Origin of the sequence: Pseudohaliea sp. (assembly GCF_040217025.1) — a bacterium.
Lineage (GTDB): Bacteria > Pseudomonadota > Gammaproteobacteria > Pseudomonadales > Halieaceae > Pseudohaliea.
Window position 1 is genome coordinate 1,370,169 of sequence record NZ_JAVJOA010000008.1, and the last position, 115,343, is coordinate 1,485,511.

Annotated in this window: 94 protein-coding genes and 1 tRNA gene (2 of these 95 cut by a window edge); 30 read left to right on the forward strand and 65 right to left on the reverse strand. The window is 65.2% G+C overall.

Going from position 1 to position 115,343, the window contains the following annotated elements; genetic code table 11:
• Positions 1 to 1,064: the 5' portion of an outer membrane protein assembly factor BamB family protein gene (locus tag RKE50_RS10325; protein WP_350036318.1), read on the reverse strand. 958 nt of this gene lie to the left of the window's left edge; 1,064 of the gene's 2,022 nt are visible here — the first part of the coding sequence; it begins with the start codon at positions 1,062 to 1,064; its stop codon lies beyond the left edge, outside the window.
• A gap of 271 nt (positions 1,065 to 1,335) precedes the next feature.
• Between RKE50_RS10325 and RKE50_RS10330 the strand changes: the two genes are divergently transcribed.
• The 4 genes from RKE50_RS10330 to RKE50_RS10345 are packed head-to-tail and all read left to right on the forward strand — an operon-like array spanning position 1,336 to position 5,792.
• The gene (locus tag RKE50_RS10330; protein WP_350036319.1) at positions 1,336 to 2,514 is read left to right on the forward strand and encodes a thiolase C-terminal domain-containing protein; all 1,179 of its coding nucleotides are present in this window, start codon (positions 1,336 to 1,338) and stop codon (positions 2,512 to 2,514) included.
• On the forward strand, positions 2,511 to 2,951 hold the full coding sequence (locus RKE50_RS10335; RefSeq protein ID WP_350036320.1) for a Zn-ribbon domain-containing OB-fold protein: 441 nt from the start codon (positions 2,511 to 2,513) through the stop codon (positions 2,949 to 2,951). The genes RKE50_RS10330 and RKE50_RS10335 overlap by 4 nt, the downstream gene beginning before the upstream one ends.
• A gap of 45 nt (positions 2,952 to 2,996) precedes the next feature.
• The gene (locus RKE50_RS10340; protein WP_350036321.1) at positions 2,997 to 4,373 is read left to right on the forward strand and encodes a CoA transferase; all 1,377 of its coding nucleotides are present in this window, start codon (positions 2,997 to 2,999) and stop codon (positions 4,371 to 4,373) included.
• Positions 4,374 to 5,792 carry an amidohydrolase family protein gene (locus RKE50_RS10345; RefSeq protein ID WP_350036322.1) on the forward strand — a complete coding sequence of 473 codons (1,419 nt, stop codon included), beginning with the start codon at positions 4,374 to 4,376 and terminating at the stop codon, positions 5,790 to 5,792.
• Here the strand turns inward: RKE50_RS10345 and RKE50_RS10350 are convergent.
• The 8 genes from RKE50_RS10350 to RKE50_RS10385 all read right to left on the reverse strand — a co-directional run bounded on the left by RKE50_RS10350 (position 5,789) and on the right by RKE50_RS10385 (position 14,277).
• The gene (locus RKE50_RS10350) at positions 5,789 to 6,787 is read right to left on the reverse strand and encodes an enoyl-CoA hydratase/isomerase family protein (protein WP_350036323.1); all 999 of its coding nucleotides are present in this window, start codon (positions 6,785 to 6,787) and stop codon (positions 5,789 to 5,791) included. The genes RKE50_RS10345 and RKE50_RS10350 overlap by 4 nt on opposite strands.
• Before the next feature lie 14 nt (positions 6,788 to 6,801).
• The gene (locus tag RKE50_RS10355; RefSeq protein ID WP_350036324.1) at positions 6,802 to 8,292 is read right to left on the reverse strand and encodes a class I adenylate-forming enzyme family protein; all 1,491 of its coding nucleotides are present in this window, start codon (positions 8,290 to 8,292) and stop codon (positions 6,802 to 6,804) included.
• A gap of 18 nt (positions 8,293 to 8,310) precedes the next feature.
• Positions 8,311 to 8,616 carry a hypothetical protein gene (locus RKE50_RS10360; RefSeq protein WP_350036325.1) on the reverse strand — a complete coding sequence of 102 codons (306 nt, stop codon included), beginning with the start codon at positions 8,614 to 8,616 and terminating at the stop codon, positions 8,311 to 8,313.
• 51 nt (positions 8,617 to 8,667) lie between these two features.
• The gene (locus RKE50_RS10365; protein ID WP_350036326.1) at positions 8,668 to 9,660 is read right to left on the reverse strand and encodes a phytanoyl-CoA dioxygenase family protein; all 993 of its coding nucleotides are present in this window, start codon (positions 9,658 to 9,660) and stop codon (positions 8,668 to 8,670) included.
• 177 nt (positions 9,661 to 9,837) lie between these two features.
• Positions 9,838 to 11,013, reverse strand: a complete 1,176-nt coding sequence (locus RKE50_RS10370; protein WP_350036327.1) for an amidohydrolase family protein — start codon at positions 11,011 to 11,013, stop codon at positions 9,838 to 9,840.
• 142 nt (positions 11,014 to 11,155) lie between these two features.
• Entirely contained in the window at positions 11,156 to 12,229 is a 1,074-nt protein-coding gene (locus tag RKE50_RS10375; protein WP_350036328.1) for an LLM class flavin-dependent oxidoreductase, read from the reverse strand.
• 6 nt (positions 12,230 to 12,235) lie between these two features.
• On the reverse strand, positions 12,236 to 12,610 hold the full coding sequence (locus RKE50_RS10380; RefSeq protein WP_350036329.1) for a hypothetical protein: 375 nt from the start codon (positions 12,608 to 12,610) through the stop codon (positions 12,236 to 12,238).
• Positions 12,607 to 14,277: a flavin-containing monooxygenase gene (locus RKE50_RS10385; protein ID WP_350036330.1), complete on the reverse strand. Its 1,671-nt coding sequence runs from the start codon at positions 14,275 to 14,277 to the stop codon at positions 12,607 to 12,609. The genes RKE50_RS10380 and RKE50_RS10385 overlap by 4 nt, the downstream gene beginning before the upstream one ends.
• Before the next feature lie 371 nt (positions 14,278 to 14,648).
• On the opposite strand from RKE50_RS10385, the gene RKE50_RS10390 reads away from it, so the two are divergent.
• From RKE50_RS10390 to RKE50_RS10400, 3 genes are all read left to right on the forward strand, one after another.
• Positions 14,649 to 15,143 (forward strand): nuclear transport factor 2 family protein, encoded by a 495-nt coding sequence (locus RKE50_RS10390; RefSeq protein WP_350036331.1) that lies wholly within the window; start codon positions 14,649 to 14,651, stop codon positions 15,141 to 15,143.
• 27 nt (positions 15,144 to 15,170) lie between these two features.
• On the forward strand, positions 15,171 to 17,552 hold the full coding sequence (locus RKE50_RS10395; protein ID WP_350036332.1) for a CaiB/BaiF CoA-transferase family protein: 2,382 nt from the start codon (positions 15,171 to 15,173) through the stop codon (positions 17,550 to 17,552).
• Between the two features lie 154 nt (positions 17,553 to 17,706).
• Complete coding sequence (locus tag RKE50_RS10400; protein WP_350036333.1) at positions 17,707 to 18,678, forward strand: AraC family transcriptional regulator; 972 nt, start codon at positions 17,707 to 17,709, stop codon at positions 18,676 to 18,678.
• 22 nt (positions 18,679 to 18,700) lie between these two features.
• Here RKE50_RS10400 and RKE50_RS10405 read toward each other — a convergent pair whose 3' ends face one another.
• A complete protein-coding gene (locus tag RKE50_RS10405) occupies positions 18,701 to 20,917 on the reverse strand; it encodes a TonB-dependent receptor (RefSeq protein ID WP_350036334.1) in 2,217 nt (738 codons plus the stop codon).
• 292 nt (positions 20,918 to 21,209) lie between these two features.
• On the opposite strand from RKE50_RS10405, the gene RKE50_RS10410 reads away from it, so the two are divergent.
• From RKE50_RS10410 to RKE50_RS10420, 3 genes are all read left to right on the forward strand, one after another.
• A complete protein-coding gene (locus RKE50_RS10410; protein WP_350036335.1) occupies positions 21,210 to 22,028 on the forward strand; it encodes an enoyl-CoA hydratase-related protein in 819 nt (272 codons plus the stop codon).
• Positions 22,029 to 22,089: 61 nt separating this feature from the next.
• The gene (locus tag RKE50_RS10415) at positions 22,090 to 22,905 is read left to right on the forward strand and encodes an SDR family NAD(P)-dependent oxidoreductase (RefSeq protein WP_350036336.1); all 816 of its coding nucleotides are present in this window, start codon (positions 22,090 to 22,092) and stop codon (positions 22,903 to 22,905) included.
• The gene (locus RKE50_RS10420) at positions 22,902 to 23,675 is read left to right on the forward strand and encodes an SDR family NAD(P)-dependent oxidoreductase (RefSeq protein WP_350036337.1); all 774 of its coding nucleotides are present in this window, start codon (positions 22,902 to 22,904) and stop codon (positions 23,673 to 23,675) included. The genes RKE50_RS10415 and RKE50_RS10420 overlap by 4 nt, the downstream gene beginning before the upstream one ends.
• 51 nt (positions 23,676 to 23,726) lie before the next feature.
• Here RKE50_RS10420 and RKE50_RS10425 read toward each other — a convergent pair whose 3' ends face one another.
• The 8 genes from RKE50_RS10425 to RKE50_RS10460 form a co-directional block, all read right to left on the reverse strand.
• Entirely contained in the window at positions 23,727 to 24,830 is a 1,104-nt protein-coding gene (locus RKE50_RS10425; RefSeq protein ID WP_350036338.1) for an acyl-CoA dehydrogenase family protein, read from the reverse strand.
• Between the two features lie 45 nt (positions 24,831 to 24,875).
• Complete coding sequence (locus RKE50_RS10430; protein WP_350036339.1) at positions 24,876 to 26,861, reverse strand: outer membrane protein assembly factor BamB family protein; 1,986 nt, start codon at positions 26,859 to 26,861, stop codon at positions 24,876 to 24,878.
• A 114-nt stretch (positions 26,862 to 26,975) separates the two neighbouring features.
• Positions 26,976 to 27,395, reverse strand: a complete 420-nt coding sequence (locus RKE50_RS10435) for a c-type cytochrome (protein WP_350036340.1) — start codon at positions 27,393 to 27,395, stop codon at positions 26,976 to 26,978.
• Between the two features lie 145 nt (positions 27,396 to 27,540).
• Positions 27,541 to 28,797: an acyl-CoA dehydrogenase family protein gene (locus tag RKE50_RS10440; RefSeq protein ID WP_350036341.1), complete on the reverse strand. Its 1,257-nt coding sequence runs from the start codon at positions 28,795 to 28,797 to the stop codon at positions 27,541 to 27,543.
• A gap of 111 nt (positions 28,798 to 28,908) precedes the next feature.
• Entirely contained in the window at positions 28,909 to 29,745 is an 837-nt protein-coding gene (locus tag RKE50_RS10445) for an enoyl-CoA hydratase-related protein (RefSeq protein ID WP_350036342.1), read from the reverse strand.
• Between the two features lie 75 nt (positions 29,746 to 29,820).
• Positions 29,821 to 30,639 (reverse strand): enoyl-CoA hydratase-related protein, encoded by an 819-nt coding sequence (locus RKE50_RS10450; RefSeq protein ID WP_350036343.1) that lies wholly within the window; start codon positions 30,637 to 30,639, stop codon positions 29,821 to 29,823.
• Between the two features lie 354 nt (positions 30,640 to 30,993).
• Positions 30,994 to 32,415, reverse strand: a complete 1,422-nt coding sequence (locus tag RKE50_RS10455; RefSeq protein WP_350036344.1) for an aldehyde dehydrogenase family protein — start codon at positions 32,413 to 32,415, stop codon at positions 30,994 to 30,996.
• 42 nt (positions 32,416 to 32,457) lie between these two features.
• Complete coding sequence (locus RKE50_RS10460) at positions 32,458 to 33,789, reverse strand: acetyl-CoA hydrolase/transferase family protein (protein WP_350036345.1); 1,332 nt, start codon at positions 33,787 to 33,789, stop codon at positions 32,458 to 32,460.
• A gap of 157 nt (positions 33,790 to 33,946) precedes the next feature.
• Between RKE50_RS10460 and RKE50_RS10465 the strand changes: the two genes are divergently transcribed.
• Positions 33,947 to 34,867, forward strand: coding sequence for an alpha/beta hydrolase (locus RKE50_RS10465; RefSeq protein ID WP_350036346.1), 921 nt, complete (start codon positions 33,947 to 33,949; stop codon positions 34,865 to 34,867).
• A 203-nt stretch (positions 34,868 to 35,070) separates the two neighbouring features.
• Here RKE50_RS10465 and RKE50_RS10470 read toward each other — a convergent pair whose 3' ends face one another.
• Positions 35,071 to 36,294, reverse strand: coding sequence for an FAS1-like dehydratase domain-containing protein (locus RKE50_RS10470; protein WP_350036347.1), 1,224 nt, complete (start codon positions 36,292 to 36,294; stop codon positions 35,071 to 35,073).
• Positions 36,295 to 36,570: 276 nt separating this feature from the next.
• Here RKE50_RS10470 and RKE50_RS10475 point away from each other — a divergent pair, with 276 nt between their 5' ends.
• Together RKE50_RS10475 and RKE50_RS10480 are read left to right on the forward strand one after the other, a co-directional pair.
• Positions 36,571 to 37,680, forward strand: a complete 1,110-nt coding sequence (locus tag RKE50_RS10475) for an acyl-CoA dehydrogenase family protein (RefSeq protein WP_350036348.1) — start codon at positions 36,571 to 36,573, stop codon at positions 37,678 to 37,680.
• A 37-nt stretch (positions 37,681 to 37,717) separates the two neighbouring features.
• Positions 37,718 to 38,878, forward strand: a complete 1,161-nt coding sequence (locus RKE50_RS10480) for an acyl-CoA dehydrogenase family protein (protein ID WP_350036349.1) — start codon at positions 37,718 to 37,720, stop codon at positions 38,876 to 38,878.
• A gap of 29 nt (positions 38,879 to 38,907) precedes the next feature.
• Here the strand turns inward: RKE50_RS10480 and RKE50_RS10485 are convergent, their stop codons facing one another.
• The 6 genes from RKE50_RS10485 to RKE50_RS10510 all read right to left on the reverse strand — a co-directional run bounded on the left by RKE50_RS10485 (position 38,908) and on the right by RKE50_RS10510 (position 44,843).
• Entirely contained in the window at positions 38,908 to 41,277 is a 2,370-nt protein-coding gene (locus tag RKE50_RS10485) for a CaiB/BaiF CoA-transferase family protein (RefSeq protein WP_350036350.1), read from the reverse strand.
• A 115-nt stretch (positions 41,278 to 41,392) separates the two neighbouring features.
• Entirely contained in the window at positions 41,393 to 42,001 is a 609-nt protein-coding gene (locus tag RKE50_RS10490; protein ID WP_350036351.1) for a thioredoxin domain-containing protein, read from the reverse strand.
• Positions 41,998 to 42,540: a MauE/DoxX family redox-associated membrane protein gene (locus tag RKE50_RS10495; protein WP_350036353.1), complete on the reverse strand. Its 543-nt coding sequence runs from the start codon at positions 42,538 to 42,540 to the stop codon at positions 41,998 to 42,000. The genes RKE50_RS10490 and RKE50_RS10495 overlap by 4 nt, the downstream gene beginning before the upstream one ends.
• Positions 42,537 to 43,043 carry a c-type cytochrome gene (locus tag RKE50_RS10500; protein WP_350036354.1) on the reverse strand — a complete coding sequence of 169 codons (507 nt, stop codon included), beginning with the start codon at positions 43,041 to 43,043 and terminating at the stop codon, positions 42,537 to 42,539. Before RKE50_RS10500 ends, RKE50_RS10495 begins: the two co-directional genes overlap by 4 nt.
• 10 nt (positions 43,044 to 43,053) lie before the next feature.
• A complete protein-coding gene (locus RKE50_RS10505; protein WP_350036355.1) occupies positions 43,054 to 43,578 on the reverse strand; it encodes a methylamine dehydrogenase light chain in 525 nt (174 codons plus the stop codon).
• Positions 43,575 to 44,843 carry an amine dehydrogenase large subunit gene (locus RKE50_RS10510; protein WP_350036356.1) on the reverse strand — a complete coding sequence of 423 codons (1,269 nt, stop codon included), beginning with the start codon at positions 44,841 to 44,843 and terminating at the stop codon, positions 43,575 to 43,577. Before RKE50_RS10510 ends, RKE50_RS10505 begins: the two co-directional genes overlap by 4 nt.
• Before the next feature lie 223 nt (positions 44,844 to 45,066).
• Between RKE50_RS10510 and RKE50_RS10515 the strand changes: the two genes are divergently transcribed.
• Positions 45,067 to 45,801, forward strand: coding sequence for a winged helix-turn-helix transcriptional regulator (locus RKE50_RS10515; RefSeq protein WP_350036357.1), 735 nt, complete (start codon positions 45,067 to 45,069; stop codon positions 45,799 to 45,801).
• A gap of 32 nt (positions 45,802 to 45,833) precedes the next feature.
• Here RKE50_RS10515 and RKE50_RS10520 read toward each other — a convergent pair whose 3' ends face one another.
• Genes RKE50_RS10520 through cofE form a run of 3 tightly spaced genes read right to left on the reverse strand, consistent with a single transcriptional unit; the run spans position 45,834 to position 48,068 of the window.
• Positions 45,834 to 46,259 carry a YybH family protein gene (locus RKE50_RS10520; protein WP_350036358.1) on the reverse strand — a complete coding sequence of 142 codons (426 nt, stop codon included), beginning with the start codon at positions 46,257 to 46,259 and terminating at the stop codon, positions 45,834 to 45,836.
• A gap of 41 nt (positions 46,260 to 46,300) precedes the next feature.
• Positions 46,301 to 47,260 carry a 2-phospho-L-lactate transferase gene (gene cofD / locus RKE50_RS10525; protein WP_350036359.1) on the reverse strand — a complete coding sequence of 320 codons (960 nt, stop codon included), beginning with the start codon at positions 47,258 to 47,260 and terminating at the stop codon, positions 46,301 to 46,303.
• Between the two features lie 43 nt (positions 47,261 to 47,303).
• Positions 47,304 to 48,068, reverse strand: coding sequence for a coenzyme F420-0:L-glutamate ligase (cofE, locus tag RKE50_RS10530; RefSeq protein WP_350036360.1), 765 nt, complete (start codon positions 48,066 to 48,068; stop codon positions 47,304 to 47,306).
• Positions 48,069 to 48,200: 132 nt separating this feature from the next.
• On the opposite strand from cofE, the gene RKE50_RS10535 reads away from it, so the two are divergent.
• Complete coding sequence (locus RKE50_RS10535; RefSeq protein WP_350036361.1) at positions 48,201 to 49,238, forward strand: LLM class F420-dependent oxidoreductase; 1,038 nt, start codon at positions 48,201 to 48,203, stop codon at positions 49,236 to 49,238.
• Positions 49,239 to 49,264: 26 nt separating this feature from the next.
• On the opposite strand, the gene RKE50_RS10540 is transcribed toward RKE50_RS10535, so the two are convergent.
• The gene (locus tag RKE50_RS10540; protein WP_350036362.1) at positions 49,265 to 51,175 is read right to left on the reverse strand and encodes an NAD(P)-binding protein; all 1,911 of its coding nucleotides are present in this window, start codon (positions 51,173 to 51,175) and stop codon (positions 49,265 to 49,267) included.
• 238 nt (positions 51,176 to 51,413) lie between these two features.
• Between RKE50_RS10540 and RKE50_RS10545 the strand changes: the two genes are divergently transcribed.
• Entirely contained in the window at positions 51,414 to 51,893 is a 480-nt protein-coding gene (locus RKE50_RS10545) for a DUF2165 family protein (RefSeq protein ID WP_350036363.1), read from the forward strand.
• A 372-nt stretch (positions 51,894 to 52,265) separates the two neighbouring features.
• Here RKE50_RS10545 and RKE50_RS10550 read toward each other — a convergent pair.
• The 7 genes from RKE50_RS10550 to RKE50_RS10580 form a co-directional block, all read right to left on the reverse strand.
• A tRNA-Ser gene (locus tag RKE50_RS10550) sits at positions 52,266 to 52,358 on the reverse strand.
• A gap of 73 nt (positions 52,359 to 52,431) precedes the next feature.
• Positions 52,432 to 52,620 (reverse strand): carbon storage regulator CsrA, encoded by a 189-nt coding sequence (gene csrA / locus RKE50_RS10555; RefSeq protein WP_350036364.1) that lies wholly within the window; start codon positions 52,618 to 52,620, stop codon positions 52,432 to 52,434.
• Positions 52,621 to 52,757: 137 nt separating this feature from the next.
• A complete protein-coding gene (locus RKE50_RS10560) occupies positions 52,758 to 53,999 on the reverse strand; it encodes an aspartate kinase (RefSeq protein WP_350036365.1) in 1,242 nt (413 codons plus the stop codon).
• Entirely contained in the window at positions 53,996 to 56,602 is a 2,607-nt protein-coding gene (alaS, locus tag RKE50_RS10565) for an alanine--tRNA ligase (protein WP_350036366.1), read from the reverse strand. Before alaS ends, RKE50_RS10560 begins: the two co-directional genes overlap by 4 nt.
• A gap of 29 nt (positions 56,603 to 56,631) precedes the next feature.
• The gene (locus RKE50_RS10570) at positions 56,632 to 56,979 is read right to left on the reverse strand and encodes a histidine triad nucleotide-binding protein (protein WP_350036367.1); all 348 of its coding nucleotides are present in this window, start codon (positions 56,977 to 56,979) and stop codon (positions 56,632 to 56,634) included.
• A gap of 3 nt (positions 56,980 to 56,982) precedes the next feature.
• Entirely contained in the window at positions 56,983 to 57,168 is a 186-nt protein-coding gene (locus RKE50_RS10575) for a Trm112 family protein (protein WP_350036503.1), read from the reverse strand.
• 116 nt (positions 57,169 to 57,284) lie between these two features.
• Complete coding sequence (locus tag RKE50_RS10580) at positions 57,285 to 58,112, reverse strand: M23 family metallopeptidase (RefSeq protein ID WP_350036368.1); 828 nt, start codon at positions 58,110 to 58,112, stop codon at positions 57,285 to 57,287.
• 102 nt (positions 58,113 to 58,214) lie between these two features.
• Here RKE50_RS10580 and greB point away from each other — a divergent pair, with 102 nt between their 5' ends.
• Positions 58,215 to 58,736, forward strand: a complete 522-nt coding sequence (gene greB, locus RKE50_RS10585) for a transcription elongation factor GreB (protein ID WP_350036369.1) — start codon at positions 58,215 to 58,217, stop codon at positions 58,734 to 58,736.
• A gap of 55 nt (positions 58,737 to 58,791) precedes the next feature.
• On the opposite strand, the gene RKE50_RS10590 is transcribed toward greB, so the two are convergent.
• Positions 58,792 to 60,918 carry a TonB-dependent receptor family protein gene (locus RKE50_RS10590; protein ID WP_350036370.1) on the reverse strand — a complete coding sequence of 709 codons (2,127 nt, stop codon included), beginning with the start codon at positions 60,916 to 60,918 and terminating at the stop codon, positions 58,792 to 58,794.
• Between the two features lie 221 nt (positions 60,919 to 61,139).
• On the opposite strand from RKE50_RS10590, the gene gcvP reads away from it, so the two are divergent.
• Positions 61,140 to 64,043 (forward strand): aminomethyl-transferring glycine dehydrogenase, encoded by a 2,904-nt coding sequence (gcvP, locus tag RKE50_RS10595; RefSeq protein ID WP_350036371.1) that lies wholly within the window; start codon positions 61,140 to 61,142, stop codon positions 64,041 to 64,043.
• A 36-nt stretch (positions 64,044 to 64,079) separates the two neighbouring features.
• On the opposite strand, the gene RKE50_RS10600 is transcribed toward gcvP, so the two are convergent.
• The 9 genes from RKE50_RS10600 to RKE50_RS10640 all read right to left on the reverse strand — a co-directional run bounded on the left by RKE50_RS10600 (position 64,080) and on the right by RKE50_RS10640 (position 76,560).
• On the reverse strand, positions 64,080 to 65,153 hold the full coding sequence (locus tag RKE50_RS10600) for an efflux RND transporter periplasmic adaptor subunit (protein ID WP_350036372.1): 1,074 nt from the start codon (positions 65,151 to 65,153) through the stop codon (positions 64,080 to 64,082).
• Positions 65,150 to 68,449: an efflux RND transporter permease subunit gene (locus tag RKE50_RS10605; RefSeq protein WP_350036373.1), complete on the reverse strand. Its 3,300-nt coding sequence runs from the start codon at positions 68,447 to 68,449 to the stop codon at positions 65,150 to 65,152. The genes RKE50_RS10600 and RKE50_RS10605 overlap by 4 nt, the downstream gene beginning before the upstream one ends.
• An 85-nt stretch (positions 68,450 to 68,534) precedes the next feature.
• The gene (locus RKE50_RS10610) at positions 68,535 to 69,710 is read right to left on the reverse strand and encodes an acyl-CoA dehydrogenase family protein (RefSeq protein ID WP_350036374.1); all 1,176 of its coding nucleotides are present in this window, start codon (positions 69,708 to 69,710) and stop codon (positions 68,535 to 68,537) included.
• A gap of 42 nt (positions 69,711 to 69,752) precedes the next feature.
• Entirely contained in the window at positions 69,753 to 70,262 is a 510-nt protein-coding gene (locus tag RKE50_RS10615; protein ID WP_350036375.1) for a MaoC family dehydratase, read from the reverse strand.
• A 1-nt stretch (position 70,263) separates the two neighbouring features.
• On the reverse strand, positions 70,264 to 71,106 hold the full coding sequence (locus RKE50_RS10620; RefSeq protein ID WP_350036376.1) for an HpcH/HpaI aldolase/citrate lyase family protein: 843 nt from the start codon (positions 71,104 to 71,106) through the stop codon (positions 70,264 to 70,266).
• The gene (locus RKE50_RS10625) at positions 71,096 to 71,902 is read right to left on the reverse strand and encodes an alpha/beta fold hydrolase (protein ID WP_350036377.1); all 807 of its coding nucleotides are present in this window, start codon (positions 71,900 to 71,902) and stop codon (positions 71,096 to 71,098) included. The genes RKE50_RS10620 and RKE50_RS10625 overlap by 11 nt, the downstream gene beginning before the upstream one ends.
• Complete coding sequence (locus RKE50_RS10630; RefSeq protein WP_350036378.1) at positions 71,880 to 72,554, reverse strand: isochorismatase family protein; 675 nt, start codon at positions 72,552 to 72,554, stop codon at positions 71,880 to 71,882. Before RKE50_RS10630 ends, RKE50_RS10625 begins: the two co-directional genes overlap by 23 nt.
• Before the next feature lie 4 nt (positions 72,555 to 72,558).
• Positions 72,559 to 74,487, reverse strand: coding sequence for a hydantoinase B/oxoprolinase family protein (locus RKE50_RS10635; protein ID WP_350036379.1), 1,929 nt, complete (start codon positions 74,485 to 74,487; stop codon positions 72,559 to 72,561).
• A gap of 18 nt (positions 74,488 to 74,505) precedes the next feature.
• Positions 74,506 to 76,560, reverse strand: a complete 2,055-nt coding sequence (locus RKE50_RS10640) for a hydantoinase/oxoprolinase family protein (RefSeq protein WP_350036380.1) — start codon at positions 76,558 to 76,560, stop codon at positions 74,506 to 74,508.
• 167 nt (positions 76,561 to 76,727) lie between these two features.
• Between RKE50_RS10640 and RKE50_RS10645 the strand changes: the two genes are divergently transcribed.
• From RKE50_RS10645 to RKE50_RS10675, 7 genes are all read left to right on the forward strand, one after another.
• Positions 76,728 to 77,468, forward strand: a complete 741-nt coding sequence (locus tag RKE50_RS10645; RefSeq protein ID WP_350036381.1) for a GntR family transcriptional regulator — start codon at positions 76,728 to 76,730, stop codon at positions 77,466 to 77,468.
• 30 nt (positions 77,469 to 77,498) lie between these two features.
• Positions 77,499 to 78,818: an amidase gene (locus RKE50_RS10650; RefSeq protein ID WP_350036382.1), complete on the forward strand. Its 1,320-nt coding sequence runs from the start codon at positions 77,499 to 77,501 to the stop codon at positions 78,816 to 78,818.
• 83 nt (positions 78,819 to 78,901) lie between these two features.
• Positions 78,902 to 80,071 (forward strand): CaiB/BaiF CoA transferase family protein, encoded by a 1,170-nt coding sequence (locus tag RKE50_RS10655; RefSeq protein WP_350036383.1) that lies wholly within the window; start codon positions 78,902 to 78,904, stop codon positions 80,069 to 80,071.
• On the forward strand, positions 80,068 to 81,201 hold the full coding sequence (locus RKE50_RS10660; RefSeq protein WP_350036384.1) for a CaiB/BaiF CoA transferase family protein: 1,134 nt from the start codon (positions 80,068 to 80,070) through the stop codon (positions 81,199 to 81,201). Before RKE50_RS10655 ends, RKE50_RS10660 begins: the two co-directional genes overlap by 4 nt.
• A 180-nt stretch (positions 81,202 to 81,381) precedes the next feature.
• Positions 81,382 to 82,131 carry an aspartate/glutamate racemase family protein gene (locus RKE50_RS10665; protein ID WP_350036385.1) on the forward strand — a complete coding sequence of 250 codons (750 nt, stop codon included), beginning with the start codon at positions 81,382 to 81,384 and terminating at the stop codon, positions 82,129 to 82,131.
• Between the two features lie 66 nt (positions 82,132 to 82,197).
• The gene (locus RKE50_RS10670) at positions 82,198 to 82,593 is read left to right on the forward strand and encodes a nuclear transport factor 2 family protein (protein WP_350036386.1); all 396 of its coding nucleotides are present in this window, start codon (positions 82,198 to 82,200) and stop codon (positions 82,591 to 82,593) included.
• A 28-nt stretch (positions 82,594 to 82,621) separates the two neighbouring features.
• Positions 82,622 to 83,020, forward strand: a complete 399-nt coding sequence (locus RKE50_RS10675; protein ID WP_350036387.1) for a nuclear transport factor 2 family protein — start codon at positions 82,622 to 82,624, stop codon at positions 83,018 to 83,020.
• A 151-nt stretch (positions 83,021 to 83,171) separates the two neighbouring features.
• Here RKE50_RS10675 and RKE50_RS10680 read toward each other — a convergent pair whose 3' ends face one another.
• From RKE50_RS10680 to RKE50_RS10695, 4 genes are all read right to left on the reverse strand, one after another.
• Positions 83,172 to 84,053 (reverse strand): aminotransferase class IV, encoded by an 882-nt coding sequence (locus RKE50_RS10680; RefSeq protein ID WP_350036388.1) that lies wholly within the window; start codon positions 84,051 to 84,053, stop codon positions 83,172 to 83,174.
• A gap of 26 nt (positions 84,054 to 84,079) precedes the next feature.
• A complete protein-coding gene (locus RKE50_RS10685) occupies positions 84,080 to 85,138 on the reverse strand; it encodes an LLM class flavin-dependent oxidoreductase (RefSeq protein ID WP_350036389.1) in 1,059 nt (352 codons plus the stop codon).
• Positions 85,139 to 85,249: 111 nt separating this feature from the next.
• Positions 85,250 to 85,921: a GntR family transcriptional regulator gene (locus tag RKE50_RS10690; protein ID WP_350036390.1), complete on the reverse strand. Its 672-nt coding sequence runs from the start codon at positions 85,919 to 85,921 to the stop codon at positions 85,250 to 85,252.
• A gap of 91 nt (positions 85,922 to 86,012) precedes the next feature.
• On the reverse strand, positions 86,013 to 87,620 hold the full coding sequence (locus tag RKE50_RS10695; protein WP_350036391.1) for an FAD-binding oxidoreductase: 1,608 nt from the start codon (positions 87,618 to 87,620) through the stop codon (positions 86,013 to 86,015).
• A 283-nt stretch (positions 87,621 to 87,903) separates the two neighbouring features.
• Here RKE50_RS10695 and RKE50_RS10700 point away from each other — a divergent pair, with 283 nt between their 5' ends.
• Complete coding sequence (locus tag RKE50_RS10700) at positions 87,904 to 88,701, forward strand: alpha/beta fold hydrolase (protein ID WP_350036392.1); 798 nt, start codon at positions 87,904 to 87,906, stop codon at positions 88,699 to 88,701.
• Between the two features lie 107 nt (positions 88,702 to 88,808).
• Here the strand turns inward: RKE50_RS10700 and RKE50_RS10705 are convergent, their stop codons facing one another.
• Both RKE50_RS10705 and RKE50_RS10710 read right to left on the reverse strand, forming a co-directional pair.
• Entirely contained in the window at positions 88,809 to 89,162 is a 354-nt protein-coding gene (locus tag RKE50_RS10705) for a hypothetical protein (RefSeq protein ID WP_350036393.1), read from the reverse strand.
• 75 nt (positions 89,163 to 89,237) lie between these two features.
• Positions 89,238 to 90,413, reverse strand: coding sequence for a class I SAM-dependent methyltransferase (locus tag RKE50_RS10710; protein WP_350036394.1), 1,176 nt, complete (start codon positions 90,411 to 90,413; stop codon positions 89,238 to 89,240).
• Between the two features lie 347 nt (positions 90,414 to 90,760).
• On the opposite strand from RKE50_RS10710, the gene RKE50_RS10715 reads away from it, so the two are divergent.
• Together RKE50_RS10715 and RKE50_RS10720 are read left to right on the forward strand one after the other, a co-directional pair.
• Positions 90,761 to 91,528, forward strand: coding sequence for an SDR family NAD(P)-dependent oxidoreductase (locus tag RKE50_RS10715; RefSeq protein ID WP_350036395.1), 768 nt, complete (start codon positions 90,761 to 90,763; stop codon positions 91,526 to 91,528).
• 72 nt (positions 91,529 to 91,600) lie between these two features.
• A complete protein-coding gene (locus tag RKE50_RS10720) occupies positions 91,601 to 92,356 on the forward strand; it encodes an SDR family NAD(P)-dependent oxidoreductase (RefSeq protein ID WP_350036396.1) in 756 nt (251 codons plus the stop codon).
• Between the two features lie 83 nt (positions 92,357 to 92,439).
• On the opposite strand, the gene RKE50_RS10725 is transcribed toward RKE50_RS10720, so the two are convergent.
• The 7 genes from RKE50_RS10725 to RKE50_RS10755 form a co-directional block, all read right to left on the reverse strand.
• Entirely contained in the window at positions 92,440 to 95,004 is a 2,565-nt protein-coding gene (locus tag RKE50_RS10725; protein ID WP_350036397.1) for a TonB-dependent receptor, read from the reverse strand.
• Positions 95,005 to 95,139: 135 nt separating this feature from the next.
• Complete coding sequence (locus tag RKE50_RS10730; protein WP_350036398.1) at positions 95,140 to 96,711, reverse strand: sigma 54-interacting transcriptional regulator; 1,572 nt, start codon at positions 96,709 to 96,711, stop codon at positions 95,140 to 95,142.
• Positions 96,708 to 97,316: an isochorismatase family protein gene (locus RKE50_RS10735; protein ID WP_350036399.1), complete on the reverse strand. Its 609-nt coding sequence runs from the start codon at positions 97,314 to 97,316 to the stop codon at positions 96,708 to 96,710. Before RKE50_RS10735 ends, RKE50_RS10730 begins: the two co-directional genes overlap by 4 nt.
• 10 nt (positions 97,317 to 97,326) lie before the next feature.
• Complete coding sequence (locus tag RKE50_RS10740; RefSeq protein WP_350036400.1) at positions 97,327 to 99,195, reverse strand: hydantoinase B/oxoprolinase family protein; 1,869 nt, start codon at positions 99,193 to 99,195, stop codon at positions 97,327 to 97,329.
• Positions 99,196 to 99,208: 13 nt separating this feature from the next.
• Positions 99,209 to 101,269, reverse strand: coding sequence for a hydantoinase/oxoprolinase family protein (locus tag RKE50_RS10745; RefSeq protein WP_350036401.1), 2,061 nt, complete (start codon positions 101,267 to 101,269; stop codon positions 99,209 to 99,211).
• A 34-nt stretch (positions 101,270 to 101,303) separates the two neighbouring features.
• The gene (locus tag RKE50_RS10750) at positions 101,304 to 102,230 is read right to left on the reverse strand and encodes a hydroxymethylglutaryl-CoA lyase (RefSeq protein WP_350036402.1); all 927 of its coding nucleotides are present in this window, start codon (positions 102,228 to 102,230) and stop codon (positions 101,304 to 101,306) included.
• The gene (locus RKE50_RS10755; RefSeq protein WP_350036403.1) at positions 102,227 to 103,426 is read right to left on the reverse strand and encodes a CaiB/BaiF CoA transferase family protein; all 1,200 of its coding nucleotides are present in this window, start codon (positions 103,424 to 103,426) and stop codon (positions 102,227 to 102,229) included. Before RKE50_RS10755 ends, RKE50_RS10750 begins: the two co-directional genes overlap by 4 nt.
• Positions 103,427 to 103,816: 390 nt before the next feature.
• Between RKE50_RS10755 and RKE50_RS10760 the strand changes: the two genes are divergently transcribed.
• Both RKE50_RS10760 and RKE50_RS10765 read left to right on the forward strand, forming a co-directional pair.
• A complete protein-coding gene (locus RKE50_RS10760) occupies positions 103,817 to 104,998 on the forward strand; it encodes an efflux RND transporter periplasmic adaptor subunit (RefSeq protein WP_350036404.1) in 1,182 nt (393 codons plus the stop codon).
• 1 nt (position 104,999) lies between these two features.
• Complete coding sequence (locus RKE50_RS10765) at positions 105,000 to 108,128, forward strand: efflux RND transporter permease subunit (RefSeq protein WP_350036405.1); 3,129 nt, start codon at positions 105,000 to 105,002, stop codon at positions 108,126 to 108,128.
• A gap of 34 nt (positions 108,129 to 108,162) precedes the next feature.
• Here RKE50_RS10765 and RKE50_RS10770 read toward each other — a convergent pair whose 3' ends face one another.
• From RKE50_RS10770 to RKE50_RS10795, 6 genes are all read right to left on the reverse strand, one after another.
• Positions 108,163 to 109,686 (reverse strand): arylsulfatase, encoded by a 1,524-nt coding sequence (locus tag RKE50_RS10770; RefSeq protein WP_350036406.1) that lies wholly within the window; start codon positions 109,684 to 109,686, stop codon positions 108,163 to 108,165.
• Between the two features lie 118 nt (positions 109,687 to 109,804).
• A complete protein-coding gene (locus tag RKE50_RS10775) occupies positions 109,805 to 110,125 on the reverse strand; it encodes a DUF1244 domain-containing protein (protein WP_350036407.1) in 321 nt (106 codons plus the stop codon).
• Between the two features lie 2 nt (positions 110,126 to 110,127).
• The gene (gene dnaE / locus RKE50_RS10780; protein ID WP_350036408.1) at positions 110,128 to 113,610 is read right to left on the reverse strand and encodes a DNA polymerase III subunit alpha; all 3,483 of its coding nucleotides are present in this window, start codon (positions 113,608 to 113,610) and stop codon (positions 110,128 to 110,130) included.
• Positions 113,607 to 114,260: a ribonuclease HII gene (gene rnhB, locus RKE50_RS10785; RefSeq protein ID WP_350036409.1), complete on the reverse strand. Its 654-nt coding sequence runs from the start codon at positions 114,258 to 114,260 to the stop codon at positions 113,607 to 113,609. The genes dnaE and rnhB overlap by 4 nt, the downstream gene beginning before the upstream one ends.
• 17 nt (positions 114,261 to 114,277) lie before the next feature.
• Complete coding sequence (fabZ, locus tag RKE50_RS10790; protein WP_350036504.1) at positions 114,278 to 114,715, reverse strand: 3-hydroxyacyl-ACP dehydratase FabZ; 438 nt, start codon at positions 114,713 to 114,715, stop codon at positions 114,278 to 114,280.
• 152 nt (positions 114,716 to 114,867) lie between these two features.
• On the reverse strand, positions 114,868 to 115,343 hold the 3' portion of the coding sequence (locus RKE50_RS10795; RefSeq protein ID WP_350036410.1) for an OmpH/Skp family outer membrane protein. 43 nt of this gene lie beyond the right edge of the window; 476 of the gene's 519 nt are visible here — the last part of the coding sequence; its start codon lies off the right edge, out of view; the stop codon is at positions 114,868 to 114,870.

The following is a 115,343-nucleotide window of genomic DNA, read 5'->3' on the forward strand; positions in this document are numbered from 1 at the left end:
ACGACGACCGCCTTGATCGGTGTGTCATCGACAACAATGTCTACCAGCACTGGTGCGGCGGCGATATCGTAGTCCCAGAGGTCGTGGCGCACGACCTGGTAGTGCCAGACGCGCTCACCGGTCTTGGCATCGATACAGATCACGCTGTTGGCAAACAGGTTGGAGCCGGGGCGGTGACCACCGAACCATGGGTTATTGGGCGAGCCGGTCGCCGCATAAACATAGCCCAGTTCCTCGTCGGCGCTGAGCGCTGCCCAGGCGCCCGCCCCCCCGCTGCTAGCTACCGTGCCATCATAGCCAAACTCGCCTTTTCTCGGTAACACGTGGAAGGTCCACACCAGTTCGCCCGTCTCCACGTCGAAGGCCCTGATGTCTTCTGAGGTGCCCTGTTCCAGCACGCCGAAGTCCCAGGCGTTACTGCCACCGACAATGACCAGGTCGCCCAGCACAATGGGGCCCGCCGACGGGCCGGCCCGGAGCACGCCCTTTTCGTCCGGCTTCCAGCGCAGGTTAACCTTCCCGCCGTCACCGAACTGCGTGTCGAGGCGACCGGACGCGGCGTCCATGGATACGAGGTAATCGCCCCTGGCAGCCAGGATTCTCCGCTTTTCCCCCCGACTCCAGTAGGCGACGGCTCGCGTGCTCATGCCCGCGAGGCCCCGGAACCCTTTCTCGAGCGGCTCCTGGACCCATAGTGTTTCCCCGGTTCCCGGATGCAGCGCCTCGACCAGGCCGACACCGTTGGTCGTGTAGAGCACGTCGTCAACCATGATGGGCGTCGCGCGGAAATTGGCGATCGGGTTGATGTCCGGCTCCTCTTCCACAAGGGCCGGTGAGACGGATTCACGATTCCAGAGGATCTCGACCTGGCTGACGGTGTCGTGATTGATCTGATCCAGCGGCGTGTACTTGGTGTGCCCCGGATCATTGCCAAAGCCGCGCCATTCGCCCGGGTTCCCGGCCGCCTGCTCAGCCTGCGCGACGACGCCGCCCACGAGCAGCCCCGACACCGAAACGACCAGGAGCGCGAAGGCTCCTGCGAACTGCAGCGGAATTCGAAACACTGAGTACCCCCTCGACGCCACGACGTCATCCATTATTCTGAATTGTGCCGCCCTGTTCCACGGCGGGCCAGGCGCGACCTCGAGGACCTTCGCGGGGCCCATGAGCGTACCCTTTTGATGGTCTTTATAGTATCTTTACTCATCTATAGCGTGTCCACAAGGCGCAAATGCAAGGAACAAGCTCTACCTACTTTGAAAAAGTCCGCTATAGATACTTTTAATATAGTTTTTTAGGTATATTTCGCACAACCTGCCGGCAAAGAGAAACCTCATGGATCGCAGCTTGCGGGGGCGGACCGCCATCGTCGGGGTCGGACAAACGCCCTTCTACCGCCATGGCCAGTCCCCCGATGCCGAAACCCAGCTCACGCTGAAGGCGATCCTTGCCGCGTGCAGGGATGCGGGTATCAGCCCCGCCGACATCGACGGGTTTTCCTCGTTCAGCGATGATCGGAGCAACGGCGCGCGCCTCGCATCGACGCTCGGCTGTCGGGAATTGCGCTACTCCAACATGGTCTGGGGCGGCGGCGGCGGCGGCGTCGCCGCGGCGCTCGCCAACGCCTCGGCAGCTGTGGCGACCGGCCTGGCAGAGTGCGTTGTGGTTTACCGCGGCCTCGCCCAGGGCCAATTCGGCCGCCTCGGCCGCGGGCCGGCAAAGCAGGAAGTGAGGGGCGAAAGTGCGCATACGGCGCCCTACGGACTCATGGCAGGCGCGCAGCTATTCGCCATGAAGATGACACGCTTCATGAAACTTCACGACATTCAGCATTCCGCGATGCGCGCGGTCGCGCTGGCCTCCTACCGGCACGCACAGAACAACCCGTCGGCCATGATGTACGGCAAACCGCTTACCGAGGAGAAGTACGACGCAGCGCGCTGGATCGTGGAACCCTTCCGGCTGTATGACTGCTGCCAGGAGAACGATGGCGCGGGAGCCCTGATCGTCACCGCCGCCGAAAGAGCAAAGGACTTCCCCCACCCGCCCTGCTTTCTCCTGGGAGCAGCGAGCGGCGCGCCGCATCGCGGCGCCGCCCGGGTTCACAATTCGCCCGATTATGGCGGCGCCAACTTCTCGACCGTGGCTCCACGCCTCTACGCCATGGCGGGGGTCAGTGCCGCCGACATCGATGTGCTGCAATGCTACGAGCACTTCACGGGCGGCGTCGTGGTCGCAATGATCGAGCACGGATTCTGCACGGCCGAAGAGGCCAACGACTTCTTTACGCTCGAAAACTTCACGGCTCCCGACGGCAGACTTCCCCTCAATACGAGTGGCGGTAACCTCGCCGAAGGCTACACCCACGGCATCAGCCAGTTAGTCGAGGCCGTGCAGCAGATCAGGGGCGCCTCTACCAACCAGGTGCCGGGGGCGGAAATCTCCATGATGGTGTCCGGTTCCTGGGCCACACCGGTGAGCAACTGTATTCTGGGCGCGGAGACGACACTGTGAGCGCGACTTATCTACCCCCGGGGCTCCCAGGCCCGGCACCGGCACGGGACGGGCTGGACGCTCCTTTCTGGGATGGATTGCGGGAGGAAAAACTGCTGCTGAAACGCTGCAGCGATTGCCATGCCTGGCAGTGGGGGGCAGATTGGCTTTGCCACGACTGTCACTCCTTTGAGCACACGTTCTGCGCCGTGGAGCCGCGGGGCCTCATCTACAGCTACGAGCGCGTGTGGCACCCTACGCACAGGGTGCTCGCCGAGGCCTGCCCCTACCTCGTGGTACTGGTCGAGATCCCGGAAGCCGGCGGCGTTCGCCTGGTCGGTAATCTGCTGGGCGACGCGGCGCAGGAAGTGTCCATCGGCCAGGCTGTCGAGGGCGTCTTCGAGCACCATAGCGAGGGACCCGCGCCGTTCACGCTGCTACAGTGGAGATCCGTCTGACAGCAAGGCCCACTCCCGCGGGCAACGAGAGGCTTAAGCGACGCAATGACCTCCTCAACTCCCCAGGCGAGTGAAGCCAGCGCGCTCCACCACCCCTCGCGGCGTCGGCAGCAGGCGCGTCCCGCGGGGCAGACTCCAAGCCACTATGCACGGGTGATCCTCGACTCGCTGGGCCATGAGACAACCGCCCTCCCCCTGGACGATGAACGCAGCGCCGCAAACCTCTGGGCGCAGTCGGGCCTCCAGTGGCTGACAGGTCACAGCAATGGCGATCCGCGCCCGTGCCCCTCGCCGGTGGCGAGCTTTGCCCAGGGCTGCTGGCTTGCACTCGCTGCACTCGCAGACGACCGGATCGATCCGGGCTTCGACGCGTTCCGCCTGTTGGCTGAGCGTGCAGCGGTTTCGCGCTTCACCCGCCGCGGTCGCACCTCCTGCGGGGGTGCCTGTCACCTGCTGCCTGCCAGCGACGGCTGGATTGCCTTGAATCTTCCGAGGGAGTCAGACTGGGAGCTGCTGCCCGCCTGGCTGGAGCGGCCGGTATATGACTTTACGCTACTGGCAGAAGGCATCGCCGAATGCCGTACCCGCGACCTGGTGCCGCGGGCAAGACTCCTCGGCCTGGCCGCCGCGCCCCTCGCCCGCCCGCGTGCCGCGGCCGGCTGGTTCATTGCGACACGCTACAGCAAACCCGCTCGCCCACGGCGCCCCCGGCCGCTGGTCCTCGATCTCGGGGCACTCTGGGCGGCCCCGCTGTGCGGCCAGCTCCTGCAGCAGCTGGGGGCCAGGGTCATCAAGGTAGAAAGCACCACCCGGCCCGATGGCGCCCGTGGGGGCCCGCCCGCCTTCTTCGATCTGCTGAATGGTGGCAAGGAAAGCGTGGCCCTCGATCTGCAAGGAGAGACTGATCGCGAGGTACTGACCAGGCTACTGCGGGCCGCGGACATCGTGATTGAATCCTCCCGTCCCCGTGCCCTGGAGCAGATGGGTATCCTCGCTGCCGATATTGTCGCCGCGGTTCCCGGCAGTACCTGGCTGGGCATTTCCGGCTACGGGCGAACAGAGCCGATGCGCAACTGGATCGCTTACGGTGACGACGCCGGCGTCGCCGCCGGCCTGTCCTGGCTGGTCAGCGATGACGGAAGCGACCCGGTCTTCTGCGGTGATGCCATTGCAGACCCGCTCACCGGACTCGCCGGCGCGCTGCTGGCGTGGTCTGCATGGCTGAAGGGCGGCGGGCTCCTGCTGGATCTGTCCCTCTATGGTGTCAGCGCTTTCCTGGGCTCAGAGAGCCTGGCAGGCCGGGAGGAAGAGGCCCCTTCCCCGCCTGAACCCCCCGCTGCACGTGTGGCAGCGAGTAGCGCGGCATCGCTCGGCGCGGACACCGGCGACGTTCTCAGAGATCTGGCATCGGGGAATCTGTGAGTGGCTTCCCCGGCGCTCCTCATACGAAAGGCCCAGCTGTTCAATAACGAGCTTGTCGATACCAGGATCCAGGGCGGGCTCATTGCCGAGATGGCCCCTTCCCTACCCCGGCTGGGCGGCGAGGCAGTCATCGAGGCCCGGGGGAATGCGCTGCTGCCGGGCCTTCACGACCACCACCTGCACCTGTTTGCCACCGCAGTGGCGAGGCAGTCAACGGTCTGTGGTCCCCCTGCCGTGCGGGATGAGGCAGCGCTGCAGGAAGCCCTCCTGACCAGCACCGATCATGGTAACGGCTGGATCCGCGGCGTGGCATTTCACGATTCGGCATGCGAAGGACTCGACCGCGACTGGCTTGACCGGGTTTGTCCCGAGCGGCCCATCCGCATCCAGCATCGCAGCGGAATGTTATGGATCTTAAACTCAGCGGCGATCGAGCGGCTCCACCTGTCACGGGAAGACCACCTTCCCGATGGCGCCGAGGTTGACAGCCGTGGACGGCTCAGCGGTCGGTTCTTCAACCTCGATGACTGGCTGGGCAAGCGCCTGGGACACAGCAGACCATCGCTGAAAGCACTCTCTGCAGAACTCGCAGGCTACGGTATCACAGGAGTCACGGACGCCGGCGTCAACAATGGCGACGCGGCCTGGGCACTGCTTGGCGAAGCCCGCCGCTCGGGCGAGCTGAGTCAGCGCCTCATGGTCATGGGGAACGATGAGCTCGACGGGCTTCGGGCCGGCGACGGACTGCGCACCGGCCCGAGAAAGATCTATCTGCGGGAGGCGGCGCTGCCGGAACTGACTGAACTCGAAAGAACCATTGCGGCGGCGCACCGCCACGGCCGACCCGTGGCCGCCCACTGCACTACAAGGGTGGAACTGGCCTATTTCATCGCCGCCCTGGAAAGTGCGGGCACGCTGCCGGGAGACCGGGTCGAGCACGCATCCGTGACGGACGCCTATGCACTGGAACGGATAGCCGCCCTCGGTCTGACGGTCGTGACACAGCCGCACTTTATCGCCGAGCGCGGCGAGCAGTATCTCGAACAGGTAGAGCTGGACGACATACCGCTTCTTTATCGCGCGGGCAGTTTCCTGCGGCACGCCGTTCCCCTCGCGGCCGGCAGCGACAGCCCTTACGGGATCAACGATCCCTGGTTTGCCATGCGTTCAGTGGTATCGCGGCGCACCGGCAACGGCGTGCGGATCGGGGCGGATGAAGCGCTGTCTCCCGCGGAAGCCCTGTCGCTCTATACCGGCGAGGCTGGTAGCCCGGGAACGCCCAGGCTTATTCCCCGCCCGGGAACGGCGGCTGACCTGTGCCTCCTGGATGCGCCCTGGTCCGTGGCACTGGCCGACCTTGACGCAGGGCACGTGGCAATGACCATCATCGACGGCGCGGTGGTCCATCAGCGTGACTAGGCAATCTCGTCGATCAGGCCCCAGCGCAGCGCCTCGGCAGCCTTGACCCGGCGTCCACTCACCACCATCCAGGCGGTGCGCTGCCGGCCGATGCGGCGCGAAACGCTGACACAGCCTCCAGCACCGGGAATCAGGCCCATGGAAAGTTCCGGCAATTGGAACCACGCGTTGCGCTCTGCGACCACTCTGCCCGCACAGGCCGGTATCTCAATGCCGGCACCGATGCAGGCTCTATGCACATAGACCGTAACGCGCCCCGCCTCCCGCAGGAGCAGGCGGGCAGGAGAGCGTGCACCGCGCAGCAGATGGGCTGTCGTGGTATCGGGTACGAGACCGAACTCAGACAGGTCTCCGCCGATGCTGAAACAGTCGCCCCGGGCTCGCAGCTCGCATTGCTCGATGTCCGGGTCCAGGGCAAGGCAGGTCAGCGCCTCGAAGAGGGCGTCCCGCAGCGCCGCTGAAAGGGCGTTGTGATTCCGTGGACGGTTCAGGGAGAGACAAAGCCGTTGCCCACTGCGCGTCACCAGGAGCGGGGCCCCGGTCTCGAGCGCCGGAGGCGCAGGAGCGGGCCGTGAGGCCAGCCAGGCCCGGTGCTCCTGCCCGCCCTGCAGCGTCGCGTAGGCCAGGGACTCCAGGTCGAGGCCCTGCTCGGGCGATAGCTGCTCCGAAGCACGCAGGGTTTGCACCAGTACGCGCGCGGCACCCGGCCAGCGCTGTATACGCTCTGCCAGCGCCAGCGCCTCTGCCTCCGACCCGGCGCACAGATCACAGTAACCGGCGAGCGGTAGTTCCGTGTCGCCGATGCCGATGACGGGGCACGGCGCCCGCCGCAACCAGCCCCGCAGCGCCCGGCGTTCAGCATCACTCAGGCCATCATTGCCTTCCAGCAGGAGCAGCACAACACCATCACCAAGGGGAGCGGCGAACTGCTCTTCAAGCCTGCCGGCCCGGCAGCAGGCCAGGAGCTCTTCTGCGCTCCAGGTTTTCAGTGCCATCCCGGAGCGCCGCTTCAGGCAAACAGCGCCCTGAGTTCCCGACGCAGGAGCTTGCCCATTTCGTTGTAGGGCAGCTCCGGGATGAACACGATGGACTCGGGTTCCCGGGAAGAGCGCAGCCTCGCCTTCACAAAGTGGCGCAGCTCAGCCGGCTGCTCCTCTTCGCCGGGGCGCAGCACCACAACCGTCCCCACCGTCTCCCCCCACTCGTCGGAAGGGATGCCCAGCGCCGCGACATCCGCTACCGCGGGGTGCTCGCGCAGCACGTCTTCGATTTCCGCGGGAGAAATATTTTCCCCGCCGCGCACGATCACGTCGTCTGCGCGCCCCGAAAGAAAGAGATAGCCGTCATCGTCGAGGTATCCTGCATCCCGCGTAGGGAACCAGCCATCGGCGCCGCAGGCATTGCGCTCGAGGTATTCTCCGGACACCTGGGGGCCGCGGACGTAGATTTCGCCGCTCTGACCCGGCCCAAGTACCTTGCCCGCTTCATTACGTATCTCGAGCTCGACGGACGGCAGTGGGCGGCCCACGGAACCAAGGCGCTCGCGCACAAGAGGGTCGTGGCTGGCGAAGGCCGCACGGTGATCCTCGGGGCCGAGCAGCGCGATCGTGGAACTCGTTTCCGTGAGCCCGTAGGCGTTAGTGAAGTCGACACCCTCGAAGATTTCCAGGGCCCGCTCAATCACCGGCACAGGCATGCGTCCACCGCCGTACGCTATTGCGCGCAGGCTGGGCAGCTCCGGTTTGCCATCGATAGAGCCGATGTGGTCCACGATCCGCGAAAGCATGGTCGGGACAACGAAGGCGTTGGTCACGTTCTCACGCTTGCAGAGGTTAAGCCAGATGGCAGCACCAAAGTCAGGGAGCTGCACAATGCGGCGACAGGAATAGATTCCGCTCAAGACGGCAGAGATGCCCGCGATATGGTAGGGCGGCACCGTCACCAGTGCGCTGTCGCCTTCCGCTGCCGACATGAATTCTACCGAGCCGAGGATGTACGAAGTAATATGCTCGTGACGCAGGATGGCCGCTTTCGGAGTACCGGTGGTGCCGCTGGTGAAGAGCTGCACTGCGACCAGGCCGGGATCCTCCGGCCATGAAACGTCAGCCGCCGTCACCTGCTCTACTTCCTGCAGGAAATCCGGCCGCCGCTTCACGATCGACCCGCCACTGACCTCAAGCGTCGGAAGCACGGGATCGGTGATAATCAGCGCGGGCTCGATCCGGCTCAACAACCCATCAAGCTGCTCGTGCGTCAGTCGATAATTGAGCGGGACATAGGGCACACCGGCCATGGCCGCACCCATCAGCGCAACGGGTGCTGCTGGACTGCTCACATCGAGCAGAGCTACATACCTGCAGCCACTATTGCGAATCAGCACTGCCGCCTTTGCGGCTGCTTCGAGCACCTCCTTGTAGGTGAAATGAAGGTGCCCACTGGTCAGTGCCTTGCGGTCCGGGCAGGCGTCTGCCGCCATCTGAAGTAGCATCGCAATATTCATCGTTCCCGGACTCCGCGTTCAATCGGACGATGGCAATGCGGTGGGGGCCTTGACCTCCAGTGGCTCACCATCCGCAGCAAGGCCACCCTTCCCGCCTTTGACACAGACGACTTCTATCGAGCCCTGCGGGCTGATATAGCGTTTGCCGAGCTGGCAGACTTCATCACCGGCGTAATCGCCCGCATCCGAAGGGGCGGCTTCCGTATTCGGCACCATCGGCACGTCGCCGCAGGTGAGCGAGGAGACGCCCTCACATTTTACAACCATCACTTCTACATCAGACACGGCGCTCTTCAAGCGCATTCCCGTCTTTATTTCACTCATCGGTTCTTCTCCTTATGTCAACAACGGCAAGCAAAGCATGAGCCTGTAGCTTCAGGAAGGGCCTCGCGGCGCTCTGTCCCTGCTGCGCCTGCCAAACTCTTCGAGGGGACCGCCATCTCCGGAGGCCAGCATATTGTCACTGTCCAGGCCCTGCACCCACCCCAGCCACATACTCGCCCGGTACCCCAGCAATTGCTGAGCCCGGTAAGGAAGCGCTCTCGCGATTTCCGGTGGTGCCACCAGGTACTGGTTTTCCTCCTGGGTCAGCCAGTCAACGGCGATGGTCATGAGAAACGCCTGCCGGTGCTGGTCGGTACGGTTCGGCGCAAAGGCATGCAGCGTCCTGCCAAGCCAGAACACGACCGAGCCCTTCGGCATCACGGCCTGTGCGACCTCATGGTCTTCAGCCTTGCGCTCTGCAGGCCACAGATGGCTTCCGGGCACGAGTCGCGTGCCACCATTATCCCTGGTGAAGTCAGTCACAGCCCAGTTACAGGTGAGGATACACTCCTGCTGCTCGGGTCCCTGCCGGATAAAGGGACTGTAGATATCCATTTCGCGATGCAGGGGCTGCATCGCCTCCCCCTTGTAGACCTGGGTCGCAACGCCGGCACTCACGCGGTAATGGCTGCAGTTGGGGCCCTTCAGGGGATCGCGAGCCCTGGTAAGCTCGTCCAGCGATTCCTCCACACTGCTGTTTACGTGCTGGTCACCGGCAGACTGTGCCTCGGCAAGGGCGCCAGGCCCCATCGGGGTTCTCGGCAACAGAATGGCATCACTGAGTTCGAGCAGCAGCGGGTGCAGGAGCAGTTCCTCGCTGAAGCACGGGTCACGGCCGAACAGGCCCGTCAGCGCTTTCTTGTTGCCCACCGGACTCTTCGGATCCAGCGGCACGGCCTCAAAATGCGGCTCTATTGCAGCCGCCAGCTCATCGACAGTCGCAGGCGACAGCGCGTCTCTAACGATCACCGCCCCCGCATCACGCAGCGCGCTCGCAATTTCGGCAACGGGATCAGTGTAGGAAAAGGCTGGAATTTCGGTCATGAGGCCTCCTGTAGCCGACACTGGCTGTCACGTAAGTCCCCGCCAGGGACCGTGCACCCGGGCTCCCGGTCGAAAGCTGTGCGCCATCCGTGGCGCGTAGATCGCAAGACGGGGCGACCCGGGAGATCGGGCCGCCCCCCGCGCTTGCGGTACCAGGCAGGCTTTCGGGCACATCGCCTATACGGGAATCCTGTAGAGCTCGGCCGCATTGTCCTGCAGGATGCGCTTTCGCGTAGCGTCATCGAAGTGCGCCGTCGTTTTCTTCAGGTGCTCCCGCGCATCCGGGTACAGGCAGGTCGGGTGCGGGTAATCCGTTTCAAAGAGAACGTTTTCCACACCAAGCTGCTCCAGCACCGACTGGGGCGGCAGCTGCTCGAACCAGAAGCAGGCGTAGAGCTGACGCTTGAAGTACTCCGAAGGCTTCAGCTTCAGTCGCTTGAGCTCGTTGGGCGCCGCTTCCGTCAGCTGGTAATCCAGCGCCTGGAGATAGAAAGGCACCCAGCCGACGCCGCTCTCGACACTGACGAACTTGCATTCCGGAAAACGGTCCAGCACCCCGCTGTAGATCAGGTTGCCGAGGATCCTGGCGTTATCGAGGTAAAGGAATGCCGATGCGAGCGCCAGCCGCGCCTCCTTGCCGAAGGAAGGCCACGCGCAATGACCGAAAGCGTCGAAGCCCTCGGAGTTGGCACCGATGTGGAAGTTCACGGGCATCTTCAGCTGGCTGCAGGCATCCCAGAGCGGGTCCCAGTCAGGCTGCGCCAGGTCGGGCATGCCGAGTTGATCGGGGTCGTTACAGGTCACGATGCCGCGCAGCCCCAGCTCATTTACCCGCTGCACTTCCTTGACCGCCGCATCGATGTCCCACCACGGAACCAGCGCCATGGGGAAAAGGCGGTCCCCTGACTCCTTCTGCATGTCCGCCATGGCGTCGTTGTATACGGTCACGCACAGCATGCGCAGCTCGGGATCGCGGATCTTCAGGAAGCGAACGTTGCCGAAGCCGGCGACGTTGGGATACATGACCTGGGCATGCAGCCCGAGACGATCGAGGGACTCAACACGCGCAGGGCCGTCGTAGGACGACTCGTGGACATCTTCGATGGTGAACTTATTGAATTCGACGCCCGGCACCTTGGCAGCGTCGGCACCCTTCACGATCACGCTGTCGGGGCCGGCTCCACGCAGCGATACGTCGTTATCGACGAACCAGCGTTGACGACCGTCGACGGTCTTCACGTGAGGTACCAGCTCCTTATAGCTCGCGGGAACACGGGACGTCCAGAGATCGTGCGGCTCTGTGAAATGCGCATCCGTGTCTATGATTTTGATGTCTTCAAGAGTATCGGTCACGGTGAACCTCCTTCATTTAATTGACGATATCAGTTACCTAAGCTGCAGTGACGACTGCTTTCCCGTTGCCTTCACGCTCGTGGCGGACGGCTCGCCGGCGACGGCGTAGCGGTACACCGCTGTTCCCGGCGACAGCCCGGGGTTAGTTCACTTTGGCCAGGATTTTCTTTCCGAACTCCTCGATAAGCTCTCGCCCATCGGTGCCCACAACCTGGATTGCAATATGACGCACGCCGGCCTCTTCCAGCCTGTGTATGCGCTCCAGCAGTTGTTCCGGCGACCCGACGAAGGTCCTCGCTATGCCGCGCTCGTCAACGAAGGCCTCCTCACCCGGTTTCATGTAGACCAGGTGACCTTCGTGAACATCGAGATAGCGGCGGTCCGCCGGTGATCCGATTCCTTCGGCGTAAGCGTCGACGTACTCTCCGTAGCGTTCCCCAAGTTCGTCATCGCGGAGCCCGAGGCCGGCTCCGCCCCGGAGTGTCTCCCAGGCGGCGTGCGCCCTCGCCAGTACGGCCGGCCCGAGGCGCTGGACAACCCGGGGCGATGTCAGGCTTTCACCGTCCCTGAGGACGCAGGCCCCGGACTGCAGCAGGGTGGAATAGGGAGGTTCTTCATCGCCCCTCGCTTCGGCGATCGTTTCAAGGCAGCCCTGGATCGCCTTAGGCTGCTGTACGACCGTTATCCAGCCATCACCGTGCTCCGCTGCTATGCGCAGGGCACGCGGCCCGTTTGCCGCCACGTGCACTTCAATGGGGTCATCGAGGTTGATATAGCCCCGCGCGCGATCGCGGTGCAGCAGGCGAATCCAGCGCTCCGCATCGCCCTCGCGGAACAGGACATCCTCTCCGGCGAGCAGTCCGCGGACCTGCTGCACGTAGGACGACAGGTCCTTCACCTTGACCTGGTGGAGGCCCATGGAATTGCGCGCGGTTCCGCCGGCACCGATGCCAAGGATGACGCGCCCCGGCGCCAGCGCGTTGATCGTTGCCACGGCGGACGCCGTGACGGGCGCGATGCGATTGGTCGGAACAGCAACGAGAGTGCCGAGCTTGATGGTGCGGGTATGCTCGGCGACCAGCGCCATGGTGGCGTAGACGTCCGAATAGAGCAGTTGGGAATCGTAGAACCAGGCGTGGCTGAAACCATTGGCCTCGGCGATCTGCGCATCGCGCCAGGCATTGATGTAGGAGGGAAACGCTATGCCGAAATCCATTGTCTTCTACCGCTGTTTTCCAGTGTCCGGCGCGTCCAGGAGCTCTTCCGCAAACCTGGCCTCGATACGGCGATAGTGTTCCCTGCCGGGGTGCTTCTCCGTAATGGCTCCCCACGCTTCGCTGGAAGGCGCGAACACCCTGGCCATCTCGCTATTGCGGGTCTCGATGTCGGGCCAGCGGATAATCCAGGTCACAGTGGCGGCGCCCAGCTCATCCAGCGGCGCGCCGGCAACCTCGGCATCCGGCCCACGGGTCACCCAGAAACCCACGAGATCCAGGTGCTCACGCATGTAGGGCAATGCCCAGGCTGTCAACCAGTTCTCGTAGTCCGGAAGCGCTTTCGGGTCCAGGTAGTAGTTACGGATCTCGTAGATCATCATCGCCCCCGCTGACTTCTTTGCTCAGCCAAGTCTCGTTCTCCACCGCTGAACTTCAGGCGCCGGAACTCATCGGCAGCCAGCTCCTCGATCTTCTCTCGATACTTGACCATGCCGCCGGCATAGAACAGGAAAACCTCCGGCTTCCCGGGGATGTTATTGCCGAAGAACCAGCTGCCGACGTCCGACCTGAGCACCTTCGAAGCCAGCTCCCCGGCGTGGTCTCCCCACGCCTTTTCCTGCTCCGCGTCGACTTCCAGGCGTGTGGCCCCGGTTTTCCGCGCGTGCGCGATACACCGGCTCACCAGGTCACCGGTAGCCTCCGCACAGCGTGGGAAGTTCGAGAACACGGCTCCCCCTCCCAGGAACAGGTTAGGGAAACCCGCAACCAGGACCCCCATGAAGCTCGCAGGCCCATCACGCCAGTGCTCCTTGAGGGTCTCGCCGTCGATTCCGCGGATATCAAGGCGCTCGAACTCACCGGTGACGGCATCGAACCCCGTGGCAAAGATCAGCACGTCCAGTTCGTGTTCCGCGTCCGTCGTCTTCACCCCGGATTCGGTAATGCATTCAATGGGCGACTCCTTGACGTCAACGAGCTCAACGTCGTCCCGGTTGAATGCCTCGTAGAAGTTTGTCTCCATGGGCGGTCGCTTCGCGCCGAAGTGGTAGGTGGGGCAAAGCTTTTCAGCCACGGCAGGGTCTTTTACGCGCTCCCGGATCTTCCTGCGGACAAACTCCGCGTAGAGCTCATTGGCCTCCCGGTTGACCATGATGTCCTTGAAGTTGCCGAACCACTTCTTGAACCCACGTTCCTGCCAGATTTCTTCAAAGAAGGCCTCGCGCTCTTCAGCGCTCACGTCGAAGGTGCCGCGCGGGTCCGGCTTGTGCGGAAACCCGGTCAGTGTCGTCTTGCAGATCTCGATGATCTCGGGATAGCTGTCCTTGATTTCCTGCATTCTCCGCTCATCGATCGGCGCATTACGCAGCGGCAGACAGTAGTTCGGCGTGCGCTGGAATACCTTCAGATGCCTGCACTTGCCCGCGATACTGGAAATGATCTGGACGCCGGTGGAACCGGTACCGATCACGCCCACGCGTTTGCCAGTGAAATCAATCGGCTCTCTCGGCCAGCGAGCGGTGTGGAAGGACTGCCCCTTGAAATCGCCAATTCCAGGAATGTCGGGCAGATAGGTAGCGGAGAGGAAACCCACTGCGGTAACCAGGTAGCGTGCCTGCACGCACTGTCCGTCGTCGGTGGTGACGGTCCACAGGTCCTGTTGATCGTCAAATGCCGCGGCCGTCACCCGTCTCCCCAGCCGGATATGCGGGCGCAGGTTCAGACGGTCAGCAACGAAGTTCAGATAGCGCTCGATTTCAGCCGCGGGAGCAAACTCCGATGACCAGTTCCACTCCTGCAGCAGCTCATCAGAAAAGAAGTACGCGTAGGCCCAGCTCTCGGAGTCCAGCACTGCGCCCGGATATTGGTTCCAATACCAGGTCCCGCCGACCCCCTCGGCCGCATCGAAAGCCTGCACGTCGAGGCCCAGCTCCAGCAGACGATGGAGCTGGTAGAGCCCGCTGACACCGGCGCCGACAATAAGCGCATCGAGCTGCCTTACGGGAGCAGAGTCGATTTCCGCATCAATTTGTTCTTGTCCCTGCGGCATTCCGCTGACCCCAAAATTCCCTGACAGACCAGTGCACGTCGCCTTGAAAATCATGCGACGGGCGACGCTCAGTGCCTCCGCTGGGCGGGGCCTGAAGCGGGCGCCACTGGCCGTTAGCTATCAACTGCTGATTACGGCCGATAGTGATCGAACCGAAACCACACAATGATACTGATAGTGATATACTAGATGCACTCGGTCAATAGCATTCGCCGCAGTAGCGGCCGATAATTGCTAAATCGAACCGTCTCAGAGGATTTAGGTTATTTAAATATACTTATATGGATATAACAATCGCCCTCTTGAGCCTGCCAGGGACGCGCAGACCAACGGGGCAACCGAATGCCAGCGACAAGAACGGGGGCAGGCAGATGAGCAAGCGAGAACTCGAGGAACGTATCACCTATCTCGAAGACGTTGAGGCGATCAAGCAGCTCATGGCGGAGTACTGCGACATTGCGGACGAGGACCACAACGCCGACCGGATTGTGGGCATCTTCACCGAGGACGGAGTCTGGGATGGCGGGGAGGATGGTGTCGCGCGGGGCCACGACGAACTGCGGGCCCTGTTCGACCGCTTCCGCGCAGAGATAAGCTTTTCCCAGCATAACGTGTTCAACCACCGCATCCGGGTGGACGGAAACACCGCTCACCACGACTGCAACTTCTTCGGCGCTTTCACTTTCCGGGAAAGCAACGCCCGCTGCTGGCTCCTCGCGCGATCCGTAGACCTGTGCGTCAAGGTCGACGGGCAGTGGAAGCTGAAACACCACAAGGGGTACGGCATGGCCTATCCCTTTGAAGAGGGCTGGCCGCTGGACGACCCGGCCGAGGGCTTCGCCAACCAGCAATGGCGAGGCCCCTGAGTTGGCTGTAAGCAGGGAGGCCGCACGGTGTTAGCACCCTACCGGGTCCTCGACCTCACCGACGGCCCCGCGCAGCTGGCGGGCTACATGCTTGCACAGATGGGCGCAGACGTGCTGCTGCTCGAGCCTCCGGAGGGCCATCGGAGCAGGGCCCTCCGGCCCTTCGCCAACGACTCTCCCGGGCCGGACGCTTCGCTGACCCACCTTGCCTACAACCGCGGCAAGCGCTCAATTGTTATCGAAGAGGAAGGCGCCTTGCGCGCCCTCGCCGGCAGGGCCGACATCCTTATCGAGAGCGGCGCAATGGCCGTTGATCTGCAGGCGCTAAGGACGCTCAACCCCACCCTGATCACGGTTTCGATTTCAGCGTTCGGCCAGACCGGACCCAAGGCGGGCTGGGCTGCCACCGACCTGACTGTGTGCGCAGCAGCGGGGACGCTGGGTATGACCGGCGATGCGGACCGAGCACCGGTGCGCGTCTGCGCACCGCAGGCCTTCGCATTCGCCGCCGCCGATGCCGCCTGCGCGGCACTCATTGCTCTCGCGGAGCGTTTCCGCTCGGGGCTGGGCCAGCACGCGGACATTTCAGCACAGCAATCCTACCTCTCTGCAACCCAATTCCAGACCCTCGCACCGCTGGTCGGCAAGCCCGCCGCTACCCGCCTCGGCGGGGGCATCCAGCTCGGCCGAGTCACGGTTCAGACCGTCCACAGGTGCGCGGACGGCCACGTGATCGGCTCCTTCCTGTTCGGCCCGATCTTCGGTCCTTACGCAAAAAGACTCTTCCAGTGGATTCACGAAGAAGGTCAGTGCAGCGCATGGTGGGCCGAAAACGACTGGATCACCTTCGGCCGGAAAGTCGACCAGGATGCGTCCGCGCTTGAAGCCATGAAAGAAGGTACGGTCATCCTGCAGCGTTTCCTCGCAGGCAAAAGCAAGGACGAGCTCTTCAGGGCCGCGATGGAACGACGCCTGCTTCTGGCCCCGGTGATGACAGCCCGGGACCTGCTCGAGTTTGAGCACCTGAGAAAGCGAAACTGGTGGCAGGACGTTGAAGGCAGCCGCGCCCCGGGCGCGTTCGCCCGCGCTCCGGCATCGCCCTTCAGGATCCTCGGGCGCGCACCCGCCACGGGTGAGCATACTTCAGAGCTTCGCGAACACCTGGAATCCACACCGGGGAAGCTGCCCACCAAGAAGCGGGAGAGCCAGCACGGCCCGGCCCTCGCCGGCCTGCGCGTTCTCGACTTCACCTGGGCGGTGGCAGGACCGGGCAGCACGCGGATCCTTGCCGACCACGGCGCCACGGTTATCAGAATCGAGTCACAGCACAAGCTCGACGTATTGCGAGGCGCGGGGCCTTACCTGGGAAAGGACGGCGAACCCGAGAACTCGGTTTCCTGGCACACCGCTAACGCCGGCAAGCTGGGACTCACGCTGAACCTCAGGCACCCGAAGGCGCGGGAAGTCGTGCTGGATCTCGCCCGCTGGGCCGACGTAGTCGTCGAATCGTTCTCCTCCGGCACCATGGCAAGGATGGGTATCGGCTACGAAGACCTTCGCGCGGTCAAGCCCGACCTCATCATGCTGTCGAGCTGCCTCCTCGGCTCCACGGGCCCGCTGCACGCATACTCAGGCTTCGGCGGCGCGGGGGCAGCCATCGCAGGCTTCTACCCGCTGACCGGCTGGCCGGACCGGCTTCCGGCAGGCCCTTATGGCGCCTACTCGGACTATACGTCCCCACGGTTCATGGCGGCGGCAATCCTGGGGGCCCTCGAGTGGCGCCGTCGCACCGGTGAAGGACAGCACATCGACTTCTCGCAGATGGAGGGCGCGGTCCAGATGATCGCGCCACAGCTGCTGGAGGAGGAGGTCAACGGCAAATCGATGGAGCGATGTGGAAACAAGGACCGCAACATGGTTCCGCATGGCGTCTACCCGGTTCCGGGACGTGACGCATGGATAGCCATCGCCTGCGAGGACAACCAGCAGTGGCAGGCGCTCGCCACCTTAATGGATCGTCGGGACCTGGCCGACCTCTGCCTGGATGAACGCAAGAGCAGAAGCGATGAACTCGACCAGGTCGTTGCCGCATGGACCGCCAATTGCGACGGTGCAGCCCTCGAGGCTCAGCTGCAGGCGGCAGGCATTCCGGCCCACCGGGTTTCCTACGCGGCCGATATCGTTACGGACCCGCAGCTGGCACATCGCAACCACCTGGTTCGCGTCCCCCATGCTGAACACGGAGAAACCTGGGTGGAAGGGACACCGATACACTTGTCGCGCACACCCGGCGGGCCCCGGTGGGCGGGCCCGACGATGGGCCAGCATCTCTTCGAGGTGTTGACGGACGTTCTCGGCTACGACGACGGGACAATCGCTGATCACATCGCCTCGGGGGTTTTCGAATGAGCCCCGGCCTGAAACGGACTTTCCGCTGACGGTGGCTACAGCCCAGCCGCAGACCGTTAAGACAACCGCCCGGGGAACGCGAGGAGTCCGGCAGGGCTTGTTGACCGCGCCCGGGGAGGGGCTTGACGCCGGGACAGTGCCCGCGAGAATTCCCATGGCGCTGCTGCAGGTTGCGCAAAGCCACGGTGTCTCGCGAGCCAGGCTGATGGCTGGCTCCAGGCTGCGGGCTGACTGGCTCATGCATGAAAATGCCTGCGTGCCCGTGACAAACCTCTACCGTCTGATCCGCTGCGCCCGCGACGAGGTCGACAATGACAACCTGGGGCTCCACGTTGGTCGCGTGCTGCATATCAATCATCGTGACGAGATCTGCTACGTGTCACGCATCAGCTGCACGCTCAGAGAGGTGTTCAGGAATTTCCCGCCGGTATCCAGAGTGATCGGAGAGCTCGGCAAACTCGGAATGGTAAGGCGAGGCGCCGAGTATCATATTGTTTGGGAGCCGGTGGAGAGCGACCCTGTCGTGAATCGCTTTCTTACCGATATGCTGTTCAGCTACTCCGCAATGAACCTGAATACGCTGTGCTACCGACCCTTGAAGATCCTGGGGTTGATGCTTTCCTACCCGCGCCCCGACGACATTTCGGAGCTCGTCTCCTCCTACGGGTCCAGCCGGCTGGCGTTCAGTCAACCGATCAGCGCGATCCGCTACAGCGTGGAGACCCTGGATTACCGCGTGGTGGATACGTCGGTGAATATCCATGACAGTCGGCTTGCCTGGCTGCAGGAGGTATTCCGCAGCGACCAGCAAACCGACGCGTTTACCGGCAGGCTGAAACAGACGATCACGCTGACCCTGCCCGTCGGGCAGCCTACCGTCGGCAAGATTGCGGCGCGGCACAACCTGTCTCGCCGGACCCTCCAGCGAAAGCTTCAGGAAAGGAACACCACCTTCCGGGAACTGCTGGAGGGCGTGCGCCGCGACCTGGCGCTTCATTACCTGCAGGATAAAGGCCTGAGCGTCAAGTGCACTGCCCTGGCCCTGGGCTACTCCTGTCCCGAAGCGTTCACCCACGCCTTCAAGGCCTGGTACGGAAAACCACCACAAGCCGTTTGTCGGCGCTGATACGGCAGTCTCCGTCGCCCGATCAGAACTCCAGCCCAAGCCGGAAGCCGACCCGACGCGGAGCACCGAGCGCGTGGTAGCTAACCGGAAAGCCTGCGGCCTGGAACATGGTCGTGGCGTAATCTTCATCCCCCGCATTCTCGACAAACAGCTGCGCGGTCAGGTCACCACCCGTCGATGTCCAGCCGACCCGGAGGTTGAACACGCCGTAGGCGTCCTGCTCCTCGTAAGCGCTGTTATCGGGGCCGAAGAACATCGACGACTGATAGCGGCCATCCGCCTGAAATACCAGCTCACCTACTTGCCCGGCCGGGAGTCGGTAGCGGATAGCACCATTGAAATTCGATGCCGGGGCGGTCGACAGCTCGTTCCCGTCGATGCTCACACCATTGACAGTGATAGTGTCGGCCGTTGAGATTTCCGAATCGAGCAAGCCGCCTCCCAGGGAGAACTCCCAGTTACCGGCGACCGCCATTAACTCCAGCTCGGCACCATAGATGTCCGCCTGTCCAAGATTCAGGAAGCGTATCACCGGAGTTCCCGAGTCCGGATCACGCTCTCCCGCGTTGGCCTGCAGGCCCTCGAAATCCATGTAGAAGATGCTGCCATTCAGGCGCAGTCGCCCGCCCAGCAGCGTCGCCTTGGTACCCAGCTCGAACGCGTCGACCACTTCCGGATCTACGGGCCCGATCAGAGCAGGATCGGTGATACTCGACGATGTATTGAAACCGCCACTTTTGAAACCGCGGCTGTACTGCAGGTAGTACATCGTCGCCTCCCGCGGCCGCCACTCGAGTGCCGCCCGCCCCGTCACCTCGGTGCTGGACACATCAATCTGAGGCTGGGAGAAATCGAAGCTGCCAAAGAAGTTGTTGGTCTTGAACTCTGTCAGCTCCCGGGTCTCGTCGGTCACCCGCACCCCGGCGGCCAGCGTCCATTCCTCCGAGAGCGCGTACTCACCGTGGCCGAAGAGCGCGAAAGACTCCGTTTCGACGGTCTTGTCCGCATTCTGCAGTGAGAAATCATTGAGGAACACCTCTGTGAACGCCCAGCGCTCATCCGTGTAGTAGTAGGCGCCAAGCAGCCAGTCGAGGCGATCCGTCGAGCCCTCCAGGCGGAACTCCTGGCTGAGCTGCTCGACTTCACTGAGATAGAGCGTGTCCCAGAACTGCGCGGCGACATGGGTTCCGGTGAAGTCCTGCTGGAGGAACATATCCACTTCTTCGTAGGCTGTTATCGAGGTGAAATCCCCCCAGGCCGTAGACCAGTCCACCTTGAGATAGCCGCCCAGGCCATCGGCCTCGTTGGCAAACTCATCGTGGCGGGAATAGACGTGTTCGGCAGACGGCGATGGGTCCACAAACCCCACTTCATTGCCGCAGCGCGAGTTCAGCACATCGGCCGCGGAGCAGGTTGCTCCGGTTTCGAGGTCCAGGTTGCCGAAGAAGGCGTATCCGGCGAAGGTGGAATCGGCATCCGATGCGTGGACATTGGCCTCGAAGCGCAGGTCCGGCGTCGCGTCGTACTGGATGATCGCGCGTACAGACTGAGCATCGGTTTTACCGAAGCGCGAACCGTCGACGCCCCAGTTGCTGCGAATGCCATCGTCCTCATTGTGCTTGAAGGCAACCCGTGCGCGCAGGCGATCCGACAACGCCCCACCCAGGGCACCCTCTACAATACGTTGATCAAAGGATCCGACCTGGGCCTCGAGGTAGCCCTCGGTTTCCTCCGTGGGCTTGCGGGACAGGTAATGCACCAGGCCGCCCGTGGTGTTGCGTCCGAACAGGGTGCCTTGCGGCCCCCTCAGGACCTCGACACGCTCGAGGTCGAAGAGCTGATTGCCCACCGTGCCCATGTGCGCCTGGAACACCTCGTCGATGTAGGTGCCCACGGACATCTCGTTGACGAACTCGAAATCGGCATAGCTGACCCCGCGGATACTCATATAGGGTGGCGACCCGGGGCCCCACTGCTGCTGCACGGCAAAGTTCGGGACCATGTCCGACACCTGCACCCCGTTCTCGAAGCCGAAGTCCCTGACCATGTCACCGCTCAGCGCCGTCACCGACAGGGAAACATCCTGAACGTCGCGCTCCCTGCGCGTGGCGGAGACAACCACCTCTTCGAGGACTCGCACCGTGCCGGCGGCATTGTCGGCCTCCTGTGACCGGGCGCCATGGGCGGCTCCGAGGAGGACAGGTCCCACAATGAGCGTTCTCACGATTCGGCTGTACATGTTTCTGCCTCCTTTATCGTTATCTTCACAGCTGCCTAAAATACCCTTTTAGGGGCGTATTAAGATTATTTATAAATACTTTTTGGTGCGATTTCGCATCTATTACCGCGATTAGAGCAAGCCTAGACCAATTTACATATACTTGTGATATTTTTTTGTCTAGCATTTGTCATGGCGAAGGGGGTGTACGGGTACCCGCTCTGCAAGGCGGGCTGGAGGGCGGGATGCCCGGGTAGCGGGCCAGCCTGGAATTTCTGAATCGAGACAAGCAGCCGCTGGAGGGCGATACACCATGCCGGGTAACGCGTTTTACGAGCACGAGATGAAGCAGGAGAACTACGATGCCATCAGGATAGAGAAGCATCCCAACGGCGTCGTGGTCGCCACGCTCAACAAGCCGGAAAAACTCAACGCCGTCGATCCCAACATGCACCTGGAGATCCTCGCCCTGGCGCGCGACCTCGATGAAGACCCGGACGCCAAGGTCATGGTCCTCACCGGCGCGGGGCGCGCGTTCTGCGCCGGCGGTGATTTCTCGCCGAGCCAGTCGCGCTTTTCCGGCGATAGAATCTGGCGCCAGGCGCGCCAGTTCCTCGACGACTACCTGGATTGCGAGAAACCGATTATCTCGGCGATCAACGGGCCGGCCATGGGGTTGGGGTTCATGATCGCCCTGCTGGCCGACGTGGTGTACGCAGCGCGCAGCGCCACCATGGGCGACACGCACACGCTGATCGGCATGGGCTGCGGCGATGGCTCGCAGGTCATCTGGCCGATGGTCATGGGGCCCTACAAGGCCAAGTACTACCTGATGACCGGCGAGACCTTCTCAGCGGAAACCGCCGAGGAACTGGGCCTGGTTAACTTTGTCGTCGAAGACGATGAGCTGATGGACAAGGCCATGGCGCTTGCCAATCGCCTGGCGGAGGGCCCAGGCATGGCCATCTCAGCCTCAAAGATGGCGCTCAACAAGCAGATCAAGGCCGTGGCCAACCAGGTGCTTCCCTACTCGCTGATGCTGCAGAAGTTCTGTCTGTACAACTCGGAAGATGCAGCGGAAGCGATGGACGCGTTCCGGAACAAGCGACCCCCAGAATGGAAAGGCCGTTGATCATCGGAAGCGGCTGGCTACACAACAGGAAGGAAAGTTCACAACGTATGGGGGGCGTGCGGTGCTGGAAGCATTGAGGCTTGATGGTCGTGCTGCGATCGTCACCGGGGCAGGGAGAGGCCTGGGCAAGGCGATGGCGATCGCGCTGGCGAAAGCGGGTGCAGCAGTGGTGTGCGCCGCCAGAACGCAGAGCCAGATCGACGAGACCGTTGATGAAATCCTGTCTCTTGATGGCACCGCTACGGCAGTGTCAACGGACGTCACCTGTTCCGAACAGGTGGACGCCCTGGTAGCGAGCTGCGCAGCTTCTTTCGGCCGTATCGATATCATGCTCGCGAACGCGGGAGCCGGTACTTCGCACACGCCCTTCTGGGAGTATACCGATGAGGAGTTTGAGCTCGCCCTGGCACTGAATCTAAAGAGCACTTTCTACTGCGGTCGCGCCGCCGCAAGGGCTATGATCGCCGGGAAGCACGGCGGCAGCATTATCAACGTGTCTTCACTGTCCGCCTATCGTGCAAACCCGATTTTTGCCTACCCGACGGCCAAAGGTGGTGTGCTGGCCCTCGGCAAGTCGCAGGCAAAAATTCTCAGCCCCTATGGAATACGGGTAAATACCATCGTTCCCGGCCTTGTGCCCCAGAGTGCCCCAAGGGATGACGTAGAGGCCGACCACCGCCGCCGCATCGGCGGAAGGATGGCGGTAGGCCGGGTGGGAGAATGCTGGGAGCTCGGTCCCCTGGCGGTCTATCTCGCCTCCGACGCCTCCAGCTACGTCACCGGGGCCAACTTTATTATCGATGGCGGCGACCTGGCCGGCGGGATCGCACCGTCCTATTTCGAGCCGTACAGTGACCTTGAAGGCGGTACAGCATGAGCGGCGTTGTGGAGCATTTCGACCTGACGGGAAAAAAGGCTGCCGTGGTGGCGGCGGACGCTCCCGGCGGTGCTGCCGTTGCCAGGGCCTTTGCGGAGGCGGGCGCGGAACTCGCGTTGATCATTGCGCACCATAGCGACGTGACAGAGGCCCTTCGCGCAGATCTCGAGTCGCAGGGGATACGCGTCCACATTGTGCTCGCCGACCTCGCCGATCCCGGCGGCGTCCGGGAGGCCGTGTGCGCGGGCGCAGAACAACTGGGCAGGCTGGACATCCTTGCCGGCTGCTCCGATCTCTTCTTTGCAAAGCCGCTGGCCAGCACCAGCGACCTGGAAACGACCCGCGTGATGGCTGCCAACTTCGGCGCCCAGTTCGCAGCGCTGAAAGCGGCCGCCGAGGCGATGGAAGCAGCGGGCGGCGGCAAGGTGCTGCTGCTCACGCATGTACTCGGCGAGCGCGGCGTCGCAAACACTGCCGCCTATGCTGCGTCGCAGGCGGCTACGCAGAGCCTGGTGCGATCGCTCAGCAGGGAACTGGGCGCAAAGAACATCACGATCAACGCCATTTCCCTGGGCTGGATGGACTGGATGGACGAGCGGCTGGCGACAGGCAGCGGCAGCGGCGCATCGCCGATCGGGTTTTCGCTGCTGAAACGCGCGGGGACGGCTGATGACCTCGGTCCGCTGGCAGTGTGGCTGACCGCCAGTGGCTCTGATTTCGTTACCGGCCAGATTTTTCGCCTCGACGGCGGTCTGGCACAGCATCGATGATTCTGAAGGACGAGCGGCGCTTATGCTGCCGGGCGCCCACGGCTCTGCCATTCAATAGAGGAGCCGGCTGGCCAATCGCTCTTTCCAACCGCCTGATCTTCCGAAAGACTGTTCCAGCGCTTTGGCTCTACGCAGGTAGAGGTGACAGTCGTACTCCCAGGTGCACCCAACCCCGCCGTGCACGTGCAGGTTTTCCTGTGCACAGAACTCAAAGGCGTCACTGGCACTGATCCTGGCAACACACGCAGCGATGGGCATCTCTTCCTTCGCGGAGGAAACCGCCCAGGCGCCGTAGTAGCAGTTTGAGCGGGCGATCTCCGTCTTGACGAACATGTCGGCCATGCGGTGCTTCATTGCCTGGTAAGAGCCGATCGGCCGACCGAATGCGAAGCGCTCGAGGGAATAGTCCCGCGCCATTTCGAGGCAAGCCTGCGCACCGCCCAACTGTTCAAAGGCGGTAAAAAGGACGCCGTGATCCAGCAGGTCGGCAACGAAATCCTCGCCGCCCGCAGCGGGCTTCATCAGATCAACGGACGCCCCGGAAAACTCGACGGTGGCAGCCGGTTTTGTCCGATCAAATACAGGCAACGCATGCCTGCTGACGGCTGGCTGATCAAAGTCAACGATCCCGACACACACCTCACCGGATTCATCGCGGGCGACGAAGGTGGCGAAGTCGGCGATGAGACCATCCGGCACGTTCACCTTGGTGCCGTACAGGCGGCCATCGCGCAGCGTCGCCTGCATCGTGGCCGGCGCCGTCACTCCACCGGCCTCAGCCAGGGCGAATGTGCCGATAAGTTCACCACTGGCCAGCTTCGGAAGGTAGCGCTCCTGCTGCTCCTCGGAACCACCACGGAGAATCGCCTCACAGGCGAGGTAGATCGAAGATGACACCGGCACGGGCGAGATAGCGCGGCCCAGCTCTTCAGCAACGACCGCAAGCTCGAGACTGCCGAAGCCGCATCCGCCATACGCCTCGGGTATGGTGACGCCAAGCCAGCCCATCTCGCCGGCGACAGTCCAGAGTTCTCGGTCGATCCCGGTTCCGGACTCCAGCACGGTCCTCGCCCGCTCCATCGGTGCATGGTCGGACAGATAGGCTCTGACCGTATCCCTGAGCTGCTTCTGCTCCTCTGAAAAATCCAGGTTCAAAGCAAATCTCCGTGCTAAAGAGTCAGCTCGCTCCGTCCTGCACGATCACGGCAGGGACAGCGCGACCCATTGGGGGAACTCCCCCTTCTCGCCCACCGCGACCAGGATGAACTGCTTGCCATCGTGCATGTAGGTCATGGGGGCACCCGTAGTACCGGCAGCGAGCTCCGTTTCCCAGACAACAGCGCCGGTCTCCTTGTCGTACGCCCGAAACTTGTTACCGCCCCCGCCACGCGGTGTCGAGAACTGGATAGAAGCGCCCTCACCAATGAACAGCAGGCTCTTTGTCAGCAGCGGTGCCGGGCGTCCGCCGTTGCCCAGGGGCGGCAGGTCGAGGTCCTTCAGCCGTGGGTGGTCGCGCGGGCCGTCGCCATTGGCCGCCATCCAGACGGTGTCACCAGTGTTCATATCGAAGGCCGTTATGCGGCCATAGGGCGGCTTGACCAGCGGAAGACCATCCGGTCCGTAGATCAGGTAGGCATCTCCCTCGTCTACCTGTCGATCCATGGTGTCCAGGAGATCTTCCACCCCGTCGATTTCCGTAAACTCCAGCGAACTTTCCAGCAGCTCTGACGGCCCGTGGGCGTACATGGTCAATGAATCTACCAACGGCGGGGGACGAACGAGGCTCTTGATCCAGGGATGGGTGTGAGCATAAACGTAGAAAAACTGCGTCTCCGGATCGAAGGCCCCACCGGTCCAGCTGGCACCACCCAGCGCCCCCGGCAGGACTAGCGTTCCCTTGCCGTGACCCGGGGCCTCGACGGAAGGCGGGGTGAAGAGCGGCCCCATCAGGTAGGGCTTGACGATTTCCAGCGCTTCGGCCCGGAGCTCGGGCGTGAAGTCGATCAGGTCGTCCTCCGTGAACCCCTGCCGGTCGAAGGGTGCGGGCTTGGTCGGGAACGGCTGCGTGGGCCAGGCGACCTCACCTGGGGTCGTAGAGGCCGGTACCGGACGCTCCTCGATGGGCCATACCGGCTCGCCGGTCACCCGATCAAAGGTGAACAGGAACCCGTGCTTGGTGGGCACCATCACGGCCTTGATGGCCTTGCCGTCGACCGTGAGGTCGCCGAGCACGGGCTGCGACGAGAGATCGTAGTCCCAGAGGTCGTGGTGAACCAGCTGGTAATGCCAGATACGCTCCCCCGTCTTCGCATCCAGGCAGAGGATGCTGTTGGCGAAGAGGTTCTGCCCGGGTCGCTGGCCGCCATAGAAGCTGGCAAAAGGCGATCCGGTGGCAACGTAGACGTAGCCCAGCTCTTCATCAGCTGTCAGCGGTGCCCATGCCCCCATACCGCCGCCGAGCTTTGCGGAGCCATCTTCCCAGGTGTCGTAGCCAAACTCGCCGGGACGCGGCAGCACGTGAAAGGTCCACAGTGGCTCACCGCTCCTTACGTCGAAGGCCCTGATATCCTCTGAGGCGACGCCCTTGCGCACCGCAATATCGTCAGCGCGGCCACCGCCGATAACGATCACGTCACCGGCAACGATGGGGCCGGAGGTCCCCGCGTCCGGCAACGGACCGCCCGGCCCCGGGCGCGCCAGACTGACCTTTCCACCATCGCCGAAATTCCGATCGAGACGACCGTCCTCAGCATCGACCGATAGCAGGAATTCACCGCGCGCCACGATAATGCGGCGCTTCTTGCCGTCGCTCCAGTAAGCAACGCCGCGGGTGGGGAAGCCGGCAAGCCCGCGGAACCCCTTGTAAACAGGCTCCTGCACCCAGAGGGTCTCGCCCGTACCCGGGTCCATCGCCTCTACCAGCCCCAGCGCATTCGAGCTGTAGAGCACACCGTCGATCATCAGCGGCGTCGAGTAGAAGTTGGAAACGGGGTTTATATCGGGCTCCTCTTCCAGCAGGTCCGGATCCACACCGGGACGCTGCCAGGCGATCTGCAGGCGATTTACGTTCCCCGCGTTAATCTGGTCCAGCGGCGAGTACTTGTTACCGTTCTGGTGCCCTGAATAGAAGCGCCACTCCCCTTCGACTTCCGCAGCGCCCACCATCATCGCACTGCAGAAAGTCATAGCCGCAGCGAGGGCAGCGCCCCGACATTCTTTTCGAACGCCGGACCCCCGCTTGTCAGCCCGACCGAACATGCCAGTATTCATCTGCTGCTACCCCCTCGCCTTTTCGATCATTCATTTCTCCAGCGATATCATCATCTGCTGCAGTTCTTTAGGCTTGCCCGTCAATTCGTTCTCGCCGGCGGGGAACCCATTCTCCTGGAAAAGGAATGCGGTGATTGCGAAAGTTTCCTTTCTGCTCAACGTGCCCGGTTCATCGGCTGGCATCGTGGAACGTATGCGGCTATAGATGTCTCTCACGCTCTTGCCATTCCAGCGGGTCACGAACCCGGCCCCCCGGAGCGGGGGCGCCGGAAACATTCCCACCAGGTTATCTGCGTGGCAGTTACTGCATTTGTCCATGTATTCCTGCCGGCCATATTCGGCCTGCTCAATGCTGTAAAGACCGGACCAGATGGATACCTTCGCGGCCTCTGCGGACTGGCCGTGCATCGACAATCCCGACAGCTGCAAGACAAGCAGTGCTGCAGCCACCGGGAAACATCGTAGAAGTCTCACTGTTCCTTACCTCTTTTCATCGATCGCCGCCGGTGCAAGGTCGCGCTGCGTAGACCCTGCGTCAGGCCGACTGAACAGAGCCTGCGGCGGACCGGGGACAGACCCTTCGCCGACGGAGCGATCATCTGATTGCGCTCTTCAACTCGGAAAACGCAAGATTCTTGTCCGTGCGCGGCTCGGGTGGCAGCCCGAGAATTCTCTCCGCGATGATGTTCTTCATGATTTCGTCGGTGCCTCCCGCGATACGAATGGCAGGAGCGACGAGGTAGCTGTGCTCCCAGCGCCGGAAGGCGGCCAGCTGTTTTTCGTCGGCGAGGTGACCGCCTTCCACGAGCAGGTCCAGGGCCAGGGCACCGGCCTGTTGCTGGAGACGGCCCTCGATCAGCTTGCCGATCACGCTTTCGCCGCCCGGCTCCTCTCCGTGATGGATAGCCGTCATCATCCGGTAGGCGGTGAACTCGAGACCCTTCCACGTGACGTAGAGATCGGCGATCTTCTGCTCGAGCGCTGCATCCCGCGGGGCACCGCGCGAAGTGGCGTCTGCCACGACGTTTTTCGCAAGCGAAAGCAGGTCGTCTGCACAGGGGAGCTTTTCGCCTGCGGGTCCCGGGGTGCTCGCGGAAACAGCCCCGCGCTCAAAATTCAGCGTCGTCATTGCGACGGACCAGCCGCTACCCACGGGCCCGATCCGGTGTTCGTCGGGTACAGGCACATCATTGAGGAATACCTCGCAGAAATCCGAGTCGTCCCAGATCTGCTTCACGGGGCGGACCTCGATACCGGGGGCCTTCATATCCACGACGAAGTACGTCAAACCCTGATGCTTGGGCACATTCGGGTCTGTTCTGGCCAGCAGGATCGCCCAGTCAGCGACCTGCGCCCCGGAGGTCCAGGTCTTCTGCCCATTGACCCGCCAGGTTCCGTCTGAATCCAGCCGCGCCCGGGTGCGCACCGCGGCGAGGTCAGACCCTGCATCAGGTTCACTGAACAACTGGCACCACACGTGCTCACCCCTGATCATGCCGGGAAGCCACTGCGCCTTTTGCTCTGCCGTCCCGTAGCGAATGATCGTCGGCCCCGCCTGGGCGTGGCCGATATGAAAGACATTGGGCGGGACATGGAACTTGTCCTGCTCCTGCGTCCAGATCAGGCTCTGCACAGGCGTTGCGCCCTGCCCTCCATACTCTTTCGGCCAACCGAGACAGGCCCACCCCGCGTCGGCTTTCAGCGCCTGCCAGGCCTTGCTTGCTTCCAGCGAGGACAGCTCATCCTCATCGAAGGCCTCCGGGGCGCCCTGTCTGACCCGCGCATTCGCCGCCAGCCATTCGTGGGCTTTCCTGCGGAACTCCGCTTCTTCAGGTGTATCCTCAAAGTCCATGCGCTGTTCGCTCTGCAATCATCGTAGACGGCTGCCGCAGGCGCTCAATGCCTGGCGACGTGGCGCCACCTGATCGACGGCCCGGCGTCACGTCACGGCGAGCCGTCTTGTTCACCGGCCCCTGAACCTTGGCGGCCGTTTTTCCTGGAATGCGCTCATCGCCTCCGAGGCATCCTCCGAATGGAAAGTCAGTTCCTCTAGCGCTATCCCGTAGGCATTGGTCTTGATGGCGATATCCTTGAGATACCGGTTTACCCCCAGCTTCGAAGCGATGATCGCCATGCTTGGACCCTCGGCGAGCCGATTGGCCACTTCGAGCGCCCTGTCATGCAGGTCGTCGTCCTCGACCACCATGCTGACCAGCCCGAGGCGGTCTGCCAGGTCGGCCGTGACCTTTTCCCCGGTCATCATGAAGTAGCGTGCCCAATAGGGGCCGATGGCAGGGGGCCAGAGCACCTGCCCTCCATCGCCGGCGGCAATGCCCATGCGGGTATGGGTATCGGCAAACACCGCGCTGCGCCCCGCAATCACAATATCGCCGAGCAATGCGATGGTGGCCCCCATACCCATTGCATACCCCTTCACTGCGGTGATGATCGGCTTCTCACAGTCCATGTAGTCATCAATGAGTCGACGACCCTCCCGGAACGGCGCACGCGGATCGCGCCCGCGGCTGGCCGGAATATCATCGGGACTGCCCTCGGAAAAATCTCCGCCGGAACAGAACGACTTTCCCGCCCCGGTCAGCAGGAGGACCTTGACCGTGGGATCTTCGTCGAACTCCCTGGCGAGACTGACAATCTCGTGATGCATGGGAGGATTGACCGCGTTCAGTCGCTCCGGTCGGTTCAGGGTGGCCACAAGAACACCGTTCGGCCTTTTGTCGAGCAGGATGTGATCGTAGTTCTGCTGATCAATCCGCTGCTCGTAGAATTTGTTACCCGGCATAAGAACCTCGCGGACGCTATTGCAGCCGCAAAAAACTCCCCGGAAGAAGGGATCCGGAGCTCAGGGTCGACAGACTCACTTGCCCTTCCACTGCGGCTGACGCTTGTTGCGGAAGGCATCCATCGCTTCAGCTGCATCCTCCGAGTTGTAGAGCGTGAACTTCTGCAGCAGCAGGGAATAGGGCAGCACCTGGTTTGCCACGGCCTTGATCTGCTTGTTCAGGGCCATCTTCGAGGCCGAGATCGCCATGCTGGGACCTTCCGCCAGGCGGTTGGCCAGTTCCATCGCCCTGTCCATCAGCTCATCGTCATCGACGACAAAGGTTACAAGGCCCAGCTCTTCGGCAGTTTCCGCAGAAAAGGTCTCGCCGGTCATCAGGTAGTACTTGGCCTTGTAGGGCCCCATGACCATGGGCCAGATGACCTGCGAGCCGTCGCCGCAACCCACGCCGATCTGCGTGTGCGTATCGCCCATCGTGGCGCTGCGTGCCGCATAGACCACGTCCGCCAGCAAGGCGATCATGAGACCGAGGCCCATCGCAGGCCCATTGATCGCCGAGATGATCGGCTTTTCGCAATCCAGGTAATCGTCGAAGAACTGGCGGGCCTGGCGCCAGATCCGGTCGCCGGAGAACCGCGCCTGGCCGGGTGAGAAATCACCGCCGGCGCAGAACGCGCGCCCTGCGCCGGTGAGCACCATGACCTTGGCCTCCGGGTCTTCGTCCAGGTCGCGCGCCAGGGCGAGAACCTCCAGATGCATGTTGGGATCCACGGCGTTCAGTTTTTCCGGCTTGTTGAGCGTGGCCACGACAACACCGTTGGGATGCTTCTCGATCTTGATGGCGTCGTAGTTCTCCTGCTTCATCTCGTGCTCGTAGAAAGCGTTACCTGGCATGCTGGATGTCCCCCTGCGATCGTTGCGTACTTGTTCTTTCTGGACCGGAAGTCTTGCACTGCACCTGGCCACCGCTAACTGAACCGCGCCATACCAGCGCTGGCGGCTGCAGCATCATGTAGAGGACTCCCGCACCCCGTTTAATTACCTTTTATATATGTATTTCGGATATTTATCAATTGTATCCGCTTTTATCGACATAAGGTATTTAAAGTATTTCTTTTGTGATTCTTTTACAATATCTTTTCCGTCGTGGCGCGGCGCGCGCGGAGAGCGCCCAGGCACTCTTCGTGTTTTTACTACCCCAAGGACCTCATGGCTGCAGCCACAGACCGGTGGGCAGACGCACGACAATCAGTAAAAGCCTTTGACCGTTTTCAGTTCGAGGTATTCTTCCAACCCGTAGGCCCCGAACTCCCTGCCGTTCCCGGACTGCTTGTACCCGCCGAAGGGAAGGTCGAAACCCGCCACCTCACCGTTGAGATACACGCTCCCTGCCCGCAGGCGCCGCGCAACTCGGCGGGCTTCATCCGCTTCTCCGTGCACGTAGGCGGCCAGCCCGTAGGCGGTGTCGTTGGCGATGGCAACGGCCTGCTCCACGTCGTCGTAGGGAATGATGGCCAGGACGGGGCCGAAGATCTCCTCCCGCGCTATGTCCATCGAGTTGTCGACATCGGAAAAGACCGTCGGCTTCAAAAAGTAGCCGACAGAACAGCCCGGCGGCTTACCGGGACCACCGGTTACCAGCCTGGCCCCCTCGTCGATCCCCCGCTGGATCAGCCTCTGAACCTTGTCGTACTGCGCGGCCGAGGCAGCAGGCCCCATGGTCACCCCTTCCGCGCGCGGATCACCCACGACAACGCTTTCTGCTACAGCCTTTGCCACCGCTTCCGCCGCCTGCAGTTTCGACCGCGGCACCAGCAGGCGCGACGGCGCGGCGCAGGATTGCCCCGTGTTGAACATGATTCCGCCGACGCACTGCGTCACCGCCGCATCGAGATCAGCGCCGTCCAGAACCAGGAAGGGCGATTTCCCGCCCAGCTCCAGGGCAACGCGTTTCACCGCTTCTGCGGCACTCCTGGCGATCAGGACACCTGCACGCGTCGATCCGGTGAAGGAAATCATGTCGATTCCTTCATGGGCGCTGAGCATGCTGCCAACGCCGCGCCCGTCGCCGTTGACGAGATTGAAGACGCCGGCGGGGACACCCGCTTCATGCATCGCCTGGGCGAAAACGCAAGCGGACAGGGGGGCCAGCTCGCTGGGCTTGAGCACCACCGTACAACCTGCGGCCAAAGCAGGCGCCACCTTGGCAGCCACCTGGTTCACGGGCCAGTTCCAGGGCGTGATCAGGCCGCAGACCCCGATTGGCTCCCTGAGCACCGCGTGGTTTCCGTGCGGGCTCTCGAACTCGAAGGCCTCGAGCACCTTGCGGGTCTCATCGAGGATAGCCTGCCCGCAGTAGGCCTGCAGGCCGACCGCCACCTCCTGCGGCGCCCCCATCTCCTCACGAATCGCGTCGGCGATATCCTGGTAGTGTCGCCCGTAGGCCTCGCTGCAGGAGGCCAGCAGCTCGAGTCGCTCCGCACGCGACGTCAGGCTGAAGCTTTCAAATGCCCAGCGTGCAGCGGCGACCGCCCGGTCGACATCAGCCTGGCCCCCGAGGCTGATCCTCCCGGCGACTTCTTCCGTCGCGGGATTCAGCACGTCGAGCGTGTCCGGGGCCTCGGGGCGGACCCACTGCCCGTCGATGTAGAAATCCAAGTGCTCTCGCATCAGCGCCCCCCTATCCCTTTCCTGCCGGTGCGTGAACAGCCCTTACGCATGGTAGAGCTCGGCCGCCTTGCGCTCCAACTCCGGGCGCATCTCCGGGTGCGCGATAGCCACCAGAGCCCGCGCGCGCTCCTGTATCGACTTCCCTCGCAGCTCGGCGATGCCGTACTCCGTGACCACATAATCGACGAACGTTCGCGGAACGGTCACGCTGCAGCCGGTCGGCAATACGGGCACGATCCGGGATACCCGCTGTCCCGTTGAAGACGGGACGGAGCTCGACGGCAGAACGCTCACCGACTTGCCACCGTTCGAATAGGACGCGGCGATCATGAATACCGACTGCCCGCCAACCCCGGAGTAGGTGCGGTGATCCAGAGATTCCGCGGTCACCTGCCCGGTGAGATCCACGAGCAGCGCGTTGTTGATCGCCACGAAGTTCTCCAGCTGGGACACGATGCGCAGATCATCCGTGTAACCGAAGTCATAGAGCTCGAAGACCGGGTTTTCATGAATTTCATTGAGCTCTTCCTGCGGCAGGGCGGCCACCCCGGTCGCCACCACCTTGTAGGGGTGCAGTTTCTTGTACCTGCCGGTGACGACGCCCTGCTTGACCAGGTCCACGATGCCCCCGGTCAGCACCTCGGTATGGATACCCAGATCACGCTTGCCGGCCAGGAACAGCCCCATGGCGGAGGACACCGTGCCAACGCCGATCTGGATCGTATCGCCGTCATTCACAAGCTCTGATGCCACCAGGGAGCAGATCACCTCGGTCGCTGCAACCTCCTCTTCGCTGTTCAAAGCCGCCGGAGCGGCCTGCCCTGCGGCAGGCGGGGTGGCCTCCACCATGACGTCGATCTGATCGAGGTGTATGTAGTTCTCGCCGTAGGTCCGGATGAAGTCCTCGCGGACCTCGCAGATGATCTTCTTCGCATTGCGGGACAGCGGGCCGGACATCCACACGCCGCTACCGAAACTGCAGTAGCCCTTGGCGTCGGGAGGCGACACCGGCACCATGAACACGTCGGGCTCCAGCTCGAAACCCGCGGGCACTTCATAACTCTTCCAGATGCCTACAGGGATGTAGCCCACCGCACCGCTATTGCACGCCTCACGGATCTGGGGCGTGAGATAGCAGGCGCGCAGGTCGAAAGCGCCGTTGGCCGCGGGATCGGCCCAGTTATACAACGGCGCCGGATGATCGACCCGAACGCCGGTGAGTTCACCCGCGCGACCTCGCTCGAACAGCGCATCACACAGCGTCAGGGGCGTGGAGGCGTAGGTCGCAACGCTCACGGTGTCACCCGACCGCACCAGCTTTACCGCCTCCTCGGCAGTGGTCAGCTTATGTTTACAGAGGTCTCGCCAATCCATAAATCTGCCTCCGGGGAGCTTTATGATATTTTTTATATACCTTTTGCTGGCGAAAGTGCGTCATCCAGCATTATCAGATACATGAATATACTATATAGACTATGGTAAGAATAGGTAACCGACAGACTTTCTGCGCCCAGACAGGGCTTGCGAGGCCATGAAGCACGAGTTCAAGAAAACCGGCCGCCAGGATGTTGACCGGCTCCGGAGAATCCTTCTCGATACCTGCCGGCGCTGGGGGGCCGATACACCGGTCGAGGCGATTCGCGAAGACTGGGAGGCGCTGTTCACCGAGAGGCATCAGAAGGCGGACTCGGAAGACATCGATGCCAATGGTGTGCCGGCAACCTGGATCTGGACGGAAAACGCCCGCCCCGACAGCGCCCTGCTCTACCTCCATGGCGGTGGCTACATGCTGGGCTCCGTAGCCTCCCACTGGGACCTGATCGCGGGCCTCGCCCGCGCAAGCCACTGCAGGGCGCTGGGTATCGATTACCGCCTGGCCCCGGAGCATCCCTATCCGGCGGCGCTGGAGGACGCTCAAGCCGCCTACCGCTGGCTCCTCAGCCAGGGCATCGCGCCTTCAAACATCGTCATGCTCGGAGACTCCGCCGGCGGCGGACTGGTGCTGACAACCCTGCTGTCCCTGGAGCGGGCGGGCCTTCCGATGCCGGCGGCCGCCGCACTGCTATCCCCCTGCATCGACCTTGAAGCCACCGGCGAGTCCTACGACACGCAGAAACAGTATGATCCGCTGGTCAGCCGCAGCGGCATTCGCGGCATGGCCGATGTCTACCTCGCGGGCAAAGTGAGCCCGCGCGACCCCGCCGTGGCGCCGCTTCATGCGGACCTCAGCGCACTCCCCCCCATCCTCATACAGGTCGGCGAATACGAAGTTCTGCTCGATGACGCACGCGCCTTCGCCGAAACCGCGAGGGGACAGGGGATCGAGGTAACCCTGGAACTGTGGGACGAGATGATTCACGTGTTCCAGCTGTACGCAAACGAACTCGAGGAAGGACAGCGCGCCATCGAGCGGATCGGCGAGTTCGTACGCCATCACCTCGATGGCGAGTGAGCGGCCACCGACCACCCCCGGACCGACGACTGCCCGATCAGTCAGGCAACCCGTGAGGGGGCCCGGCAAAAGAGACTGATAGCCGGACGAAAGGCCGGCCTGATGAGACCAAGGAGAATGGGTGCGAAACGGGCGGCGGCGGCCCGGGCCCATTACGGCGCCCGGGCCTGAGCCCGCGTGTGCTGAACCCGGAGCAGCCGTGGCTAGGCAATCGGTGCCGGCATCGCCTCGGTCGGGAGCCGGACTTCCGTCTTGAACGTCGCCAGGACTTTTTCATTCTGGTCGGTCATGGTCACCTGCACCAGGGCGAGCGGTCGGCCAAGCCCCCTCGGATGATCCTCCAGTATCGCGGACACCTCCCCATCCAGAAACGCCATGTCCCCGGTCAGGGTCGGAGCGCGCAAGGTGGACTTGCAGTAAACCAGCTCGCCCCACTCGCCGACCCAGTTGGCGACGTAGTCGATCATCCAGCCGGTCATCATCGCACCGAAACCATAGCCGCGCGGCATACCGACCTTCGCGGCAAGACCCTCTGACTGATGCCCCTTTGCCGGCCCGTACAAAACCGGATCGCCTCGGGCCGGATCCAGCTTTGCACCCTCCGCATCCCGGGCGAGCTCCGGCAGCCAGCCCGCCTCCTTGTCCCAGCTCTCGCCCTCCGTAGATTCCCAGCCGAGCCCCTCGGGCTCGAAAGCACCGTAGGGCATCGCCAGCGTCGCGAACCATTCGAGGATCATGCTCTCAACCGAGTGCGGACCTATGGGCCTGCGCGGCAGCTTCTCGCCCTTCTCGACGGACAGCCGACGCCCATGGCCAAGCTCCCGAAAGCCCATGATCCAGAGGTCCTTCTCCCGTTCGTACTGATGGAGAGTCTCCCGCGTCCACTCCGGCTCGTCCTCCTGCTCGTACTGGCCCCGTGCCAGGGCACTCTCGACGTTGTAGCGGATCGCTGAGGCCCGCTGCTTGGCAATGATCTCCCCGCGGTTATTGATGTAAGTGGTGTCGCCCCGGGTGAACATGCTGGGACCGGCAAAGCCCGTTTCCGTCACCTTATAGTCGTACAGCATGCGATCCTGCCTGATCTTGTCGCCGGGAAAAATCCTGGGCCCGTAGAACCAGTACTCGTCGCCCGCAAACAGGAGGTGCGTTCCGGGAATGCGCCCCTGGATTGCGGGCGCAACCCCACCGCCGCTATCGCTGCAGGCCGGAGTGAAAGACTGGGGCGCCACTATCCGGCCGAAGCGGCTGTCGGCAGCGTACTTTTCATCGTAGTACAGCGGGTTCGGATTCTGCATGGCCTTCGCCCAACGGCGAATGTCGTTGACGTGAACGGGATCCTTCATATTGCTGCCGCCCAGCGGTATGCCGACCCACCGGTCGATATCACCGGTGTCGAACTGCGGCGCATCCCCTTCTTTCGAACTCATACTTCAACCCCCCTTATTCATCTGGTGGACAACTGCATCAACAAACTATACATATTTATCCGGTTTTTGCTATTCTCCGGCTATCTTTTCTTTGTGTAGACACCTTATAGTACTTTTTTAATATTAAATAAGAGGTTTTTTGGTATTGTCTACTAGCATGTCAGGCCATTCCAGGTCCCTCGGGACACCGTCAGCCCCTTCCCTTCACCGGCCCGCGCCAAGCTGCGCCGGGATCGTCGACGCGGCCCGCGGACCTTGCGTGCAGGGCTTGAACCCATGATTTCATTCGCTTTGACGGACGAGCAGCGGCTGTTGCGCGAGACGGTGCGCAAATTCGCACAGACCGAACTTCGTGAGGTTGCCAGGGCCTGCGACGAGGCAAGCCGCCTGCCCGACGAATTGCTCGCCACCGTCGCGGACCTCGGGCTGGTGGCCGGCGTCATGCCCGAAAGCTTCGGGGGTGGGGGAAGCGACCGGTCACCGGTGACCAACACGCTGCTTGCCGAAGAACTCGGGGCCGGAGACAGCTCCCTTGGCCTCGCCGCCGTAGCGCCGGCCCTGTTCGCGATCCCTGTGCTCGAGTTCGGTACCGAGGCGCAGAAAGAGCAACTGCTGCCGATGTTCAGCGAGCCCGGCTTTCACGCCGCATCCATGGCACTTCACGAGGCGCATTTCGGCTTCGATGCCGCCGCGCTGAGAACGGTCGCGGCTCCGGCACCCGGCGGCTACCGGCTTACGGGAAGCAAGCGCTTCGTGCCCCTCGGCGACCGTGCGAGCCACATTCTGGTGATCGCGCGCCTGGAAGAAAGCGGCCTTGAAGGTCTCGAGGCCTTCGTTGTCCCCCGCGACAGCAAAGGCCTTGAGTGCGCGCCGGAACCGGAGAAAACCCTTGGCCTCCAGGCCCTGCCCACCGCGGCGCTCGAGCTCGACGGCGTGGAAGTAGCTTCCGAGGCCCGGCTTGGCGGGGAGAACGGTATCGACGGCGCTAGGCTGATCAACCTGTGCCGGGTGGCCGGCGCGGCTTTCGCAGTGGGCGCATCGCGCACCGTCCTCGAGTATGCCACTGCCTACGCCAAGGACCGCCTCGTCTCAGGCCGCCCTATCGCACAGAAGCAGGCCATCGCTTTCATGCTGGCGGACATGGAGGTCGAAGTGAACGCCATGCGCCATCTCGTGTGGAAAGCGGCGAGTGAGCTGGAACAGCGGCGAGATGCCAGCCGGATGGCGACGCTCGCCAGCGATTATGTTCGGCGCAAAAGCATGGAGATTGCGGACAAGGGTGTTCAGATACTCGGGGGTCACGGCTATATCCGCGACTACCCCATGGAAATGTGGTACCGGAACATGCGCGCCCTGACCATACTCGACGGCGTGGGTATCGTATGACCCGGGACGGCCTGTCCTCTCCACGGAGCCTCTGACGATGGTGGACTTTTCACTCAGCGAAAACGACGAACGCATCCTGGACGCGATGCGGGAACAGTCACGGGTCGTGCGCCGTTACGCCAGGTACTACGACGACAATGAAAATGAGCTGCCCCCCGATGCACTCCCGGAGGTCGTGAACTTTCGCAGCCCCTACAAGGACGTCGAGTTCGAGGAAGGCATCGATACGCCCCGCCATGTTCTGCACGTGCTGGTTTCGGCGATCCAGGCCTGGGGCGACTACGGCGTCCTGATGAAGCGCATTGGCGAAGGTCTGGGAAACGGCGTACTGACAGCCGCGGGCACCGACGAACAACGGGCGCGCTGGCAGCGCTGCACGCTGGCCATTGCCATGACAGAACCCGGATGCGGTTCGGACCCGAAGTCCATCCAGACGACGGCAGTCAGGGACGGCGACGAGTGGGTACTGAACGGCGAAAAAATCTTTGTGACCGCCGGCTGCAGGGCGGAGGGTGTCGTGGTAGCAGCGACCGTTGACAAGAACCTGGGCTACAAGGGCATCAAGCCCTTCGTGGTGATGAAAGGCATGCCCGGCTTCGAGGTTTCGCATCGCGAGAAAAAAATGGGTATCCGCGCAGACGATACTGCCACCCTGCTCCTGAACAACGTGCGCGTCCCCGGTGACCATTTGCTCGGTGCCTGCGATGATTCCGCCGCCGGCTTCAGGGCTATCATGACTGCGCTCAATCGTAATCGCCCGGTCGTGGGCGTTGCCGGAGTCGGCATCGCGTCCGCGGCTCTCGACTTTACCCGCGAAAAACTCAAGGAAGAGGGTATCGAGATCGTGTGGGGCGTAGGCAAGCAGGGTCGCAGCGCTGTGCAGCAGGAACTCATCGAGATAGAAGCTGATATCGAGGCAGCGACCCTCGGACTGCTCCACGCGGCATGGGTTTCCGGCGGAAATGAATGGAAAGCCCGTCCTACCTCCATCGCCAAGGCGAAGGCGGGTGAGGTCGCGAGAACCGCCACGCAGCGCTGCCTGGCTTTACTTGGCGGCCTGGGACTGTCGCGTGAATACCTGGTGGAAAAGTGGTTTCGCGACGCGCGGATTACCGATCTCTACGGGGGGACCGGGGAGATTCAGCGGCTTATTATCGCGCGGGACATCCTCGGGTACTCCTCCGCAGAGCTTCCCTGACGCAGACCCGGCGGCCTGGCCCTTGCCGCCTACTCCAGCGCGCCGGCAGCAACCAGCTCCGCCGTGCGCTCGTCGTCATAGCCCAGCAGCTCCAGCACCTGCTGCATATGCTCACCGAAGGTGGGACCGGCCCATTTCGGAGAACCCGGCGTGCGGGACAGGCGGATCGGAGAGCGCTCTGCCCAGGTCTTGCCGTGAAGCGGGTGAGGGACCTGGGTAAAGTGTTCGCGATGCTTCAACTGAGGGTCCGCGACCACATCCCCGGCGTACTGCACGCGATGCGCCGGCACTGAAAGCGCCTGCAGCTCGGACTCTACGGCCTCGCCCTCGCGCTCCCCGCTCCAGGACGCAATCACCTCGTCCAGTTCGGCCCGGCGCGCGAGTCGCGCGTCCACCCCGAGCCCGCTCAGATCATCGCGCCCCAGTGCTTTTGCCAGCATCGCCCAATGCGCGTCGGTCTCACAGGCAATCGCTACCCACTGGTCATCACCGACCACCGGATAAACACCGTGCGGTGCCATGGTGGGGTCCTGATTGCCGCGCAGCTCCGGCTCCACGTTATTCGCTGACGCATCGAGAAGCTCCGGGGCGATCAATTGGACCGCACCCTCCAGCTGGGCGAAGTCGAGATACTGGCCCTCTCCCGTCCGCCGCCGGCGCTCGAGGGCACCCATCAGCGCGGCGACCGCGAAGCGCGGCGAGGGATAATCCGTGTACGCCCCGTAGGGACCACTCGGCCCCTGGTCAGGCCACCCGGCCAGCGAGTAGAAGCCGGCGATCGCAGCTGCCGACATGCCAAAGCCCGCGAACTTGCTCATCGGCCCGTTCTGCCCCATCAGGGAACTGGACAGCATGATGATCCGGGGATTCACCGCGCGCAGTGTCGAATAGCCGATGCCGAGCCTGTCCATGGCGCCCGGCGAAAACGATTCCACGACCACGTCGGCCCACTTCACCAGGTCCAGAAAGACGTCCCTCGACAGGGGGTTGGCGAGGTTCAGTGTAAAGCCCAGCTTCCCCGCGTTCAGCGAATGCCAGCAGAGGGAATTCTCCGGATTGCCCGGCTCGCCGATGTGCGGGGTCGCACCGCGAATCGTATCGGGCCTGTGTTGCGACTCGATGTGCACCACCGTGGCCCCGAAATCCGCCAGTACCCTCGTCGTTGCCGGCCCGGCAAAAACCCAGGTCAGATCAATTACCTTCAAACCCGCCAACGGCAGGTCCTCCGTGGCAGTGACAGGCGGGAGCGAAGGCCTTTCTGCGCCAGCTGCGCGCAGCTCCTCCAGCGCAGTCTCACCGAGGCGCGGTGCATGGCCTCCGGCCTGCAGCGGTGAAGCCTCTGCCCGAACAAACGGCCCCGCACAGCGCAGGCCGTCCGTTTCCCGCCACCACTCGCGCACCGCCAGGTGTTCCAGCGCGAGCAGGTCCCGCGGCGTCATGATGGGCGCAAAGAGAAGACGCCGATCAATCGACCCCTGCAACAGCACCGCCTTGCTCCGGGTCGCGCAGAAACGTGCAATGGCCTCATCACCTTCACGCACCAGGCGGAGAACCTCCGGGTCGTCACTCAGCAGCCCCATGGCCGTCCACTTGGCTTCCGCCAGCTCCTTGCTGCAGCAACCCTCTTCATGAATCCAGGCAAACATGCGCTCCGCGTAGGCGCCGAAGAGCGGACCGGTGAGAAACCCAACGGAGACATGGCCGTCGCTACACGGATACACGACGCGAACCGTCAGCCCCCCGATACGCAGGCCACCGGCGATCCTCTGGCTGGGCTCCCGGCCGACCAGCGCAGCCATGCACTGGTATTGCGTCGCACAAACGTAGGACTGCTGCGCTGAAATATCTGCGTGTTGTCCCCGCCCTGACTGGTGGCGCTCCCACAGGGCGAGCAGCGCTGCACAGGCGGCGTCCGTGGCCGCGAAGCGCCAGGTCTGGGAAACGCCAACGCGTATCGGCGCGCGATCGGCATCCCCGGTAAGGGCGATTACACCGGCCGCAGCGCCGATGATGAGGTCTGTGGCTGCCCAGCCGGCCTTGGGACCGGTCTGACCAAAGGCCGAGATGGACACCGTGATCAACGCGGGGTTCAGTTCGCGCAGACGGGCAAGGTCCACGGGGAACGCCCCGCACTCGATCAGAACATCCGCATCTGCCGCCAGCATCTCCAGCTCCGCCTGGCCCTCGACCACCACGGAGCGCTTGCCCGCGTTGTAGGCCCGGTGGCCCACGGAGCTGTCGTCGCCTTCCCGATCCTTGAGAAAGGGCCCCAGCCGTCGGGAACGCTGACCCTCCAACGGCTCGACCGCAACGACATCGGCTCCCAGCTGCGCCAGCAGGTAACCAGCGAGATCACCGCGATCGTCGGTTAAGTCCAGTACGCGGTAGGCGGGTAACATTGCGTCTCTGCTCGGGCCCATGAACGTCGCGCTCCCCCTTAGATGATTGGCTCCAGCCTCTCGCGGGCTCCCCGGCGGGGCGCTGCGCCCGGACCGGCGAGCCGCTATGACGGTGTCAGGCGCTTTGCTGTGTCTTGCGCTCGAGGTATTCCTGCAAGGATGCCACTCCGCGCTGTTTCGCCTCGATCAGACTGTCCAGATGTTCGCGACTGTTGATGAGGCCCGCGGCAGCCACGGTACCGTCACTGCTGACGAGGACCGCGTGTGGCAGCTGACCCACCCGGAAACGCAGACCGAGTTCCCGCGAGACGACATAGGGAAGATCGCTCAACTTCTTGCGCTGGACGTAACCTTCGTGGTCCGCCTCATCGCCGTCACTGGCCAGGATGACATCCAGCCAGGCACGCTCATCGTGGGCCAGGCTTCGTACCGCCGGGGCCAGGACATCGCACATCGGGCAACTCGGAGACAGGAAGAAGACGAGACTGCTGCGCTGATCCTCGCGGACACCGCCCACGTGCACGACATCACCCTGCAGCGTGTAGAGATCCATCTCCGGCGCCGTCTCACCGGGATTCAGCGACTTTCCGGTCATCAAGGCACCGGCAGGCGCAACGCGCTCAAGCAGCACCCCGATCTGCCTGCCCAGCGCCACGACGGCGATGGCGAGGGCAATGACGGCAATGTACAGGACAACGATCGCCACAATCATCAGTTCATTCATGACTTCTCCAGGCTCGCTATCGCCGACTGATTGGCGCGCAACGCGCTAAGCAGCTGATAGCAGAAGAGTAAACAGAGCGTGACAAGGAAAGCACTCGCCAGCGTCGCCGGCTCCAGCGGGCTCCGGGTGGGAAATACCGCGGGGATTGCGAGCAGTACGAGTGCAGCATTGCGCACCAGCAAGAGCGGTGACAGACGCTCGCCAGCGCCTCCGAAGGAGCACCCGCAGTCGATATCACGACGACCCCGCTTCAGATTCAGCCCGATCGCACCCGCGTAGCTCGTGAGCAGCGCAAGGGCAAGCGCAACGGCCACAGTCCGCGAGCCATCAAACCACACCCCCAGGGCGACGAAGCCTTCCGCAGCGATCAGTAGCAGGGAAACGGGCCGCAGCAAGAACGCCGGCAGGATCCGATAGGCCCCGAGTACTGCAACAAAGCGGCCCACTGACCGGACCTTATGAGCGGCTGCGACCCCGAACACCACCGTGATCAATCCGCGGCTGGCCAGAACTGCAATGGCTGCCAGGGAGGCCGTCATGGGGCGCCGACACTCGCCAGATCAACGCGCGGCTCCTCCTTCGTCCACATCTGCACCCTCAGCCGGCTTTCTATCTCAGCGACCAGCTGCCGCCGGATGCTCGCCACGTCAGCCTGCGAACCACGGGAGCGTGCCACTTCCTCCTGCGTGTAGGGCGTGAAGCCATCCGGCAGCTTTCCGGCATTGAAGCGGCGCAGCGCATAGTTAATGACCTCCGCCAGTTCCCCGTCATTGATAGGAGCGTGGGCGGCACCGGGCACCTGGACCAGGTACTCGCGGCCGCCATCGACGTGAAGAAAATAACCCATCGCATCGGCCAGCGGAGGGATCAGCCTCGCCGCCAGGCCGACGCCATCGGCCCCGTGGCAACCCTGGCAGTACAGCATGTAGTTTGTACGGGCGCTGTAACGGGGTTTCTCAGCGTATTCCGGCTGAGCAAGAGCCGGTGACAGCGCCAGCAGAAGAAGCGGCAGACACCAGCCAGGAACACCCCCGCGGACCATCGGGCAGCTCCTAATCGGCCGGACCCAGGACAATAGCCAGGGTGCAGGCAACTTCTGAACTGTCGTTGGCCTGGCACCAGTGAACGTCATTGGCCTGCGACGCACGATACACCGGCTGCTCCCGCTCGAAGCGGTAGCAGGTGCAGCGCTGACAGACACTCTTGCCGCAGCAATCGTTGTAGGCGATGAGATAATGCTTGCCGTCCGCCGGGTTATGACAGGTTCCTATCCAGGCCATCTTGGACATCTCGGTACCCGGCGGGCACTGGTTGTAGGACCCACCGCAGCAGCTGCAGAGCGGGCCACCTTGGGCACAATAGCGCCAGTAGCTGCAGTCATTCGGATCCCCTTCTTCCGGAACCGGCGCGTCGTCCGTTCGCGCATTGACACGCGCAACCGGCAGCAGGACCGGGGCTACGGCCGCACCGGCGAGCCAAACGCCCAGCTTAGCCAGGAAGTCGCGGCGCGAGCCACGCCGGGCAAGACCCCGGGAGAACCGGTCCGTCAGCTGATCCAGCCTTTGCATGTCTTTCATTGCCTGCCTCCGTTACCGGGCGCTGCCTGAACGTAATAGGTGATACCCACCTGGTCCATCTTGCGAAGATAGGTGCCCTCTACGGCGTCGTACACCTGGAGCACGGATGCGGACGGGATGACGTCGCGCGCATGGGCATCGACTGCCTCGTCCTCCGTGCCCGCGTCGAGCAGCGCAGACCCACTGGTCACGAGGAGCGGCTCGGCATCGGTCGTGACGTACAGCGTGTTCATGTACCCTTCGAGCGGAATACGCCGGATCCTTTTCTTCGAGGCCAGATCGTAAACCCACGCCTCATTGCCGGGGAACGAATGGTCCCAGGGGCCGCTGACAGATGGCTGGTGCATCAGTGCGTACAGCTCCCCGCGATCGGGGTGGGCCGTCAGGTACTGAACGCCCCCGATGTTCCATGCACCGGCCTCCCCACCGGCCAGCGGCTCATCACGGCAGCAATCCACCATCGACCAGGGCTCATGGAATTCGGGCTCTTCGCCGGACAGGTCCACCTCGTAGACATCTCCGCCATAGCTGGAAAAGTAATAAGTGCCCCCGACAACCGCAGCGTTTTCCATGACGGGGTCAGCATCGGGGTCGAAAAAGGGTTCGCTGGTGCTACGCTTCACGACTTTTCCGTCTGCGTCGAGGTGGAGTGTCAGGAGGCTACCGTCGCCGCAAATCATCGAAACCCCACGCTCGCCCGTGGGATAGAGCAGGGAGCATCCGGGGGTATCAATCTCGTTGATGATGCGCCGCTCCCCGGTATCGATGACGGTGATGCCGTTGTTGGGGAACGTGAACATCAGGAACAGTTCGCCATCGCCGACTACCGCGGTGCGGAACTGCGGCGCCATCATCGCCCGGCGGTTCTCGGGCATTTCGATCGCCCCGCTGAAGCTGTAATCCTCGCTGTCGTAGAAGCTGACGTAGTCGGCACGCAGGCGCTCCGGTCCCTCGGACCAGGTGTCGGCGACAATCATTTCACCGCCGTCGGGCGATACTTCGAGGGAGGGAATGTAGCCGGTGGAGAGCCAGGCTTTGACCTCGGCCGTATCGGCGTCGAACAGGATGTACTTACTGTTGCTGGGCGATGGCTCGAAAATGAAATAGAGCACCCAGTGCGGGGATACTTTCCCGAGTTCCTTGTTCTGAGAGGATGGCGCCGCGACCGCTTCGTCGCTCAGAGGCAGCGACAATCCGTTCAGCCCCAGGAGAAGCAGCAGGGAAAAACAGCCGCCCGATAGCCACTTGGAGATAGGTTTACGCATGCTCGCTCCCCATTTACTGTCGCCGCGGCGGCTGGAAGTCCGACCGCCGGCTGTGGTACCGGGCGAAAGCCCCGGCGATCATCGACTTAACGCGGATATGGTAGAGTGTAGCCAACACCGCTTCGGACACACAAGCATATTTGATTTCTTTTAGGTACAGAATGGCAAGCGGAAAAAGTAAGCTATCCTTTTGATAGCAAAAGGCCATCAGGAATACGCAAAAATGGTACGGAAAAAGAGTTCGACCGCAGCGAACGCCGGTGACGAGGGAACTACTGCAGCCGCGCGCTCCGAAGAGTCGGAAGGCAACACCGAAGCAGAGGCAGCGCTCGAGGCGGGTTTTTGCCCCGTCGGCCAGGCGCTGGAGGTCATTGGGGCGCGCTGGACCCTGGTGCTCGTGCGTCACCTGCTCACCGGGACGCGCGGTTTCCAGGAACTGCGCGACCTCACCGGCATAACGCCACGGCTGCTCAGCGTCCGGCTCTCACAACTGCACGAGCGCGGCCTGGTAGAAAAGGTGCCCGTTGGAAATCGATACCACTATGCACTGACCGACCTCGGGAGAACACTGGAACCGATCGTGCGCGAGGTTGCGCTCTGGTGGATACACCACGCGATGCCCGAATACGGCCCCCGCAGCGAAGCGTCAGCGGAAGCCATGCTGGAGGCGCTGTCCTACCTGCTGCAGAAGGGCGGCTCAGCAGGCAACAAGGAAACTTCCTACGATCTAAGACTGACCGTCAAAGAGAACGGGAACTGGCGCGTGGAAGTCTCCGACTACCAGACTTCCGGATCGTCTCAGGGCCAGTCCCCCGGTGATGCAAAACAACGGGACGCTGACGGGCAGAGGCGAGCGCCGCAGGCAGCCGGCGCTGGCGGGAGCTCCAAGAGCGGCGCGTCCGAAGGAAAGAGCTCGCTGGCCTGGCACCCGAAGCCCTACCGCCGCGGCGGCGCCTGAGGCCACTGCCGGAGCGGCGGAGCGCGGCGCTGTTACGTACCCTGCTCGTCAGGCGCGGGGACCGAGCACATCTGCAGCTTCAGCTTCCAGCGCCTGTCACGCTGCCTCTCGAAGATCATCAGCGTAGTGGCGCCGCCGACAACCGTCGGCTCCTCCTCGCCCGCCAGCGTGAACTCGTCGCGGTTAGGCATCAGGACATAGGCGAGACCTTCTTCGCCGCTTATGTCCACGATCTCGAAGTCGACGTGCAGAGCCTGAAAAGAGCAGAGTGATTCATGCAGGAATTCGCGGACGGCGTCAGCACTCCCCGGCCGCTGGATTCCCGTCTCCGGGCGCACGAGTACAAAATCTTCCGTGCAATGTTCAGCCAGCTTCGCGGCATCAAGGCCGCTGTAGCAGGCCATGACCTCTTCTGCCGCTTCGCGAACCTGATTCAGACTATCAGGGGTCAACGCCATGCTTCCTCCTCTAGGTCACTGCCCCGCACAGAGCGCAGGCATCAATCGATCAGCGACCTCGCAAATTGCATCACCCGGCACGCCAGGTCCATCCGATCGTCCAGGCTGCGCATCAACGTCCTCTCGCAAGCGGTTGCAACACCCAGCGCCTCAATGCTTCCAACCTGCGCCCGGTCTGACTTGTCTATGACGAAGCCGTCGAGCAGGTCCCGGTACAGGCCGGCTACGGCCGCAGGTGTCACCTCGTAACCCAGTTCGGCCATCATCTTGGCGCTCGGCCCCTTCACTGCCCGGCCGGCGATGATCGGCGATACCGCAACAACCGGCGCGCCGCTGTCCCTCAGCGCGTCGCGCACCCCTGGCAGCGCGAGAATCGGCTCGATGCTGACGAAAGGGTTGGACGGGCAGATCACCACGGCGCTTATGCCGCCCTCCGAAAGCAACCGCATCATCTCCGGCTGGGGCCGCGCGCTCTCGGCGCCGCAGAAGAAGTACCCGGAAATGGCCGGCACGCATTGCTCGCGAACGAAGTAATCCTGGAAAGCGAGTTCGCCCTGCGAGGTCCGCAGCATCGTTGCTACCGGGTCATCGCTCATCGGTAGCAGCGGGGTCCTCACACCGAAATGTGAACACAGCGAGCGGGTGACCTGCGTCAGCGTCTCTCCGCGCCTGAGACGCCGGGTCCGCTCGAGGTGGGTGGCCAGATCCCGGTCACCAAGACGAAACCAGGTCTCGCCACCCAGTCGCGCCAGGGATTCCATGCAGTGCCAGGACTCCCCCGCCATGCCCCAGCCGCGCTCGCTGTCATTCAGCCCGGCCAGGGTGTACATCACCGTATCCAGATCGGGCGATATCGACAGTCCGTAATGCTCAAAATCATCCGCGGTATTCACTGCGACAAGCAATTGCTCCGGCGGCAGAACGCGGGAGAAGCCCAGCGCGAGCTTCGCTCCGCCAACACCGCCGCAGAGCAGCAACAGCTTGCCTTTGAACTGACTCAATTTGCCTCCTGCCAGTGCGGGAAACTGCAGCGCGGGACACCTGTCAGCGGAAGAGATCCAATGCGCTCTCCCGAATCAGGCCCTGCGACCCCGTCTCCACGGGGGATAACGCCACCCCTCGAATCAATACCACGGGTGATGCCTCAGCAGCCTGCCCCATGACCAACGATGCTGCCGCGGCCAGTTCGTCCGCCACCGCAACTTCGGATGTCTGCAGCCTTCGCTGGTAGAGGTCCGCCTTACCCACGAGATTCTCCACCGGCTCAAAGCCCGCTGAACCGATCGCCATCCCGACCGTACCGTTGCGCCAGGCACGCCCGGCGCTGTCGTTGATGATCACCGCCATTTCACAACCAAAGGACTCTCTCAGCGCCCGGCGCAGGGCCCGCGCACTCCTGTCCGGATCTGTCGGAAGGAGCAGCACCCGCGGATTCTCGGGATCGGAATCGATGTTCGATTGGTCGATGCCGGCATTGGCATGCACGTATCCCTTGCGGTGCCGCACGATGAGCACGCCCCTTCGCTTGCGCACCACTTCCACCGATTCTGACAGGATCAACTGAACCAGGTGCGGGTCCTTATCCACCTCTGCGGCCAGGGCTTCTGCCTCTGCGCTAACCGCCACTCCATTCAGGTAGGCGTAGCGGTCTTCTGCCTTGGAGACGATTTTCTGGGCCACCACGAGAACATCGCCGGGCTCGGGGCGCAGCCCGGCCCGCTCCATGGCGCTGACTATCATTGTGCCCAGGTCGTCGCCCGACTGGACCAGGGGAAACTGAGGCAAGGCTGTGAGAATCACCTGGCGCACGGCTGACGTTTTCTCCGGGACCTCTATGATATCTATTATATATCTTTAAAAATACTTAACAGTTATCTTTTATCATAAGTCGAACCATAAGATATACTATATCTACTTTAAAAGCTGCGAGAAAGGAAAACCATGAAAATCGGACTTCTGCTTGGCTATGCGGGCCAGGACGTGCACCTGCCCATGGACCTGATTCTGGAGGCCGAGAAAACAGGCTTTGAGTCCGTGTGGGTGTCCGAGGTCTATGGGAGCGACGTCGTAACACCGGCGACCTGGATACTGGCACAGACCACGACCATCAAGGTCGGCACCTCGATCATGCAGATACCGGCTCGCAGTCCCGCAAACGCGGCGCAGACCCTCATGACCCTGAGTCAGCTGTCCGGGGGGCGGTTTATGGCGGGCTTCGGGTCATCGGGCCCCCAGGTCGTAGAGGGCTGGCACGGCGTCCCCTTCGGCAAGGCGCTGACGCGATCCCGCGAGTACTTCCAGATCATTCGCAAGATCATGGCGCGGGAGAAGAGTGAATTCGATGGCGAGATCTACCAGCTGCCCTACCGGGGCGAAGGCTCCGTTGGGCTGGGCAAGCCGCTTCGTTCTATCCTGCGGGCCGACAACGACACGCCGATCTACTCCGCCTCCTTCACGCCTGGCGGTCTGCGCATGAGCGCAGAGCTGACCGATGGCGTGATTCCCATCTTCATGAGCCCGGAAAAGTTCGACGTTCTCCGTCCCTACCTCGAGCAGGGTTTCGCGAAAACCGAGAGCCAGGGGTTTCACAACTTCGAGGTGATGCCCTTTGTACCGGTCTCCCTGGGGGACGACCTTGAGGCCTGCCGCCTGCCCGTGAAGGAGTTCCTCGCTCTTTACGTGGGCGGCATGGGGGCCAAGGCGAAGAACTTCTACAACGATTACGCAAAGAAGCTGGGCTACCCGGAAGCCGCGGTAGAAATCCAGGATCTCTACCTTTCCGGGAAGAAAGCAGAAGCCGTTGCCGCCGTACCCGACGAACTGGTGGACGAAGTTGCGCTGGTCGGGGATGCAGAGCGTATCCGGCTGCACGCCGAGAAATGGAAAGCCCTCGAGAACGAGGGAATTGTGCGGCGAATGATCATCACCATGCCGACAGCGGAAGCACTTCCGGTACTGGCCGACATCTTTATTGATTGAACGCCGCTTCTACGGCGCCGGGCTAGCTAGCCCCGCAACCTAAGTTGCTCCTCAACGCACTGCCAGGAGCGCTCGATCCCACCCTGCACGACATTGAAGTCTGTCGCATCGGTATTCGAGATGGAAATTCGCTCCAGTTGCCGGCTTGCGATCGCCGCGAAATGGCGCTCCTCGCCCCAGACGGGGTCGTCTTCCAGGGGCCAGCGACCGTAGCTGGGGCCGTGCGGCCACCGGTTGACGGTGATTGCCGCGATCTGGTCTGCCCGAAACCCGTAGGGCCCCCAGCTGCGGCGGAGTAGCGACTTCACGCTTTCTTCGTAGTCACGGAAACTGGCACCGAGGATCCGATGGCGGCCGAGTCGAAAGCGGTCCCGGGTTGTGTTCGCGCTGGCTTCATAACCGGTGACCATGCCCCGCAGCACGATGGGCTCGTCCGGGCTGCCTGCCGCCTTGTAGCTACCGATATTGACAGGATCGAGGAGTCCAATGAGCCCGAGCAGTGCACCGGGATCCGCGTCCTGGACATTGCCGTAGCCGGAGTCGGCAATGGCGCGCCAGTTTCTCAGGGCAACATTGACCCAGCACATACCCACCTTTTCGCCATAGGCCTGGGCTCTCGCCTGCGTCGGGGGCATTTCCGGGCAGATGTAGGGGATCAGGTTGTGCCAGGAAGCGAAAATCGTGTGTTCCGCCCTTACGCGCTCTGCGATCCCACGCTTCAAATAAGTGACATCGACTCCGTCAAGGGCGGGGGTGTGCCTGGCCTCGACGACGGTGCTGTTCAGACGCAGCCTGACCGCCTTGCCGGCGACATCCAGCTCGCTGTAGTCGAAGGGCGCCAGGACGATATCCTCCATCGATTCGCCAGCTGCAACGCCGGGGATCAGGTCCCGGACAGCCAGCCTCGCGATGCTCGCGTTGCCATCGGGGAATCGGTGGTCGAAAAGGCCGTTACCCTGCACCTCCTCCCGGGAGATCGGCATGCCATGGGTATCGATCACATCGCTCAAACCCGGCAGCCCGCCGGCCATGATCGCCGGCGTTCGATCGCCGTACTGGAAGGCAACCAGGTGATTCCGCGCCAGGAAATCGACCAGCTCCGCGGAAACGCCAGCCACGTTTTCCAGGTACTGCGCATAGGTAATGGCGGCAACCCGTTCCTGCAGCTCAGACCCCCGCCAATTGTGCAGCGAGGAGGCCGGAGTTCGGAGCAGTCTCGACAACTCTTCGCTGGCGCTGCCGGACAAGCCAAGAGCTCTCGCGGTACCGACGGTTTCTTCGATGGAGCAGGAGGGACCGACTTGCGCGTAGAGCCCCGCTTTGTTGGCAAACGGATCCGGCACCAGCTTCCCGGGAGCGCTGGCATTACCCCCGATACAGATGGCGGACCGCAATCCATGGCGCCGGGCAAAATGATTGTCGGCGAAGGATGCCAGTTTGCCGGGGTTCACGCCGAGGCCCTCGAGAAAGTCGAGTGCAGCTGCGGGCCAGCCGGGAGCGGAATGCAGGTATTCCGCGCCGCCGGGGGCCAACAGCAGCTCTCCATCGACCACAAACTCGTTGCGTCGCGAATGGCCGCCGAAATCATCGTGGTTCTCTAGGATGAGTATTTTTGCGTCGGGAACTTCACGGCGGAAAAACCATGCAGCGGCAAGGCCGGAAATACCTCCCCCGACGACCACGAGATCATAGAGATCATCGGTCAGCCTGTCGGGGCGCCGCCAGTCAACGCCCCCTTCCCAGGAGATACCGTGGCCCACCAGTCTCTGGTCGTCCGTGGTGCCCCTCATCCCCGTCAACGAGGGCGGATAGGAATGTGCATGCGGCGCAGCTGGCGTTACTTGCGATGCAGCAACACTCGGAACACCGTTCGCCACGCCGGCGCCAATCGAGAGCGCCACGCCATTGAGGAAATCTCTTCGGGTAATGCCGGCCAACAGATCCTCACTACTCCACGACCTGTTCCTAATATGATTCAGTAAGCGAGGCCAGTCCACCCCTCCTGAACGGCGCAGCGCTAGCACTAGCGATCGTGGCCATGGTTACCGACCCATCTCAAGCGAGGTTGGTTGCAGAGACGTGGCGGTAATCCACGAGCGCGTGAGAGTCGACCCGGCCGGCCGCGTTCCGTTAGCCTGGCGGACCCGCCATCAGGCAAGACATGGAGACTAAGATATGCTACGAGGGACCCAGATCGCCCTCATCGCCGCGGTGTGCCTGTGGGGCCTGTTCAGTGCTCTCGGCAATATCCTGGACTGGCAGGGTACGCTGGGCGCAGTCACTACCGTCGCGACCATGAGTACCTGGGAGGGCGGCGGTAGAGACTGGCGCGCCATCGGAAGTCCCGTGTTCATAAGCACCGCCTCGTCGGGGATCGTGGCCTTCAAGCTGCTGTCGGCGCTGCTTTGCGGCCTGGGCGCCACGCGCATGGTTCGCGAGCGCGGTGCCCCTGTCGAGGGCTTCGCCGCCGCCAAGGCCACGGCGCTGAGCGGCTGCGGTGTCGCCATGCTCGGACTTTTCCTCGGCTGGATCGTGCTCGGCGAGCAGTGGTTCGAGCTGTGGCGATCACCGGAACTCGGGGCCGCGGGCGATGCGGCCTTCCGCTACGGGGGGTTTATCGGGATCATCGCGTTGTTTGTGGCGATGGGAGACTAGCAGCTGGTTTTGCAGGGGCAAAGGACAGCGCTATAGCAATAACGGCATCGCGGACTGCGCTGGCGCATGCGTGCCCCCTGCTAACGCTTGACGACGCATGACCGAGGTTGCAAAGCGCCTCGGCATCGAGGCTTGGGAGTGGTCGTCATGAAGGTATTTACCTACTCTGAAGCTCGCCAGAACCTGGCAAAGCTGCTGAAGCTGGCACAGCAAGAGGAAGTAGAAATTCGGAGGAAGGACGGGACGGTTTTTACACTCCGCGCGAAGCCTTCGTAGCCGGGTTCGCCCTTTGACATACCGGGGATCGAAACTGCGGCGACAACGGCCGATGTTCTTGATGCTGTTCGGGAGTCAAGAGAGCGCTGATGTGTATGGCGGAGAGAGAGGGATTCGAACCCTCGATGGAGCTATAAACCCCATACTCCCTTAGCAGGGGAGCGCCTTCAGCCACTCGGCCACCTCTCCGCGGACGCGGGGTTTTACCCTTTCGCGGGGTCGCGATGATAGCACCGGCCTGCGCGGTAACGCAAAGGACTGCTCAGCTTTCGCCCTCTTCGGCGGGCGGTTCTTCGCTGATGCGCTGGTAGATCTCCTCGCGGTGCACGGCAACGTCGCGGGGGGCGGTTACCCCGAGGCGAACCTGGTTGCCCTTGACCCCGAGCACGGTGATGGTGATGTCGTCGCCGACGATCAGCGACTCGTTGACCTTGCGTGTCAGTATGAGCATGGCTTCCGCCTCGTGTCGTCCCTGAACACCACGCGGCCGATGCCGCGCCGCTCGTCTTCCCGAACAGTTTTAGCGGGTTTGTGGGGAAAGGCCAAGGCCCCTCTTGCAGCGGCCGCTACTGGGCCTGCTCACGGCAGTCAGGCTGCCCCGTCCTCCTGCGGTTCCGCATCCAGGCCGAAGGAGGAGTGCAGGGCCCGCACGGCGAGCTCGAGGAACTTCTCTTCGATGATCACCGAGATCTTGATCTCGGAGGTGGTGATCATCTGGATGTTGATCCCCACCTGGGCCAGCGCCGCGAACATCTGGCTGGCAACGCCCGCGTGGGAGCGCATGCCGACGCCGACCACCGAAACCTTGGCGATGCGGCTGTCGCTGCGCACTTCCCGGGCGCCGAGGTCCTTCGCTGTCTCCTTGAGGATGGCCTCGGCACGCGCGAGGTCGCCCCGACCCACCGTGAACGTGAAATCGGTGGAGTTGTCGTCGGCCACGTTCTGGACGATCACATCCACCTCGATGTTGGCGTCGCCGACGGGGCCGAGAATGCGATGCGCCACCCCGGGCATGTCGGGCACGCCGAGGATGGTCAGCTTGGCCTCGTCGCGGTTGAAGGCGATGCCCGCAATGGTGGGCGTCTCCATCTGGTCGTCCTCCTCAAGGGTGATCAGCGTACCCGGGCCTTCCTGGAAGCTGTGCAGCACGCGCAGGGGAACCTGGTATTTGCCGGCAAACTCCACGGCGCGGATCTGCAGTACCTTCGAGCCCATGCTGGCCATTTCCAGCATTTCCTCGAAGGTAATGCGGTCCAGGCGCCGGGCGCCGTCCACGACGCGCGGGTCCGTGGTGTAGACGCCGTCGACGTCGGTGTAGATCTGGCACTCATCGGCCTTCAGGGCCGCGGCCAGGGCGACCGCGGTGGTATCGGAGCCGCCGCGGCCGAGGGTGGTGATGTTGCCGTGCTCGTCCACACCCTGGAAACCGGCGACGACCACCACGCGGCCGGCCGAGAGGTCGGCCCGGAGCCGGACGTCGTCGATCTCCCGGATGCGGGCCTTGGTGTGTGCATCGTCCGTGAGGATACGCACCTGGTGGCCGGTGTAGGAGCGCGCCGGCAGGCCGCGCTTGTGCAGGGCCATGGCCAGCAGCGCGGTCGTGACCTGTTCACCGGTGGCGAGCAGGGCATCGAGTTCCCGGGGCACCGGGTGCTCCTGGATCTCGTGGGCGAGGCCGAGCAGCCGGTTGGTCTCGCCGCTCATGGCGGACACCACGACGACCACGTCGTGGCCGTCGGCGCGGAAGCGAGCGACCTTGTCGGCCACCTGCTCGATGCGCCCGATGGTGCCGACGGAGGTCCCGCCGAACTTCTGCACGACCAGGCTCATGAGGCGGCGACGCGCTCCCCGACCCAGCCGGGCACGGCCTTCAGCGTACTGTCGAGGGCGTCGACGTCGCTGCCGCCGCCCTGGGCCATGTCGGGCCGGCCGCCGCCCTTGCCGCCGAGGCGGCCGGCAAACTCGCGCATGAGGTCGCCGGCTTTCACGCGGTCCGTAAGGTCCGCCGTCACGCCGGCGGCCAGGGCGATCTTGCCGTCGTTGACGGCGGACAGGAGGATCACGGCCGAGCCGAGCTTGTTCTTGCACTGGTCGAGCGTGTCGCGCAGGGACTTCGCATCGGCGCCCTCGACGTTGGCGGCGAGCACCTTCACGCCGTCCACTTCCACGGCATTGCTGGTGAGGTCGCCGCCGGCGGCACTGGCCAGCTTCTGCTTGAGGCGGGCCACGGTTTTCTCGAATTCCCGGGCCTCGCTGCGCAGGGCGGCGGCGCGCTCTGCGAGGTTCGCCGGCGTGGCCTTGAGCACCTCGCAGGCCTCGGCGACCGTGGCGTCCACCGCGGCGACGGCCGCCAGCGCGCCCTCGCCGGTCACCGCCTCGATGCGGCGCACACCGGCAGCCACGCCACCCTCGGCGACGATGCGGAACAGGCCGATGTCACCGGTGCGGTCCACGTGGGTACCGCCGCAGAGCTCCACGGAGAAGTCGTCGGCACCCATGCTGAGCACGCGCACCTCGTCCCCGTATTTCTCGCCAAAGAGGGCCATGGCGCCGGCCGCCATGGCCTCGTCCATGGCCATGTGACGGGTGACCACCGGCGTATTGGCACGGACCTGGGCGTTGACCAGGTCGCTGATCTCGGCCAGCTCGCCGGCGCTGACCGGCTGGCCGTGGGAGAAGTCGAAGCGCAGCCGCTCGGAGTCCACCAGCGAGCCCTTCTGGGTGACGTGATCACCGAGCACCCGCCGCAGCGCGGCGTGCATCAGGTGCGTCGCCGAGTGGTTGAGGCGCGTGCGTTGGCGCACCGCCCCATCGACAGTGGCCGCGAGCTCGCTGCCCGCGCGCACCTCGCCCTCGAGGACGCGCACGTGATGCAGGTGGTGCGTGCCCGCCTTGGTGGTATCGGTGACCTCGAGGCGCACGCCCTCCCCGGCCAGGTAGCCGGTGTCGCCTACCTGCCCGCCGGACTCGGCGTAGAAGGGGGTCGCATCGAGCACGAGGACGCCGCTCTCGTCGGTACCGAGGGCGCTCACCGGCTCACCGTCGCGCAGCAGCGCGAGCACCCGGCCCTCGCCGCTCAAGCTCTCGTAGCCGGTGAAGGTGGTTTCGCCGTCGAGCTTCAGCGTTGCGTTATAGTCGACCTTGAAGCTGCCGCCCTCCTTGGAACGCTCGCGCTGCGCCGCCATGGCGCGCTCGTAGCCGGCAAGGTCCAGGGTGACACCGCGCTCGCGGGCGATGTCGTTGGTAAGGTCCGTGGGGAAGCCGTAGGTATCGTAGAGCTTGAACACGACTTCGCCGGGGATCTCGGTGCCGTCGAGGCCATCCAAGGCCTCCTCGAGGATCGCCATGCCGTGGTCCAGGGTCTTGGCGAACTGCTCCTCTTCGGCCAGCAGCGCGCGCTCGATGCCGGACTGCTGCTTCGCGAGCTCGGGATAGGCCTCGCCCATCTGGGCTACCAGCGGCGCGACCAGGCGATGGAAGAACGGCCCGGTCGCGCCCAGCTTGTTGCCGTGGCGGATCGCGCGGCGCAGGATGCGGCGCAGTACGTAGCCACGGCCCTCGTTCCCGGGCAGCACGCCGTCGGCGACCAGGAAGGCGCAGGAGCGGATGTGGTCGGCGATGACGCGCAGCGAAGAAGCGCCACGGTCCTGCACACCGATGATCTCTGCCGCGGCGTCGATCAGTGCCTGGAACAGGTCGATCTCGTAGTTGCTGTGCACGCCCTGGAGCACCGCGGCAATGCGCTCGAGGCCCATGCCCGTATCCACGGAAGGCTTGGGCAGCGGCGTCATCTCGCCGGAGGCATCCCGGTTGTACTGCATGAACACGAGGTTCCAGATCTCGATGTAGCGGTCGAGGTCGTCATCCTCGCTCCCGGGGGGCCCGCCGGGGACCTCCGGGCCGTGGTCGTAGAAGACCTCGGAGCAGGGACCGCAGGGGCCCGTGTCGCCCATCTGCCAGAAATTGTCCTCATCCAGGCGCGACAGGCGCTCGGCCGGGAAGCCGATCTCGTCGGTCCAGATCTTCGCGGCCTCGTCATCCGAGATGTGCACGGTGACCCAGAGCCGCTCCGGCGGCAGGCGCAGGTGCTCGGTGAGGAAGGCCCAGGCGAACTGGATGGCCTCGCGCTTGAAATAGTCGCCGAAGCTGAAGTTGCCGAGCATCTCGAAGAAGGTGTGGTGCCGGGCGGTGTAGCCCACGTTCTCGAGATCGTTGTGCTTGCCGCCGGCGCGCACGCAGCGCTGGCTGGACGCGGCCCGGTTGTAGGGGCGCGGGTCCGTGCCGAGGAAGGTGTCCTTGAACTGGTTCATCCCGGCGTTGGTGAACAGCAGCGTCGGATCGTTGGCAGGCACCAGGGAACTGCTGGGCACACGGGTATGCCCGTGCTCCTCAAAGAAGGCCAGGAAGGCCTCGCGAATCTCTCCGGTTTTCATAGGTGCTCTCGGTGCAAGCGGCGGTGCGCTCAGCCGACCATGCGGCCCTCGGTGAAGCTGCGCCCCGCGATGATGTGCAGGTGGAGATGGAAGACGGTCTGTCCGGCGCCCTCCCCGTTGTTGACGATAAGTCGGAAGGCGTCGGCCACGCCGAGCTGGCGGGCGACCTTGCCGGCCGCGAGCATCAGCTGGCCGAGGAGTTCACCGTCCTCCTCGCCGGCGTCCGCGAGCTTCGCAATCGCCTTGCGGGGAATCACCAGCACGTGCACCGGGGCCTGCGGGTTGATGTCGTGGATGGCGACGCAGTGCTCGTCCTCGTAGATGAACTCCGCGGGGATCTCGCCGGCAACGATCTTGCCGAAGATGGTGTCACTCATGTGCTAGCCCAGTTTCTCGTCGGCGGTGAGCTGGCGGGCCTCGCTCTCGAGCATGACGGGGATACCGTCACGCACGGGATAGGCAAGCCCGCTGGCGCGGCACACCAGCTCCTCGTTTTCCTCGTCATAGTGAAGCGGCGCCTTGCTCACGGGGCAGACCAGGATGCTGAGTAGCTTCTTGTCGAGCACGGGTATCTGCGCCTCCGGCGACCGCTGCGATGAACGGCGCATTATACGGACTTTTTCCGGGCATGTTCAGGGCATGCCCGGGGCGCAGGCAGTGCCTTTCGGACGCTCCGCCGGGCTCAGGGCATGGGCGGAACGAGGCGCTGCGGGTCGATGCGCCGACCGCGGAAACTCATGCGCCAGTCCAGGTGCGGGCCCGTGGCGCGGCCGCTCGCACCGACGGCGCCGATCACCTCGCCCCGGCGGATCTCGTCGCCCACGGCGACCCCGACCTCGCTCAGGTGCAGGAAGGACGAGGAGAGGCCGTAGCCGTGATCCAGGATGATAGTGCCACCGGAATAGAAAAGGTCGGGCTCCGCCAGGGTGACGAGGCCGTCGGCCGGGGCAAGGACCGGGGTGCCGGCCGGGGCGGCCACGTCGACGCCGTAGTGCGGCGTGCCCGGCGTGCCGTTGTAGACGCGCTGGCTGCCGTAAACGCCGGAGATCGGCCCGCTGGCAGGCCAGGCAAAGGCACCGGCCACCTGCCGCAGCCAGTCCGGCTGCTCGATCCGCCGGGCCTTGGCGGCCACGACCAGCGCGCGCTCCCGCCGGATGCGCTCGAGCTGCTCCGGCGGCGGCGTTACGGTGCGCTGGGGCACGCCGTCGACACGCTGGATACGGTATTCCCGGGCGGCGACCGCCAGGGTCGCCGCGCAGGGCTCGGGGCCTTCGACCACCAGCTGCGCCGTCGCCGGGGCGTCGCGGCCGAAGCCGGCCAGGTACCAGCCATCGGGCAGCACCGGCAGCGCTTCGCCGTCGAGCATCACGCTGCTGCCGGGCGGAACCCGGCCCCAGAGCAGGCCACCCTGTACGGCCTCGCCCCCGAGCGTTTCACACCCCGCGCGCGCGAAAGCGGTGCTGTGAAGCAGCGGCAACGCGAGCAGCACGGCTGACAATCCCCGGGGCATGGCTCTCTCCTGCGGTCGTGGTGGCCTCTTTCTAGCAACCCCCCGGGGCCGCGTCCACCCCGTGCTCCCCGGCGCGCGGCGCAGCTGCTAGCATGCGCATCCATGGCCCGCTACCGCCCACCCCGCCGCCGCGGCACCCCGCTGATCACGCCAGCCGGCGAGGCCGCGCTGCGCGCGGAACTGACGCGGCTGTGGAAAGAGGAGCGCCCGCAGGTCACGCAGGCCGTCCACGAAGCCGCCAAGAACGGCGACCGCTCGGAGAACGGCGACTATATCTACGGCAAGCGCCGGTTGCGGGAGATCGACAGCCGGGTGCGTTTCCTGAACAAGCGCCTCGAGGAACTCACCGTGGTGGACCAGCCCCCGGCCGATCCCGCGAAGATCTACTTCGGCGCCCGGGTCACGCTCGAGGACGAGGCGGGTGAGGAGAGCACCTGGCGCATCGTCGGCCCGGACGAGTTCGACCTCGCCCGCCGCGCCATCTCCATCGACGCGCCCATGGCCCGCGCCCTGCTGGGCCGCCGGGTCGACGACGAGGTCGTCGTGCAGGCGCCGGGCGGGCGGCAGCGCTACTGGGTGACGGCCATCAGCTACGAAGACAACGGGGCACGGTCAGGACGCTGACTGCCGCCGCCCTGCCCGCCGGCCCGGCGGCAGCAAGCTGTCCGCCGACCCCCGGTCAGAAAGCCCACTGCACGCCGACAGACGCCGTGCGCGGCTTGTTCGGCCGGGCACCGTCCGGCTGACGGGACACGATGGCCTGCTCATCGAGGAGGTTCTCCACCTTCAGGAATACCACCGCATCGTCGCTGAGTGCGTAGCGGCTGATGACATCGACGACCCACAGGTCCTCGGTCGTGGCGAAGGGGCTGGCGGCGCGGTTGCAGCCGATATCCACGCACATCTCGTCGATGTACTTGATCACCGCGTAGTTGTCCCAGCCCAGGGCCGACTCGAGGCCGGCGCGGAGGCTGAAGACATTTTCCGGGATCGAGGCCAGCCGGTCTCCGTCCACCACCCCGCTGGCGGGGTTGTCGCCGTTGCTCTCGGCTTCCGTGTAGGTGTACATGACGTCTACGGGTACGGTCAGGCCGGCGAGGTCGAAGTTAGCCCCTAGCTGGAACTCGAGGCCGGAGATTTCCGCCTCGCCCGTCACGAACGAACCCGCGGTAGCACCGTTGCTGCAGGGGTCGGCGTTGGAGCAGTTCTCGCTCTTGTTTTCGAAGTCGCTGTAAAAGGCGACGGCCTCGATGAAGACACCGCCACCATAGCGAAAGCCGGCCTCATAGTTGATGCTCGTTTCCGGCTCCTCGCTGGCAACAGCGCCACCACCCAGCGGCGAAAAGCCGCGGTGCACGCCAGCCAGGAGCTGCCAGTTGGCCGAGAGGTCATAGGTGAAGGACACGCCCGGCAGCCACTCGTTGGACTCGTTGCTGCGCACGCTCGGCGCCTCGAGGCGATCCGGGTCCGAGAACTGCTCCCGGCGGGATTCCACGTCCTCGTAGCGCAAGGCGAGGTTGAGCGTCAGCGCGTCGTTCAGCTGCCAACGGTCGACCGCCCAGAAGGTCATCGCCTCTGCCTTCTCGTAGCGGTTATCGCCGCCCGTCGGCAGAACCGTGCTGCGATAGATCAGCTCGCCGTCGACCTGGTCATAGAGATCCACCGGCTGGTAGCGCTCCATGTCGTCCTCGTGGAGGCGGCCGCCGATGGCCAGCTGGTGCGCGCCGAAGCTGATATCGAAGTTGAGATCAACGCCCTCGGAGACATACTCCCGCGCATTGTTCTTGTAGCGGAGGTCCGTAGCGTCGACGCTGCCGTCGAGGATGCCCTGTGCGGTGGGGTCGCCGCTGTTGGCGGCGCTCACCAGGCTGCCGCCGCCGTCCAGCTTGAACCAATTGCGCTCGAACTCGTTGCGGTAGGCGATAGCCGTGAGGTCGACACCCTCGGCGAGGGACAGCCGGTAGGTGGCGCTCAGGCCCGTATGCTCGTTGTCCATTTCATCGATTGCCGAAACGCCGTAGCGGCGGTTCTCGTCCGCGGCGAAATCCGCATCAGTGAGACCGAGATAGGTCTCGTCGGACACTTCCTCGGAGTACTGCGCCTTGAGCAGCAGGCTCTGGCGCTCGCCTTCCCAGCCGAGCTTCGCCAGGTAGTCCTGGATCTCGTAGCCGGAGTCGCGGCCGCCGCCGTCGATGTCTTTGAAACCGTCGCTGCGCCGCTGCGCCGTCTCCAGGAGAAAGCCGAAGTCACCGCTTCGGCCGCCGATATTGGCCAGCAGGTCCGCCTCGCTGTTCTGGCCGTAGCGCAGGTTGACGTTGCCGCCGAGCTCCTCGGGAATCGGCGTCGTGACCATGTTGATGACACCACCGGTCGTCTGCGGGCCGTAGCGCAGGAGCGGGGCGCCCTTGATCACCTCGATGCTGTGCATGCGCAGTGCGGTGGGAAAATAGTAGGCCGCGGGGTTGGAGTACGGCGCCGGGGCGATCATCACGCCATCCTCCATGAGCGTGACCTTGGATGCCCGCTCGGAGGTCGCGCCCCGGATGCCGATATTCGGCCGCAGACCGTAGCCGTCTTCCTCGCGGATGTAGAGCCCGGGCACGGTCTTCAGGAGCTGATTGATGTCATTGGCGAACTCAATGCGCACCTGCTCGTTATCGACGAGATTCCCGGTGCCCGGCAACTCGCGCACCGCCTCGCGGGAGCCCACGATGGTGACTTCTTCCAGTTCGCCAGCCAGCACGTCCGCACCCTGCGGAAGCGCGAGCGCGACGGCGAGCGCCGCCGCCAGGGTAGATCGCTTCACTTTACCGTTCCCTCGAAATTGATTTCTGGTTCTTGTCCTGGCGAAAACCGCCAGCTGCCGCTGAACACTACTGATAATAATTCGCAATTACAACAGGAAAAATGGCTATCCAGGGCGCAGGCGGCGCAGCCGCCGCGTTGTCGCTCCCGGGGGCTGCTGCTACCATTCTGCCCCTTCTCGGTGCCCCCAACGCTCCGACCTTTTCCTGACCGGGAGCCTCCATGAACGACACCCCCCTGGCCCAGCTCGAAGACCGCGACGCCTTCCTCCGCCGGCACATCGGTCCCACGGAAGCAGAGCAGGCCGAGATGGCCCGGGCGATTGGCTACGACAGCCTGGACGCTCTCATCGATGCCACGGTGCCGGGCAGCATCCGCCGCCGGGGCGCCATGGCGCTGGATGAGCCGGATACGGAGGAAGCGGTACTCGCCCGCCTGCGCCGCCTCGCCGAGCGCAACCGGGTGCTGCGCTCCTACATCGGCATGGGCTACCACGACACCTTCACCCCCGCCGTTATCCAGCGCAACGTGCTCGAGAACCCGGGCTGGTACACGGCCTATACCCCGTACCAGCCTGAAATCTCCCAGGGTCGCCTCGAAGCCCTGCTCGCCTACCAGCAGCTGGTGATGGACCTGACCGGGATGGACCTCGCCAACGCCTCCCTCCTCGACGAGGCCACGGCCGCCGCCGAAGCCATGACCCTGCTGCAGCGGGTGAACAAGAAGAACCGCAGCAACCGCTTCCTGGTGGCCGCGGACTGCCATCCGCAGACGCTGGCGGTGCTACGCACGCGCGCCGAGCCCCTGGATATCGAGGTGGTCCTGGCCGACCCCGAAGACCCGCTCGCAAATGGCGATGCCTTCGGGCTGCTGCTGCAGTACCCGGGGAGCAACGGCGAGGTGCGCAACCTCGCGCCGGTGATCGAGGCGGCCCACGGCCAGCAGACCCTGGTCTGCGTCGCCGCCGACCTGCTCGCCCTGTTGCTCCTGCAGGCCCCGGGGGAGGCGGGCGCCGACGTGGTGGTGGGCTCGAGCCAGCGCTTCGGCATCCCCATGGGCTTCGGTGGACCGCACGCCGCCTTCTTCGCCACCCGCGACAGCTACAAGCGCTCGACCCCGGGGCGCATCATCGGCGTCTCCGTCGATCGCCACGGCCGGCAGGCGCTGCGCATGGCAATGCAGACGCGCGAGCAGCACATCCGCCGCGAGAAGGCCACCAGCAACATCTGCACCGCGCAGGCGCTGCTGGCGATCATGGCGGCCTTCTATGCCATGTATCACGGCCCGGACGGTCTGCGACGCATCGCCGAGCGGGTTCACCGGCTCACCAATCTTCTCGCCGCGCGGCTGAGCGCCGCGGGCTTCACCCTCGACAACGCGCACTGGTTCGACACCCTGACCGTGCAAGTCGGCGCCCGCCAGGCGTCGCTGCTGGCCGACGCCGAAGCTGCCGGCATGAACCTGCGCCCCGTCGGCGACGACCGCCTCGGCATCGCCCTCGACGAGACCACGACCCTGGCGGACGTGGCCGCGCTCCTCGCCGTCTTCGGCGACAGCGACGAAGTCGCCGACGATCCGGCGGTGGCCAGCGGCCTGCCGGCAGCGCTCGCGCGCCCGGTCAACTACCTGCAGCACCCGCTGTTCAACAGCTTCCAGTCCGAGACGGAGATGCTCCGCTACCTGCACCGGCTGGAGGGGCGGGACATCGCCCTCAACCGGGCCATGATCCCCCTCGGCAGCTGCACCATGAAGCTGAACGCGACCGCGGAGATGGTCCCGGTCAGCTGGCCGGAGTTCGCCCGCATCCACCCCTTCGCCCCCGCGTCGCAGACCGGGGGCTATCGCCAGCTCCTCGAAGAGCTTTCGCACATGCTGCGCGAGTGCACCGGCTACGACGCCATCTCCCTGCAGCCCAACGCCGGGTCCCAGGGCGAGTACGCCGGGCTCCTGGCCATCCGCCGCTACCACCAGGCCCGCGGCGAGGGGCAGCGGGACCTCTGTCTCATTCCCGCCTCGGCCCACGGCACCAATCCTGCGAGCGCGGCGCTCGCGGGCATGCGCATTGTCATCGTCGACTGCGACAGCGAGGGCAACGTGGCCATGGACGACCTGAAGGCGAAGGTGGAGGCGAACAGCGAGAAGCTCGCGGCCATCATGGTCACCTACCCGTCGACCCACGGCGTATTCGAGGAGTCCATCGTCGAGCTGTGCGAGCTGATCCACGCCCACGGCGGCCAGGTCTACGTGGACGGGGCAAACCTGAATGCCCTGGTCGGCATCGCCGCACCGGGCGAGTTCGGCGCCGACGTGTCGCACCTGAACCTGCACAAGACCTTCTGCATCCCGCACGGCGGCGGCGGCCCGGGCATGGGGCCGATCGGCGTCGGCGCGCACCTGGAGCCGTTCCTGCCCTCGCACCCGGTCGTGCCCGTACCCGGGCCCGCCACCGACAACGACGTGGTCTCGGCCACGCCCTGGGGCAGCGCCTCCATCCTGCCGATCTCCTGGACCTACATCGCGCTCATGGGCGCCCGCGGGCTGACCCGCGCCAGCGAGGTCGCGATCCTCTCGGCAAACTACATCGCCCACCGGCTGGCGCCGCACTTCCCCATCCTCTACACCGGGCGCAACGGGCGCGTCGCCCACGAGTGCATCGTCGACCTGCGGCCGCTGAAGGAAGCGAGCGGGATCGGCGAGGAGGACGTGGCCAAGCGGCTCATCGACTTCGGCTTCCACGCACCGACCATGTCTTTCCCGGTCGCCGGCACGCTGATGGTGGAACCGACCGAGTCCGAATCCCTCGCCGAGCTGGATCGCTTCTGCGACGCGATGATCACGATCCGCGAGGAGATCCGCGCCGTGGAGGAAGGCCGGCTGCCGGCAGACGACAACCCGCTGGTGAATGCGCCGCACACGCTGGCGGAGGTCACGGCGGAGCACTGGCCCCACCCGTACCCGCGGAGCCAGGCCGCCTACCCCGTGGACGGCCTGCGCACCGACAAGTACTGGGCACCGGTGGGCCGCGTGGACAACGTCTACGGCGACCGCAACCTGTTCTGCGCCTGCCCGGCTATCGACAGCTACCGCGACGCAGAGGACGCACCGGCTCCCTCCGAGCCGGCCTAGTCCGTGCCGGGCAGGGCGAGCCCTGCCCGGCGCCGCTCAACCCTCGCCGTTCCGGCCGGGCGGCGGCAAAACCGCTTCCCCGGTCGTCACGCCGGCGAGCACCTCGACCTGCCCGTCATCGCGCGCCGGGCCGAGGCGGACGAAGCGTCGCTCCACCCCGTTCTCCCCGACAACCCAGAGCACGTCGAGCTGGCCGACCCGGCGGACCCGGTCGGCGGGCACCAGCAGCCGCTCGCGCTCCCCGGCCGGCACCTGGAGCCGTGCGTACATGCCGGGAAGCAGCCCGTTCTGCGCCGTCAGGGTGGCCTTGACCTCGAAGGTTCGCGAGGCCGGGTCCGCGGCCGGGACGATTTCCTCGATACGCGCCGTAAACGCCTTGTTGACCGCGGGCACGGCCACGGCCAGCTCCTTCCCCGGCGCAAGGGCAAGGGCAAGACCCTCGCGCACCCGGGCCTCCACGCGCAGGGAGAACGGGTTGTAGAGGGAGAGGATCTTCTGCCCGGGCTGCACCGTGTCGCCGGGCTCGGCGAAGCGGTCGACGATGCGCCCGGCGAGGGGCGAGGTAATGCGCGAATAGCCGAGCGCCGTTTCCGCCTCCTCCGCCGCCTGCCGGGCGCCGGCCAGCTGTGCCTCCAGGCTGGCCGCGTTTGCGCGGGCGGCATCGAGGTCGGCGTCGGCGATCAGCCGGCGGCCGTGCAGTTCCTCGGCGCGCGCCAGGTTCTGCTGCGCCTCCTTGAGCCGCGCGGAAACGCTGCGCACCGTTTCCCGCGCCTGCCGCGCCCGTGCCTCGAGGTCCGCCTGCTCCAGCTGCACGAGCAGGTCGCCCGCCTCCACGTAATCGCCGGCACGCACCGGCAGCGCCGTGATCCGGGCCAGCAGCCGCGAGGCCACCACCGTCGTCTCGCGCGCCTCCACCGAGGCCGGCACCGCCTCGAAGGCCGGCTCCGTCACCGCGCGCACCGGCACGGCCCCTTGCGTGGAGGCAGGCGCTGCGCGTTCGAGGCCCGGCTCGACCCGGTCGCGGAAGCCGCCCGCCATCCAGTAGATCAGCAGCAGGAGCACCAGCAGGGCCCCGAGGGGCAGGAGCAGCTTGCGCAGCAGGCTTGTCATGGGGTTTCTCCTTCCGCTGCCGCCGGCTCGAACACGAGCCAGTAGACCACCGGGACCACCAGCAGCGTGAACAGGGTCGAGGCGATGATGCCGAAGATGATCGCGAGCGCCAGGCCGTTGAACACCGGGTCCAGAGTGATGACGAGGTTGCCCAGGAGCGTCGTGCCGGCAGTCAGCAGCACCGGGCGCATGCGCACCGCGCCGGCGCTGAGCACCGCCTCGCGCACGCTCGCCCCGCCCCGCCGCGCCTCGGTAACAAACTCGACCAGGATCAGCGAATTGCGCACCACGATGCCGGCGAGGGCGATCATGCCGATCATCGCCGTGGCCGTGAACAGCACCGGGTCCGGGGCACCCGCGACCACGCGCTCGCCGAAGCCGTTCATGGCCCAGAAGCCGGGCATGATGCCGATGATCGTGAGCGGTATGGCCGCCATGATGATCAGCGACAGCGCCGTCGAGGCGGTCTGCAGCCGCAGCACCACGAAGATCGCCAGCAGCGCGAACAGGTAGCCGAGCCCCATGTCGCGGAACACGTCGAGGGTGATGCTGAGCTCGCCCTCACCGGTCCAGCTCGCCGAGGCCCCGGGGGGCAGGCTCCAGCCGTCCCCCGCACCGCTGTTGAAGTAGGTGCGCGATGCCCAGCGCTCGTGGTGGGCACCCGCGGCGCCGTTCGCCTCCGCGGGGTCTTCCCGGTAATCGGCGGCCACGTCCGCGACCACCGCGGCCGGCGTGCGGCCGTTTAGCTCCGCCGTCACGTAGACCACCCGCCTCAGGTCCTTGCGGTGCAGCGTCGGGTCCGCGCTGCCTTCCTCGAAGGTTCCGAGCTCCCCGAGCGGCACCAGCGGCTGCGGCGCGAGCTCCAGCCCCTGCGGAGTCGTGGTCTTGGCCACGCCCGGGCGACCGCGCACCGTGAGGCGCTCGAAGGCGGCGAGCGACGCGCGCTCGGGCACCGGCAGGCGCAGCTCCACGGGCAGCGGGTGCAGTTCCTCGGGCTGCTGCAGGTAGCCGGCGACGAGCCCCCCGTTGGCCAAGGCGAGGGTGTTCGCCACATCGGCCGTGGCGACGCCAGAGAGTGCTGCCTTCTGCTTGTCGGTGACGAAGCGCAGGCGCGGCCAGGGGGCCTCCAGGCTCGAGTCCACCTCGACCACGTGCGGCTCGCGCTCGAGCCGGGCCATGAGCGTTTCCGCTGCCGCCTGCTGCGCACGGTAGGGCGTGAGCGGCTCGGCGTAGATCTCGGCGACCAGGGTGCTCATTACCGGCGGCCCCGGGGGTACCTCCACGACCCGCACCACCGCGCCATCGCGACTGTAGGGGGCAAGCAGTTCCCGCAGGCGCAGGACCACGGCGTGGGACTGGTGCTCCCGGTCCAGCTTGTCGACGAGCACGAGGCGGAGTTCGCCCAGGTGCGGCCCGTGGCGCTGGTAGTAGCGCCGCACCATGCCGTTGAAATCCATCGGCGAAGGCACGCCCACGAAGCCGGCTATGTCGGCCACCTCCGGCACCCGGGCGACGGCTTCCGCCACCGTGCGGGTGAGCGCCGCGGTACGCTCGAGGCTCGTCCCCTCGGGCATGTCGATCAGTACCTGCACCTCGTTCTTGTTGTCGAAGGGCAGGAGTTTGAGCGGGACAAGGCGCAGGGCCGGCAGCAGCGCCGCCGCCAGGAACAGCGCGACCACCACGAGCAGCACCGCCTTTGCACGCCCGCGGCTGGCGAGGAAAGGCTCCATGGCACGACGATAAAGGCCGCTGCCTTCAGCGCCCTCGGCGAGGGCGCCCTCACCGGGCTGCAGCAGCCGGCTCGCCACCCAGGGCGTCACCAGGAACGCCACCACGGTACTGCTGATCACGCTCACCGGCACGTTAAAGGCCATGGGCGCCATGTAGGGCCCCATCATGCCGGTGATGAACGCCAGCGGCAGGAAAGCGAGGATGATCGTGACCGTGGACATGATGAGCGGCGTGCGGATCTCCGCCATCGCGGCGATCACCCGATCGGCAGCGCGGCCGCCGCGAGCGAGGAAGCGGGCGATGTTGTCGACACCGGTGATCGGGTCGTCCACGAGCAGGCCTAGGGACAGGATAAGAGCAAAGAGGGTCACCCGGTTGATGGTGTAGCCGAGGGCGAGGTCCAGGGCCAGGGTGATGCCGTAGCACACGGGGACCGCAAGGCCCACCACGACCGCCGGGCGCCAGCCGAGAAACACGCCGATGAAGACAACCACCGTGAAGACAGCGAAGGCGAGGGAGGTCACCAGGTCGTTGACCTTCGCATCGGCCGTCTCGCCGTAGTTCCGCAGCACCGTCAGCCTGAGCTCCGGGGGCAGGATATCGGCGCGCACGCGCTCCAGGACGGCGAGGGATTCCTCGGCCACGGCGACGGCGTTGGCCCCGCGCTGCTTGGCGACCGACAGCACCACGAGCGGGTAGCCGTCGCCGTCGTCTCCCGCAGGCATGAGCCAGCTGTAGCTTTCCGCCTCGGCAGGACCATCATCGATCTCTGCGACTTCACCCAGGGTGACCGGCGCGCCGTCGATCACGTTCACCACAAGCTGGTCGAGTTCCGACGGCTCGCGCAGCACGTCGCCGCCCTCGAGGCGGATCGCCCGGTCGCCGACGGTCCAGGTCCCGGCGCGGGTCAGTACGCTGGAAACCGCGAGCGCATCGACCACATCGGCTGCGGTGGTCCGGCGTGCGGCCAGGGCCTCCGGATCGAGGAGCACCCGCGCCGTGCGCGGCCGCCCGCCGACCACCTTCACCTCGCTGGTGTCGGAGGTCGCCTGCAGCGCCGTGGTGAACTCCTCGGCGACGCGGCGCAGCTCGTAGTCGCTGTAGCGTCCCGGGTCCTCGCTCCAGAGGCCGACGACGAGGATGGGCACATCGTCGACTTCCACCGGCTTCACCTGCCAGCTGCTGACGACCGGCGGTACCTGGTCCTGGTTGGCATAGAGCTTGTTGTAGGTATTGAGGATCGCTTTCTCGCGGTCCTCACCCACGCGGAAGCGCAGGGTGACGACCGCCTCGCCCTCGCCGGAGCTGGCATAGAGGTGCGCCACGCCCGGCAGCTGGTTGAGCAGTTTCTCCAGGGGCAGGGTGACCTGGCGCTCGGTCTGCGCGGCGCTGAGGCCAGGCGCCGCCACGAGCACATCGATCATCGGGACGACGATCTGCGGCTCTTCCTCGCGGGGGGTGAGTTCGAGGGCCAGGAGCCCCGCGGCGGTAGCGGCGAGGAACAGCAGGCGGGGCATGGCGCCCGCCAGCACCCGCTCCATCAAGCCGGCAAACCAACTCGTCATGCGCTCCCCGCAGCCTCGGCAAACGGGGCAGAGTCTAGCAGCGGGCGGCGCTCTGCGTCAGTCGTCCGGGGGTGACGCGCGGCTTCTAGACCGGGTGCTGCTTCACCCACTGCTTGGCGATGATGATGCGCTGCATTTCATTGGTGCCCTCGCCGATACACATCAGCAGCGAGTCGCGGTAGAAGCGCTCGATCTCGTATTCCTTCGAGTAGGCGTAGCCACCGTGAACGCGCATCGCTTCCTCGGAGTTGCGCACGGCCGCCTCGGAGGCGAAGTACTTGGCCATGCCCGCCTCCATGTCGCAGCGCTGGCCGCGGTCGTAGGCGTCCGCCGCATCCAGGGTCAGCAGCCGCGCGGCGCGCGCCCGGGTCGCCATTTCACCCAGCTTGAGCTGGATGGCCTGGTGTTCGCAGATGGGCTTGCCCATGGTCTCGCGGGTCTGCGCATAGGCCGTGGCCAGCCGGAGTGAGCCCTCGGCGAGGCCGACGCCGCGGGCGGCGACATTGATGCGGCCCAGCTCCAGGCCGCCGGTGGCCTGGAAGAACCCCTTGCCCTCCTCACCGCCGATGAGGTTGGCCGCCGGCAGCCGGTAGTCCTCGAACACGAGCTCCGCGCTGTCGATGGCGTTGTAGCCGAGCTTCTTCAGTTTCTTGCCGACCGTGAACCCCTCGCCCTTGGGCGCGATGAACAGGCTCATGCCCCGGTAGCGGGGCTCGGCCGCCGGGTCCGTCTTCACTAGCAGGGCGACGCAGCTGCCCTGGATACCGTTGGTGATCCAGGTCTTGGTGCCGTTGATGACGTAATCGTCGCCATCGCGGCGCGCCGTCGAGCGAATCGCCTGCAGGTCGGTCCCGGCGTTGGGCTCGGTGAGCGCCAGGCCACCGCGCACCTCGCCACTGGCAAAGCGCGGCAGCCAGGCGCTCTTCTGCTCCTCGGTGCCGAAGCGCTCCACGGCCGCGGCCATCATCAGGTGCGAGTTGAAGATGCCCGTGATCGCCATCCAGTAGGAGGAGATCCGGGTCACGATCTCCGCGTAGGTCCGCGCGGGCAGTCCCAGGCCACCGTACTCGGGGGCAATGGTCGCCCCGAACAGCCCCATCTCCCTCATCTGCTCCACGAGTTCCGCCGGCCACTCATCGTCGTGGTCGTACTTCATGGCGACCGGCGCCACCTCGCGCTCCACCCAGCGCTCGATCCCGTCGATCAGCGCGCGCTCTTCGTCCGGGTCGATCTGTCGCGGGGCCCGCTGTGCTTCTGTCATGGCTCTCTCCCTGCTCCGGCGCCACCGGGGCGCCGCGATGCTTCAATCGTCGGCATTGCCGAAGCCGCGCTTCCAGACGAGCACACTGCGCTCGAAGGTGCAGACCACGACGCCGTCCTGGTTCTTGCCGGTGGTGCGAATGGTGACGATCCCCTGCTGCGGCCGCTTCTTTGACTCGCGCGTCTCCAGCACCTCCGATTCCGCGTAGAGCGTATCGCCCGGGAACAGCGGGTGCGGCAGCTTGATGTCGCCCCAGCCCAGGTTCGCTACCGCTTTCTGGCTGATGTCGGACACGCTCATGCCGACCAGCAGGGCCACGGTGAAGGGGGAGCACACCAGCGGCTTGCCGAATTCCGTCTTCTTTGCGTACTCGTAGTCGAAGTGCGCCGGGTGCGTATTCATGGTCAGGAGGGTGAACCAGACGTTGTCCGTGTCCGTGATGGTCCGCCCCGGGCGATGCTCGTAGACGTCGCCGACGGTGAAGTCCTCCAGGTAGCGGCCGAAGGTCTCCCGGTAACGGCCGGGCGCTACCTCGATGGTTCCATTGCGCATGCTATGCCTCGTTGTGCTGTTGCAGTAGTGATTCAAAGCGGCGGACGATGGGCTCGTCGAGCATCATTCCGTCGTGCATGACGGCTCTGCCGCCGGCCTCGCGGTAGGCATCGACAGCGGCCCGGGCCCGCGCGAGCTCGTCGGCCGTCGGCCGGAACGCCCCGGCCACGGGTTCCAGCTGCGCGGGGTGGATGACGGCCTTGGCCGAAAAGCCCAGCGTCTTTGCCTGCATGGCCTCGGCCGCCAGGCCCGCCTGGTCCTTCACGTTCACGAAGGGTACGTCGATCGCGCGGACGCGGGCAGCGACGCAGCCGAGCACGAACCGGCTGCGCGCATGCAGCAGCGGCTCCCAGGCCAGGTCCACGCCGAGCTGGCTGGACAGGTCGCCGCCGCCGAACATGACGTTGTCGACCCGCGGGGACACACCGATTTCACGCACCGCCGCCAGGCCCTCGACCGTCTCGACGAGCGGGATGACGGAAACCGCCCGGTCGCCGAGAACCGCGTCGACAATGGCAAGCTCCGCGGCGCTCTCCACCATGGGCACCAGGAGGATCGGCGGCGGCTGGTCCGCCTCTGCCAGCGCCAGCAGGTCACGCAGGCCCGCAGCCGTGCGCAGCCCGTTGATGCGCACGGCGGTGCGCGGCGTCGCACCGTCCGCCAGGAAGGCGAGCACGGCCGCACGGGCCTCCGCCTTGTCCGCGGCCGGTACCGCGTCCTCGAGGTCGACGCAGACCACGTCGGCGGCCGTCGCATGCGCCTTGGCGACACGATCCATGCGATCGCCGGGTACGAACAGCAGCGTGCGGAACGCAAGACCGACCGCCGCAGCGTCAGTGGGCATCGAGGAACTCCAGGAGCGCATCGGAGAACCGCTGGCGCAGGGACTTCCCGGCGAGCACGTGGGCCGCGTCGGGGAAGGTGAGGCCCCGGGCCGCGGGCAGGGCATCCTCGATGGGCTGCGTCAAACGGGGGCCGGTCACCACGTCCAGCCCGGCGTGAAGGACCAGGGCCGGTACGTCGACGGACCGCAAGGCGTCGAGGGCGTCGTGCGCCAGGCTGGCCTCGATGAAGCGACGGTGGGTATCGACCTTGCCTCGCAATTCCTTCCAGGGCCCGTCTTCACCGAGCAGGCGGTGGATATTGGCGTCGTAGAACGCCGGTTCGAAGGACATGGCGCAGGCAAAGCGCTGGAAATCTGCCCAGCCCATTCTTTCGTGGATATCGAGGAACAACCGGAGGTGCTCTGCCAGCAGGGCATCCACGCGGGCCCAGGCGCCGGTGTTCACCAGCGAGCGGGCGAGCGCGGGCCGCTCGATGGCGATCTGCTGGCAGATGCAGGCACCGATACCCACCATGCCCAGCAGGTGCACCCGCTCCAGGTCCAGGGCATCGAGGACGGCGATCGCATCGCCGGCGTACAGCCCCATGGTCGGCGGCGTGGCCGGGTTATCCGTCGAGCTGGCCAGGCCCCGGTAGTCCATGATGACGACCTGGTAGCGGTCGACCAGCCCGAAGGGCAGGCCGCGAAGCTCGCCGTGGCAGAAGGTGCCCCAGCCGCCGAGGCAGAGAATCGGCTCCCCCTCCCCGACGACCTCGTAGTGAAGCTGCGCCCCGTCAGGGCGCTTGATGACCGGCATCGGCATCTCCTTGAGCCATTGCCTTGAGCGCGGCATACAGCTGGTCCGTGGTGAGTACGTCGGCGTAGCGCCGGCCGACGTCGCGCAGGTTCGCCTCGTGCGCCGACCGGTCCTGGTCGCCACAGCAGGCTTCCGGCACGATGACGTAATAGCCGTGGGAGAAGGCGTCGACCACCGTGGCTCGCACGCAGCCACTCGTCGTGGCGCCGGTCACGATCACCGTGTCGACGGCGGTACGCGTGAGGAAGGTGAGCAGCGGCGTGCCGAAGAACATCGATGGGGCGCCCTTGGTGAAATGAAAGTCGCCCTTGCCGGCAATACGCGGATCCAGCTCCATGCCCGGCTGGCCGTAGAAGAGACCGTCATAAACGGCATCGACCTTCCAGCGCGCCATGTCCTTCTCGCTGCACCAGCCAACGGCGCAGGTGGCCACGGGAATACCGAGCGGTTCGGCGAAGGCGAGCAGCGCCGCCGTCTCGTCGACCGCCCGCTGTACGTGGGCGGAACGGCCCATAGGGAAGGCGCTGTCCGTGAACGCCCGCTGGAAGTCGACGACGAGGATCGCCGGCTTGCGCCCGAAGCCCATGGCGCGGGCACCGTAGCTGGCCTCCGCGAAGGCGTCACGCGGTGCCGTGTCGTCCCGAACACTCACGGGCCTACCCGGCTGCGCGCACGCTGTCGTTCCCGGCCTCGGCCTCCCGCCGCTGCTTGCGCAGCCAGGCGGCCGCGATCGGTGCCTGCACCGGCGGCTCCGGCGGCTCGAAGCCGGTTTCCTCCAGGCAGCGGGCGCGTAGTTCGTCGAGCGTGCCGCCGAAGTCGAAGGCCTCCGGATCCCCGCGTTCGCTGCGCAGGGTGGCGCGCAGGGCATAGCTCGCGGCCACGTCGATGGCCAGGTCCTCGCCGGTGACGACACCGTAGCGGCGCGCACCCTCGGGCGTGACCAGGCCCGCCTCGAGATCGTAGGCGATGATGTCGTAGGGCCGCTCCAGCGGGTCGCCCCAGCCGCCGCCGCCCCAGGTCTCGAAGACGAGCAGGTCGCCGGGGGCGACCGGCACGTCATCGACCTTGGACGGCAGGTTTTCGGTCGTGCCATCTGCGCGCACCAGCGTCTTGCGGCTGCGCGTACCCGGGAGGCCGCCCTTGACGCCCCAGGGGTAGGTGAACCAGCGATCGTCGTGGATGGAAATCTTGCCCTCGACGAGGAACGCGTACTCCGTCCGGACCCCGTTGCCGCCGCGATGCAGGCCCGGGCCCCCGGTGTCCGGGATGGATTCGAAGCGCTCGACGCGGACCGGGAAGTAGGCTTCCGTGTACTCGTTGGGCACGTTGCGCATCTTCGGCCACAGCGAGTGGCCGTCGGGGCCATCGCCCCCGGGCTTGCCGGGGATGCCGCCGAAGCCGATCTGGAACATGAGGAACCAGTCGTCGCGCTGGTTGAAGCCCGAGAACATCAGGTGCGGGCTGTCGGAGAAGCCCGCGGCGACCAGGAAGTCGGAATTGGCCGTGCCGAACAGGCCGCTGATGATATCGAAGATCCTGCCGAGGGCGTGGGTGCGGCCATTGAGGGCGGCCGGTGCCACCGGGTTCAACAGCGTGCCCTTCGGAATGCGCACGTCGATGAGGTCGATATAGCCGTCATTGAGGACGATCTGCGGGTCAAAGACATTCACCATGAACTGGCCGCAGAACATCTTGAACATGCGGTCGTTGAGCAGGAAGTTGATGCAGCCCGCCGATTGCGGATCCGTGCGGGAGAAGTCGAAGACGAGCTTGTCGCCCTCGCGCCACATCTCGCAGCCCATCTTGTAGGGGCCGTGGCCGAGCGCGTCGTCGCAGATCCAGTCCTCGAAGACGACCTTTTCCTCGGGCATGGTCGAGACGATGAGCTCGCGCATGGCATCGCGGTTGCGCGCAAGGAGCTGCTTCTGCGCCGACACGAGGACGTCGGGCCCGAAGCGGTCGGCCATCTCCACGAGGCGCGCGGCGCCGGTGCGACAGGCCGAGAGAATCGCGTAGAAGTCGGCCTCGTTCCAGTCCGGCGTCCGCGAGTTGCGCACGGCCAGGCGCACGATGTCCTGCTGCAGCTCGCCCCTGGAGACCACCTTGACGGGCGGGATGACGATGCCCTCCTGCAGGATGTCCGTCGAGGTCACCGGCATGGAGGCCGCCGTCGAACCGGAGATGTCGCTCATGTGGCCGAACATGGCGGCCCAGCCGAGAAGACGGCCGTGGTAGTACACGGGCGTGCATACCAGCCAGTCGTTGAGGTGGCTGATCGCCCCGTCGCAGGCGTAGGGATCGTTGGTGAGAAGGACGTCGCCCTCCTGCACATCGCCCTCGTAGTTGTCGATGAAGCCGTCCACCGGCGAGCCGAACTGCCCCGCCAGCATCTGGCCGTCGCGGTCCGTCAGTACCGGGAAGCCATCGCGCTGCTCGCGGATGATGGTGGAGATCGCCGTCCGGAAGAGAATCGCGTCCATCTGCACCCGGGCGTTCTGGATGGCGTTCTCGATCACGTCGAGCGTCACCGCATCGACATCGACCGTTTCCCAGGGCGTGGTGTTGGTTTCGATTACCGTCGCCATTGCGCTGCCTCCTCCCGCTCAGGAGTTGTCTCTGATCAATAGGTTGCCCACCGAGTCCACCGTGGCATGGCTGCCCGGAAGCACGAGGGTGGTCGAGTCGACTTCCGTGACGATAGCCGGCCCCTCGATGCGATCCCCGGCGAGGAGCTTCGAGCGATCGTAGATCGTGCCCTCGTGGGTCTCACCGTCGGAGTAGATCTGCGTGGCCGCCACCGCCGCCCGGGAAGGGTCGCCGTCGCCCTCCTCCAGGTGCAGTTCGACCGCTTCGGCCCCCGGGCCGAGCACGATGACGCGCAGGTTGACGATTTCCTTGGCCTTCGAGAGGCGGAAGTTGAACATCTGCTCGTGCAGGTCATCGAAGCGGTCGGTGGCCGGCGTGAGACCCTCGGCATGGAAATCCTCGGGGCTCATGGTCACGCTGATGTCCGCCGACTGCCCCGCGTAGCGCAGGTCGACCTGGTATCTCACTTCCTGCCGCTCGCGCGCCACACCGTCCGCGTCGAGGGAGGCGCGGGCGCGCTCTTCGAGCTCGGCAAAGGCGGCTGCCAGTTCGTCCTTCGTGGTTTCCTCCGCCAGCTTGATCAGCGAGCGGGCGGCCTCGTCGCGCAGGTTGGTGGTGGCGTCACCGGCGGCGCAGAGGACGCCCGGGCCGCGGGGCACGATCACCGGCCAGGCCCCGAGCAGGCGGCCCAGCGCGTTCGCGTGCAGCGGACCGGCGCCGCCGAAGGCCATCAGCGAGAAGTTGCGCGGATCGTAGCCCTGCTCGACGGAGACGAGGCGCAGCGCGCCGAACATGTTCTCGTTGACGATCCGGATCACGCCCTCGGCGGCTTCCTCTGGGGTCATCCCCAGGGGCTCGCTGACCTTCTCCAGCGCCTTCGCCGCGAGGTCCTTGCGAATCTTCATGTCGCCGCCCAGGCGGGCATCGGAAGGCAGGTAGCCGAGGACCACGTTCGCATCGGTGACGGTGGGGTTGTCACCGCCCTTGTCGTAGGCCGCCGGCCCCGGAACGGCACCCGCAGACTCGGGCCCCACCCGCAGCGCCTTCGTGAGCTCCGGCACGTAGGCGATGGAGCCGCCGCCGGCGCCGACGGTGCGCACGTCGACGGAGGAAGCGCGCACGACCACATCGTGCACGACCGTCTCGCGCCGTACCTGCGCCTCGCCGCCCTCCACCAGGCAGACGTCCGTGGAGGTCCCGCCCATGTCGAAGGTGATGATGTTCTCGAAGCCCGACTGCCGCGCGACCCAGATGGCGCCGGCAACGCCGCCGGCGGGGCCTGACATCAGCAGGTTGACCGGGTACTCGCCGGCGGTCTGCGCCGCCGCCAGGCCACCGTCCGAGCGCAGGATAGACAGGCTGAGAGAGCCGGTCCGCTCTTCGAGGCCCGCCTTGAGGTTGGCCAGGTAGCGTGAGACGACCGGCTTGACGAACGCATTGGCCACGCTGGTGATCGCACGCTCGTACTCCTGCACTTCCGGCAGGGTGCGCGAGGAGACGGAGATCGCCACGTCCGGCATCATCTCGCGGACGATCGCCTCCACCGCCTCCTCGTGGGCGCTGTTCACGTAGCTGTTCATCAGGCAGATGGTCACCGACTGGATGTCCTTAGCCCGCAGCTTCTCCACGGCGCTGCGCACCTGCGCCTCGTCGAGGGGCCGGACCTCCGCACCATCCGCGCCGATGCGGCCGGAGACCTCGACCGTATCCTTCAGCTCCGCCATGGGCCGGCCCTTGACGAAGTTGATCCACCCCGACAGCGCGCCGGGCACGAAGCCGCGCGCCAGGTGGAGGATCTGGCGGTAGCCCTCGGTCACGATGAGGCCGACCCGCGCACCGTTGCCCGTGAGGACCGCGTTCGTCGCGACGGTCGTGCCGTGCATCACGGCGCGGATCTCGGACGGGTCCACGCCGTGCTCGGCGCAGACCTTGTCGATGCCGTTGATCACGGCGATGGAGGGGTCGTCCGGCGTAGAGGGAACCTTGGCCGTGAGGGGCTGCCCACCGGCGTCATCCAGCATGAAGACGTCGGTAAAGGTACCGCCGACGTCCACTCCAACACTAAAAGCCATTACACACCCCCACCGGCTGCGGCATGATGAACGGAACGGTCCTAGAGTAGGCAGGGCCGAAATTGACTGTCAATATAAATTCGAATCTATCTCTAGATAGATATGATATAAACGCTGCAAGCCCGCCGGGACAAGCCGCTGCACCCCGGTGCCTGGAGACAACGACCGTGCCAGCGAAAAAAACCAGTGGACCCGCGCAGGGCGAACTCTACGACCTGCTGAAGACAAGGATAGCCGACGGCGACTACGCCGTGGGACAACTGCTGCCGACTGAGAAGGCGCTGTGCAGCGAGTTCGGCGCCAGTCGCTATGCGCTGCGCGAGGCCATGGCGCGGCTCGAGGCCGATGGCCTGGTCCGACGGCGCCGCGGTTCGGGCTCCACGGTGCTCAGGCGGCTGCCGCTCGCGACCTTACAGTCCGGTGTCACCTCGCGGGAGGATCTCCTCAACTATGCGTCCGCCACCTTCATGAAATGGGGCTGCCGGGACCTTGTGCGCACCGACGGCAAGCTGGCGCGGCGCCTCGGCTGTGACGAGGCGCGGCAGTGGCAGTTCATGACGGGCGTCCGGCACGAGGAAGACGGGGAGCCGCTGGCGCTGGTCAGCGTGTACGTCGACACGGAACGCGCCAACCTGCCCGAGGTGAAGGCCCTCGGGCGCAAGCCGGTCTACCAGTGGCTGGAGAAGGAACACGGCCTCAAGCCCCACGCCGTCTCCCAGGACATCCGCGCTACCCGGCTGACCGCGCGACAGGCCGAGGGGCTCCGCGACGTCGCCGAAGCGCCCGCGCTTGAGGTCATCCGGCGCTACTTCGATGCGGAGGGGGTGATCTATCTCATTTCCCAGAGCATCTACCGCTCCCGCGACTTCGTGCTGAATCACCGCTTCTTTCTGGGCAACGGCAATTGAGACCAGCGGACCGCACAGGAGCCTAAGGCAATGAGCGACCACTACCCCGGAGCACCGCAACCCGTCGAAGCCGCGCGCGAGGCCATCCGCGAGCTGAACGGCACCGTCAACGCGGTGATCGAGAACCAGGCCACCGCGCAGCCGGCGGCCGGGACGATTCCGGTGCTGGTCAAGGACTGCATGGATGTGCGCGGACTGCCCACCAGCTACGGTTCTGCGCTGTATGCGACGGCACCGCCGGCGAACGCTGATGCGACGGTGACGGCCCGCCTCCGGGCGCGGAACGCCGCGATCGTCGGCAAGGCCAACCTGACCGAATTCTGCTTCGGCGCAACGGGCCAGAACGATCACTTCGGCAACTGCCGGAACCCCTGGGACACGAACCACATCACCGGTGGCTCGAGCAGCGGTTCAGCGGCCGCCGTCGCCAGCGGCATGGTGCGCGTAGCCGTCGGTACCGACACCGGCGGCTCGGTCCGCATTCCGGCGGCGCTTTGCGGCGTGGTGGGGCTGCGGCCGACCGTGGGCCGGGTCCCCAACACCGGCTGCCTGGCGGTCAGCACCATCAGCGACACGATCGGCCCCCTTGCCGCCACGGTCGCCGAGGCCTGCTGGGCCCACGATGCGATCCAGGGCTACGATCCGGCCGACCCGCTGTCGATCCCGGCGGGACCGTCGACCCTGGCTACGCTGCACGAGGGCATCGAGGGCTTCTCCGTCGGCGTGCTCGGCGGCTTTTACGCGGAGGCGCTGGCGCCGGAGATCGAGAACGCCCTCGGCGAGGTCGCAAGACTGCTGGAGGCGCAGGGCGCGGACCTCGTCGACGTCGTTCCCGTGAACAACGATGCGCTGCGGGAACACCACGCCTTCCGCTTCATCCTCGCCGACGTCGCCGAGGCGCGGGCGGCGCTCATGGCGGATCCCGCCAGGCGCGCGGCCATCGGTGCCGAGGTGCGACGACGCATCGAGCTCGGACAGGCGGTGACCGGCACCGAATACGCTGCCAGCATCCGCGCGCTGCTCGCCCTGAAACAGTGGCTACGAGGCGTGTTCGACAGCGGGGTCGACCTGCTGCTGCTGCCGACCACCCCGGTGACGGCACCGCGCTGGCAGGACGCGGGCGACATGGTGGAAACCACGCGCCTCGTTTCCCGCTTTACCTACGACCTGGGAGCCAGCGGCATACCCTCGGTATCCGTTCCCATGGGACGGGACGGGCGCGGCCTGCCCATGGGCGCCATGCTGGCAGCGCCCTGGGGTGACGAGGCGCGCCTGATGCGGGCGGCGCAGGCCATCGAGCAGGGGCTGGCGCTCGACCTGCAGCCCCCGGTGTACACGAGCCCAGATTAGTACGATCTATCTGGTAGATTTATCGAACTTTTTGCGACAGACTGCTTGAAGATCTCCGTAAAGCCAGAAGAAGAGGAAGCCCCATGTCGGCCAGCAAACCCCTCGAAGGCCTGCGTATCATCAGCTTCGAACAGTTCGGCGCAGCGCCCTATGCCACGATGTTCCTCGCCGATTTCGGCGCGGAGGTCATCAAGGTCGAAAGCGCGGCGGGCGACTACGCCAGGCAGACCGGGCCGCAGACCCTCGGTGAGGGCGACAGCCTGTATTTCCAGTGCTTCAACCTGAACAAGAAGAGCGTCGTCCTCAACCTGAAAGATCCCGGCGACCGGGCCCTGTTCGAGGAACTGGTGGTCGACTGTGACGCGGTGGTCAACAACCTCCGCGGCAGCCTGCCGGCGAAGCTCGGCATCGACTACCCGGCGCTCAAGGCGATCAACCCGGCCATTGTCTGCGGCCATATCTCGGCCTATGGCCGCGAGGGCTCGCGCGCGGACTGGCCCGGCTACGATTTCCTGATGCAGGCCGAGGCCGGGATCATGGCTCTCACCGGTGACCCCGACGCCGAACCGACCCGCGTCGGTCTGTCTATGGTCGACTACATGACCGGGATGATGCTCGCCTACGGGGTCATGAGCGCGATCCATTCGGCCGGCAGGACCGGCGTGGGCATGGATATCGACGCCTCGCTTTTCGACACGGCACTGCACCAGCTCGCCTACCAGGGCACCTGGTATCTCAACGAGGGTATCGTCACGCCGCGGATGCCGAGGGCGGCCCACCCCTCTTCAACGCCGGTACAGCTCTACCGCACCGAGGATGGCTGGATCTACCTCTGCTGCATGAACCAGAACTTCTGGGAGCTGCTGCTCGAACTTCTCGGCCGCGAGGACCTCGCGCGGGATCCGCGCTTCGCCACCATGGCGGACCGGCAGGCGAACCGCGAGACGCTGGGCGGGATTCTCGACGAGCAGTTCGCGCAGCGCACTTCCACTGCCTGGATGGAGCTTCTCAAGGGCAAGATCCCGGCGGCACCGGTGCGGCCCCTGGATGAGGCCGTCGATAATCCCTTCGTCGCCGAAGCGGGCATGATCAAGGCGGTGGACCATCCGTCCGGCCGCACCCTGCGTTTCTTCGCCAATCCCCTGAAGATCAACGGCCAGCGGCCTGCGCAGCGAGCTGCCCCCGCACTGGACGAACACGGCCCGTCGCTGCGGCAGGCGGCGCAGGGCGGGACCGGGGAGCAGAGCGCATGAAACTGGAAGGCCTGCGAGTCATCGACCTGAGCATGTTCCTGCCCGGCCCGGTCATCACCCAGATCATGGCGGACCATGGCGCCAGCGTCATCCGCGTCGAACCACCGGGTGGGGAGCCGAGCCGGGCCTTCGGCCCCTTCGACGAAGCCGGCCAGTCCATCTGGTTCCGCAATACCCATCGCGGCAAACGCAGCCTGGCGCTCGACCTCAAGCAGGCCGATGACCGCGCCATCCTGTTGTCGCTGGCCAGGGACGCGGACGTGTTCATCGAGGGCTTCCGCCCCGGCGTCGCTGCGAAGCTGGGCGTTGACGCCGAAACCCTCCGCGCGCAGAACCCCCGGCTCGTCTACTGCTCGCTGTCTGCCTTCGGCCAGCGCGGTCCCCTGGGCAGCAAGGGCAGCCACGACATGGGCGCCCAGGCTTACACGGGTTTCCTCGCCCTCAACGACAACGGCGACGGCAAGCCCGTGGTCCCCGGGATGCCGTCTGCCGACATGGCAGCGGCCCTGACGGGCTTCAGCGCGATTCTCATGGCGCTCTACCGGCGCGAGACCACCGGCGCGGGCGACGTCATCGACGCCAACATGTATGACGCGCTCATGGCGTGGACCGCGCACCTCTCGGGCCCCGTCTTCCACGACCGCACCGCCCCGACGACCCGCACTCACCGTTCCATCGGCGGCTCTGCCTTCTACAATCTCTACGAGACCGCGGACGGGCGCCATATCGCGCTCACCGGTCGCGAGCTCAAGTTTGCCGAGGCCCTGCTGACGGCCCTGGACCGAATGGAGCTGTTCGAGCTCGCAAAGGCGGACCCGGGCCCGGAGCAGCAGCGTCTCATCGGCGAACTGCGCGCGATCTTCGCCAGCCGTTCCTTCGAGGACTGGTGCGCCTTTCTCGCCGGCGTCGACGTCAGCTGGGCGCCGGTCCTCGACATGGCGGAAGCCTTCGACCATCCGCATGCGCAGGCCCGCGAAATGCTGTTCCGGGACGACTCGGGCACGGAACTCCCGGGAACGCCGATCAAGTTCGACCTCGAGCCGGGGGAGGTCCGTACCCGCGCACCGGCGCTCGACGATTTCCGCGACGAAGCCCAAACCGTGCGCTGGGACTGGAAGAGAAATCCTTGACGGCATGTTTCACTCTGAAACAGGATTTCAGTCCGCAATGACAACTCGCCGCGCTGCAGGGTGCGGCCAGGCCGATAGCGCTGTGTTCAGCGGCGTCGACCACCGGACAGTGATGGCACCGTTCTTGCTGCCCCCGGGTGGTAACTTCAACGACAGGCAGGCTAGCGAAGGGAGCAACGCATGACAAAAAGAATCAAGATCATCGTACCGATACCGATGGACGAGGCCGGTGTGGCCAATCGCGCCGAGCAGATACCGCCGGAGATGGTCGGCGAGGGCTTCGAAGTCGTTTTCGAGGCCGTCACCTGGGGCGCGGCCCTCGGCGACAGCTACTACGACACGCTGCTGATGGACATGAGCGTCTTCGAAGCCGGCATCAAGGCCGAGGAACAGGGTTTCGACGCGGTCTGTATCGACACGGTCAGCGATTCCGGCATGTACGCGTTGCGCTCCCGCCTGTCCATCCCCGTCGTGGGTCCGGGCCAGGCGTCCCTGCATACAGCCTGCATGCTCGGGCACAAGTTCTCCGTCATCACCATGTGGCCGCAGTGGTTCGCCCTCTACCGCAAGACCCTCAGCGACTACAAGCTCGAGAGCCGCTGTGCCTCCCTGCGCCACATCAACACCCGGCCGGACCTCGCTGAACTGCTCGAAGGCAAGGAGGAAGTGGTCTTCAAGGCGCTCGAGGAGGAGTCCTTCAAGGCCATCGAGGAAGACGGGGCGGACGTGATCGTGCTGGGCTCGACCACCATGCACCAGTCCCACGCCCACCTGGCGAGCGTCCTGCCGGTGCCGGTCATCAACCCGGGACAGGTCTCCTTCGAGCTGTGCAAGATGTACCTCAAGCTGGGCCTGACGCAGAGCAAGACGGCGTTCCCGAGCCCCGAGGCACCCAACGACGCCGGCGTACTCGCCCGCGGCAACCGCTGATAACGCGGCCAGTCACTGATTTACAGAGAGTCGCTGATTGACCAAGAGTCACCTAGGAGCCAACCCATGAGTGCACACCCTTACGAGTACTACATCGACATCGTGACAAAGCGCTACTTTGACGGCGTCGACAACTACAACCTGGACCAGGTGCTGGACTGCTTCCACGAGGACGCGGTGCTGACGGAGGTCACCTCCATGACCGTCCACGAGGGGCGGGACCAGGGCATCCGCACGATGTTCGAGGGGCTGTTCGACGCCCACTCGCGTATCTGGCACGGCAACTTCGTGCACACCGCGGATACGGAGAACGAGGCCATCTGCTCGCAGTTCTCGGTGGAGGTCACGCCCAAGGGCGCCGACGAGGAGCTGCGCTACGAGAACTCCAACCGCTTCTACCTGAAGGACGGCAAGTTCACCCGCGTCTTTGTCTACATGAGCGGCGAGAACCTGCTCAAGTAATCCCCGACCGAACCAGAGGACTGACACCATGCAATATCAATCCACCCTCGGCCGGGACGAACTGGTCGACCTCGCGCTCAACAAGTACTTCGCCAACGTGGACGCCAAGAACCTCGACGCGGTCCTGGACTGCTTCCACGACAACGCCATGATTACCGTGCAGACCGCCTTCACCACGCACGTGGGCAGGGAAGGCATCAAGCGGATGTTCGTGGATTTCATGGAGAGCTACGAAACGATCATCCACCGGGACTTCACCTGCACCATCGATGAAAAGAACGGCCGTATCGCCGCGAGTTTCACGGCGGAGCTGAAGGACGCCGATGGCAACACGGTACTGCTCGAGAACACGAACTTCTGGCGCATCCGCGGCGACAAGTTCCAGGAGGTCTACATCTACATGAGCGGGGCCAATCCGCTCGTCTGAGCAACGACCGGCTTCGCCCGGCAAAGCTGCCACCGGAAAGGCCCCGGCGACACGGTCGCCGGGGCCTTTTCTCTTCCTTGGATGATTTAGCGCCTATGACAGAACGACTTGATGACTCGCGCCACAGGCCCTGTCGGCCAGCCGCGGCAGATCATAGCGCCGTGGCGTAGCGATCCGACTCGCGCATTTCCCAGTAGGCGCTATCGATCGCACGGGTGATGGGACCGGGCGTGGCGCCGCGGATGGTCCGCCCGGCGACCTCCCGCACGGGCAGCACACCGCCCGCGGTGCTGCAGGTGAAGACTTCGTCCGCCGCGTAGACGTCAAAGGCGCTCAGCGCGCATTCCCGCCACGGTATGTCGAGTTCCGTCGCCAGCTCGAGCATCGTTTCGCGGGTAATACCGCGAAGGATCCCCGCAGACGGCGTATATAGCACGCCCTTCTTGACGATGAAGAGATTACTGGCCGCGGATTCGGAGACGTGCCCGCTGTGGTCGAGCCAGAGCGCATCGTCATAGCCGGCCTCCAGCGCCTCCAGGCGGATCAGCTGCGAGTGCAGGCGATCGAGACACTTGTAGCGGGGATCGAGCGTATCGGCCGGGAAGCCGCGGGTCGCACTGATCATCAGGCGGATCCCCGTCTGCCGTTTTTCTTCATCGGCCAGGAACACGTAGGGCGCGACCCAAACGATGCAGGTCGGGGTGAAGTCTCTCGGGTCCGCGACCACGCTATTGGGCTCTCCACGGGTAACGATGAAGCGGATGGAGGCATCGGCGAGCCCGTTGCGCCGCGTCGTCTCGATGATCGCGTCCCGCCAGGCCTCGCGGTCCATGTCGTGGTTGAGCCGCGCCGCCTGGATAGAGTCGAAGAAGCGATCGAGGTGCGCATCGAGCTTGAAGATTCTGCCCTTCCAGGCGGAGACCACGTCGAACACGCCGTCGCCGAGGAGGAAACCCTGGTCGATCGGTGACACCCGCGCCCGGGAAAGCGGCAGGTAGTCTCCATTGAGGTAGATGATGGGCTCGTCGGTCATCGGCTTCTTCTCCGGTCTGTCCGCCGTCAAAGGCGCAGCTGGGGCTTGATCTTCTCGCCGAAGCGCCGGCAGCCCGAGACAAAATCGGGCCAGCTGAAGAGCAGACCGTCGATGCCGGTATCGGCCGCGATCTCCTCGATCTTTCTCGCCACGGTCTCCTCGCTGCCGTGGATCACGGGGACCCCCATAAACGCCATGTTGCCCTCCTCCACGCTCTTCTCCAGCGCAGCCTTGAGCGTATCGCTGGTGCCACCCTTGTTCGTATCCAGGGTCGCACTGCCGATGATATTGGCAATCGCGCCTCGGTCGGCCTGCTCGACGATGTGGTCCACCTGCGCCTGGGCATCCGCATCGCTGTCGCCGACGATCATGTGGAACAGCGCGTAGATGCCGACGGTGCGGTCGTAGGCCTCGGCCTTTTCCCGGACGTCCTTGACGCTGGCGGCGAGGCTCGACTTGTCCGTGAGCACGAACTGGTGGTCGGCATGCTTGGCCACGAACGCCCTGCCCTTGTCTGACTGCCCCGCGCTGACCAGCGGTATCTCCGCTCGCGGCGTCGGGTTCACGACGCAGTCCTCGAGCTGGAAGAACTCGCCGTGATGGGAGAAGCCGCCGCCCTGCCACAGGCCCTTGAGCACGGTGACGTACTCGTCGGCGAACTCGTAGCGTCGGCCGTAGTAGTCGTCACCCGGCCACATGCCCATCTGCGTGTACTCGGGTTTGTTCCAGCCGGTGACGATATTCAGGCCGCAGCGGCCGCCGGAGACGTCGTCGATGGTCGCGATCATTCTCGCGACCACCGCGGGGTGCTGACTGAGAATCGAGATGGAGGGGAACAGGCCGATCTTGTCGGTGGCAGCGGCGATGGCCGCCATGAGCGTGAAGGACTCGAGGCAGCTGTCCCAGTAGCCGGTATCACCACCGAAGCCGCGGAACTTCATCATCGACAGGACGAAATCCAGGCCCTGCCGCTCGGCTTCCTTCGAAATGGCGAGATTGTGCTCGAAGGTGGGCTCGTAAACCGGGCTGCCCGCCGACGGGATATAGCCGTTGCTACCGTTGGGCAGGAAGATACCGAACTTCATTGCTTTGCTCCTCTAGCAGTTCCGGGCAGATGAATTGCCCTATCCCGGGGCCACAGGGGCCGCCCGGTCACAACGACCGATCGAGCGCGCTGGATACGCGTCGGGAAGGCCCTATTCCGCGTTCTGCGCGAGTAGCTCAGACGCCCAGCGCATGTGGTTCTCGAAGTCCTTCGCCGGGTCACGGCCCGTCCCCGCCAAAAGGGCCGCTGTCAATGAGCGGTAATGCTCAAGGTACTCTTCCCACTGGCTGCCGGGGATAAAATCGGCGAGAAGGCGGTTGTAGAAGGCGAAGTAGGGGCGCGAGTAGAACATGACAAGAAAGGTGTTGCCCGCGATCTCATTGATCGTGCGGTGATAGCGGTAGAGGCTGTCGATGAACTGATCGGCATTGCGCCGAAGGCCCGCTTCCTCGATAGCCTGCATACCGACCCGTACCGCCTCCCGGTGTTCCTCGCGATCCATTTTCTGCGCTGCATGCTGCATGCCGAGGGCGCAGATAGCGCTGGTGAACTCGATGAAATCCAGGAGTTCCTTGGTGGTGAGGCGGGCAATGACCGCGCCGCGGTTGGGAACAAGCCGAACCACGCCTTCCCCTGAAAGTACGTGAAGGGCTTCCCGCACCGGGGCTCGGCTGACACCAAAGGCGTCAGCGAGATCGCTGGCGACCAGGCGCTGCCCGGGTACCAGTTCACCCCGGCGCACACGAGCAATGATTTCCTCGACGACGTGGTCGACGGCCGACTGCTCTCTACCGGGTCTCAGCTGTTCGGCTGCAATGGCCAAGATTGTACCTACCGGTAACTATGGTCCGAACGGCAGTATAAAACAGGCCGTCCGCGATGATAACTTGGCACCCGGTGAACGCCGCAGCGCACTAACCCTCGCCGGGCAGGCCAAGAGACCCCGGATTGACTCGACCCTCCGGGTCCAGGACCCCCTTAACGCCGCGGATCACCTTCTCGAGGGATTTATTCTCCATCATCTCGAAGTACGGGTAGTACTTGCCGATCTGCAGGTGTACGCCACCCAGCTGATCGAAGAGGTCACGCAGTTCATCGCGAAGCTGCAGGGCAACGGCACGCCGCTCCTCGTTGGCAGAGATATGCTTCCACTCATCGGCGTATTCCTTCTCGATGAGCGAAAGTCGGAATTCGCCCAGCTCATCGAGCCAGTAGAAGCTCGGCTCGATGACGAACTCGCTGCCGGCGAAGCAGGTCAGGTAGGACGTCTTGATGCCCCACTGCTCCATCAGGTCCTTGCGTTCGGCAAGGAACGCCTCGGTCGCCTTCGCCGCATCGATCGCGCGGGAGAGCGGGAAGAACCCGTGAACCGGAATCCAGACCGCGCCGTCGGACCCGAGCAACACCGTGCGTACACCGCCGAAGGGCTGATTGCGGAAAGCCAGCGGGATGCTGTTCGCCATCTCCGAGCCGCCCTCTTCCTGGCAGATCTCTGCTGCAATATCGACGTGCTCGGCAGCGACACGCTCCGTGTGCCCGTCCAGCGTCATGTGCAGTGAATAGGGTACGTTGCGCAGCACCCGCTTTCCGCCGAGCGCCATCTTCGCTGCCTGCTTCAGGCCCTTTACGCCGCCCTTGCGAACGATCTGCCCCACGACGGACAGCCCCTCCTCGAAGGTGATGCCCTGCTGCTCGAAGCTCGAGTTGTAATAGGGATCGAAGCCGTAACACTCCGAGGCGATGCGCAGCTTCGCAATCCGGACCTGCGCGGCGAGCATGCTTTCGAGAGTGTCGAACTTGAACGACAGGTACCCGGTTTCCTTCGGCGTGGTGATCAGGCGCAGCGTCACCGCGGTCTTCAGCCCGAAGGCCCCGGTGTCGGCCGTGAACAGACCGGTAACGTCCGGGCCGAAGTGGCGATAAAAGCCGTTGCAATGCTTGTGGGCCGCGGACCCGGTCTGCAGGACCTCCCCGCTGGCGAGGACGACCTGCAAACCCAGCACGCTTTCCGCCACCGTGTTGTAGATACCGGAGCCGTGGAACAGGCTGTTCTGCGACACGGCGCCGCCCACCGTTGCGTACATGCCGGACAGGGGGCCGAAGTATGGCGTGCGCAGACCGAGTGGATAGAGAGCCTCGTAGAGCGTTTTCCAGGTCACGCCCGCTTCGACCGTCACGTACATGTCGTCCGCATTGATCTCGAGGATCCGGTCGAACGCCTGCATGTCGACCAGCACCGCCTGCGTTTCGGTCGGCGTGTAGCCACTCGTATAGGACATGCCGCCGCCCCTTGCGAGCACCGAGTACCCGCGTGAGGTGCAGAAGGCCACTGCCGCCGCAAGGCTGTCGACGCTCGTCGGGCGGATGATCGCGGCGGCGACCTCCCTCGGGCGGAAGCTGAGATCCGTGGAGAAGAATTCCCGATCAGCCTGGTCGAACAGGACATTTCCGTCGCCGAGAATCCCGCGCAGACCGCTCTCGAATTCGTCCACGCTTGCCAAGTTAGATGCCGGTTCGTTCATGTGTTTCCTCCTGCCGGGGCGAAAATGGGTTCTACGCTTGCACTGGGTACTTGACCAACCGTCCGGTCACATAGTGTATGCAATATGTCATACGAAAATGCTAATGACAAGAAGACCCCCGCGGTGTGATTGCTGCAGTCATCACTCAGCGTTCGGAAAGCCAGAAGCCGGATACCCTGCTCAATTGATTGCATACTATTTTTTATACAATAATGGGCGAGTCTCGCTTAGCTGTAAAAATCGGGACGCCTCTCTCGACCATCAGACCAACGAGGACGACGCCATGCCCACACCCATCCGCTGTGCGTACATCGACATTCCGGCGGGACAGATCCACTACCGCCATGCCGCTGGCGATGGCATCCCCTTCGTGTACCTGCACCAGACTGCCAGTTCCTCCAAGATGTGGTTGAAGGTCATGGAACGTTTGTCCGACCTGGGACCGCACTACGCGATAGACACGCCGGGGTTCGGCGGTAGTTTCGACCCGGAGGAGTCTCCGTCCATGAGCCAGTACGTCGACTGGATGGCCGAAGCGCTGGCAGCACTCGATGTCACTAGGGCGCACATCGTCGGGCACCACACGGGCGCCTGCATAGGGTGTGAACTCGCCGCGCGCTATCCATCCTTGGCAGCCAGCGTCACCCTACTGGGGCCCGTCCCGCTCACCGACGAAGAACGAGAGGAGTTTTCCCGGCACTTCGGCGCACCGTTCGAGACAACAGCAAGCGGCGGCTACCTCATGGATAACTGGTACTATCTCGACCGACTCGGGGCCCATGCGGACCTCACCCTGTTCCATCGCGAACTCTGGGATATGCTGCGGGCGCAGTACGGCCGGGTGAAGAGCTACGCGGCCGTCTGGGGCCAGGATTTCACCGGCTTCTTCGAGGCGATCACGGTGCCCCTCGCCATCATGTGCGCCCAGGACGACGTGCTATGGCCGTTTTTCGATAGAGCGAAGGAACTTCGTCCTGATGCGCTTGCGGCTGTACCCGGCGGCGCCAATTTTGAGCCAGACCTCGACCCCGACACAGTAGCCGGGACCATACGCCAACTTGTCACGTCAATTGCGGATTGACCCGCAGCAGGCGCTGCATCACGACCTACCCGCGAACGCGGGAGGTGAGCACATTCGGAGCGGGCCGCTCTGCCCGCAGGCGCAGGCCGGACTGACTGAAGAAGGTGTCAGTCCGCGCTCTCGACGCGCTTCACCGCCTCATCGTAGCTTTCCATGCCCCGTGCCATTTCTTCCAGGGCCTCCTTTTCCTGGGTCACGACCCGCAGGACGACGTCGAGGAAGCCCTCACGCCAGGCTTCTCGTTCGGCGTGCTCTTTTGCCGTGGGAACATAATTGCCAACATCTTCCCGGGTGATCACGGCGGCTTTTTCCAGCAGGCGCTCGATACTGTCGATGCGCTCGCGCATGACCGCCACCTCCCCCGCCAGGGCCATGGTGATAGACAGGACTTTCTCCACTTCGGCGTCAAGATACTGGGGGCGTTCTCCCCTGGCCTTCTGTTGCAGCTTTATCGTTTCCACTCGCGAGGTTCCCTGCGGTTGAGTAATGGCGGTCCGACGGCCTGCCGCCGGACCGGTTCGCGCGCCGGCGTTGGCTCAGTCCTTGACCGCACCCCACACGTACCAGGCACCTCCGCCACCGAAGTCTCCCCCCTGGAAGACGCGGGCGCGCTTGGCCTCTGCAGCCTCGAAGGCGCTGGGCTGGTAGCCCTCGAAGGCTTTCGCTGGGTCGAAGCCGGTCTCCTCCGCGATTGCAGCCGGCTCTATTTCGTGGCTCGCACCCCAGTAGGGCTCGTTATTGTTGCGCGTATCCCAGTCCAGCATGAACGCGTCGTAGGCCGGCAGGTCACGGTAGGGGGGCGTTTCCGCGTGAATCACGACGCCGCCGGGCTTCAACAGGCGTCGGCACTCGCGCATGATGTTGCGCATCGCCTTGTGGCTGGTTTCGTGAACCAGGATGTGGCTGACAATCAGGTCGAAGGACTCGTCCTCGTAGCAGGACATGTCCTCGGCGTTCTCCTGGCGGAAGTGGACCTTCTTGCCCATGGACTCGGCCCGGGCGTGGGCATAGCGCAGCACCGGGGCACCCACGTCGATGGCGTGCAGCTCGGCTTCCGGGTAGGCATCGGCGTAAGGCAGTGTTGAGTGACCGACGGTACACCCGAGATCGAGAATGCGCGTCGGCTTCAGTGCAGGGAAATGCTCCTTCAGGTAGGCGATGGTGGTATCGCCGATATCCGAGTTGCACTCGCCCATCCGTCCCATGGCGTAGAGATACACGGCCCGGTCGTAAACCGCGCCATTGGCCACGTCATCATCGGCAAACTCGGTGTGATAACCACCCGGCATGCAGTGTATGTCTACGGCCTTGTGGTACCGCGGTGTTTCCAGCTCCGGGTTCAGCTCAAGCGTCCCGCCGGCGCCCTCGGAATTGCGCGCACTGTCGATAAGCGACGGCAACTGCCGTTCCACCGGTAGCTGGCAGGCTTTCCACATCATCTCCTGGCTGTTGCGCTGCATAGCACTCCAGAAGGTGAAGTAGGGCTCATGCTTCATGGCGTCGCGGATTTCCTGGTAGGTCGTGGCCGCCTTGCCGGTCTGCGCCATGTAGTCACGACCGGCGCGCACTTCAAAGGCCAGCTTGTTGGCGGTGGAGACCTTGTTAGCGAGGTGCAGCTTGAGGCTGCGCACGAAATCCTGGCGAGATGCTTCCTCGGCTGTCGGCTGCGGGAAAACTGCATGGCTTTGCTGGCTGGTCAGCGATCGTTCCATAACTTCGTTCCTCTATTGGTCTTGGCCTATTAGTGCACTTTACCACCGTGGCCAATGAACACCGCACTGGGGTTCCTCGGTTCAATGACTACTTGCTACGATCCACCGTGTGCAAATCGCCTACACGATCGTATACAGTTTTGCGGTTTCGCCTAGCGGCGTCAAGTCTTTAACACATGGGGTGATCGGTCCGGTTGGCAATAAGAACCCACGGCCAATCACCTGACTCGGTATAAAGGCTAACGCACTTTGAAGCTCCAGGCCTGCATGGCCTCCCGGGACCGACAGGGGTCCGGCCCGAGAGCATCAACTGCTGCAGGCGCTACCGAGACTTGGGGGAATTCACCATGGGTAAGCTGTCCGTCGATCTCGCAGGAAAGGTCGCACTGGTGACCGGCGCCAGCTCCGGCATCGGCGCCGCGGTCGCACGCGCCTTCGCCGGCGCCGGCGCGCGGGTTTTCATCAACCACCCCGGGGAGGCGTGCGAAGCAGACGCGGCGTCGCTGGTCTCTGAGCTCAAGCAAAGCGGTGTCGTCGCGCACGCGGTCGCTGCAAATGTCTCCGACGAGGCACAGGTCACCGCCATGTTCGCGGAGGTCACGGACCGCGAAGGCGGGTTGGACATTTTGGTCAATAATGCAGGCATCGCACACAGTGCACCCATCGAGTCGATTGAACTTGCGGAATTCCAGCGCGTGCTGAACGTCCACCTCGTGGGCACCTTCCTCTGCACTCGTGCCGCGCTGCCCCTGTTCTACCGCCAGAACAGCGGACGCATCATCAATACCGCGTCCCAGCTGGCTTACATCGGTGCTCCCGGCTTCGCCCACTACACGGCGGCAAAAGGCGGCATCCTGTCCTTCACCCGCAGCCTCGCCCTCGAGATCGGGGACCGCAACATCACCGCGAACTGCGTGGCACCGGGCGCAACCATGACGCCCATGCTGGCGGACGTGCCCGAGGAGGTCATCGCAGCCATACGCAGCAATATTCCCGCCGGGCGCCTGGCGGAAGTCGATGACATCGTAGGTGCCTACCTGTTCCTCGCCAGTGACGCGGCGGCGCACTTTCGCGGCCAGTGCCTGAGCCCCAATGGCGGGGACGCTTTCCTTTAGGATGCAGGGTGTCTCCGCGACGGCACCGGGTCGCGCAGGAAACTTCCGTCAGGACTAACGAGGAAACGAGCAATGAGTAAGAAAACGGCGCTGGTAACGGGCGCGGGTATCGGTCTGGGCAGGGCCTCGGCGATTGCGCTGGCCGCGGCGGGTCACAAGGTCTTCGTGACTGACGTGCTCGCCGACGAGGGGGAGGACTGTGCGGCGAGCATCCGCAGTGACGGCGGCGACGCGGAATACCACTTCCTCGACGTGACCGACTCTGCGGCCGCCAGCAACCTGGTCGCATCGCTTGAAGCCGAGCATGGCGCGCTCTCCGCCCTGGTCCTGAACGCGGGGATCGCGCGAACCCTGCCGCTGGAGACCCTGACTGATGAACAGTGGGACGAGACCATCGACGTCAACCTGAAGGGGATGATGCGCGTACTCCGCGCCGCTGCGCCCGGGATGAAGCGCGCCGGCGAGGGGGCGGTCGTGTGCCTGTCGTCCATCGTCGGTCCGCTGCTGGGCTGGTCGGAACACATCCCCTACTCGTCGAGCAAGGGGGGCGTGGCGGGCCTGGTGCGCGCCGCAGCGCTGGAACTCGCGCCCCACGGGATTCGTGTCAACGGTGTCGCCCCGGGCGTGATCCGCAGCGCGCAGACGCTGGACCCGGTCAACTCGCTCGGTGAAGAGGGCCTCGAGGCTTTTGCACAGACGGTACCGCTCGGGCGTGTCGGAGACCCGAAGGACATCGCCGACGTCGCGGTCTTCCTGCTGTCGGACAGCGCACGCTACCTGACCGGCCAGATTCTTGCCGTCGACGGCGGTACCACGATCAGCCTGTAAAGAGCTGCGGCGGCTATACCCCGGCACTGAGCCAAAAAAAGGCCGGCCCGGAAACCCGGGCCGGCCCTTGAGCGCTTACAGCGTCAGAAGTTGTACTGCAGCTCCACACCCACGCGGCGCAGGGTTCCCGGGCTGATGAAGCCGCCGCCGAACTCGGGCGCCAGGATCACCTCGCGGATGAACTCTTCCTCGAAGAGGTTGGTGGCGAAGGCGGTCACGCTCCACTGGTTACTGCGCAGGCCGAGGCGGAGGTTGGTCAGGCCATAGCCATCCACCTGGGTCACATCGTAATTGGCGGGCGGGCCGCCGAACAGCGTAGCCGGCACGATGTCATCCTGAACCGTGTGGTACCAGGTGTCACCCTGGTAGGAGTACTCCAGGCGACCGAAGAGCTCGAACTCGCCGATCGGCTGGTTGTACTGCAGGGCCGCATTCCACGTGTACTCCGGGTTGTTGGGGACTTCGTTCCCCTCGGTGTAGGGGCGCAGCGCGTTCTCGTCGATTTCGCCGTCGACCATGGAGTAGCCGACGTCGAGGCGCAGGCTGTCGGTCATGGCCCAGGCAGCGCTAAGTTCGAAGCCCTGCAGCGTGACCTCGTCGATGTTCGAGGCCGTCCTCAGCAGGCCGAAGGGACCGACGAAGAACTCGAAGAACTGCATGTCCTCGACTTCCGTGTAGAACACGGCACCGTTGAGGCTCACCCTGTTTTCGAACAGCTCCGAACGGAAGCCGAGCTCGAAGGCGCTGGACGTCTCCTCGCGGAACAGGTTCGGCGGTGCGCTGAGAGCACCACCGTTATCCACGAGGTAGAACTGCACGGTCTCGGTGGAGCCCTGGTTGAGGAAGCCACCAGCCTTGAAGCCGACACCCCAGCTGCCGTAGATCGTCGTGAAATCGGTCGCGTCCCAGGTCAGGCTGATCTTGGGCTGGACCTGGTCGAAGGTCTCGCTGCGATCGCCGATCGTGGGGGACACGGTGAAGTCATCGAAGTTGACGAAACCGGGGTTCAGCGGAGACCCGGGCAGCGGTTCGCCGTTGAGCGTACAGTTGCCGCCGCAGAAATCGATAAAGTTCGACAGGTTACCATCGGCCGGAGAGGGCACGTTGTTGGAGACTTCGCGCTTCTCCCGGTCGTAGCGCGCCGCGAGCGACAGTTCCACCCGGTCGGTGATGTCGTAGCTCACCGAGCCGAAGACCGCGTAGACTTCCGTGTCGAAGGTGTCATCGACAATGGCGTCGGTCAGTGGGCTGAAAATCTGCTCGGGCAGCCCCGCCGCGGGCCCGGGCCAGTTTTCGCCGGTGTCACGAGCCTGGGAAATTGCCTGCTGGCGCTCGATGTTCAGGTAGTACACACCAGCCTGCCAGCGCAGCTTCTGGTCCTCATTGGAGGTGACCTGAAGCTGAAAGCTGAAGTCCTCCTGCAGCCGCTCCTGGTACTGATAGCCGTCACAGGTAGTCGGGCTGTAGGGCGGCAGCACCGATTCGCCGGGGCCGGAGCCGAAGATGAAGGTCGGCGCCGGCAGCGGGGTAACGCCACCGGGGACTTCCGGCGTATAGGACGGGGCGAGCCCCGCCAGCGAGTTGATACACGCGTCGGTGCCGGCATAGAAACCGAAGGCGCCGGAGGTGCCGTCGGCGATGAAGGTGTCTTCCGTATCGCTGTAGAAGCCCCAGGTAGTAAGCGTACCCCAGTCGAATTGCTTGTCGAGCTTCACGGAGAACTCGAGCACGTCTTGCTCGTTGACCGGCTCGACGTTACCCGCGAAGATGAAGTCGTGGTCGTTGACGTCCTGGTAGAAGGCCTCAGAGCCCGGCGTACCGAAGCCCTGAAAGCTCGGGATCGCGAAGCCGGCGTTGAAGGCGATCGCCGATGCTTCCGACTTGCCGTAGCGGAGCTTGGTGTCGATTGAGAGCGTATCGCTAGGATCGAACACCAGGCGGCCCTGCACCGAGTAGTTCTCCTGGGCATCCACAACGTCGTCATTCTGGAAGCTGTTGCTGTAGAAGCCATCGGTGCTGCGGAAATCCGCCTGCAGCCGGCCGGCAACCTTGTCACCCAGCGGCCCCGAGATCGCGGCCAGCCCCGTGTAGGTGTTGTCCTCGGCAAAGCTCACCCGGACCTTGCCTTCCACTTCCTGCGAAGGCCGCTTGGTCGACATGATGATCGCGCCGGCCGCGGCGGAGCGGCCGTAGAGAGCACCCTGCGGCCCCTTCAGGATCTCGATCTGCTCGAGGTCCGCGTACTCGCGGTTGAAGGCGTAGGTGTTGATATAGAGAATGCCGTCGATGATCAGGGCGAAGTTCGTTTCCGCGTCGCGGGCGCCGTTCATGCCCCGGATGGAAACCGAGGAATCGCCCGTCTCCACCGTGTTGACGAAGCTCACGCCGGGCGTCTGGGAGATGAAGTCCTCCGCGCGCTCGATGCCCATGTCCTCGATCTGTGTCGAGGTGAAGGCAGTCACCGTGCTGGGAACGTCCTGCAGGGACTCGGTCCGCGCACGCGCCGTCACCACGATTTCCTCGAGCTGCGCCTGGGCGGCCGCCGGCATCAGCAGGGAACCGGTGGAGGAAGCGACCGCACAGATCGCCGATGCCAGGACGCGCGGCGCCGTAGCCGGTCGCAGTCCGTTCTCTTTCAGATTTTTCATGAGCAAGTCACCTGTCTTCTTGTCTGCCGGAAAATCAGTACCCCTACTGGCTGTCGCCTGTCGGTCTCGTCTCGTCTTCATGCTCTCTCTTACCCCTCTCTCCTGGACTCTCTCTGGTCTCGCACTGAGCGGACTTTACGCGATTCGGTTCGTGTCACTGCCTTCAAGCTTCTTCAGGCGCCGCCACAGCGTCGTCGGGCTGATGCCGAGATAGGCAGCCACCTGCTGCCGGTCCCCGCTGAACTTCTCCATGGCCCGCACGATGGCCGACGCCTCCAGGTCCTTCAGGGCGCCGGACGCATAGCCCCCCTCCTGGCGGTTGAGCTCGGGCAGGATCTCCAGGACCTCGCTCCGGCTCAGGTCAACATGCTCCGCCTTACCGCAATTTACTACCAGGCGTTCCGTGAAGTTTTGCAGCTCGCGGATATTGCCGGGCCAGTGGTAGCTGTCGAAGAGCGGCTCGACCAGCTCGAGCAGCGCATCGATGGGCACCTCCATGCCGTACTCCGCGGCATAGTGCGCACAGTAATGCCGGGCGATCGCCGGCACCTCTTCCTTGCGCTGGCGCAGCGGCGGCAGCCTCAGATTGAATACGTTCAGCCGGTAATAGAGATCATCGCGAAATTCACCCTGGTCTACCGCCTCCTGCAGATCGCGGTTGGTCGCCGCGATCAGCTTGAAATCGACGTCGATCTCGCGGTTGCTGCCCACGGGCCGGATCCGCCGCTCCTGCAGGGCCCGGAGCAGCTTGATCTGCTGCTGTGGCGGCATTTCACCGATCTCGTCGAGAAACAGTGCGCCGCCGTTCGCCTGCTCCATGAGGCCGATGCGGCCGCCGCGGCGGGAGCTGGTGAACGCCCCCTCGACGTAGCCGAAAAGTTCACTCTCGAAGAGCTCGTGGGGAATGCTCGCGCAGTTCACGGCCACCAGCGGGCCGTCCGCGTAATCGCTCAGACGGTGGATCTCGCGCGCGATATGCTCTTTGCCGGTGCCGCTTTCTCCCTCGAGCAGCACCGACGCGCGGCCCCGGGCATAGGTCCGCGCGAGCGCCGCGACCCGCTCCATGCGCGAGGAGTGCACGATGAAACGCTGCGGGCGATCGCCGCGCGCGGCAGCGCGCGCCGCCTGCGCCGAGCGCCCGGCATCGATCGCACGGCGCAGCATCTCCCGCGCCGAGTCGCGGCTGTACATGAGAATGGCCGGGATTCCGCGCTGCTCCGCGAGCCCGCAGGTATAGCTCGGGCCGACGATGACCTGCGGGTCCTCATCGGCAATGGCGAGGAGCAGGCTCTCGTTCGCCTCATCGGCGGTGCTGTAGCGGTGGTGGCACAGCTCCAGGTCGGTGATTTCCGGCAGGCTCGCGAACAGTCGCTCGCTCGGGCCGGCCTTTTCCGAGTAGGTGAACACGTGGACGCGACGGGATATCTTGCGCGCCTTGCCGAGGGCCTCGAGCACGTCCGTGTCGGTAACGGGCTGTGAAAGTACCGGTACCGACAGCGTGGCACGCAGGTAGGCGGCATTGGAGCCGGCGCTGATCACCACGTCGGGGCGGTGGCGCTCCACGAGGCCCGAGTAGTCCGTGTCGCCCGTGGCGATGGACTCGACGATGGTAACTGCCACATCCTGCTCGAACTCCGGGAGGAGCACGTTGATCAGCTCGCTGAACTTGCGATAGCCGACCACCAGGATGCGGACACGTCCCATCATCCCGCGGCCTCCTGCGGCGGCAGCGCGGCGATGATGGTTTGCGTATCAGACACGTCCGCGTACTTCGCGTGCATGTCGTGAAGGTTGGCCGCGTGCGCATCGGGGTTGCGGTCACCGACCGCATCGGCGGGCACGAAGACCGGGTAGTCATGCTGCAGCCCGTCCACTACCGTGGCGCGCACGCAACCGCTGGTCGTGAGCCCGGTAATCACGAGGCTGTCGACGCCCGCGGCTTTCAGCCGCTGCGCGAGGTCCGTGTCGAAGAAGCTGCTGGCGTGGCGCTTCTCGATAACGGCCTCGCCGGCGCGGGGCGCCAGGCGCTTGTCCACCGCGACCGCGTCCGAGCAGGGCTTCAGCACCTCGAGGGCCGGCAGCCGGCGGCGGAACACGGTGGCCTGGTCGTCGCTGCGGTAGATGACTGTGGTGAAGAACACCGGCAGCCCGCGCTCGCGGAAGGCGGCGAGCAGCCGTGCGTTCGCTGCGACCACCTCATCCGCCTTGCTGCCCAGCGGGCTCGCCGGGTCCGTGAAGGCGTTGATCATGTCCACGAGCACGAGTGCCGGGCGCTGGCCCGGCTGCGCGCTTTGTCGCTCGAGGTCCGCCATCGGGCCGCTCTCAGGCCACGCCCTGGAAGCTCGGGTCCACCGGCGGCTCCAGGTGCGTCTCCTCGAGGCAGCGGGCCTTGAGCTCCTCGATGGTGCCGCCGCGGTTGAACAGCTCGACCTCGCCCCGTTCCGCGCGCAGCTTTTCGCGCAGGTCCTCGGTGGCTGCACCGTCAACGCTGCCGTCCTCGGCGATGACCACGCCGTAGCGACGGGCGCCCTCGGCGGTGACCAGCCGGCGGGCAACGTCCTTTCGCACCAGTTCCGGGTCCCGCTCGTAGGGGTCGCCCCAGCCGCCACCGCCCCAGGTGTTGAAGTAGAGCAGGTCACCCTTCTTCACCTTGATGCCCTCGGCCTTGGCGCCCAGCCATTCCTCGCTGCCGTCCGCACGCACCAGGCGCTTGGTGGAACGCAGGCCCGGTTCCCCGCCGAGCACGCCCCAGGGATAGGTGAGCCAGCGGTCGTCATGGATACCGATCTCGCCGTCGGCGAGGAAACGGTAGGCGACCGTGAGACCGTTGCCGCCGCGATGCAGGCCGGCGCCACCGGAATCCGGAATCGTGGCGTAGGTCTCGATACGCAGCGGAAAGTAGGACTCGATGAACTCGTTCGGCACGTTGGTGAACCCCGGCCAGAGGCTGTGGCCATCGGGACCGTCACCCACCGGCCGGCCGGGAATGCCGCCGAAACCGATCTGAAACAGCTGAAACCATTCGCCGTCGTCGCGGTAACCGGAGTAGAACAGGTGAGGCGAATCGGAGAAGCCCGCCGCGTTCAGCATCTGCTCCGGAGCACCCATGCCGAGGAGCGCGCCGAGCAGGTCGAAGATGCGACCCAGGGCGTGCGTGCGGCCCGACAGGGCGGCGGGGTACTTCGGCTTGAGCAGGGTGCCCTCGGGAATGCGGACATCCACCAGGTCGTAGAAGCCATCGTTGAAGACGATCTGCGGGTCCACCACGTTGATCGTGAAGGAGCCGAAGAACATCTTGAACATGTCCTCGTTGAGAAAGAAGTTCACCGAACTCTGCGCCTGCGGGTCCGTGCCGGCGAAGTCGAAGATGGCCTTGCTGCCCTCGCGCCAGAGCCTGCACTTGATGCGGTAAGGGCCCATGCCCATGCCGTCGTCGCAGAGGTAGTCCTCGAACTCTCGCGGCTCCTCGGGCACGAAGTTCTCGATGATGTGCTTCATCGCGTCGTAGTTGCGCTTGAGCATCACGTCCATGGTCGTGGCCAGCACGTCGTCGCCGAAGCGCTCGGCGACCTCGACGCAGCGCCGCGCCGCGGTCTTGCAGGCAGCGACAAGCGCGTTTAGGTCGAAGCGGTTCCACTGCGGTGTGCGCACGTTGTGCAGGATGAGCTCGAGGACGTCCTCCTGGAGCACGCCCTTCTTGTAGAGCTTGGTCGGCGGGATGCGGATGCCTTCCTGGTAGATGGTCGTCGCCCTGATCGGGATCGAACCCGGCACCATGCCACCGTTGTCGGACATGTGGCCAAACATCGCGCTCCAGGCGATATGGCGGCCGTCCTTGAACACGGGCACGAGCACGACCCAGTCGGGCAGGTGGGACACCGCCGCGTTACACATGTAGGGATCGTTGGTGAGGATGATGTCGCCTTCCTCGATATCGGCATCGTAGGCTGACAGGAACGGGCCGATGAAGGAACCGAACTGGCCCACGACCATCTTGCCGTCGCGGTTGGCGATCATGGGGAAGCAATCGCCCTGCTCGCGGATACCCGGCGACATCGCGGTGCGGAAGAGGACCGCGTCCATCTCCTCGCGCGCATTCCTGAGGGCGTTCTCGATCAGGTCGACGGTCACGCCGTCCACGTCCACGGTGTTCAGCGGCGCACTGTTTTCCTGGATGATTCGTGCAGGCATCTCGCTACCCTCCTCAGGCTGCCGGGTTGATCAGCAGGTTGCCGATGGCGTCGACGCCGGCCTCGTAGCCGGGCAGCACCACCGTGGTGGAATCCATTTCCGTGACGATGGCCGGCCCCGGCACCGTCAGCCCCTCGTGCAGCCTGCCCCGGTCGTAGAGGCGGATGTCGTGCCATTCGCCCTCGTAGTAGAAGCGGCTCTCGTGGATCACGCAGTCGTCCAGGGTGGAGCTGGTATCGCCGCCCTCGCGGGTGAGTACCGTGCGCGTGGCCGCCTTCGCGACGGCGCGGATCATGAGGATCTCGTGGCCGTCGCCGAGCTTGAAGGTGAACAGCTGCTCGTGCTCCTCGTCAAAGGCGTCGGTCAGCATCGCGACGCCTTTCTCGCGCAGCTCCGCCTCGGTGAAATCGACGGTGATCTGGAAAGCCTGCCCCATGTAGCGCAGGTCCGCCTGGAAGCTCACTTCGTGCTGCTCCGCGGGGATGCCGTCGGCCACCAGCGCCTGGCCGGCGCGCTCCTGCAGCTCCTTGAGGTCCGCCAGCAGCTTGTCGTTGGTGAGGTCCTCGGCCATGGTCAGGTAGGTCCGGGCCGCTTCGTCCTGCACCTGCGTGGTCGCGTCGCCGTAGGCGCAGAGCACGCCCGGCCCCGGGGGCACGATCACCGGCCAGGCGTTGGTGAGGATGCCGAGGGCGTTGGCGTGCAGCGGACCCGCGCCGCCGAAGCCCACCAGGGCGAAGTCGCGCGGGTCGTAGCCCTGCTCGACGGACACCAGGCGCAGCGCGCCGAACATGGACTCGTTGACGATCTTGATGATCCCCTCGGCGGCCTCCATGAGGCCGATGCCCATGGCATCCGCGACCTTCTGCACCGCCGCCACGGAAGCGTCGTGGTTGATTTCCATCTTGCCGCCTAGCTGCACGTCCGAGGGCAGGTAGCCGAGGACCACGTTGGCGTCGCAGACCGTGGGCTCCGTGCCGCCCTTCATGTAGCAGGCGGGGCCGGGCACGGCCCCCGCGGACTCGGGCCCCACGCGCAGCGCCTTGGTCAGCTCCGGCACGAAGGCGATGGAGCCGCCGCCGGCCCCGACGGTGCGCACGTCTACGGAGGGCGCGCGCACGTTCACGTCGCCGACGTAGGTCTCCCGGCGTACCCGCGCCTTGGAATCCTGGATGAGCGCCACGTCCGTGGAGGTACCGCCCATGTCGAAGGTGAGGATGTTGTCGTAGCCGGCGCGGCTGCAGAAGTAGATGGCGCCGGCGACGCCGCCGGCAGGCCCGGACATGAGCAGATTCACCGGCGAGTCCGCCGCGGCCCGGGCGGAGGCCAGGCCGCCATCGGAGCGCAGGATGGACAGCTGCGTGTCGGTGCCGAGGCGCTCTTCCAGGGCGGTCTGCAGGTTGTTGACGTAGCGGGACACTTCCGGCCGCACGTAGGAATTGACCACCGTGGTCTCCGTGCGCTCGTACTCCTGCATCTCCGGCACTACCTCGCTGGAGATCGAGATCGGGGTGTCGCCGAAGATCTCCCGGACGATCTCCCGCGCGCGCTCCTCGTGGGCGTGGTTGATGTAGGCGTTGACGAAGCAGATGGTGAGCGCCTCGACCTCGCCGCGGGCGTAGAGCGTCTCGAGGTCGGCCCGCAGCCGGTCCTCGTCCAGGGGAGTGACCACGGAGCCGTCGGCCGCCATGCGCTCGGTGGCGCCGATGGTCAGCTCGAGCGGTGCGAGCAGCGGGCTCTTGATGTAGCTGACCCAGCCGCCGAGGCCGCCGGGGCAGTAGGAGCGCGCGACCTGCAGGGTATCCTCGAAGCCCGCCGTGGTCACGAGACCCACCCGGGCACCCTTGCCCGTCAGCACGGCATTGGTGGCGACCGTGGTGCCGTGCATCACCAGCTTGATGTCGCCCGGCTCGATACCGGACTCCTCGCACACCCGCGCCACACCGTTGAGCACGCCGATGGAGGAATCCTCCGGCGTGGACGGGACCTTCGCCGTGTGGGTCTCGCCGGTCTCCTCGTTCATGAGCAGGAAATCGGTGAAGGTGCCGCCGACGTCAACGCCGAGTCTGTATGCCATTGCTATCTCCTCTCTATCGCGCGCCCGCCGGCCGTCAGGCCGCGTTCCTGCCCGGATTCATGTCGGGGTTCTTGCTCAGCCAGTAATGGGCACGGCCGCCCTGCGGCGTACCGATCAGTTCACTCACCTTGGCCACCGCCGCCAGCAGCGCGGGCATGTCCACCCCCGTGTCGAAGCCCATGGACTCGCAGAGCATGACGACATCTTCCGTTGCCACGTTGCCCTTGGCGCCGGGCGCAAAGGGGCAGCCGCCGAGGCCGCCGACGGAGCTGTCGAAACGGCGGACGCCGCTCTCTACCGCTGCGTAGACGTTGGCGAGACCCATGGCCCGCGTATCGTGGAAGTGGCAGGCCAGGCGCTGCGCGCCGTGGTCGGCCACCAGGTCATCCATGAGCGCACGCACCGCGGCCGGGTTGGCGGCACCGATGGTGTCGGCGATCACGATCTCATCTGCGCCGTAGCCGGCCAACGCCTGCGCCTGCTCGCGCACCACGGACGCAGGCGTCGGGCCCTCGAAGGGGCATTCCCAGGCGACGGCGAGGTAGGCCTGCACCCGGGCGCCCTCGTCCCGGCCGCGCCGGATCACCGCTTCGGCGACGGCCAGCGTTTCATCGAGGCCCATGTTGATGTTCTTGCGGTTCATGGTCTCCGTGGCGGAGACGACCACCGCGACCGTCTCGACGCCCGCGGCCCGGGCCAGCTCGTAGCCCTTCATGTTGGGGACGAGGGCGCTGAAGGCAACGCCGGGGGGCGGCGACAGGCGCGCCACGAGTTCGCCGGTGCCGGCCATCTGCGGCACCGCCTTCGGCGACACGAAGCTGCCGACCTCGAAGTGGCGGATGCCGGTCGCCAGGAGTGCCCGCGCCATCGCCTCGCGCGCGTCGAGGCTCAGGTGCTTGGGCTGGCTCTGCAGGCCGTCCCGAAGGCCGACCTCGTTGATCACGATCTGCGGGTCACTCATGCAATCTTGCCCTCCTCGCGCAACTGCGCGACCTGCTCGGCACTGTACCCGAGAAGGCCGGTGAGCACGGTATCGGTGTGCTGGCCCAGGAGCGGCGCCGGGGAGAAGCTCTCCTCGCCGGTGCGCGAGAGCTTGATCGGGTTGCCCGGGCCGCGGGTCTTCGCGCCGCTCGGGTGCTCGAGCTCCACCACCATGTTTCGCGACAGCACCTGCTCGTCCGAGAGGGCCTCGCCGAAGCGGTTGACCTTGGCACAGGGGATGCGCTTGTCCTGCAACTGCTTGAGCCAGTAGTCAGACGTGTTGGTCGCGAGCAGCTCGTTGAGCTTGCCGTCGATAAAGTCCTTGTCGGCGAGGCGGCCAGGCTGCGTCTTGTACTTCTCGTCGCGGAACGGCTCGAAATCGACGACCTCGAGCAGGTTGTCCCAGAAGCTGTCGAAGATGACCGCGATGATGATATGGCCGTCCGAGGTGCGGTAGCTGTTGTAGGGCACGTGGACGAAGTGGCTGTTGCCGATCGGGGTCGGCTCCTGGCCCGAGAGGAAAAACATGGTCGCCATGTAGTTGAGCATGGAGATCTGGCAGTCGAGCATGGAGATATCGACGTGCTGGCCCTCGCCGCTGCGCTCGCGCTCATAGAGGGCGGACAGCACGCCCATCACCCCGAACATGCCGCCGCCGAGGTCGCCGATGGGAATACCGGCGCGGGTCGGGTGCTCGGCGTCGGTACCGGTGATGGACATGCCCCCGCCGAGGGCCTGCACCACCTGGTCAAAGGCCGGGCGCTGGTAGTTGGGACCCGCGGAGCCGAAACCGCTGATGGAGCAGGTGATGATGCCGGGGTTGTAGTCGCGCAGGTAGCGGTAGCTGATCTTCAACTTGTCGGCGACGCCGGCACTGAAGTTCTCGATGACGACGTCTGCCTCCTTCACGAGGTCATAGAAGACCTTCAGGCCCTCCTCGCTCTTCAGGTCGAGGGCGACGCTCTGCTTGTTGCGATTGAGGGTGATGAAGTAGGCACCCTGGCCCTCCAGGGAGTTGGCGGGGTCCGTGGCCAGCAGCTTGCGAGTTCCCTCCCCCTGCAGCGGCTCGACCTTGATCGTCTCGGCGCCGAGGTCGGCGAGGATCATGGCGCCGTAGGGACCGGACAGCATGTGGGTGAGGTCCAGGACGCGCACGCCGGCGAGGGGTTTGGCCATGATCTGCTCCCTGCTTGTCGTTAATAGGCCACGGGCACTGCACGATGCGTGCCACAGTGAGACGCCGCTATCCGCCAGGTGGCAGGGCGGCCGAACAGCCGGGTGCCCGCGGGGCGCCGGGCGCGCTTTCCGGCGACCTTTCCGGTCCAGGGTGGGATTCCTGGTCCGGCTTCTCCAGGGCTACAGGCGCTTTGGTGCGGCACGATCCATGGGCACCCATTCCTTTCATTATGGCATACGGGTGTTTCACTATGAAATTTTCCGCCTTGCGACCAGCTGCCCCGCTGGCGGGATGAAGCGAATTGTCCGCCGCAGGAAGCCTCCGGATACTGGCCCCATCGCCCGGGACAGACCTCGCCCGGCAGAACGAACAACAGGCGGAACACCAACATGCTCAGGAAATTGCTTCGCGTCAGCGCCCCCATCGCCGTCATCGGCCTGGGGCTCGGCGCTTTCACTCTGCTCCATGCGGCAAAGCCGGAACCGGCCCGGGAGGACCCCGAACTGCGACCGACCACCGTGTACACGGCGACCGTCGATGCGGTGGATACGCAGCTCAAGGTCGAGACACAGGGGGAGGTGCGCGCGCGCACGGCCCTGGAAGTCGTGGCCCAGGTCGGCGGACGCATCACCGCCGTGTCGACCGAGTTTACCGAGGGCGGCCGCTTCGACGCCGGCGAGGTGCTCATCGAGCTCGAGGACACCGACTACCAGCTCGCCCTGCGGCAGGCCGAGGCCGCGCTGGCGGAGACCGAGCTCGCCGTCCAGCAGGCCCTGGCCGACGCGGACGTGGCCCGCAAGCAGCTGGCGGCCACGCCCAACCCCTCGGCCCTGGCGCTGAAGAAGCCACAGATCGTCCAGGCCCGCGCCCGCCAGGCAGCCGCCGAGGCGGGCCTGGAACGGGCGCGGCTGGATCTCGCGCGCACGCGCATCAGCCTGCCTTTCGCCGGCCGCGTGCAGGCCAAGGCCGTGGACGTGGGCCAGTACGTGAATGCGGGCACCCCCCTGGGCAGCGTTTTCGCCGTGGACACCGTGGAAGTCCGCCTGCCGCTCACGGACCGGCAGCTCGCCGCCCTCGACCTGCCGATCGGCTACCGCGCCACCCCCGGCGAGGGCCGCCCGGTGGCTTTCAGCGCGGATATCGCCGGCCGGCTGCACAGCTGGCGCGGCCGCCTGGTGCGCCTCGACGCCGCTGTGGACCCGACCACCCGCCTGGTCTACGGCATGGCCGAGGTCGATGCCCCCTACGGCGAGGGACGCTCCGCCGCCGGCATGCCGCTGGCCGTGGGCCTGTTCGTGAATGCGGAAATCGCCGGCCGGCCGCTGGAGAACGCCCTGCGTATCCCCGCGGCGGCGCTGCGTCCCGGTAACGCCGTGTACGTGGTGAATCCGCGCGACCGTCTCGAGATGCGCAGCGTCCGGGTCCTGCACCAGGGGCGCGAGCACGCCTTCATCGATGGCGGTCTGCGTGCCGGCGAGGCCGTCGTGACCTCTGCCCTCGAGAACCCCATCGAGGGCATGGCCCTGCGCGGGGAGCAGCGCCCGACCTTCGCCGCCGCAGGGGAGCACTGACATGCACCGCTTCATCGCCTGGTGGGTGGACAACCCCGTTGCCGCCAACCTGCTGATGCTCGGCATCGCGCTCGCGGGCTTCCTCGGCTTTTTCGCCATGGAGCGCGAGGCCTTCCCGCAGGTGAAACCGAACCGGGTGCAGGTGCAGGTCACCTGGCCCGGCGCGGCGCCGCAGGAGGTGGAGGAACAGGTCGTCGCCCGCATCGAGGACGCCCTCGACGACCTCGACAGCGTCAGCCGAAGCTACGCGACGGCCACCGAGGGCCTCGCGGAGTTGGACGTGCGAACCTACCCGGGCGTCGACATCAATGCCTTCCTGGACGAGGTCAAGAACGCCGTCGACGGCATTCCCGCCCTGCCCCGGGATATCGAGAATCCGCGCATCCAGCGCATGCAGTTCCGCAACGAGATGATCCGCGTCGCGGTGCACGGGGACCGCTCCGAGCGGGAGCTGTCGCGCCTCGCCGAGGAACTGCGCCGGGAGGCAGCCGCCCTGCCCTGGGTCTCGACCATCGATCTCTTCGGCACCCGCCGCGAGGAGGTCACCATCGCCCTCGCCGAGGACAGCCTGCGCCGCTACGGGCTCACCTTTGCCGAGGTCGCCGATGCGATCCGCGCCAGCTCCATCAATCTCTCCTCCGGCGAGGTGCGCACGGCCACCGGAGACGTTCAGCTGCGCGCGCGCAACCTCGCCGATACGGAAACGGACTTCGAGCGCATCGTCCTCCGGCAGACGCCCGATGGTGGTGTCGTCCGCGTGGGCGACGTGGCCACGATCACCGACGGTTACGAGGACGAGGAGATCCTGGCGACGCTGAACGGCGAGCCCGCCGTGCTGCTGCAGATGCTGAGCGGCGACAACATGCAGGTCGTCAAGGCGAGCGAGGCGGTCAAGGCCTGGATCGAGGAGGTGCGCCCCACGCTGCCGCCCGGGGTGGACCTGACACTGTGGTTCGACACCGCCGATCTCTACACCGCCCGCATGGAGCTCATCGGCAAGTCGGCTTACCTCGGCCTGGCGCTGGTCTTCATCGTGCTCATTCTCAGCCTGCGGCCGCGGGTCGCGCTATGGGTTACCGCGGGTATCGGGGTCGCCTTCCTCGGCACCTTTGCGCTGCTTCCGGTCAACGACGTCTCCCTGAACGTCATCTCGACCTTCGCTTTCCTGCTCGTGCTCGGTATCGTCGTCGACGACGCGATCGTGGTCGGGGAGAGCATCCACCACCACGCGCATGCGCTCGGCGGCGGCCGCGAGGCCGCGGTGGCCGGAGCCGCCGCCGTGTCGAAGCCCGTGATCTTCGCGGTACTGACCACGGTGATCGCCTTCGCCCCCTGGCTCTTCGTCAGCGGTGAGACTGCCCAGGTCACGCGGCAGCTCTCCATCGTGATCACCGTGGCGCTGGCCATCTCGCTCATCGAGGCGTTCCTGATCCTGCCCTCGCACCTTCGCGACCTCTCGCACCGCGAGAAGCTAGGTCCCGTCGCCCGGCGCCAGCGCGCCGTCGAGCAGGGTATCGTCCGCTTCGCCGAACGCGTGTACCGGCCCCTGCTCGAGCGGGCGCTCCGGCACCGCTACCTCACCGCCAGTGTCTTTGCCACGGCCTTCATCGTCAGCATCGGCCTGTTCAGTGCCGGCTGGGTCAGGTTCTACTTCATGCCGCAGGTGGAGGCGGAGCAGATCTACATCAACGTGGAGCTGCCCCCGGGCACACCCTACAGCCGCGCCCTGGAAATCCTCGACCAGCTGCAGGCGGCCGAGCGCGAGCTCATCACCGAGGTGGACGCCGCGGCGCAGGCCTCCGGAGAGGGCAGCGGCAGGGTCATCGAGGGCTGGTACACGCGCTCGCGCCGCGACAGCGTCATCGCCATCGTCAAGCTGGCGCCGCCGGAGGTGCGCGACCTCTCGGCACGGGAGACGGCAGAGCGCTTCCGCGAGCTCGTCGGGGAGATCCCCGATGCCGACGAGATCAGCGTCAACTACACGCTGAATGACTCGGACGCGGATCTTACCTACCTGCTCCGGCACCGGGACGGCGACCAGCTGCAGGCTGCGGCCCTCGCCCTGCGCGAGCAGTTGCACAGCTACCAGGGCGTCTTCGACGTCAGTGACAGCCAGCGCGGCAGCACGGACGAGATTCTCCTGCAGATGAAGCCCGGGGCCGAGCGCTTCGGTCTGTCGCTGGCGGAGGTCTCCCGCCAGGTGCGCCAGGCCTATTACGGCGAGGAGGTACAGCGGCTGCCGCGGAGCACCGGTGACGTGCGCGTCATGGTCCGCTATCCGCGCAGCGAGCGGGAGAGTCTCGCCAGCCTCGATGACTTCCGGGTCCGCACCGCCGACGGCCGCGAGGTGCCGCTCCTCTCCGTTGTAGACGTGCGGATCGGCGGCGGCGTGCAGCGCATCCAGCACCGCGACGGGGAGCGGGTGGTCACGATCAACGCGGACGTCGCCCAGGATGCGACCAGCCGCATCGCCAGCGACATGAGCGACAACTTCCTGCCCGCCTTCGAACAGCGCTTCCCCGGTCTCGTCGTCCTCAAGGGCGGCTCCCAGGAAGAGGAGCAGGAGTTCCTCGGCGAAATCACGGCCCTCTACACGGTGGCGCTCTTCGCCATGTACGCCCTCATCGCCGTCGCCTTCCGCTCCTACTGGCTGCCGCTGCTGGTGATGACCGCCATTCCCTTCGGCTTCATGGGCGCCATCTACGGCCACCTGCTCTTCGGCACGCCGCTGGCGCTGTTCTCCTACTTCGGCATCGGTGCCGCCGCGGGGGTCGTGGTCAACGATAACCTGGTGCTCATCGACTACGTGGGCCGGCTGCGCCGGGAGGGGCTGTCACCGATGCGGGCCCTCCTCGACGCCGGGGTGAACCGCTTCCGGCCGATCCTCCTCACCACGGTGACCACCTTCGTCGGGCTGCTGCCGATCATGGCGGAACGCTCCACCAACGCGCAGTTCCTGAAGCCGGCAGTGCTCAGCCTCTCCTTCGGCGTGCTCTTCGCACTGTTCGTGACGCTGCTGCTGGTACCCGCCCTCTACCTCGTCGGCGAGGACTGCAGCGCCCTGCTCGCGCGGCTGCGGCCCGGGCGGCGACTGAAGGCGTGGCTCGGTAAGGCGGCGCTGGCCGGCTGAGCCGGGCCCACCGACAAGGCGGGCCCGGCAGCATTCACTCCGGCAGGAAAGCCTCGGTCATCTTGTCGATGGACCAGGAATCGGGCTTCTGGCTCGGCGGGTACTCGCGGAAGGTCATGAGGAAACGCGTCATGACCCAGCCGCCGCGGTACATCTGCGCGGCCTTGTCCACGTACCAGTCCCAGTAGGTGTTGGAGTTGTGATCCGCGCGCTCGAAGGGATCGCGGCGCAGGTGGAACAGCTTGGGCAGGCGCAGTGTCACGAAGGGCTCGGCCCACAGCGCCATGGTCTTCGCCCGGTTCTCGGCGTACACGGCCTTCCAGTCACCGAAACGCACGGCCACCGGCGCGCCCAGGTCGTTCAGGTAGATGAACTCCTTGCGCGGCCCCTCCTCGACCTCGTCCGTGAGGTAGGGCAGGAAGTTGTAGCCATCGAGATGCAGGCGGGCCTTCTTGTTGCCGACGGTCGTGCCCTCCAGCAGCTTTGCCTTCAGCTGCGGGTCGCCGGCCGCCGCAACCAGCGTGGGCATCCAGTCGAGGTGTGACATGATTTCCGTGGATACCTGCCCGGGGGCGATCTTCCCGGGCCAGCGGACCATCGCGGGCACGCGGTAGGCCCCCTCCCAGTTCGAGTTCTTCTCGCTGCGGAAGGGGGTGATACCGGCGTCGGGCCAGGTGTTGTAGTGCACGCCGTTGTCCGTGGAATAGAAGACGATGGTGTTTTCCGCAACGCCGAGGGCATCGAGCTGGTCGAGGAGCTCACCGACGAGCTCGTCGTGGGCGACCATGACGTCGTTGTAGAAACCCTGGCCGGACTTGCCCTTGTGCTTGTCCGCCCGGTGCGTACGGAAATGCATGCCCGTGGTGTTCACCCAGGTGAAGAACGGCTTGTCGGCCTTCACCTGCCGGTCGATGAAGTCCTTGGCTGCGGTGACGAACTCCTCGTCCGCCGTCTCCATGCGCTTGCGGGTCAGCGGCCCCGTGTCCTCCACCCGGCCGTCCGCGTAGGAGCGGATGACCCCGCGCGGGCCGAACATCTCGCGGAAGCGGGGGTCCTGCGGGTAATCCTCGTCCTCCGGCTCCTCCTCCGCGTTCAGGTGGTAGAGGTTGCCGAAGAACTCGTCGAAGCCGTGCGCCGTGGGCAGGAACTCGTCGCGGTCCCCGAGGTGGTTCTTGCCGAACTGGCCCGTGGCGTAGCCGTGCTCCTTGAGCACCTCGGCGATCGTGATATCCCGGTCCTGGATACCGAGCGCTGCGCCCGGCATCCCCACCTTGGACAGCCCCGTGCGCAGCGGCGACTGCCCGGTGATGAAGCTGGAGCGCCCCGCGGTGCAGCTCTGATCGCCGTAGTAGTCGAGGAAGCGCATGCCCTCGTCGGCGATGCGGTCGATGTTGGGCGTGCCATAGCCCATGATGCCATCGCCGTAGGCACTGATGTTGGTGATGCCGATGTCATCACCCCAGATCACCAGGATGTTGGGCTTGTCCGCCGCCTGCGCGGCGACGGCCAGGGTGGCGGCGAGCACAAAGCCCAGGCGCCGGAGGGTGCTGCTGATCATGGTGTTGTCCTTCTTATCTTTGCCGTCTGGTTGTCTTGCGTCTGTCTAGCGCTGGTCTCGTCGCTGCCGGCTTCCGCCAGCGGCGGGGCCCGCAAGCCGCTGCCGAGCCTGCCCGGGCTCAGCGGCCCTCACCACGGGCGTCGAAGGCGGCTTTCTGCTCCGCCGTGGCCGGCCGCTGGTAGCGGGCCTTCCATTCCTCGTAGGGCATGCCGTAGATGCGCTCCCGCGCCTCGTCGTAGCTGAGCGTCACACCCTGTTCCTCGGCCGCGGCCACGTACCACTTCGACAGGCAGTTGCGGCAGAAGCCGGCGAGGTTCATGAGGTCGATGTTCTGTACGTCCTTGTGGCTGTCGAGGTGCGCGAGGAGCCGGCGCAGTACCGCGGCCTCGATCGCCGTGTCCGTCCCGCCGGTTTTCGCTGCGTCGTCCTGTGCTGCCATGGTCAATGATCTCCACTGTAGGCGAGCTTTACGTTAGCGCCGCCGATACGGTCCCGCAACGCCTGCAGGAGCTCTTCCGTCGGGTTGACCTGCCACCGCTCGCCCAGGCGCACCGGAGCGCGAACCCCGCCCGAGCAGTAGACCAGGCGCACCGGGCAGGCGCCGGGAGCGGCGCCGAGGGCCCGGGCGAGGAAGTCGGTAAAGGCGTCGTCCACGGCTTCCCCGGGCACCTCGATGGTCAGCTGGCGGGCCAGCCGCTGCCTCTCCTGCTCCAGGCTGTGCACAGCCTGCGCCCGCAGCACCAGGCCGCCGCTGTAGTCGTCCTGCGCCAGGCGGCCCTCTGCGATAACGATCGCATCCTTCACCAGCACATCGCGGCACTCGGCATAGGACTCGGCGTAGACCGTCATCTCGATCCGTGCACTGCGGTCATCGACGGTGGCGATGGCCATGGTGCCCCGGGCGGTCTTGGTGGTGCGCAGGGCAATGACCAGCCCCGCGACGCGCTGTGCCGCGCTGCCGTCCGGACGCAGGTCGGCGATCCGGCTCGGCGCCATGCGCCGCACCTCGCTCTCGTACTCGTCGATGGGGTGGCCCGTCACATAGAGGCCGAGGGTGTCCTTCTCGCCGGCGAGGCGTTCCCGGTCGGACCAGGGGCGCACCCGCCGGTGATCGGCATAGCAGTCGCCGGATGCCGCCGCGGCGGTGACCACGGCGTCGCCGAACAGGTCGCCCATGCCCGCCTCGAGATTGGCGGCATTCTGCTCCGCCGCGCGCAGGGCGTCGTCGATGGCGCTCATGAGCACCCAGCGCTCCACACCCAGACCGTCGAAGGCCCCCGCCCGCACCAGCGCCTCGATGGCGCGACGGTTCACCCGCCGCGGGTCCGTGCGGTCACAGAAGTCAAAAAGGTCGCGGAAGTCGCCGCTCTCACGGCGCGCCGCCAGCAGGCACTCGATAGGACCCTCGCCGAGGCCCTTGATCGCGCCGAGTCCGTAGACGATCTGCCCTTCGCCGTTCACCGTGAACGCGTAGCTGCCCTCGTTCACGTCCGGCAGCTTCACGGTGAGGCCCATGCGCCGGGCCTCCTCGATGAGCACCACGATCTTGTCGGTATTGGTCAGTTCGGAGCTCATTACCGCGGCCATGAAGGAGGCCGGGTGATGTGCCTTGAGCCAGGCGGTCTGGTAGGACACCAGGGCGTAGGCGGCCGAGTGTGACTTGTTGAAGCCGTAGCCCGCGAACTTCTCCACCAGGTCGAAGATGTGCGTCGCGAGCTCCGCGTCCACACCCTGCCGGGCGGCGCCCTCGGCGAACACGGCGCGCTGCTTGGCCATCTCCTCCGGCTTCTTCTTGCCCATGGCGCGGCGCAGCAGGTCGGCGCCGCCGAGCGTATAGCCGGCGAGCGCCTGGGCGATCTGCATCACCTGCTCCTGGTAGAGGATGATGCCGTAGGTGGGCTCGAGGATCGGCTTCAGGAGTTCGTGCTGGTAGTGCGGATCCGGGTAGGCGATGGCCTCGCGGCCGTGCTTGCGGTTGATGAAGTTGTCGACCATCCCGGACTGCAGCGGCCCGGGGCGGAACAGGGCCACCAGCGCGATGATGTCCTCGAAGCAGTCCGGCTGCAGCCGGGCGATCAGTTCCTTCATGCCCCGCGACTCGAGCTGGAACACCGCGGTGGTCTCTGCCGACTTGAGCAGGTCGAAGGTGGCGCGGTCATCGAGGGGCAGCGTGCTGATGTCGAGCGGCGCCTCGCCGGTCTTCTTCCGCTCCCCGTTGATGATGCGCACGGCCCAGTCGATGATCGTCAGCGTGCGCAGGCCCAGGAAGTCGAACTTGACCAGCCCCGCGTCCTCCACGTCGCCCTTGTCGTACTGGGTGACCAGGCTGCCGCCGTCCTCGTCGCAGTAGAGCGGCGAGAAGTCGGTGATCCTCGAGGGCGCAATCACCACGCCGCCGGCGTGCTTGCCGACGTTGCGGGTCACGCCCTCGAGCTGCTCGGCCATGTCCCAGATTTCCTGCGCCTCGCCGTCCTCGGCGAGAAAGTCGCGCAGGCTCTCCTCCTGCTCGAGGGCCTTCTCAAGGGTCATGCCGACCTCGAAAGGGATCATCTTGGACAGCTTGTCGGCGAGCCCGTAGGACTTGCCCTGCACCCGGGCCACGTCCCGGACCACGGCCTTGGCGGCCATGGTGCCGAAAGTGATGATCTGCGAAACCGCCTCGCGGCCGTACTTCCGGGCGACGTAGTCGATCACCTCGTCGCGGCGCTCCATGCAGAAGTCCACGTCGAAGTCCGGCATGGAGACCCGGTCCGGGTTGAGGAACCGCTCGAAGAGCAGGTCGTAGGCCAGGGGGTCCAGGTCGGTGATCTCCAGCGCGTAGGCGACCAGGGAACCGGCACCGGAGCCGCGCCCGGGGCCGACGGGAATGCCCTGCTCCTTGGCCCAGCGGATAAAGTCCATGACGATGAGAAAGTAGCCCGGGAAGCCCATCTGGGTGATCGTGTCGAGCTCGTGTTCCAGGCGCTGCCGGTAGCGGGTCTCCGCTTCGCTGTCGCCGGCAAGACCCAGCTTCGCCAGGCGCCGGTCGAGCCCCTCGAGGGACAGCTGGCGGAAGAAGGCATCCATGGTCAGGCCGTCGGGCACCGGGTAATCCGGCAGGCAGGGCTTGCCCAGGTCGATGACAAAATTGCAGCGCTGGGCGATGGCCACGGTGTTCTCGAGCGCTTCGGGCAGGTCCGAGAACAGCTCCGCCATCTCGGCCGGGGAGCGCAGGTACTGCTGTGGCCGATAGCGCCGCACCCGGCGCTTGTCGTCCAGGGTGCGCCCCTCGCCGATGCAGACCCGGGCCTCGTGGGCCTCGAACTCGTCCGCGGTGAGGAAGCGGACATCGTTGGTGGCGACCACCGGGCAGCCGGCTTCCGCGGCCAGTTGCACCGCCCCGTGCAGGTGATCCTCGTCGCCCTCGCGCCCGGTTCGGTGCACCTCGAGGTAGAACCGGCCGGGGTAGCGCGTCATCCACTCGCCGAGGCGCTCCGCCGCCTGCTGGCGGCGCCCGCCGACCAGGGCCCGGCCCACGTCGCCGCTGGCCCCGGCGGAAAGGGCGATGAGTCCCTCGGCGTACGCGTCGAGCCAGGCCCGGGTCACCCGCGGTACGCCCAGGCGCTGGCCCTGCGTGTAGGCCAGCGAGATCAGCTCGGTGAGGTTGCGGTAGCCGGTGTCGTCCATGACCAGCAGCGACAGCGCGGAAGTCTCGTCCTGGTCCTCCCGGTCCACCACCAGGAGATCGGCGCCGAAGATGGGCTTGATGCCGGCGGCGAAGGCCGCCTTGCTGAACTTGACCAGGCCGTAGAAGTTACAGAGGTCGGTGAGCCCCACGGCGCCCATGCCGAGCTCTGCCACCCGCCTGACCAGCGGCCCCACCCGGACCAGCCCGTCGACCAGGGAGTATTCGCTATGCAGCCGCAGGTGGACGAAATCGGTCATGGCTCGCGCTTGCCTCCTCTCGGCGCTATCACGGCGCTGTCCGCTCCCAGCAGGCGACGCACCGGGCCGAAGCTGCGCCGATGCGCCGGCGTCGGCCCCAGCCGCGCCAGGGCTTCCAGGTGCTCCGGGGTAGGATAACCCTTGTGGCGGTCGAAGCCGTAGCCCGGGTAGCGCTCGGCGAGGACGGCGAGCTCGCCGTCGCGGGTGACCTTGGCCAGGATGGAAGCGGCGGCGATCTCCCCGTGCAGGCCATCTCCCCCGACTACCGCCTCGGCACGGTAGGGCCAGCGCGGCAGCCGGTTGCCGTCCACGAGCACGTGTTCGGGTACGGTAGCGAGCCCCTCGACGGCCCGGCGCATCGCCAGCAGGGAGGCCTCGAGGATGTTCATGCGGTCGATTTCCTCGACGCTGGCGCGGCCGAGGGCCCAGGCGAGGGCCTGCTCGCGGATGAGCAGCGCGAGGGTCTCGCGGCGGCCGGCGGAGAGGCGCTTGGAATCCGCCAGCCCGGCGATGGGACGTGCCGGGTCGAGGATCACGGCGGCCGCGACGACATCGCCGGCCAGCGGGCCCCGGCCCACCTCGTCCACCCCCGCCACCGGCGCACCGCGATCCCGCAGCGCAGCCAGCTCGCCGGCGAGGAGGTCAGGCACCGGCCGGCGCGACGGCGTCAGGCCTTGCGGTCAGCGCAGAGGATCGTGGCGGAGGCGCAGAGCTCGCCGTCCACTTCCGCGCGCACGGCGAACTTCCAGATACCGCGACGGTCGCCGAGGACTTTCGCGTGCAGGTACACCTGGTCACCGGGAACGCACGGCCGCTTGAAGCGCAGGTCGTCGGCGCCGACGAAGTAGTAGATGGAGCCGTCCGCCGGCGTCTTGTCCTGGGACTTGAAGCCGAGGATACCGGCGGCCTGGGCCATGGCCTCGAGCATGAGCACGCCAGGGAAGACCGGCTTTCCCGGGAAGTGGCCCTGGAAGAACTCCTCGTTGATGCTGAGGTTCTTGTAGGCAACGATGGACTCGCCGGGCACCAGCTCGACGACGCGGTCCACGAGCAGGAAAGGATAGCGGTGCGGCAGGTGCTCGCGGATTCCGTCGATGTCCATCAGCATGTCAGTGCTCCTTTCTTCTTGTGTGAGCCGTCTTGTACGAACCGTCTTCTCCGACGAACCATGGACTGCCATGAACCGTCGTCGCGCTGCGTCGGCGGGCGCTGCCGCAGCGGACGCCCCGTTCGCGCCGGGGCGCCCTGCCCCGGGCCTTACTGCGCGTTCAGCTGGTTCAGCTTGTCGGTTACCTTGGCAGTGATGCTGTAACCCGGGTCCGCGTGGATCACCGACTCCCGCTGCAGCAGGAGACCGATGCCCTCGGTCTGGATCAGGTCACGGAGCACTTCCTGCACCATGGGCGACATCTCCTGCAGCAGCGCCTGGCCGGTCTGCTGCTCCGCCGCCTGCAGCTTACCCGCGACGTGCTCGAGGTCGGACTGCTTGGATGCCAGCTTCTTGCGCGCGGCGAGCTGCTGCTCCTGGCTCATGACGGCGGCGTCTTTCTGGAAATCCTGCACCAGCTCGTCGAGCTCCTTCTTCAGCTGGTCGAACTCCTTCTTGTCGGCCTTGTAGTCCTCCTGGTTCCGCACCTGTTCGAGCTCCTGCTGGGCGCGGTCGGATTGCAGGATGGCCTGCTGCAGGTTGACGACGGCGATTTTGCCCTGGGCGGCGGCGAGGGCCGGCAGGG

Excerpts from the sequence above, each read along its gene's own strand:
- RKE50_RS10330 (WP_350036319.1), top strand. The coding sequence starts at position 1,336 with ATGGATCGCAGCTTGCGGGGGCGGACCGCCATCGTCGGGGTCGGACAA.
- RKE50_RS10340 (WP_350036321.1), top strand. The coding sequence starts at position 2,997 with ATGACCTCCTCAACTCCCCAGGCGAGTGAAGCCAGCGCGCTCCACCAC.
- RKE50_RS10350 (WP_350036323.1), bottom strand. The coding sequence starts at position 6,787 with ATGGCACTGAAAACCTGGAGCGCAGAAGAGCTCCTGGCCTGCTGCCGG.
- RKE50_RS10355 (WP_350036324.1), bottom strand. The coding sequence starts at position 8,292 with ATGAATATTGCGATGCTACTTCAGATGGCGGCAGACGCCTGCCCGGAC.
- RKE50_RS10360 (WP_350036325.1), bottom strand. The coding sequence starts at position 8,616 with ATGAGTGAAATAAAGACGGGAATGCGCTTGAAGAGCGCCGTGTCTGAT.
- RKE50_RS10365 (WP_350036326.1), bottom strand. The coding sequence starts at position 9,660 with ATGACCGAAATTCCAGCCTTTTCCTACACTGATCCCGTTGCCGAAATT.
- RKE50_RS10375 (WP_350036328.1), bottom strand. The coding sequence starts at position 12,229 with ATGGATTTCGGCATAGCGTTTCCCTCCTACATCAATGCCTGGCGCGAT.
- RKE50_RS10380 (WP_350036329.1), bottom strand. The coding sequence starts at position 12,610 with ATGATGATCTACGAGATCCGTAACTACTACCTGGACCCGAAAGCGCTT.
- RKE50_RS10385 (WP_350036330.1), bottom strand. The coding sequence starts at position 14,277 with ATGCCGCAGGGACAAGAACAAATTGATGCGGAAATCGACTCTGCTCCC.
- RKE50_RS10390 (WP_350036331.1), top strand. The coding sequence starts at position 14,649 with ATGAGCAAGCGAGAACTCGAGGAACGTATCACCTATCTCGAAGACGTT.
- RKE50_RS10400 (WP_350036333.1), top strand. The coding sequence starts at position 17,707 with ATGGCGCTGCTGCAGGTTGCGCAAAGCCACGGTGTCTCGCGAGCCAGG.
- RKE50_RS10405 (WP_350036334.1), bottom strand. The coding sequence starts at position 20,917 with ATGTACAGCCGAATCGTGAGAACGCTCATTGTGGGACCTGTCCTCCTC.
- RKE50_RS10410 (WP_350036335.1), top strand. The coding sequence starts at position 21,210 with ATGCCGGGTAACGCGTTTTACGAGCACGAGATGAAGCAGGAGAACTAC.
- RKE50_RS10420 (WP_350036337.1), top strand. The coding sequence starts at position 22,902 with ATGAGCGGCGTTGTGGAGCATTTCGACCTGACGGGAAAAAAGGCTGCC.
- RKE50_RS10430 (WP_350036339.1), bottom strand. The coding sequence starts at position 26,861 with ATGACTTTCTGCAGTGCGATGATGGTGGGCGCTGCGGAAGTCGAAGGG.
- RKE50_RS10440 (WP_350036341.1), bottom strand. The coding sequence starts at position 28,797 with ATGGACTTTGAGGATACACCTGAAGAAGCGGAGTTCCGCAGGAAAGCC.
- RKE50_RS10445 (WP_350036342.1), bottom strand. The coding sequence starts at position 29,745 with ATGCCGGGTAACAAATTCTACGAGCAGCGGATTGATCAGCAGAACTAC.
- RKE50_RS10450 (WP_350036343.1), bottom strand. The coding sequence starts at position 30,639 with ATGCCAGGTAACGCTTTCTACGAGCACGAGATGAAGCAGGAGAACTAC.
- RKE50_RS10455 (WP_350036344.1), bottom strand. The coding sequence starts at position 32,415 with ATGCGAGAGCACTTGGATTTCTACATCGACGGGCAGTGGGTCCGCCCC.
- RKE50_RS10460 (WP_350036345.1), bottom strand. The coding sequence starts at position 33,789 with ATGGATTGGCGAGACCTCTGTAAACATAAGCTGACCACTGCCGAGGAG.
- RKE50_RS10465 (WP_350036346.1), top strand. The coding sequence starts at position 33,947 with ATGAAGCACGAGTTCAAGAAAACCGGCCGCCAGGATGTTGACCGGCTC.
- RKE50_RS10470 (WP_350036347.1), bottom strand. The coding sequence starts at position 36,294 with ATGAGTTCGAAAGAAGGGGATGCGCCGCAGTTCGACACCGGTGATATC.
- RKE50_RS10475 (WP_350036348.1), top strand. The coding sequence starts at position 36,571 with ATGATTTCATTCGCTTTGACGGACGAGCAGCGGCTGTTGCGCGAGACG.
- RKE50_RS10480 (WP_350036349.1), top strand. The coding sequence starts at position 37,718 with ATGGTGGACTTTTCACTCAGCGAAAACGACGAACGCATCCTGGACGCG.
- RKE50_RS10485 (WP_350036350.1), bottom strand. The coding sequence starts at position 41,277 with ATGTTACCCGCCTACCGCGTACTGGACTTAACCGACGATCGCGGTGAT.
- RKE50_RS10490 (WP_350036351.1), bottom strand. The coding sequence starts at position 42,001 with ATGAATGAACTGATGATTGTGGCGATCGTTGTCCTGTACATTGCCGTC.
- RKE50_RS10495 (WP_350036353.1), bottom strand. The coding sequence starts at position 42,540 with ATGACGGCCTCCCTGGCAGCCATTGCAGTTCTGGCCAGCCGCGGATTG.
- RKE50_RS10500 (WP_350036354.1), bottom strand. The coding sequence starts at position 43,043 with ATGGTCCGCGGGGGTGTTCCTGGCTGGTGTCTGCCGCTTCTTCTGCTG.
- RKE50_RS10505 (WP_350036355.1), bottom strand. The coding sequence starts at position 43,578 with ATGAAAGACATGCAAAGGCTGGATCAGCTGACGGACCGGTTCTCCCGG.
- RKE50_RS10510 (WP_350036356.1), bottom strand. The coding sequence starts at position 44,843 with ATGCGTAAACCTATCTCCAAGTGGCTATCGGGCGGCTGTTTTTCCCTG.
- RKE50_RS10515 (WP_350036357.1), top strand. The coding sequence starts at position 45,067 with ATGGTACGGAAAAAGAGTTCGACCGCAGCGAACGCCGGTGACGAGGGA.
- RKE50_RS10520 (WP_350036358.1), bottom strand. The coding sequence starts at position 46,259 with ATGGCGTTGACCCCTGATAGTCTGAATCAGGTTCGCGAAGCGGCAGAA.
- RKE50_RS10535 (WP_350036361.1), top strand. The coding sequence starts at position 48,201 with ATGAAAATCGGACTTCTGCTTGGCTATGCGGGCCAGGACGTGCACCTG.
- RKE50_RS10545 (WP_350036363.1), top strand. The coding sequence starts at position 51,414 with ATGCTACGAGGGACCCAGATCGCCCTCATCGCCGCGGTGTGCCTGTGG.
- csrA (WP_350036364.1), bottom strand. The coding sequence starts at position 52,620 with ATGCTCATACTGACACGCAAGGTCAACGAGTCGCTGATCGTCGGCGAC.
- RKE50_RS10560 (WP_350036365.1), bottom strand. The coding sequence starts at position 53,999 with ATGAGCCTGGTCGTGCAGAAGTTCGGCGGGACCTCCGTCGGCACCATC.
- alaS (WP_350036366.1), bottom strand. The coding sequence starts at position 56,602 with ATGAAAACCGGAGAGATTCGCGAGGCCTTCCTGGCCTTCTTTGAGGAG.
- RKE50_RS10570 (WP_350036367.1), bottom strand. The coding sequence starts at position 56,979 with ATGAGTGACACCATCTTCGGCAAGATCGTTGCCGGCGAGATCCCCGCG.
- RKE50_RS10580 (WP_350036368.1), bottom strand. The coding sequence starts at position 58,112 with ATGCCCCGGGGATTGTCAGCCGTGCTGCTCGCGTTGCCGCTGCTTCAC.
- greB (WP_350036369.1), top strand. The coding sequence starts at position 58,215 with ATGGCCCGCTACCGCCCACCCCGCCGCCGCGGCACCCCGCTGATCACG.
- gcvP (WP_350036371.1), top strand. The coding sequence starts at position 61,140 with ATGAACGACACCCCCCTGGCCCAGCTCGAAGACCGCGACGCCTTCCTC.
- RKE50_RS10600 (WP_350036372.1), bottom strand. The coding sequence starts at position 65,153 with ATGACAAGCCTGCTGCGCAAGCTGCTCCTGCCCCTCGGGGCCCTGCTG.
- RKE50_RS10605 (WP_350036373.1), bottom strand. The coding sequence starts at position 68,449 with ATGACGAGTTGGTTTGCCGGCTTGATGGAGCGGGTGCTGGCGGGCGCC.
- RKE50_RS10610 (WP_350036374.1), bottom strand. The coding sequence starts at position 69,710 with ATGACAGAAGCACAGCGGGCCCCGCGACAGATCGACCCGGACGAAGAG.
- RKE50_RS10615 (WP_350036375.1), bottom strand. The coding sequence starts at position 70,262 with ATGCGCAATGGAACCATCGAGGTAGCGCCCGGCCGTTACCGGGAGACC.
- RKE50_RS10620 (WP_350036376.1), bottom strand. The coding sequence starts at position 71,106 with ATGCCCACTGACGCTGCGGCGGTCGGTCTTGCGTTCCGCACGCTGCTG.
- RKE50_RS10625 (WP_350036377.1), bottom strand. The coding sequence starts at position 71,902 with ATGCCGGTCATCAAGCGCCCTGACGGGGCGCAGCTTCACTACGAGGTC.
- RKE50_RS10635 (WP_350036379.1), bottom strand. The coding sequence starts at position 74,487 with ATGGCGACGGTAATCGAAACCAACACCACGCCCTGGGAAACGGTCGAT.
- RKE50_RS10640 (WP_350036380.1), bottom strand. The coding sequence starts at position 76,560 with ATGGCTTTTAGTGTTGGAGTGGACGTCGGCGGTACCTTTACCGACGTC.
- RKE50_RS10650 (WP_350036382.1), top strand. The coding sequence starts at position 77,499 with ATGAGCGACCACTACCCCGGAGCACCGCAACCCGTCGAAGCCGCGCGC.
- RKE50_RS10655 (WP_350036383.1), top strand. The coding sequence starts at position 78,902 with ATGTCGGCCAGCAAACCCCTCGAAGGCCTGCGTATCATCAGCTTCGAA.
- RKE50_RS10660 (WP_350036384.1), top strand. The coding sequence starts at position 80,068 with ATGAAACTGGAAGGCCTGCGAGTCATCGACCTGAGCATGTTCCTGCCC.
- RKE50_RS10665 (WP_350036385.1), top strand. The coding sequence starts at position 81,382 with ATGACAAAAAGAATCAAGATCATCGTACCGATACCGATGGACGAGGCC.
- RKE50_RS10670 (WP_350036386.1), top strand. The coding sequence starts at position 82,198 with ATGAGTGCACACCCTTACGAGTACTACATCGACATCGTGACAAAGCGC.
- RKE50_RS10675 (WP_350036387.1), top strand. The coding sequence starts at position 82,622 with ATGCAATATCAATCCACCCTCGGCCGGGACGAACTGGTCGACCTCGCG.
- RKE50_RS10680 (WP_350036388.1), bottom strand. The coding sequence starts at position 84,053 with ATGACCGACGAGCCCATCATCTACCTCAATGGAGACTACCTGCCGCTT.
- RKE50_RS10685 (WP_350036389.1), bottom strand. The coding sequence starts at position 85,138 with ATGAAGTTCGGTATCTTCCTGCCCAACGGTAGCAACGGCTATATCCCG.
- RKE50_RS10695 (WP_350036391.1), bottom strand. The coding sequence starts at position 87,620 with ATGAACGAACCGGCATCTAACTTGGCAAGCGTGGACGAATTCGAGAGC.
- RKE50_RS10700 (WP_350036392.1), top strand. The coding sequence starts at position 87,904 with ATGCCCACACCCATCCGCTGTGCGTACATCGACATTCCGGCGGGACAG.
- RKE50_RS10710 (WP_350036394.1), bottom strand. The coding sequence starts at position 90,413 with ATGGAACGATCGCTGACCAGCCAGCAAAGCCATGCAGTTTTCCCGCAG.
- RKE50_RS10715 (WP_350036395.1), top strand. The coding sequence starts at position 90,761 with ATGGGTAAGCTGTCCGTCGATCTCGCAGGAAAGGTCGCACTGGTGACC.
- RKE50_RS10720 (WP_350036396.1), top strand. The coding sequence starts at position 91,601 with ATGAGTAAGAAAACGGCGCTGGTAACGGGCGCGGGTATCGGTCTGGGC.
- RKE50_RS10725 (WP_350036397.1), bottom strand. The coding sequence starts at position 95,004 with ATGAAAAATCTGAAAGAGAACGGACTGCGACCGGCTACGGCGCCGCGC.
- RKE50_RS10730 (WP_350036398.1), bottom strand. The coding sequence starts at position 96,711 with ATGATGGGACGTGTCCGCATCCTGGTGGTCGGCTATCGCAAGTTCAGC.
- RKE50_RS10735 (WP_350036399.1), bottom strand. The coding sequence starts at position 97,316 with ATGGCGGACCTCGAGCGACAAAGCGCGCAGCCGGGCCAGCGCCCGGCA.
- RKE50_RS10740 (WP_350036400.1), bottom strand. The coding sequence starts at position 99,195 with ATGCCTGCACGAATCATCCAGGAAAACAGTGCGCCGCTGAACACCGTG.
- RKE50_RS10745 (WP_350036401.1), bottom strand. The coding sequence starts at position 101,269 with ATGGCATACAGACTCGGCGTTGACGTCGGCGGCACCTTCACCGATTTC.
- RKE50_RS10750 (WP_350036402.1), bottom strand. The coding sequence starts at position 102,230 with ATGAGTGACCCGCAGATCGTGATCAACGAGGTCGGCCTTCGGGACGGC.
- RKE50_RS10755 (WP_350036403.1), bottom strand. The coding sequence starts at position 103,426 with ATGGCCAAACCCCTCGCCGGCGTGCGCGTCCTGGACCTCACCCACATG.
- RKE50_RS10760 (WP_350036404.1), top strand. The coding sequence starts at position 103,817 with ATGCTCAGGAAATTGCTTCGCGTCAGCGCCCCCATCGCCGTCATCGGC.
- RKE50_RS10765 (WP_350036405.1), top strand. The coding sequence starts at position 105,000 with ATGCACCGCTTCATCGCCTGGTGGGTGGACAACCCCGTTGCCGCCAAC.
- RKE50_RS10770 (WP_350036406.1), bottom strand. The coding sequence starts at position 109,686 with ATGATCAGCAGCACCCTCCGGCGCCTGGGCTTTGTGCTCGCCGCCACC.
- RKE50_RS10775 (WP_350036407.1), bottom strand. The coding sequence starts at position 110,125 with ATGGCAGCACAGGACGACGCAGCGAAAACCGGCGGGACGGACACGGCG.
- dnaE (WP_350036408.1), bottom strand. The coding sequence starts at position 113,610 with ATGACCGATTTCGTCCACCTGCGGCTGCATAGCGAATACTCCCTGGTC.